At 65.4% G+C, this 115,343-nt stretch carries 109 protein-coding genes, 1 pseudogene and 1 riboswitch (2 of these 111 running past the window's edge); of the genes and pseudogenes, 82 read left to right on the top strand and 28 right to left on the bottom strand.

Annotated elements, in window-relative coordinates; genetic code table 11:
* Positions 1-1,633, bottom strand: partial view of an RNA degradosome polyphosphate kinase gene (locus CH293_RS25700; protein ID WP_241483840.1) — the 5' portion only. 470 nt of this gene lie to the left of the window's left edge; only the first 1,633 of its 2,103 coding nucleotides appear in the window; the start codon lies at positions 1,631-1,633; its stop codon lies beyond the left edge, outside the window.
* A 196-nt stretch (positions 1,634-1,829) separates the two neighbouring features.
* On the bottom strand, positions 1,830-2,483 hold the full coding sequence (cofC, locus tag CH293_RS25695; protein ID WP_255122978.1) for a 2-phospho-L-lactate guanylyltransferase: 654 nt from the start codon (positions 2,481-2,483) through the stop codon (positions 1,830-1,832).
* Positions 2,484-2,645: 162 nt separating this feature from the next.
* Here cofC and CH293_RS25690 point away from each other — a divergent pair, with 162 nt between their 5' ends.
* Both CH293_RS25690 and CH293_RS25685 read left to right on the top strand, forming a co-directional pair.
* Positions 2,646-3,644: an NAD(P)H-dependent glycerol-3-phosphate dehydrogenase gene (locus tag CH293_RS25690; protein WP_037111377.1), complete on the top strand. Its 999-nt coding sequence runs from the start codon at positions 2,646-2,648 to the stop codon at positions 3,642-3,644.
* 58 nt (positions 3,645-3,702) lie between these two features.
* Complete coding sequence (locus tag CH293_RS25685) at positions 3,703-4,809, top strand: D-alanine--D-alanine ligase family protein (RefSeq protein WP_275041286.1); 1,107 nt, start codon at positions 3,703-3,705, stop codon at positions 4,807-4,809.
* A 22-nt stretch (positions 4,810-4,831) separates the two neighbouring features.
* Here the strand turns inward: CH293_RS25685 and CH293_RS25680 are convergent, their stop codons facing one another.
* Both CH293_RS25680 and CH293_RS25675 read right to left on the bottom strand, forming a co-directional pair.
* A complete protein-coding gene (locus CH293_RS25680) occupies positions 4,832-5,425 on the bottom strand; it encodes a DUF3515 domain-containing protein (protein WP_094721842.1) in 594 nt (197 codons plus the stop codon).
* Between the two features lie 34 nt (positions 5,426-5,459).
* Positions 5,460-5,696, bottom strand: coding sequence for an Lrp/AsnC ligand binding domain-containing protein (locus CH293_RS25675; protein ID WP_094721841.1), 237 nt, complete (start codon positions 5,694-5,696; stop codon positions 5,460-5,462).
* A 48-nt stretch (positions 5,697-5,744) separates the two neighbouring features.
* Here CH293_RS25675 and CH293_RS25670 point away from each other — a divergent pair, with 48 nt between their 5' ends.
* Positions 5,745-6,860, top strand: a complete 1,116-nt coding sequence (locus tag CH293_RS25670) for a thiamine-phosphate kinase (protein ID WP_094721840.1) — start codon at positions 5,745-5,747, stop codon at positions 6,858-6,860.
* A 49-nt stretch (positions 6,861-6,909) separates the two neighbouring features.
* Complete coding sequence (locus CH293_RS25665) at positions 6,910-7,602, top strand: uracil-DNA glycosylase (protein ID WP_037111567.1); 693 nt, start codon at positions 6,910-6,912, stop codon at positions 7,600-7,602.
* Between the two features lie 12 nt (positions 7,603-7,614).
* Here CH293_RS25665 and CH293_RS25660 read toward each other — a convergent pair whose 3' ends face one another.
* The gene (locus tag CH293_RS25660; protein ID WP_037111568.1) at positions 7,615-8,376 is read right to left on the bottom strand and encodes an enoyl-CoA hydratase-related protein; all 762 of its coding nucleotides are present in this window, start codon (positions 8,374-8,376) and stop codon (positions 7,615-7,617) included.
* 122 nt (positions 8,377-8,498) lie between these two features.
* On the bottom strand, positions 8,499-8,690 hold the full coding sequence (rpmB, locus tag CH293_RS25655) for a 50S ribosomal protein L28 (RefSeq protein WP_008717389.1): 192 nt from the start codon (positions 8,688-8,690) through the stop codon (positions 8,499-8,501).
* Between the two features lie 228 nt (positions 8,691-8,918).
* Here rpmB and CH293_RS25650 point away from each other — a divergent pair, with 228 nt between their 5' ends.
* The 26 genes from CH293_RS25650 (at position 8,919) to trmD (ending at position 39,107) form a co-directional block, all read left to right on the top strand.
* A complete protein-coding gene (locus CH293_RS25650; RefSeq protein ID WP_094721839.1) occupies positions 8,919-10,616 on the top strand; it encodes a DAK2 domain-containing protein in 1,698 nt (565 codons plus the stop codon).
* A gap of 28 nt (positions 10,617-10,644) precedes the next feature.
* Complete coding sequence (gene recG / locus CH293_RS25645; RefSeq protein ID WP_094721838.1) at positions 10,645-12,918, top strand: ATP-dependent DNA helicase RecG; 2,274 nt, start codon at positions 10,645-10,647, stop codon at positions 12,916-12,918.
* Positions 12,919-13,055: 137 nt separating this feature from the next.
* Positions 13,056-16,454 (top strand): pyruvate carboxylase, encoded by a 3,399-nt coding sequence (locus tag CH293_RS25640; protein ID WP_094721837.1) that lies wholly within the window; start codon positions 13,056-13,058, stop codon positions 16,452-16,454.
* Between the two features lie 31 nt (positions 16,455-16,485).
* A complete protein-coding gene (rsmD, locus tag CH293_RS25635; protein ID WP_176460125.1) occupies positions 16,486-17,070 on the top strand; it encodes a 16S rRNA (guanine(966)-N(2))-methyltransferase RsmD in 585 nt (194 codons plus the stop codon).
* Positions 17,067-17,555: a pantetheine-phosphate adenylyltransferase gene (coaD, locus tag CH293_RS25630; protein ID WP_094721835.1), complete on the top strand. Its 489-nt coding sequence runs from the start codon at positions 17,067-17,069 to the stop codon at positions 17,553-17,555. The genes rsmD and coaD overlap by 4 nt, the downstream gene beginning before the upstream one ends.
* A 150-nt stretch (positions 17,556-17,705) precedes the next feature.
* A complete protein-coding gene (locus tag CH293_RS25625) occupies positions 17,706-18,473 on the top strand; it encodes a DivIVA domain-containing protein (RefSeq protein ID WP_094721834.1) in 768 nt (255 codons plus the stop codon).
* A 224-nt stretch (positions 18,474-18,697) separates the two neighbouring features.
* Positions 18,698-19,219: a DUF177 domain-containing protein gene (locus tag CH293_RS25620; protein ID WP_094721833.1), complete on the top strand. Its 522-nt coding sequence runs from the start codon at positions 18,698-18,700 to the stop codon at positions 19,217-19,219.
* A complete protein-coding gene (gene rpmF, locus CH293_RS25615) occupies positions 19,220-19,402 on the top strand; it encodes a 50S ribosomal protein L32 (protein WP_080733022.1) in 183 nt (60 codons plus the stop codon).
* Between the two features lie 22 nt (positions 19,403-19,424).
* Complete coding sequence (gene rnc, locus CH293_RS25610; RefSeq protein ID WP_037111392.1) at positions 19,425-20,204, top strand: ribonuclease III; 780 nt, start codon at positions 19,425-19,427, stop codon at positions 20,202-20,204.
* Positions 20,197-21,069 carry a bifunctional DNA-formamidopyrimidine glycosylase/DNA-(apurinic or apyrimidinic site) lyase gene (gene mutM, locus CH293_RS25605; protein WP_094721832.1) on the top strand — a complete coding sequence of 291 codons (873 nt, stop codon included), beginning with the start codon at positions 20,197-20,199 and terminating at the stop codon, positions 21,067-21,069. Before rnc ends, mutM begins: the two co-directional genes overlap by 8 nt.
* 19 nt (positions 21,070-21,088) lie before the next feature.
* A complete protein-coding gene (locus CH293_RS25600) occupies positions 21,089-21,517 on the top strand; it encodes an OsmC family protein (RefSeq protein ID WP_037111396.1) in 429 nt (142 codons plus the stop codon).
* Between the two features lie 19 nt (positions 21,518-21,536).
* The gene (locus tag CH293_RS25595) at positions 21,537-22,433 is read left to right on the top strand and encodes an SMP-30/gluconolactonase/LRE family protein (RefSeq protein WP_255122977.1); all 897 of its coding nucleotides are present in this window, start codon (positions 21,537-21,539) and stop codon (positions 22,431-22,433) included.
* A complete protein-coding gene (locus tag CH293_RS25590) occupies positions 22,430-22,705 on the top strand; it encodes an acylphosphatase (RefSeq protein WP_094721830.1) in 276 nt (91 codons plus the stop codon). Before CH293_RS25595 ends, CH293_RS25590 begins: the two co-directional genes overlap by 4 nt.
* Positions 22,706-22,785: 80 nt before the next feature.
* The gene (gene smc, locus CH293_RS25585; RefSeq protein WP_094721829.1) at positions 22,786-26,430 is read left to right on the top strand and encodes a chromosome segregation protein SMC; all 3,645 of its coding nucleotides are present in this window, start codon (positions 22,786-22,788) and stop codon (positions 26,428-26,430) included.
* A 61-nt stretch (positions 26,431-26,491) separates the two neighbouring features.
* Entirely contained in the window at positions 26,492-27,835 is a 1,344-nt protein-coding gene (ftsY, locus tag CH293_RS25580) for a signal recognition particle-docking protein FtsY (protein WP_094721828.1), read from the top strand.
* Positions 27,836-28,106: 271 nt separating this feature from the next.
* Complete coding sequence (locus tag CH293_RS25575) at positions 28,107-29,366, top strand: ammonium transporter (RefSeq protein WP_170945376.1); 1,260 nt, start codon at positions 28,107-28,109, stop codon at positions 29,364-29,366.
* A 78-nt stretch (positions 29,367-29,444) separates the two neighbouring features.
* Entirely contained in the window at positions 29,445-29,783 is a 339-nt protein-coding gene (locus CH293_RS25570) for a P-II family nitrogen regulator (RefSeq protein ID WP_019664269.1), read from the top strand.
* Positions 29,773-32,340, top strand: coding sequence for a [protein-PII] uridylyltransferase (locus tag CH293_RS25565; RefSeq protein WP_176460124.1), 2,568 nt, complete (start codon positions 29,773-29,775; stop codon positions 32,338-32,340). Before CH293_RS25570 ends, CH293_RS25565 begins: the two co-directional genes overlap by 11 nt.
* Before the next feature lie 199 nt (positions 32,341-32,539).
* Positions 32,540-33,376, top strand: coding sequence for a M23 family metallopeptidase (locus CH293_RS25560; RefSeq protein WP_094721826.1), 837 nt, complete (start codon positions 32,540-32,542; stop codon positions 33,374-33,376).
* A gap of 121 nt (positions 33,377-33,497) precedes the next feature.
* Complete coding sequence (gene ffh / locus CH293_RS25555) at positions 33,498-35,054, top strand: signal recognition particle protein (protein ID WP_037111571.1); 1,557 nt, start codon at positions 33,498-33,500, stop codon at positions 35,052-35,054.
* Positions 35,055-35,061: 7 nt separating this feature from the next.
* A complete protein-coding gene (locus CH293_RS25550) occupies positions 35,062-36,147 on the top strand; it encodes an amidohydrolase family protein (RefSeq protein ID WP_094721825.1) in 1,086 nt (361 codons plus the stop codon).
* Positions 36,144-36,983, top strand: a complete 840-nt coding sequence (locus CH293_RS25545) for a CPBP family intramembrane glutamic endopeptidase (protein ID WP_094721824.1) — start codon at positions 36,144-36,146, stop codon at positions 36,981-36,983. The genes CH293_RS25550 and CH293_RS25545 overlap by 4 nt, the downstream gene beginning before the upstream one ends.
* A 170-nt stretch (positions 36,984-37,153) precedes the next feature.
* On the top strand, positions 37,154-37,627 hold the full coding sequence (gene rpsP / locus CH293_RS25540) for a 30S ribosomal protein S16 (RefSeq protein ID WP_037111410.1): 474 nt from the start codon (positions 37,154-37,156) through the stop codon (positions 37,625-37,627).
* Positions 37,624-37,866 (top strand): RNA-binding protein, encoded by a 243-nt coding sequence (locus tag CH293_RS25535; RefSeq protein ID WP_003939023.1) that lies wholly within the window; start codon positions 37,624-37,626, stop codon positions 37,864-37,866. Before rpsP ends, CH293_RS25535 begins: the two co-directional genes overlap by 4 nt.
* A 9-nt stretch (positions 37,867-37,875) precedes the next feature.
* Complete coding sequence (gene rimM, locus CH293_RS25530; RefSeq protein WP_094721823.1) at positions 37,876-38,406, top strand: ribosome maturation factor RimM; 531 nt, start codon at positions 37,876-37,878, stop codon at positions 38,404-38,406.
* Entirely contained in the window at positions 38,406-39,107 is a 702-nt protein-coding gene (trmD, locus tag CH293_RS25525; protein WP_094721822.1) for a tRNA (guanosine(37)-N1)-methyltransferase TrmD, read from the top strand. Before rimM ends, trmD begins: the two co-directional genes overlap by 1 nt.
* 8 nt (positions 39,108-39,115) lie before the next feature.
* On the opposite strand, the gene CH293_RS25520 is transcribed toward trmD, so the two are convergent.
* A complete protein-coding gene (locus CH293_RS25520) occupies positions 39,116-40,072 on the bottom strand; it encodes a serine hydrolase (RefSeq protein ID WP_255122976.1) in 957 nt (318 codons plus the stop codon).
* A 64-nt stretch (positions 40,073-40,136) separates the two neighbouring features.
* Between CH293_RS25520 and CH293_RS25515 the strand changes: the two genes are divergently transcribed.
* From CH293_RS25515 to CH293_RS25455, 14 genes are all read left to right on the top strand, one after another.
* Complete coding sequence (locus tag CH293_RS25515) at positions 40,137-42,485, top strand: Tex family protein (protein ID WP_176460123.1); 2,349 nt, start codon at positions 40,137-40,139, stop codon at positions 42,483-42,485.
* A gap of 54 nt (positions 42,486-42,539) precedes the next feature.
* Positions 42,540-43,355 carry a hypothetical protein gene (locus CH293_RS25510; RefSeq protein WP_094721819.1) on the top strand — a complete coding sequence of 272 codons (816 nt, stop codon included), beginning with the start codon at positions 42,540-42,542 and terminating at the stop codon, positions 43,353-43,355.
* Between the two features lie 201 nt (positions 43,356-43,556).
* On the top strand, positions 43,557-43,898 hold the full coding sequence (rplS, locus tag CH293_RS25505; RefSeq protein WP_026347639.1) for a 50S ribosomal protein L19: 342 nt from the start codon (positions 43,557-43,559) through the stop codon (positions 43,896-43,898).
* Between the two features lie 119 nt (positions 43,899-44,017).
* Positions 44,018-44,803: a signal peptidase I gene (gene lepB / locus CH293_RS25500; RefSeq protein WP_037111416.1), complete on the top strand. Its 786-nt coding sequence runs from the start codon at positions 44,018-44,020 to the stop codon at positions 44,801-44,803.
* A gap of 13 nt (positions 44,804-44,816) precedes the next feature.
* Positions 44,817-45,554, top strand: a complete 738-nt coding sequence (locus CH293_RS25495) for a ribonuclease HII (RefSeq protein WP_080733024.1) — start codon at positions 44,817-44,819, stop codon at positions 45,552-45,554.
* A 43-nt stretch (positions 45,555-45,597) separates the two neighbouring features.
* Entirely contained in the window at positions 45,598-45,903 is a 306-nt protein-coding gene (locus CH293_RS25490; RefSeq protein ID WP_019664254.1) for a DUF2469 domain-containing protein, read from the top strand.
* A 12-nt stretch (positions 45,904-45,915) separates the two neighbouring features.
* Positions 45,916-46,074 (top strand): Loki-CTERM sorting domain-containing protein, encoded by a 159-nt coding sequence (locus CH293_RS28305; RefSeq protein ID WP_176460122.1) that lies wholly within the window; start codon positions 45,916-45,918, stop codon positions 46,072-46,074.
* A 199-nt stretch (positions 46,075-46,273) separates the two neighbouring features.
* Complete coding sequence (locus CH293_RS25485) at positions 46,274-46,612, top strand: Lsr2 family protein (RefSeq protein ID WP_037111419.1); 339 nt, start codon at positions 46,274-46,276, stop codon at positions 46,610-46,612.
* 272 nt (positions 46,613-46,884) lie between these two features.
* Positions 46,885-47,238: a YraN family protein gene (locus CH293_RS25480; protein ID WP_037111574.1), complete on the top strand. Its 354-nt coding sequence runs from the start codon at positions 46,885-46,887 to the stop codon at positions 47,236-47,238.
* A complete protein-coding gene (locus CH293_RS25475; protein WP_094721818.1) occupies positions 47,238-48,746 on the top strand; it encodes a YifB family Mg chelatase-like AAA ATPase in 1,509 nt (502 codons plus the stop codon). Before CH293_RS25480 ends, CH293_RS25475 begins: the two co-directional genes overlap by 1 nt.
* Complete coding sequence (gene dprA / locus CH293_RS25470) at positions 48,743-49,867, top strand: DNA-processing protein DprA (protein ID WP_094721817.1); 1,125 nt, start codon at positions 48,743-48,745, stop codon at positions 49,865-49,867. Before CH293_RS25475 ends, dprA begins: the two co-directional genes overlap by 4 nt.
* A gap of 78 nt (positions 49,868-49,945) precedes the next feature.
* On the top strand, positions 49,946-50,728 hold the full coding sequence (locus CH293_RS25465; protein ID WP_094721816.1) for a siderophore-interacting protein: 783 nt from the start codon (positions 49,946-49,948) through the stop codon (positions 50,726-50,728).
* Positions 50,729-50,779: 51 nt separating this feature from the next.
* Complete coding sequence (locus CH293_RS25460) at positions 50,780-51,703, top strand: tyrosine recombinase XerC (protein ID WP_094721815.1); 924 nt, start codon at positions 50,780-50,782, stop codon at positions 51,701-51,703.
* Between the two features lie 181 nt (positions 51,704-51,884).
* Positions 51,885-53,234 (top strand): MinD/ParA family protein, encoded by a 1,350-nt coding sequence (locus CH293_RS25455; RefSeq protein ID WP_094721814.1) that lies wholly within the window; start codon positions 51,885-51,887, stop codon positions 53,232-53,234.
* Here the strand turns inward: CH293_RS25455 and CH293_RS25450 are convergent.
* Positions 53,231-53,746 carry a M23 family metallopeptidase gene (locus tag CH293_RS25450; RefSeq protein ID WP_094721813.1) on the bottom strand — a complete coding sequence of 172 codons (516 nt, stop codon included), beginning with the start codon at positions 53,744-53,746 and terminating at the stop codon, positions 53,231-53,233. The two genes, CH293_RS25455 and CH293_RS25450, sit on opposite strands and share 4 nt — an antisense overlap.
* A gap of 336 nt (positions 53,747-54,082) precedes the next feature.
* Between CH293_RS25450 and rpsB the strand changes: the two genes are divergently transcribed.
* The 6 genes from rpsB (at position 54,083) to CH293_RS25420 (ending at position 59,100) form a co-directional block, all read left to right on the top strand.
* Positions 54,083-54,943, top strand: a complete 861-nt coding sequence (rpsB, locus tag CH293_RS25445; RefSeq protein WP_019664244.1) for a 30S ribosomal protein S2 — start codon at positions 54,083-54,085, stop codon at positions 54,941-54,943.
* Positions 54,944-55,035: 92 nt separating this feature from the next.
* The gene (tsf, locus tag CH293_RS25440; RefSeq protein WP_037111430.1) at positions 55,036-55,860 is read left to right on the top strand and encodes a translation elongation factor Ts; all 825 of its coding nucleotides are present in this window, start codon (positions 55,036-55,038) and stop codon (positions 55,858-55,860) included.
* Between the two features lie 222 nt (positions 55,861-56,082).
* Positions 56,083-56,811, top strand: a complete 729-nt coding sequence (gene pyrH, locus CH293_RS25435) for a UMP kinase (RefSeq protein ID WP_019664242.1) — start codon at positions 56,083-56,085, stop codon at positions 56,809-56,811.
* 58 nt (positions 56,812-56,869) lie between these two features.
* The gene (gene frr, locus CH293_RS25430; RefSeq protein WP_037111432.1) at positions 56,870-57,427 is read left to right on the top strand and encodes a ribosome recycling factor; all 558 of its coding nucleotides are present in this window, start codon (positions 56,870-56,872) and stop codon (positions 57,425-57,427) included.
* 90 nt (positions 57,428-57,517) lie between these two features.
* The gene (locus tag CH293_RS25425) at positions 57,518-58,390 is read left to right on the top strand and encodes a phosphatidate cytidylyltransferase (RefSeq protein WP_255122986.1); all 873 of its coding nucleotides are present in this window, start codon (positions 57,518-57,520) and stop codon (positions 58,388-58,390) included.
* A complete protein-coding gene (locus tag CH293_RS25420; RefSeq protein ID WP_037111435.1) occupies positions 58,387-59,100 on the top strand; it encodes a methyltransferase domain-containing protein in 714 nt (237 codons plus the stop codon). The genes CH293_RS25425 and CH293_RS25420 overlap by 4 nt, the downstream gene beginning before the upstream one ends.
* Positions 59,101-59,109: 9 nt before the next feature.
* Here CH293_RS25420 and CH293_RS25415 read toward each other — a convergent pair whose 3' ends face one another.
* Both CH293_RS25415 and CH293_RS25410 read right to left on the bottom strand, forming a co-directional pair.
* Entirely contained in the window at positions 59,110-59,949 is an 840-nt protein-coding gene (locus tag CH293_RS25415; RefSeq protein ID WP_094721811.1) for a CoA ester lyase, read from the bottom strand.
* 106 nt (positions 59,950-60,055) lie between these two features.
* A complete protein-coding gene (locus tag CH293_RS25410) occupies positions 60,056-60,469 on the bottom strand; it encodes a lipopolysaccharide assembly LapA domain-containing protein (protein ID WP_094721810.1) in 414 nt (137 codons plus the stop codon).
* 281 nt (positions 60,470-60,750) lie between these two features.
* Here CH293_RS25410 and rlmN point away from each other — a divergent pair, with 281 nt between their 5' ends.
* Positions 60,751-61,815 (top strand): 23S rRNA (adenine(2503)-C(2))-methyltransferase RlmN, encoded by a 1,065-nt coding sequence (rlmN, locus tag CH293_RS25405; protein WP_217900789.1) that lies wholly within the window; start codon positions 60,751-60,753, stop codon positions 61,813-61,815.
* A gap of 116 nt (positions 61,816-61,931) precedes the next feature.
* On the opposite strand, the gene CH293_RS25400 is transcribed toward rlmN, so the two are convergent.
* Entirely contained in the window at positions 61,932-62,201 is a 270-nt protein-coding gene (locus tag CH293_RS25400) for a DUF2631 domain-containing protein (RefSeq protein WP_094653453.1), read from the bottom strand.
* Positions 62,202-62,356: 155 nt separating this feature from the next.
* Here CH293_RS25400 and puuE point away from each other — a divergent pair, with 155 nt between their 5' ends.
* The gene (puuE, locus tag CH293_RS25395; RefSeq protein ID WP_255122984.1) at positions 62,357-63,301 is read left to right on the top strand and encodes an allantoinase PuuE; all 945 of its coding nucleotides are present in this window, start codon (positions 62,357-62,359) and stop codon (positions 63,299-63,301) included.
* Here the strand turns inward: puuE and CH293_RS25390 are convergent.
* Both CH293_RS25390 and CH293_RS25385 read right to left on the bottom strand, forming a co-directional pair.
* Positions 63,279-64,397, bottom strand: coding sequence for a TDT family transporter (locus CH293_RS25390; RefSeq protein WP_094721869.1), 1,119 nt, complete (start codon positions 64,395-64,397; stop codon positions 63,279-63,281). The two genes, puuE and CH293_RS25390, sit on opposite strands and share 23 nt — an antisense overlap.
* 69 nt (positions 64,398-64,466) lie before the next feature.
* Positions 64,467-65,369, bottom strand: coding sequence for a LysR family transcriptional regulator (locus CH293_RS25385; RefSeq protein WP_255122975.1), 903 nt, complete (start codon positions 65,367-65,369; stop codon positions 64,467-64,469).
* Positions 65,370-65,484: 115 nt separating this feature from the next.
* On the opposite strand from CH293_RS25385, the gene dxr reads away from it, so the two are divergent.
* The 5 genes from dxr (at position 65,485) to CH293_RS25360 (ending at position 71,846) form a co-directional block, all read left to right on the top strand.
* Complete coding sequence (gene dxr / locus CH293_RS25380; RefSeq protein ID WP_037111444.1) at positions 65,485-66,621, top strand: 1-deoxy-D-xylulose-5-phosphate reductoisomerase; 1,137 nt, start codon at positions 65,485-65,487, stop codon at positions 66,619-66,621.
* A gap of 5 nt (positions 66,622-66,626) precedes the next feature.
* On the top strand, positions 66,627-67,841 hold the full coding sequence (locus tag CH293_RS25375) for an RIP metalloprotease (RefSeq protein ID WP_037111447.1): 1,215 nt from the start codon (positions 66,627-66,629) through the stop codon (positions 67,839-67,841).
* Positions 67,842-67,905: 64 nt separating this feature from the next.
* Positions 67,906-69,045: a flavodoxin-dependent (E)-4-hydroxy-3-methylbut-2-enyl-diphosphate synthase gene (gene ispG / locus CH293_RS25370; protein ID WP_019664228.1), complete on the top strand. Its 1,140-nt coding sequence runs from the start codon at positions 67,906-67,908 to the stop codon at positions 69,043-69,045.
* Between the two features lie 111 nt (positions 69,046-69,156).
* Positions 69,157-69,993, top strand: coding sequence for a GNAT family N-acetyltransferase (locus tag CH293_RS25365; protein WP_037111449.1), 837 nt, complete (start codon positions 69,157-69,159; stop codon positions 69,991-69,993).
* Between the two features lie 50 nt (positions 69,994-70,043).
* Positions 70,044-71,846: a penicillin-binding transpeptidase domain-containing protein gene (locus CH293_RS25360; protein ID WP_094721806.1), complete on the top strand. Its 1,803-nt coding sequence runs from the start codon at positions 70,044-70,046 to the stop codon at positions 71,844-71,846.
* On the opposite strand, the gene CH293_RS25355 is transcribed toward CH293_RS25360, so the two are convergent.
* Positions 71,843-72,724: a LuxR C-terminal-related transcriptional regulator gene (locus tag CH293_RS25355; RefSeq protein ID WP_094721805.1), complete on the bottom strand. Its 882-nt coding sequence runs from the start codon at positions 72,722-72,724 to the stop codon at positions 71,843-71,845. The two genes, CH293_RS25360 and CH293_RS25355, sit on opposite strands and share 4 nt — an antisense overlap.
* 94 nt (positions 72,725-72,818) lie before the next feature.
* Between CH293_RS25355 and map the strand changes: the two genes are divergently transcribed.
* Positions 72,819-73,694 (top strand): type I methionyl aminopeptidase, encoded by an 876-nt coding sequence (map, locus tag CH293_RS25350; protein ID WP_052059331.1) that lies wholly within the window; start codon positions 72,819-72,821, stop codon positions 73,692-73,694.
* A 73-nt stretch (positions 73,695-73,767) separates the two neighbouring features.
* On the top strand, positions 73,768-75,267 hold the full coding sequence (locus CH293_RS25345) for a cobyric acid synthase (RefSeq protein ID WP_176460128.1): 1,500 nt from the start codon (positions 73,768-73,770) through the stop codon (positions 75,265-75,267).
* 8 nt (positions 75,268-75,275) lie between these two features.
* Here CH293_RS25345 and CH293_RS25340 read toward each other — a convergent pair whose 3' ends face one another.
* Genes CH293_RS25340 through CH293_RS25330 form a run of 3 tightly spaced genes read right to left on the bottom strand, consistent with a single transcriptional unit; the run spans position 75,276 to position 77,283 of the window.
* Positions 75,276-75,971 carry an ABC transporter permease gene (locus CH293_RS25340; RefSeq protein ID WP_094721803.1) on the bottom strand — a complete coding sequence of 232 codons (696 nt, stop codon included), beginning with the start codon at positions 75,969-75,971 and terminating at the stop codon, positions 75,276-75,278.
* Positions 75,968-76,924: an ABC transporter ATP-binding protein gene (locus CH293_RS25335; RefSeq protein WP_094721802.1), complete on the bottom strand. Its 957-nt coding sequence runs from the start codon at positions 76,922-76,924 to the stop codon at positions 75,968-75,970. Before CH293_RS25335 ends, CH293_RS25340 begins: the two co-directional genes overlap by 4 nt.
* Positions 76,921-77,283: a GntR family transcriptional regulator gene (locus tag CH293_RS25330; RefSeq protein WP_176460127.1), complete on the bottom strand. Its 363-nt coding sequence runs from the start codon at positions 77,281-77,283 to the stop codon at positions 76,921-76,923. The genes CH293_RS25335 and CH293_RS25330 overlap by 4 nt, the downstream gene beginning before the upstream one ends.
* 143 nt (positions 77,284-77,426) lie before the next feature.
* On the opposite strand from CH293_RS25330, the gene CH293_RS25325 reads away from it, so the two are divergent.
* Positions 77,427-77,993 carry an alpha/beta fold hydrolase gene (locus CH293_RS25325; RefSeq protein ID WP_037111461.1) on the top strand — a complete coding sequence of 189 codons (567 nt, stop codon included), beginning with the start codon at positions 77,427-77,429 and terminating at the stop codon, positions 77,991-77,993.
* A 9-nt stretch (positions 77,994-78,002) separates the two neighbouring features.
* Here the strand turns inward: CH293_RS25325 and mtr are convergent, their stop codons facing one another.
* Together mtr and CH293_RS25315 are read right to left on the bottom strand one after the other, a co-directional pair.
* Positions 78,003-79,391, bottom strand: a complete 1,389-nt coding sequence (mtr, locus tag CH293_RS25320; protein ID WP_094721800.1) for a mycothione reductase — start codon at positions 79,389-79,391, stop codon at positions 78,003-78,005.
* Positions 79,388-80,428, bottom strand: coding sequence for an alpha/beta hydrolase (locus CH293_RS25315; protein WP_037111468.1), 1,041 nt, complete (start codon positions 80,426-80,428; stop codon positions 79,388-79,390). The genes mtr and CH293_RS25315 overlap by 4 nt, the downstream gene beginning before the upstream one ends.
* Before the next feature lie 178 nt (positions 80,429-80,606).
* Between CH293_RS25315 and mqo the strand changes: the two genes are divergently transcribed.
* From mqo to CH293_RS25265, 10 genes are all read left to right on the top strand, one after another.
* On the top strand, positions 80,607-82,118 hold the full coding sequence (mqo, locus tag CH293_RS25310; protein ID WP_020110277.1) for a malate dehydrogenase (quinone): 1,512 nt from the start codon (positions 80,607-80,609) through the stop codon (positions 82,116-82,118).
* Positions 82,119-82,130: 12 nt separating this feature from the next.
* On the top strand, positions 82,131-82,607 hold the full coding sequence (locus CH293_RS25305; protein ID WP_019664215.1) for a GNAT family N-acetyltransferase: 477 nt from the start codon (positions 82,131-82,133) through the stop codon (positions 82,605-82,607).
* Between the two features lie 10 nt (positions 82,608-82,617).
* Positions 82,618-82,770: riboswitch (adenosylcobalamin (AdoCbl) riboswitch) on the top strand.
* A gap of 42 nt (positions 82,771-82,812) precedes the next feature.
* Complete coding sequence (locus CH293_RS25300; RefSeq protein WP_094721799.1) at positions 82,813-84,723, top strand: magnesium chelatase subunit D family protein; 1,911 nt, start codon at positions 82,813-82,815, stop codon at positions 84,721-84,723.
* A 13-nt stretch (positions 84,724-84,736) separates the two neighbouring features.
* Entirely contained in the window at positions 84,737-85,357 is a 621-nt protein-coding gene (cobO, locus tag CH293_RS25295; RefSeq protein ID WP_094721798.1) for a cob(I)yrinic acid a,c-diamide adenosyltransferase, read from the top strand.
* A complete protein-coding gene (locus tag CH293_RS25290; protein WP_176460121.1) occupies positions 85,351-86,784 on the top strand; it encodes a cobyrinate a,c-diamide synthase in 1,434 nt (477 codons plus the stop codon). Before cobO ends, CH293_RS25290 begins: the two co-directional genes overlap by 7 nt.
* Before the next feature lie 5 nt (positions 86,785-86,789).
* Positions 86,790-87,143, top strand: coding sequence for a cobalamin biosynthesis protein (locus CH293_RS25285; protein ID WP_241483833.1), 354 nt, complete (start codon positions 86,790-86,792; stop codon positions 87,141-87,143).
* Positions 87,144-87,189: 46 nt separating this feature from the next.
* The gene (locus CH293_RS25280; RefSeq protein ID WP_241483834.1) at positions 87,190-88,854 is read left to right on the top strand and encodes an alkaline phosphatase D family protein; all 1,665 of its coding nucleotides are present in this window, start codon (positions 87,190-87,192) and stop codon (positions 88,852-88,854) included.
* A gap of 15 nt (positions 88,855-88,869) precedes the next feature.
* Positions 88,870-90,618, top strand: a complete 1,749-nt coding sequence (locus tag CH293_RS25275) for an ABC-F family ATP-binding cassette domain-containing protein (protein WP_094721796.1) — start codon at positions 88,870-88,872, stop codon at positions 90,616-90,618.
* An 11-nt stretch (positions 90,619-90,629) separates the two neighbouring features.
* Positions 90,630-91,871, top strand: coding sequence for a uroporphyrinogen-III C-methyltransferase (gene cobA, locus CH293_RS25270; protein ID WP_037111485.1), 1,242 nt, complete (start codon positions 90,630-90,632; stop codon positions 91,869-91,871).
* Between the two features lie 50 nt (positions 91,872-91,921).
* Positions 91,922-93,385, top strand: coding sequence for an MFS transporter (locus CH293_RS25265; protein ID WP_170945374.1), 1,464 nt, complete (start codon positions 91,922-91,924; stop codon positions 93,383-93,385).
* A 13-nt stretch (positions 93,386-93,398) separates the two neighbouring features.
* Here the strand turns inward: CH293_RS25265 and mgtE are convergent, their stop codons facing one another.
* Positions 93,399-94,745: a magnesium transporter gene (gene mgtE / locus CH293_RS25260; protein ID WP_037111583.1), complete on the bottom strand. Its 1,347-nt coding sequence runs from the start codon at positions 94,743-94,745 to the stop codon at positions 93,399-93,401.
* 107 nt (positions 94,746-94,852) lie between these two features.
* Here mgtE and CH293_RS28830 point away from each other — a divergent pair.
* Positions 94,853-95,956 (top strand): annotated as a pseudogene (locus tag CH293_RS28830) (DUF418 domain-containing protein); the annotation flags it as partial.
* A 25-nt stretch (positions 95,957-95,981) separates the two neighbouring features.
* On the opposite strand, the gene CH293_RS25250 reads toward CH293_RS28830, so the two are convergent.
* Positions 95,982-97,205, bottom strand: a complete 1,224-nt coding sequence (locus tag CH293_RS25250; protein ID WP_094721795.1) for a DUF2786 domain-containing protein — start codon at positions 97,203-97,205, stop codon at positions 95,982-95,984.
* Positions 97,202-97,945, bottom strand: a complete 744-nt coding sequence (gene yaaA / locus CH293_RS25245; protein ID WP_094721794.1) for a peroxide stress protein YaaA — start codon at positions 97,943-97,945, stop codon at positions 97,202-97,204. Before yaaA ends, CH293_RS25250 begins: the two co-directional genes overlap by 4 nt.
* Before the next feature lie 48 nt (positions 97,946-97,993).
* Here yaaA and CH293_RS25240 point away from each other — a divergent pair, with 48 nt between their 5' ends.
* Together CH293_RS25240 and CH293_RS25235 are read left to right on the top strand one after the other, a co-directional pair.
* Positions 97,994-99,742, top strand: coding sequence for a proline--tRNA ligase (locus CH293_RS25240; RefSeq protein WP_037111494.1), 1,749 nt, complete (start codon positions 97,994-97,996; stop codon positions 99,740-99,742).
* 96 nt (positions 99,743-99,838) lie between these two features.
* Positions 99,839-101,563: an acyl-CoA dehydrogenase family protein gene (locus CH293_RS25235; protein WP_094721793.1), complete on the top strand. Its 1,725-nt coding sequence runs from the start codon at positions 99,839-99,841 to the stop codon at positions 101,561-101,563.
* On the opposite strand, the gene CH293_RS25230 is transcribed toward CH293_RS25235, so the two are convergent.
* On the bottom strand, positions 101,560-102,153 hold the full coding sequence (locus CH293_RS25230) for a TetR/AcrR family transcriptional regulator (RefSeq protein WP_037111498.1): 594 nt from the start codon (positions 102,151-102,153) through the stop codon (positions 101,560-101,562). The genes CH293_RS25235 and CH293_RS25230 overlap by 4 nt on opposite strands.
* 77 nt (positions 102,154-102,230) lie before the next feature.
* Here CH293_RS25230 and CH293_RS25225 point away from each other — a divergent pair, with 77 nt between their 5' ends.
* Positions 102,231-103,733 (top strand): DHA2 family efflux MFS transporter permease subunit, encoded by a 1,503-nt coding sequence (locus CH293_RS25225; protein ID WP_037111500.1) that lies wholly within the window; start codon positions 102,231-102,233, stop codon positions 103,731-103,733.
* Here CH293_RS25225 and CH293_RS25220 read toward each other — a convergent pair.
* Both CH293_RS25220 and CH293_RS25215 read right to left on the bottom strand, forming a co-directional pair.
* The gene (locus CH293_RS25220) at positions 103,639-104,079 is read right to left on the bottom strand and encodes a ferritin-like domain-containing protein (RefSeq protein ID WP_094721868.1); all 441 of its coding nucleotides are present in this window, start codon (positions 104,077-104,079) and stop codon (positions 103,639-103,641) included. The two genes, CH293_RS25225 and CH293_RS25220, sit on opposite strands and share 95 nt — an antisense overlap.
* The gene (locus CH293_RS25215; protein ID WP_094721792.1) at positions 104,076-104,567 is read right to left on the bottom strand and encodes a hypothetical protein; all 492 of its coding nucleotides are present in this window, start codon (positions 104,565-104,567) and stop codon (positions 104,076-104,078) included. The genes CH293_RS25220 and CH293_RS25215 overlap by 4 nt, the downstream gene beginning before the upstream one ends.
* A 136-nt stretch (positions 104,568-104,703) precedes the next feature.
* Here CH293_RS25215 and rimP point away from each other — a divergent pair, with 136 nt between their 5' ends.
* From rimP to CH293_RS25175, 8 genes are all read left to right on the top strand, one after another.
* Complete coding sequence (gene rimP / locus CH293_RS25210; RefSeq protein ID WP_176460120.1) at positions 104,704-105,279, top strand: ribosome maturation factor RimP; 576 nt, start codon at positions 104,704-104,706, stop codon at positions 105,277-105,279.
* On the top strand, positions 105,276-106,286 hold the full coding sequence (gene nusA / locus CH293_RS25205) for a transcription termination factor NusA (RefSeq protein WP_037111503.1): 1,011 nt from the start codon (positions 105,276-105,278) through the stop codon (positions 106,284-106,286). Before rimP ends, nusA begins: the two co-directional genes overlap by 4 nt.
* 112 nt (positions 106,287-106,398) lie before the next feature.
* Positions 106,399-106,707, top strand: coding sequence for a YlxR family protein (locus CH293_RS25200; protein WP_037111504.1), 309 nt, complete (start codon positions 106,399-106,401; stop codon positions 106,705-106,707).
* Between the two features lie 154 nt (positions 106,708-106,861).
* The gene (gene infB, locus CH293_RS25195) at positions 106,862-109,783 is read left to right on the top strand and encodes a translation initiation factor IF-2 (RefSeq protein ID WP_094721790.1); all 2,922 of its coding nucleotides are present in this window, start codon (positions 106,862-106,864) and stop codon (positions 109,781-109,783) included.
* A gap of 125 nt (positions 109,784-109,908) precedes the next feature.
* Complete coding sequence (locus tag CH293_RS25190) at positions 109,909-110,199, top strand: DUF503 domain-containing protein (RefSeq protein ID WP_019664192.1); 291 nt, start codon at positions 109,909-109,911, stop codon at positions 110,197-110,199.
* A gap of 32 nt (positions 110,200-110,231) precedes the next feature.
* The gene (gene rbfA / locus CH293_RS25185) at positions 110,232-110,696 is read left to right on the top strand and encodes a 30S ribosome-binding factor RbfA (RefSeq protein WP_037113323.1); all 465 of its coding nucleotides are present in this window, start codon (positions 110,232-110,234) and stop codon (positions 110,694-110,696) included.
* Between the two features lie 62 nt (positions 110,697-110,758).
* Positions 110,759-111,688, top strand: a complete 930-nt coding sequence (locus tag CH293_RS25180) for a bifunctional oligoribonuclease/PAP phosphatase NrnA (protein ID WP_255122983.1) — start codon at positions 110,759-110,761, stop codon at positions 111,686-111,688.
* Positions 111,675-113,024, top strand: a complete 1,350-nt coding sequence (locus CH293_RS25175; RefSeq protein WP_037112766.1) for an MATE family efflux transporter — start codon at positions 111,675-111,677, stop codon at positions 113,022-113,024. The genes CH293_RS25180 and CH293_RS25175 overlap by 14 nt, the downstream gene beginning before the upstream one ends.
* Here CH293_RS25175 and CH293_RS25170 read toward each other — a convergent pair.
* The 3 genes in view from CH293_RS25170 to modA are tightly spaced (at most 13 nt apart) and all read right to left on the bottom strand, a layout consistent with a single transcriptional unit that may run on beyond the window.
* On the bottom strand, positions 113,006-114,079 hold the full coding sequence (locus CH293_RS25170; protein WP_217900787.1) for a sulfate/molybdate ABC transporter ATP-binding protein: 1,074 nt from the start codon (positions 114,077-114,079) through the stop codon (positions 113,006-113,008). The genes CH293_RS25175 and CH293_RS25170 overlap by 19 nt on opposite strands.
* A gap of 13 nt (positions 114,080-114,092) precedes the next feature.
* Positions 114,093-114,902, bottom strand: coding sequence for an ABC transporter permease (locus CH293_RS25165; protein ID WP_037112769.1), 810 nt, complete (start codon positions 114,900-114,902; stop codon positions 114,093-114,095).
* A protein-coding gene (modA, locus tag CH293_RS25160) for a molybdate ABC transporter substrate-binding protein (RefSeq protein ID WP_094721787.1) crosses the window boundary here: on the bottom strand, positions 114,899-115,343 show its 3' portion. The gene runs 368 nt beyond the window's last position; the window shows 445 of its 813 coding nt (coding positions 369-813); the start codon falls outside the window, past its right edge; it ends in the stop codon at positions 114,899-114,901. Before modA ends, CH293_RS25165 begins: the two co-directional genes overlap by 4 nt.

Raw genomic sequence — 115,343 nt, 5'->3', positions numbered from 1 at the left:
GTCCGTTGCGGTGGTGCTCCACCTCCGCTTCGATTCGCTCGATGATTCCACGGCGAACCCCGTACGGTGCGACGAGAAGGTTGCGGTAACTGGTCTTCCGCGAGTAGCCCGTCAACGAATTGAACAGATCCGTCAGGTCGGCGCCGATCTCCGGAGAGGAGGTCAACAAGCCGACGTCCTCGTAGATCCGGGCAGTCTTCGGATTGTAGTTTCCGGTTCCGATGTGGCAGTAGCGACGAATGACCGAGCCTTCGCGCCGCACCACGAGGCACGTCTTGCAGTGAGTCTTCAGGCCCACGAGACCGTAGACGACGTGGACACCCGCCTTTTCGAGCTTGCGCGCCCATTCGATGTTCGCCTGCTCGTCGAATCGGGCCTTGATCTCCACCAGCGCGACGACCTGCTTGCCCGCACCCGCGGCGTCGACCAGAGCGTTGACGATCGGCGAATCACCGGATGTGCGATACAGAGTCTGCTTGATCGCCAGGACCTGAGGGTCGGCCGCGGCCTGCTCGATGAAGCGCTGAACACTGGTGGAGAACGAATCGTACGGGTGATGCACCAGCACGTCGCCGTCGCGCAGCGTGGAGAACACGCTCTTCGGAGTCTCGCGCTCGCCGAACGCGGGGTGCGTCGCCGGAACGAACGGTGCGTCCTTCAAATTGGGCCGATCCACGCCGTACACCTGCCACAGGCAGGACAGGTCGAGCAGGCCCGGCACCTGAATCACGTCGCCGGGGTCGACGTCGAGTTCGCGCAGCAGGAGTTCGAGCATGTGCTCGGTCATGTCGTCGGCGATCTCGAGGCGCACCGGCGAGCCGAACCGACGACGAGCCAACTCGCGTTCCAGTGCTTGGAGCAGATCCTCGTCGCGATCTTCTTCGACCTCGAAATCCGCGTTGCGCGTGATGCGGAACGCGTGACTCTCCACCACGTCCATGCCAGGGAAGAGAACGTCGAGGTGAGCGGAGATGACCTCTTCCATGGACAGGAAGGCGTCCACGCTCTGGCCACCGTCGCCGCGTCGAACGCGTACGAAGCGGTCCACGTTGTCGGGGACCTTGACGCGCGCGAAGTGTTCACCCGACGTTGCGTAATCCTTCACCGTGACAGCCAGATTGAGACTCAGGCCGCTGATGTAGGGGAACGGGTGCGCAGGGTCGACGGCCAGCGGTGTGAGGACGGGGAAGACCTGCTCGTGGAAGTACGTGGACAGGCGTTCGCGCTCGTTCGCGTCGAGGTCGGACCAGCGGATGATCTCGATCCCCACCGATGTGAGTTCCGGCAGGATCGAATCGAGAAGGACACGCGCATGCCGGCGCGCCAGTTCCTGAGTGCGTTCACCGATGAGCGCCAGTTGCTCGCGAGGAGTGAGGCCGTCGGCGGAACGGACGGACAAGCCCGTCTCGTCGCGACGCTTGAGCCCCGCAACACGAACCATGTAGAACTCGTCGAGGTTCGACGCGAAGATCGCCAAGAACTTCGCGCGCTCCAGCAACGGAAGGGACGAATCCTCGGCGAGAGCGAGAACACGCGAATTGAAGTCAAGCCAACTCAATTCGCGGTTGAGATAACGGTTTTCGGGAAGCGAATCCTTCGCGTTCGGGGCATGCGGCTCGGTAGCCGCGGGCAACGCCGCCGGGCTGCCCGCCGGCGAGGTCGCCGGCGGCGGAACGACCGGGCGCTCCTCGGCACCGGATGGTTGCCCTGAGGGGGAGGCTGCGTCGGTCTCGGTTTCGCTTTTGCTCACAGCTCGATCATCCCCTATTGCGGTGTCGGGTGAAACTCGGATCGGCGAATCTCGTGGAAGGAACGAGCGGCCGACGAATCTAGTTCCACCCGAGCGAACGCAGTACCTCACCGGTCGCAGGACCGACACCGAGCCGGTGCGCGTCACGGACGTCGTCGATCGTGTCGACGTCGAGTCGAAGCCCCGGCCACACCCCGGTCAGATCGAACGCACCCGATTCCAGATGTCTCTTCGCGGACGCCGGACCGAACAGCGGACTGAAATCGGCCGCGGCACCGTCGACGATCAGCGCGGCGGTTCCGGTGCCGTGGTGGTCGCTGACCACGGACCGGGAATGACCCGAGGACAAACGGTATGCCTCGGCGAGCTCGGACGTGCGCAAGGCAGGCAGATCGGCCTGCAGGGCGATGATGTCGTCCTTCCCCTCCTGTCGTACCAGCGAAGCGGCTGCCTCGAACGCGGAGTTGAGTCGTGCCACCGAATCGAGCGGGTCCTGGTCGCAGGGTTCACCGACGACACGGGCGCCGAGGCTCCGAGCGGCACCGGCGATCGACGGATCGGGAGTGACCACGGTGACGGCAGCGACCTGATCGACTGCCCTGGCTGCGACGACGGTGTCTCGGAACATCGCAACGACCAGACGGGCGCGGTCGTCGTCGGCGAAAGCATCGGCCAAGCGGGTCTTGGCTGCGGCCAGGTCCTTGACTGCAATCACCACGTGCGCACTACTCATGGCCTCGATCCTGCCAGCGTCACCCGCAACGAGGCCGTTCGACCTCTCCCGCGCGATCGAACTACGCGGGCAATCACCGGACGTTAGTGTGAGGCGGCGGCGCGCGCGGGCCGCACGAGTGTGATCGAGACGTTCCGATACGGATCAAGAAGGTGGCCAGCGATGACGAGAGCAGCGGTACTCGGTTCAGGGTCCTGGGGGACTGCGTACGCGAAGGTGCTGGCCGACGCTGGAACCGACGTGACGATGTGGGCCAGACGCCCCGAACTCGCAGACGCGATCGCGTCCGAACACGTCAACTCCGACTATCTCCCCGGCATCACGCTCCCCGAGAACATCACTGCAACCAGTGATCCCGGGCGGGCGCTCGACGGTGCCGACATCGTGGTTCTCGCCGTGCCATCGCAGTCGTTGCGTGCCAACCTCCAGGACTGGACGGACGCGATACCCGCCCAGTCGACGTTGCTCTCTCTGGCCAAGGGAATCGAGACGGGCACCCTTCTTCGAATGAGTCAGGTCATCGCGCAAGTCACGGGAGCGGATCCCAGTCGCATCGCGTCGCTGTCCGGGCCGAACCTCGCACGCCCCATCGCGGAGGGTCAACCTGCTGCGACCGTCATCGCATGCTCGGACTCGCGCCGTGCCCTCGAAGTTCAGAAGGCATGTGCCACCGGCTATTTCCGTCCCTACACCAACACCGACGTCATCGGATGCGAAATCGGCGGCGCGTGCAAGAACGTCATCGCACTTGCCTGTGGCATGGCCAGCGGAGTCGGGTACGGCGAGAACACGCTGGCCTCGATCATGACGAGGGGCCTCGCGGAGATCATCAGGCTCGGAACCGCGCTGGGCGCGAAACCCGCAACACTCGCCGGGCTCGCGGGGGTCGGCGACCTCGTCGCGACGTGCTCGTCGACTCTGTCGCGGAACCGCACCTTCGGTGAGCGGCTCGGCGCGGGCGGGTCGATGGAGAGCGCTCAGGAGGCTGCACACGGTCAGGTGGCCGAGGGCGTCAAATCGTGTACATCGGTGCGCGCGCTCGCCGAGAGTTACGACGTCGAGATGCCGCTGACCGACGCCGTTCACCGTGTGTGCCATGCGGGACTGTCCGTTCCCGACGCCGTCGGTCATCTGCTCGGACGTCGAATCAAGCCCGAATAGCGCGTAAAGCACGTGAGGGTCGGCGCACTGAAATGCGCGGACGGTACGGTGGATGACCGTGAGTCAAACGCGTACCAGAGTCGCCGTGGTGTTCGGCGGACGAAGCAACGAGCACGCGGTGTCCTGCGTCTCCGCAGGAAGTGTCCTCCGGCACATCGATCGGGAGCGCTACGACGTGGTGCCCGTCGGAATCACGTCGGAGGGGTCCTGGGTTCTCGGTCCGTCCGACCTCGAAGAACTGGCCATTCACGGCCGGGTGCTCCCGAGCGTGGATCGGAATTCGCGCGCGCTCGCTCTGTCCACGGATCCTTCGCGCGCAGGCGACCTGCTCTCCCTCGACGCCGACGACGCCGGAGCCGTGCTGTCGTCGGTGGACGTGGTGTTCCCACTTCTCCACGGCGCTTACGGCGAGGACGGCACCATCCAGGGCCTTCTCGAACTCGCCGGAGTTCCGTACGTCGGCCCCGGTGTGCTCGCGAGCGCAGCAGGGATGGACAAGGAATTCACCAAGAAACTACTGGCGGCCGACGGACTGCCCGTCGGACGGCAGATCGTGCTTCGGCGAGGCGACGACACCGCCACTCCCGATCAGCGTGACTACATCGGGCTGCCTGCGTTCGTGAAGCCCGCCCGCGGCGGCTCGTCGATCGGCATCACGCGAATCACTTCCTGGGATCAACTTTCCGACGCGATCGCCCACGCCCGCTCCCACGACCCGAAGGTGATCGTGGAAGGCGCCATCACCGGCCGCGAGGTCGAATGCGGAGTTCTCGAATTTCCCGACGGCACCGTGCGCGCGAGTGTGGTCGCCGAGATCCGGTTGCCGGACGCACCGGCCGACGATCATTCGTTCTACGACTTCGACAGCAAGTACCTCGACGATGTGTGCGAATTCGACGTCCCCGCAGTGCTTTCCGAGGAGACGAGCAACGAGATCCGCCGGATCGCCGTGGACTCGTTCCGCGCGCTCGACTGCCAAGGGCTCGCGCGCGTCGACCTCTTCGTCACCGACGACGGGCCGGTCATCAACGAGATCAACACCATGCCCGGATTCACGTCGATATCGATGTTCCCCAAGATGTGGGGCGCCACCGGGCTGGACTACACGGCGTTGATCGACACGCTCATCGAGACAGCGCAGGCCCGAGGAACGGGCCTGCGCTGACGATCGCGATCCGAAGCGTCACTCACTTGAGCGGCGCCGGGTCCAGCGGCGTCTGAGGCAAGGCCGAGGAAATCGCGTCCGACGCATCCTGGAGCGGCGTCGGTCCCGAACCGCCGGGAACCGTCAGTGCCACGTACACCGGACGGTCGACGGTGTACCACGTGCTGGCATCCAGACCGGAGTCCGCACCGGAGACCTCGAACCACTGCACCCCGTTGATCACCTGCAACGACGACGCCACGTCGAATCCGAGCGGGCGGGGGAGTCCGCACCGCATCACGATGGGCTCGGACACGTCGTCGTCCGGTGCCCATGCTCTGGCACCGACCGGTGCCGGATCGACCAGCTCGGCGCGGGCGTACTCGCCCAGCGAATCGGGGAGAGCGTCGAGCACCGCGGTGCACTCGGCGCTCTCGGCGGACGGGGCGTCGACCGGCCCCAATGCTTCCGGCGGACGCGTCGACGTCCCGGACACGGTCACGGCCACGACGATCACGCCGATGAGCAGAGCGACCGGTAGCGCAACGGCGGTCGCGATCACGGCAGGATGGCGTCGCTGCTCGGTCGGTTCGGCGTCCGAGGAGACGGGTTCGGTCGAATTCGGGTCGCTGGTCATCGCTTCGAGTGTGACTGCCGGACGGTGCGCGTGTTCAGGCGGGGGTGTCCGCGATCTGGCAGGTCAGTGTCCGCGTGATCGCGTCGGTCTTCTGGATCTCGCCGACGACGACTCCGAGCGTGCTGTCGTTCTCGGCTGCGACACGAACCACGACGTCGTACGGGCCGAGAACGGCCTCCGCGGACTCGACCCCGCGGACGTCGCGAAGCGCAGCCGCCACAAGAGCCGAACGTCCCACTTCGGTCTGTACCAGGATGAAGGCGTGCACCATGGTCGGCCCTTTCCTTTTCGTCCCCGCCGCACCCGAAGGTAAGGTCGGATGAATCACATTGCGTGCATTCCAGCCGGAGCATGCGGTCCTGTCCTGGACGCTCACCGGTCGGTAAGAAGGTACCGCAGTGTCGAACCGTGCTCCGCGCAGACGGAAAAGAGGAAGACGATCGACTCCCGTACCGAACCCGGCGCCCCCGGTTCGACTGTTGCCGATGTCGGTGAATTCGGCGTCATCGACCGCATCACCTCCGGGTGGGCGCAGTCCTCGTACACCGTCCTCGGCCCGGGCGACGACGCCGCGATCGTCACCGCGAGCGACGGCCGAGTCGTCGCGGCGACGGACATGCTGGTCGAGGGCAGGCACTTTCGGCTCGACTGGTCCTCGCCGGAGGACGTCGGACGTAAAGCCATTGCCCAGAATGCGGCCGACATCGCAGCGATGGGCGCACGATGCACCGGCTTTCTCGTTGCTCTGGGATGCCCATCCGACACCGACGTCCATGTGGTGGACGGCCTCTACCGTGGCTTGTGGGCCGAGGCGCAGCGCGCGGGTGCATCGATCATCGGTGGCGATCTCGTTCGAACGGACAATGTGGTGATATCCATCACGGCGCTCGGCGATCTGGAAGGTCGGTCGGCTGTGCTGCGGTCCGGCGCATCAGTCGGCGACGTCGTCGCCGTCGTCGGCGATCTCGGTCGGTCGGCGGCCGGACTGGATGTGATCCGCGCCGGAATATCGGGGCACGACGGTCTCGTGTCGTCGCACCGAGTGCCCACTCCCGACTACGAGCAGGGTCGGACGGCTGCACTCGCCGGCGCCACCTCGCTCACCGACATCTCCGACGGACTCGTCGCGGACCTCGGGCATGTCGCCGCGGCATCGTCGGTCACCATGGATCTGGATGCGCACGCGCTCGACATCGGCGCCGATCTTCGTTCCGCCGCACAAGAACTGGGGGCGTCGGCGCTGGCGTGGGTGCTCGGCGGCGGTGAGGATCACGCGCTCGCGGCCACGTTCGCCGACGCCGTGACCGTGCCGGACGGCTGGACGGTGATCGGGCGCGTCGGTGCGGAACCGTCCGACGGCTCGGCCGCCCAGCGCGTCTCCGTCGACGGGGTACCGTTCGCCGGTATCGCAGGATGGTCGAGCTTCGGTGCCTGACCCCGTCGTCGACGGACACCGCAGGGACTCACGAGAACAGGAGATGTCGATGACAGCACGGCCACTCGAGGACCTCGTCGACCCGGGATGGGCGGCAGCGCTGGATCCGGTGCGGGACGACATCGCCCGCATGGGGCAGTGGCTCCGAGACGAAATGGACGCCGGCCGTTCGTACTTGCCGTCCGGGGAGAACGTTCTGCGGGCTTTCGCTCGACCCTTCGACCGCGTCCGTGTCTTGATCGTCGGTCAGGATCCGTATCCGACGCCCGGGCATGCGGTCGGGCTCAGCTTCTCGGTTTCGCCTGATGTACGGCCGGTACCGCGTAGTCTCGCCAACATTTTCAAGGAGTACTCGGAGGATCTGGGTCTACCCATTCCCTCCAGTGGTGATCTGTCGCCCTGGGCGGATCAGGGAGTGCTGTTGCTCAACCGTGTGCTGACGGTCGAGCCGGGTGCCGCGGCGTCGCATCGCCGCAAAGGCTGGGAACCGGTGACGGAGCAGGCAATTCGAGCGCTGGTGGAACGGGAGGAGAAGGACGACTCGGCCGGACTGGTGGCGATCCTGTGGGGCCGAGATGCGGCGACGCTGAAGCCGATGCTGGGCCGGACGCCCGTCGTCGAATCGGTGCATCCGTCTCCGCTGTCTGCTTCCCGAGGGTTCTTCGGCTCGAAGCCCTTCAGCCGAGTGAACGAGATACTCGTCGCAGCCGGACACGAGCCGATCGACTGGGCGCTGCCGTGACGGTGTTCTGCCTCAGCTGAAGTCGGGGCGGCGCTTCTCCACGAACGCGTCCACACCTTCTCGTCCCGTCGGTGCGTCGGCGGCAGCCGAAATCGATGCGGCTTCGGCTTCCAGTTGCTCCGCGAGAGTGTTGGTTTCGGAGTTCTGGAGCAATGCTTTGGTTCCGCGGAACGCCTGGGTAGGCCCGGCCGCGAGGGTTCGTGCAAGACGCTCGGCTTCGCTTCCGATGATGTCGTCACCCACGAGCCGGCTGAGGATCCCGAGGCGAACTGCCTCCTCGCCGTTGAGGATCGCATCGTTCAGCAGAATGTCGCGTGCTCGTGCCGGGCCGACGATGCGAGGAAGCGTCCAGGTCAATCCGCCGTCGGGAGTGAACCCGATGCCGGGGTAGGCGGGACGGAGTTTGGTGGCGCGGCCCCCGATGGCCACGTCGGCGTGGCACACCAGGCTCATACCTGCGCCTGCCGCCCAGCCTTGCACTCCGGCCACCACCGGCACGGTGGCGGCGGCGAGTTCGAGCACGAAACGGTGGAACGCGTCGGCGACGGTGCGCACGTACGCGCCGCGCTCGGGTGCGGAAGCGAATGCACGGACGTTCCCACCCGCGCAGAAATTCTTCCCGGAGCCGACGAGAAGGACGCTCCCCGCAGCAAGCTCACCGGAGTTGAGAGCATGCAGTGCGTCCGCACCGGCAACCATGGCGTTGCCGTCCAGGGAGGTGCCTGCAGCGTCCGTCGCCACGGTGATGTGCAGTACGCCGTCGAGTAGTTCCACGTAGCCGGTACTTTCGGTTTCGATCACGCTTCGCACTGTAACGCGCACGTTCGCAGCGCACGAGAAAGCCCCCACCACCGATGTCGGTGGCGGGGGCTTTCGTCGTTGCTCGGGGGCTGAAATCAGCCGCGAACCACCTTGCCGGCCTTCAGGCAGGAGGTGCAGACGTTCATACGCTTCGAGTTACCGGGGGCAACCTGGGCGTGAACGGTCTGGATGTTCGGGTTCCAACGACGGTTGGTCCGTCGGTGCGAGTGCGAGACCGACTTACCGAAGCCGGGCCCTTTGGCGCATACGTCGCAGACGGCAGCCATAGTCGCGAACTCCTTGATAGATGATTGATCGTTAACAGTGGGGCGTACGCCCGACGAACCTCGGCGTGCAAGAACACGCCGCTCCTCATCGGGCAACCCTGCAAGAATAGCGGCGCGGTGCAGATTGTCCAAACCGCCAGCCCACCGTCGGTGCCTGACCGGCACTCGCGGGTGCTTCGAGTCTACTGTTGCTCGGGACGAAGCAGGCGAGATCGGGGAGCGGCACAGATGGGTGAGCAGTCCGGCGGACGGATTCGTCGACCGCACACCGAGCTCACCGTCGACCTGATCAAGCAGTGGGCCTATCGGTGCGTCGACGGATTGAGCGACCGATGTGACGAGATGAACGAACTCAACGTCTTCCCGATCCCCGATTCGGACACCGGAACCAACCTGGTCTTCACCGTCCGCTCGGCCGTCGAGTGCATGCGCACCGTCGGAGCCGACGCCACGCTGTCGGAGGCGGCCGCGGCTCTCGCCCGCGGAGCCGTGTCCGGGGCGCGCGGAAACTCCGGTGTCATCGTGTCCCAGGTGCTGAGGGCGGTCGCCGAGCAGTGCGCCGCAGGTGCACTCGACGGCGCAGGAGTGCAGGCTGCGTTGGCCCGTGCGGCGGAGCTGGTTCTCGAAGCGGTGAGCGTTCCGATGGAAGGCACCATCGTGACCGTCCTCGCTGCTGCGTCGACGGCAGCGCAGTCCCGCCCGCCCGGCGACTTGGAGGCGGTCGCGTCGAGCGCGTCGGAGGCAGCGGCGTCGGCTCTGGACGCAACCCGCACCCAACTACCTGCCCTGGACGTCGCCGGAGTCGTCGACGCGGGTGCACTCGGTCTCGTCGTGATGCTCGACGCGCTCGCGTCGATCGTGACCGGCACCGAGGTGACGCGTCGGCGATACCACCGAACCGAACTCGGAACCGTGCGACCGGCTCCCGACACCACGGTCGAGCCCGTACATCGCCTCGCACGGCCTTCCCCGGGTTTCGAGGTGCTCTATTCCGTCCTCGGTATCGACGATCACGAGGTGCCGAGGTTGCGTGCCGCCCTCGGTGAACTGGGCGATTCCGTCGTGGTCGCAGGCGACGGTGCGGGATCGTGGACCGCCCACGTGCACACGGCCAATGCAGGCCTCGCGGTCGAAGCAGGTCTGCGGTTCGGGCAGCTGCACAATGTTCGAATCGAGGTACTCGACGCAGGGGGTTCCCACGACGGCAGCCACGGAACCGACGGCGAGCACACGGGAGTTGTCCGTGGACGCGACATCCTCGCCGTCGTTGCAGGCGACGGGGCGGAAGAGTTGTACAGCGTCGAAGGAGCCTCGGTGTTGCGCTGCGACACCGCCGAGGTCGGCCCGGCCGAACTGTGCGCCGCGATCGTCGGGGCCCCGCACACCGAGGTTCTGGTTCTGCCGAACGGCGCGCTGTCCGCCCAGGAACTGGTGTCGGTGTCCATCGCGTCGCGCACGGCCGGGAAGGACGTCCTGATGCTGCCGTCGTCGTCGATGGTGCAGGGGTTGGCCGCGCTCGCCGTGCACAACCCAGCCCGCGCGGCCGTCGACGATGCCTACGCGATGTCCGAGGCCGCAGCGGGCACTCGGTGGGCATCGCTCAGAATTGCGGACGAGCGGTCACTGACCTGGGTGGGTACGTGTGAACCCGGTGACGGCCTCGGTCTGGTCGGGCACGACGTCGTCGTGATCGGCGCCGATGTGATCACCGCGGGAAAAATCTTGCTCGATCAACTTCTGTCGGTGGGAGGTGAGATGGTGACGATGCTGCGCGGTGCGCCCGGCACCGGTGACGGTGACGGTGAGAGGGAACCTGACGTCGTGGATGCGCTCGCTCACCATGTCGCGGAGCATCATCCCGGGGTCGAGGTGATCCTCTACACGGGAGGGCAACCCGGCGACGTGGTCCAGTTGGGCGTGGAGTGAACGAGAGAGGGTCGGGTAGGCAACGACGATGGTGAACATGGCAGATCGCCTCGATGAGGTACTCGGCACGAAGATCGCCGAACCGTTCGCCCAGCACTTCGACCTGCACACCGTCGAAGATCTGCTGCGGTACTACCCCATCCGATACATGACCCAGGGCGCCGAGCTCACCGAGAAGGAGCCGCCCGAGGGTGAGCACATCACCATCGTCGCGACCATCACCTCCGCGGTTCTGAAGAACATGAAAGCAAGAAAAGGGCAGTTCCTGGCGGTGTCCCTCGCCGCCGAAGGGCAGGTCATCGACGCGACGTTCTTCAGCCCGCACAAGCTCAAGCACGTGCTGGTGCCCGGTAGGAAAGGCATGTTCTCGGGCAAGGTCAAGTATTTCGGCCGCAAGTGGAATCTCACCCATCCCGGCTACGTGATCCTCGGCGGTGACGACGAGGACGGAGCCGTCGTTCCCTCGGGTCGCATCGTCGGCGGCGGCGCACTGGCCGGCGTGGCGCGGGGCGCCGTCGACGACTCCGGCAGCGTCGACATGACGATCTTCGAGCGCAGTTTCGTACCGCTGTACGCCGCATCCAAGGACGTCGAGAGCTGGACGTTCATGCGGGGCATCCGGTGGATCCTCGACAGACTTGCGCCGGTGGAGGACCCGGTTCCCGACGTCGTGCTGGCCGAGCGAGGTCTGGTCTCGCTGGACACCGCGCTCCACTGGATTCACTTTCCTGATTCGGTCGAAGAGAAGCAGCACGCCAGGGATCGCCTCAAGTTCGACGAGGCACTGGCGGTGCAGTTGGTACTCGCCGCCAGGCGGCGCGACGTGTCGACGCGGACAGCCCCGGTATGCGCCGCACGCGACGACGGGATCGCAGCCGAGTTCGAGCGTCGGCTGCCCTTCACACTCACCGACGGGCAACGCAAGGTCGCCGGTGAGATCTCGGCCGACCTGTCCGGTGGGCACCCCATGTCGCGGCTGCTGCAAGGTGAAGTCGGCTCGGGTAAGACGATCGTCGCGCTGCGGGCGATGCTGCAGGTGGTCGACGCAGGCCATCAGTGCGCACTGCTGGCCCCGACCGAAGTTCTCGCGTCCCAGCACGCGCGCTCGATCACCTCGATGCTCGGCACCCTTGCGGGCGCAGGCGAACTGGGTGCGGACGCACTCGCCACGCGGGTGACGTTGCTGACCGGGTCGATGGGAACGGCGGCGAAGAGGAAGGCTCTGCTCGACGTCGTGACCGGTGACGCGGGAATCGTCATCGGGACCCACGCACTGATCCAGGACCGGGTGTCGTTCATGGACCTCGGCATGGTCGTCGTCGACGAGCAACACCGATTCGGCGTCGAGCAACGCGACGCGCTGCGCGGGAAGGCGAAAGACGGCATCAGTCCGCATCTGCTCGTCATGACCGCCACGCCGATTCCGCGCACCATCGCTCTCGCGTCGCTCGGCGACCTGGAGACCTCGATCCTCGACGAACTTCCGCGCGGACGTTCGCCCATCGTCAGCAGCGTCGTCTCGTCCGCGGACAAACCGGCGTGGGTCGACCGTGCATGGCAACGTATCGGTGAGGAAGTCGCCCAGGGCAGGCAGGCGTACGTCGTGTGCTCACGAATCGGCGACGACGAGGAAAAACAGATGGAGAAGAGACGGACGCGGAGCGCGATGACGGATGGTCCGAACCTCCCGGAGACCAAGTCGGCGCTCCAGATGTACGAGCTGCTGAGCACGGGGCCCCTGGCCGATCTTCGAGTAGGTCTTCTGCACGGGCGTATGCACCCGGACGACAAGGACGCCGCAATGTCCGAATTCAATGCAGGCGAGATCGACGTTCTCGTGTGCACCACCGTCGTCGAGGTCGGCGTCGACGTACCCAACGCGACGGTCATGGTCATCGAGGACGCGGACCGTTTCGGTATCAGCCAGTTGCATCAGCTCCGCGGCCGAATCGGGCGTGGCGGCCATCAGGGTCTGTGCATCATGATCAGCCAGCTCAGCCCGAACGGACAGTCCTTCTCGCGTCTTCAGTCCGTGGCCTCGACCAACGACGGCTTCGAGCTGGCCAATCTGGACCTCGCGACCCGTAAGGAAGGCGACGTCCTCGGCGCTGCACAGTCCGGAACCGTCAGCAGCATGCGCCTGTTGTCGCTGATCGAGGACGAGGACGTCATCGACGACGCGCACTCCTGCGCGCGCACCATCTTCGAGGGCGATCCCGAACTGGAACGTCACCCCGGAATCGCGTCGATGATGAAGTCTGCGTGGCGATCGGACCGAGCCGAGTATCTCGACAAATCCTGAACCGGTTCCCGATTCGAAGCGTACGAGCGCCGGTATTTTCGGGACTGCACCGTTTCAGATGCGGCAGTTGGGCTTTTCATCCCACATTTCGAGACGGGTTGCCCATCGGCGGGGATCTTCGGCGGTAGGTTTGGCCAATGTTCTCCAAAGTGTTGGTTGCCAATCGCGGTGAGATCGCCATCCGTGCGTTCCGCGCGTCGTACGAGTTGGGTGCCGCTACCGTGGCCGTCTTCCCGTTCGAGGACCGTAATTCGGTTCATCGGACGAAGGCCGACGAGGCATACGAGATAGGCGAGAAGGGGCACCCCGTTCGCGCGTACCTCTCGGTCGACGAAATCGTCGCTGCCGCGAAGCGCTCCGGTGCCGACGCGGTGTACCCGGGATACGGCTTTCTGTCGGAGAATCCGGACCTGGCCGCGGCCTGCGCCGAGGCGGGAATCACCTTCGTCGGTCCGTCGTCCGAGGTACTCGAGCTGACGGGCAACAAGGCCAGGGCGATCGCGGCCGCCAAGCGAGCGGGTCTGCCGGTGCTGGCGTCGTCGGAGCCGTCGAGCGACGTCGACGAGTTGGTCGCGGCGTCGGAATCGATGACGTTTCCGGTGTTCGTCAAGGCAGTGGCCGGTGGTGGGGGGCGCGGTATGCGCCGCGTCGCCGAGCCTGCCCAGTTGCGTGAGTCGATCGAGGCCGCTGCACGTGAGGCCGAATCCGCCTTCGGCGACCCCACTGTCTTCCTCGAACAGGCCGTCATCGATCCGCGCCACATCGAGGTTCAGATTCTCGCCGATGGCCAGGGCAACGTGGTCCACCTCTTCGAGCGTGACTGCAGCCTGCAGCGTCGTCACCAGAAGGTCATCGAGCTCGCTCCCGCGCCCAACCTGCCCGACGGTGTTCGAGAGAAGATCTGCGCGGACGCCGTCGCCTTCGCGAAAGAGATCGGCTACTCCTGCGCGGGCACGGTCGAGTTCCTCCTCGACACCCGCGGTAACCACGTCTTCATCGAGATGAACCCGCGAATCCAGGTCGAGCACACGGTCACCGAAGAAGTGACCGACGTCGACCTCGTGCAGTCCCAGCTCCGAATCGCGTCGGGGGAGACCCTGGCCGATCTGGGCCTGAGCCAGGACACCATCGTGTTGCGCGGCGCCGCGCTGCAGTGCCGCATCACCACCGAGGACCCGGCCAACGGCTTCCGTCCCGACACCGGCCGCATCACCGCCTACCGCACACCGGGCGGCGCGGGTGTTCGCTTGGACGGCGGAACCACTCTCGGTGCCGAGGTGGGCGCCTACTTCGACTCGATGCTCGTCAAGCTCACCTGTCGAGGACGCGATTTCGACACTGCCGTCGCGCGTGCGCGTCGGGCAGTGGCCGAGTTCCGCATCCGCGGCGTCGCGACCAATATCCCGTTCCTGCAGGCTGTGCTCGTCGATCCGGACTTCACGGCCGGACGTGTGACGACGTCGTTCATCGAGGAACGTCCGGAGCTGCTGACGGCCCGCACTTCCGGCGATCGCGGCACGAAGATCCTGACGTACCTCGCCGACGTGACGGTCAACAAGCCGCACGGTGAACGTCCGTCGGCGGTCTACCCCCAGGACAAGCTCCCCGAGGTCGATTTCTCGGCACCGATTCCCGACGGCAGCCGCCAGCGTCTTCTCGAACTCGGGCCCGAGGGCTTCGCCCGGGATCTGCGCAACCGCAAGGCCGTCGGCGTCACCGACACGACGTTCCGCGACGCACACCAGTCGCTCCTCGCGACTCGCGTGCGCACGTCGGGCCTGTTGATGGTGGCGCCCTACGTGGCACGCACCACCCCGGAACTGCTGTCGATCGAGGCGTGGGGCGGAGCGACCTACGATGTGGCGCTGCGGTTCCTGCACGAGGATCCGTGGGAGCGGCTCGCGGCGCTGCGCGAAGCGGTACCGAACATCGCGCTGCAGATGTTGCTACGCGGGCGGAACACCGTCGGATACACCCCGTACCCGGAGAAGGTGACGCGCTCGTTCGTGGCCGAGGCCACCGACACCGGTATCGACATCTTCCGGATCTTCGACGCGCTCAACAACGTCGATCAGATGCGTCCCGCCATCGACGCCGTTCGTGAAACGGGAACGGCCGTAGCGGAAGTGGCGCTGAGCTACACCGGTGATCTGTCGAATCCGAACGAGTCGCTCTACACGCTGGACTACTACCTGAAGCTCGCGGAGCAGATCGTCGACGCCGGTGCGCACGTGCTCGCCATCAAGGACATGGCCGGTCTTCTGCGGGCCCCGGCGGCGAAGACGCTTGTGACGGCGCTGCGGTCCAACTTCGATCTGCCGGTGCACGTGCACACGCACGACACCCCTGGTGGTCAGCTGGCGACGTATCTCGCGGCGTGGGAAGCGGGAGCCGACGCGGTCGACGGTGCCAGCGCCGCGATGGCAGGTACGACGAGTCAGCCCGCGCTGTCCGCGATCGTCGCTGCCGCGGCACATTCCGAGTACGACACCGGCCTCGATCTGCAAGCAGTGTGCGATCTCGAACCCTACTGGGAAGCGTTGCGAAAGGTCTACGCGCCGTTCGAGTCCGGACTCCCTGCGCCCACCGGCCGCGTGTACACACACGAGATTCCAGGAGGGCAGCTGTCCAACCTCCGTCAGCAGGCCATCGCACTGGGACTCGGAGATCGATTCGAGACCGTCGAGGCGAATTACGCTGCAGCGGACCGGATGCTGGGACGTCTGGTCAAGGTCACCCCGTCGTCGAAGGTCGTAGGTGATCTCGCGCTCGCTCTGGTCGGCGCGGGCGCTTCGGCGGAGGAGTTCGCGGAGAATCCACGCAAGTACGACGTGCCCGACTCGGTCGTCGGCTTCCTGCGCGGTGAGCTCGGCACACCTGCCGGCGGTTGGCCGGAGCCCCTGCGGACCAAGGCATTGGAAGGACGGTCGGAGCCCAAAGAGGAAACACCGGTCTCGGCCGAGGACGAGAAGGCGTTGGACGGAACGTCGGCGCAGCGCCGAGACACCCTCAACCGCTTGCTGTTTCCCGGTCCGACCGCCGAGCTTGCTGCGCACCGCGAGAAGTACGGCGACACTTCGAGGTTGTCCGCCAATCAGTTCTTCTACGGTCTGCGCCAGGGCGAGGAGCACCGAGTCAAGCTCGAGAAGGGCGTGGAATTGCTCATCGGTCTCGAAGCGATATCCGACGCCGACGAGCGCGGTATGCGCACGGTGATGTGCATTCTGAACGGACAGCTGCGGCCCGTGTCGGTCCGGGACCGCTCGATCAGCTCGGACGTTCCGTCGGTCGAGAAGGCGGACAAAGCCAACTCGGGTCACGTGCCCGCACCGTTCGCCGGAGTGGTGACGCTGTCGGTGTCCGAGGGCGACAACGTTTCAGCAGGCGACGTCGTCGCCACGATCGAGGCCATGAAGATGGAAGCGGCGATCACCGCTCCCAAGGCAGGTGCGGTTTCCCGACTCGCCATCGGTGGTGTCCAGCAGGTCGAAGGTGGAGACCTGCTCATCGTCATCGGCGGTGATTCGGCGGACTAGCCGTGCACGCCGGATGCGTAAACTCCCGTGGATGACTCGGATCGTCGCAGGCATCGCGGGAGGCCGGAAGCTGAAGGTGCCGCCTCGCGGCACTCGCCCCACATCGGAGCGAGTGCGCGAGGCGGTGTTCAGTTCACTGGGTGCCCGAATGGATCTCGAGGGCGCATCGGTGCTCGACTTGTTCGCCGGATCCGGAGCGCTCGGACTCGAAGCGCTCTCCCGCGGGGCCGACAAAGTGGTGCTGGTCGAGTCCGACGCGCGTGCCGCGGCAGTGGCCCGTGAGAACGCCGCAGCGGTGGGAATCGCCGGGGCATCGGTCCGCTGTGCGCCGGTCGCGTCGGTGTTGGCAGGGTCGGCGGATACCGCGTTCGATCTGGTGCTGGCCGACCCGCCCTACGCGGTGACCGACGCCGCCGTCGGACACATGCTCGAAGCACTCCTGGAGGGAGGGTGGCTCGCGCGTGATGCCGTCGTCGTCCTCGAGCGATCGAGTCGCTCGGCCGAAACCGCGTGGCCCCCTGGGTTGCTGCCGGAGAAGGTGAAGAAATACGGCGAGACGCGCATCGAGATCGCCACCACGGACGACGAACCCGCCGGTGATAGCGTGCAGCCATGACTGGAGCGGTGTGCCCTGGATCCTTCGACCCGGTGACCAACGGTCACCTCGACGTCATCACAAGAGCTGCAGCGCAGTTCGACGAGATCGTGGTGACCGTCATGATCAACAAGAGCAAGCGGGGCCTCTTCACGGTGGACGAACGCATCGAGATGATCGCCGAAGCGACAGCGCATCTGGACAACGTACGGATCGCATCGTGGTACGGACTGCTGGTGGACTACGCCAAGGAGCAGGGGTACACCGCGATCGTCAAAGGCCTGCGTGGAGCGAACGATTTCGACTACGAACTGCAGATGGCTCAGATGAACCAGAAGCTCTCGGGTGTCGATACGCTGTTCATCCCAGCCAATCCGACGTACAGCTTCCTGTCGAGCTCGTTGGTCAAGGAGGTCGCGACGTTCGGCGGCGACGTCGCGGACATGGTGCCCGAGCACGTACACACGCGATTGCTGGCCAGAATCGAGGAGCGCGCGGCCGAGTGATCACAGCGCCCCGAGTCGCGACTGCGCCGCCCACATCGAGCGACACACCGACGTCGGTGTTTCGCGCACGTGGCAATCACCAGGCAAACTGGCAGTCACTGGACCGACCACGGCCAGTACCTAGAAGTACCTAGACGATTGGGGTGGGCGGTGTACCGCGTATTCGAGGCACTCGACGAACTCGTTGCCATCGTCGAGGAGGCGCGCGGAGTTCCCATGACTGCCGGCTGCGTTGTACCTCGTGGCGATGTGCTGGAACTTCTCGACGACGTTCGCGACTCCATTCCCGGAGAACTCGACGACGCCCAGGATGTTCTCGACCACAAGGACAAATTGGTCGGCGACGCGCGGGCGACGGCGGAGAAGACCGTCACCTCCGCGAACAACGAGGCACAGGACACGGTAGAGAACGCCCGGGACTCTGCCGACCGCATCCTCGCCGACGCCAAAGCGCAGGCGGATCGCATGGTCGCCGAAGCGAAGGCGCACGCGGAACAGCTCGTCGACGACGCCACCGACTCAGCCGAGCGCACCGTCGAGCAGGGGCAGCAGGAATACGACGCACTCACGAGCAGGGCGCGGTCGGAAGCCGATCGCATGATCGAGGCCGGCCAGGCGTCCTACGATCGGTCCGTCGCCGACGGTACCGAGGAGCAGGCACGCCTCGTCGCACAGACAGAGGTGGTGCAGGCGGCGCACGCCGAGTCCGCACGGGTGATAGACAGCGCCCACGCCGAGTCCGACCGCATGCGCAGCGAATGCGACGTGTACGTCGACACGAAGCTGGCGGAGTTCGAGGAGTTTCTCACCGGCACCATCCGATCCGTCGGACGGGGTCGTCAGCAACTGCGCACCGGATCCGGGGTCCCCGATTACGGATCCGACGCGGCGGACGACTTCCGTCGACCCAGACGCTGAATCGGGCGCCGGCGGGCCCCGAATTTGCTCACACATGCGTGAATGCGTATCGTCGAGTGGTTGCCCGCTCCCGTATCGACGGCGGCAGGCGACAGTTCGTGAGGACGTTCCCCTGTTTTCGAGAAGAAAGAATCGTTGTGTCTACCCGTCGCAGTACCCCCAGTTCCCCCGCGGGCTCGGGTTTCGCTCTGGATATCGACAACCTCGGCCGTCGGCCTGGCTCGATGAAGGAGATCCAGCGCACGGTGGCCGCGCCGACCCGAATCGGACTCGATGCAATCGCGATCGAAGCCGGTACGCCCGTCGAACTCGATCTGAGGCTCGAAGCAGTGTCCGAGGGCGTGCTGGTGACCGGCACCGTCCGTGCCGACACCGCAGGTGAATGCACCCGTTGTCTGGAGCCGGTGACCGGTTCGGTGGATCTGTACCTCACCGAGTTGTTCGCCTACCCGGACAGCGTCACGGAAGAGACGACCGACGAGGACGAGATTCATCGCGTTCTCGACGATCGAATCGACCTCGAACCGGTCATCGTGGATTCGGTCGGGTTGGAGCTTCCGCTCCACCCCGTCTGCCGCGAAGACTGCGAGGGATTGTGCCCCGAATGCGGCGTTCGCCTGGCGATTGCGGAATCCGGCCACAGTCATGACATACTTGATCCTCGCTGGGCTGGTCTTGCAGCCAAATTTGGCGTGGAATCAGAACCGAGCACAGAACTTGTGAACAACGAAGTCGAGGAGAAGTAAGTGGCTGTCCCGAAGCGCAAGATGTCGCGTTCCAACACGAGGTCGCGTCGTGCACAGTGGAAGACCACTGCGCCTACCCTCGTCACCTGCCCCAACCGTGGTTGCGGCGAGAAGACCCTGCCCCACATTGCGTGCCCGTCCTGCGGCACCTACAAGGGCCGCCAGGTCGCAGCAGCAGTCTGATCTTCTCGGGATCGGACGCGCTGTGATCGACAAAGGCAGCCCAGCTGTACGTAGCCCTGCTACGAAAAAAAGCGCAACAGCCGGCAGCGGCGAGGACGACCACGGGTCGCTCCTCGCCGCTCTCGGCGTTGTTCTGGAGAATTCACTTCTCACGCTGGCATTGACACACCGCTCGTATGCGTACGAGCGTGGCGGTCTGCCCACCAACGAACGACTCGAGTTCCTCGGCGACTCCGTCCTCGGCCTGACCATCACGGAGCGGCTTTACCTGGCGCACCCGGAGAAGTCCGAAGGTGAGCTCGCAAAGATCCGGGCAAGCGTTGTCAACATGCACGCGCTCGCGGAGGTCGCACGCGGCCTGGGCGAAGGCGGACTGGGCGCACACCTCCTGCTCGGCAAGGGCGAGGAGCAAACCGGTGGCCGAGACAAAGCGAGCATTCTCGCCGACGGCATGGAATCGCTTCTGGGTGCGATCCACCTCCAGCACGGTATCGACACCGCACGTGAAGTCGTGCTGCGACTCTTCGCGGAACTGCTCGAGCGCGCACCACGACTGGGTGCAGGACTCGACTGGAAAACGAGCCTGCAGGAGCTGACGGCAGAACAGTCGCTCGGTGTCCCCGCGTACGAGATCTCGTCGACCGGCCCGGATCACGACAAGGAATTCACCGCCACCGTTCTGGTCGGCGGCCGTGCACTCGGTGTCGGTGTCGGCCGAAACAAGAAGGAAGCGGAGCAGAAGGCAGCCAGCACTGCCTGGAATGCTCTGTCCGTCGACACCGACCCCGACGTGAATGCCTGAGCTTCCCGAGGTCGAGGTAGTCCGACTCGGGTTGGCCACACACGTGGTCGGCTCCACGATCGAATCGGTCGACGTCCTGCACCCCCGCGCGATCCGCAGGCACCTGCCCGGGTCACGGGATTTCGTCGGACAACTGCGCGGGCGTCGCATCGCGGCGGCCGAGCGTCGTGGCAAGTATCTGTGGCTTCCCCTCGAACCCCGCGACATCGCCGTCGTCGTCCACCTCGGAATGAGCGGGCAGATGCTGGTGCAGCCTCCGACAGTGCCGGACGAGAAGCATCTTCGTATCCGCGCACGCCTGGACAACGGGGCAGATCTACGGTTCGTCGATCAGCGCACGTTCGGGGGTTGGGCAATTGCACCACTGACGGTCGTCGACGGGACCATCGTTCCCGAACCGGTTGCGCACATCGCCCGGGATCCGGTCGATCCGCTGTTCGACGCAGAGTCGGTCGTGAACGTCCTGCGAGGCAAACACACCGAGATCAAGCGAGCGCTCCTCGATCAGACCGTTCTGTCCGGTGTCGGAAACATCTACGCGGACGAAGCATTGTGGCGGGCCGAGATTCACGGAAACCGGATCGCCGAGACCTTGAGCAGGCCGGCGTTGCGCCGGTTGTTGACTGCAGCGCACGCTGTGATGGGTGAAGCGCTGGCACAGGGTGGAACGTCGTTCGACGCCCTGTACGTGAACGTCAACGGCGAATCGGGATACTTCGATCGCTCCCTCGACGCGTACGGGCAGGAAGGTTTGCCGTGCTCGCGGTGCGGAAGCCCCATCCGTCGTGAGAAGTTCATGAACCGCAGCTCGTACAGCTGCCCCAAGTGCCAACCCCGACCGCGCACGACCCGACCGGTGAGCTAGGCCCCTACAATCGGCTCTCATGGCTGAGACGAGCACTCCTACTTCACTCTGGGTCGAACGTACCGGAACCCGCCGATACACCGGCAAGAGTTCACGCGGCGCCGAGGTTCTGATCGGATCGGAGTCGGTCGACGGCGTGTTCACGCCCGGCGAACTGCTCAAAATTGCACTCGCGGCCTGCACCGGAATGAGCTCGGATCTGCCTCTGTCCCGCAGACTGGGGGACAACTACGACGCCACCGTCGAGGTATCCGGTGCCGCCGACCGCGAGAACGAGCTGTATCCGGAGCTGAACGAGATCCTTAAAGTCGACCTGAGCGAATTGGATCCGGAGGCTCAGCAACGCCTCCTGACCGTCGTCGAACGCGCAATCGACAAGGTGTGCACCGTCGGTCGCACCCTGAAGGCGGGCGCCACGGTCAACCTCGATATCGAGATCGACCACTGAGGTGTGGACGCCTGACACGATGGTCGGTGCTGCGGTCGCGGCCGGAACGTTGGCCGCGGGACTGCTGGTGACTGCTCCCGCCGCGAGCGCAGCACCCGCGTGCACCGAATGGACGGTGAGCACCGTGGCCACCGGCTACGGCATGCTCGAGAACCTCGTGTTCGGCGACAACAGCACGATGTACCTGTCCGAGACCGCCCCTCTCGGTCCCGGGCGGATCCAGGCGCTCTCGCCGGACGGCGTCAGGTCCGTCGCCGTGGACGACGTGAGATCGCCCGGGGGACTCGTCGTCGACGGCTCGGTGCTGTACTTCACGACCGGAAACGGCACCGCAGCAGGTCTTTTCGATATTCCCGACGGGACCGTGGATACACTCGATCTCGTATCTGGAGCGCGTTCCACGTACGCCGCCGGTCTCGTGATGCCCAACGGTCTCGCACGGACGGACGACGGAGCATTGTTCACCACGCGCAACCTCGGACTCACGACAGGTCTGACCGTCGTTCCGTCGGCCTCACCGCACGTGCCGTCGGTCGTCCGCACCGACCTCGGCACCGCCAACGGCATCGCGGTGGACGCAGACGCGCTGTACGTGGCCGACACGTTCGAACCGTCGTTGCGCATCACCGCACTCGACGTCGACGATCCAGCCGGCCCGGCGAGAATCCTGCCTGTCGACGGGTTCGGTCCGTTCACTGCATCGGACGACATGACCGTCGGGCCCGACGGCATGATCTACCTCGCTCAGAATCTCGCCGGACGCGTTCTGCGTGTCGATCCCGCCACGGGTGACTCCTGCGTGGTCGGTACCGGCATCCCACTCACGTCCTCGGTGGAGTTCGGTGGACTGGGCTGGGACGAGAATTCCTTGTACGCAACGAGCTTCGACGGATCAGTGCGAAAGCTGACGCCATGACCGACCAACGATTGACGGCCTGGGTACACGGACACGTGCAGGGCGTCGGGTTCCGATGGTGGACGCGATCCCGCGCGCTCGAGCTGGGGTTGGTCGGATCAGCGACGAACCATGCCGACGGCCGCGTCCTGGTGGTCGCGGAAGGCCCGCGAGATCGACTGGAGAGCTTGCTGTCACTTCTACGCGGCGGCACGACGCCCGGGTCGGTCACTCTCGTCGTCGAGAGCTGGGACCCGCCCCGAGGCGGAATCACCGGATTCGTCGAACGCTGAGGCATTGGTGTGATCTGACGCGCGTGTGACTCGATGCGCGTGTGACCGCGCGTCGGTGCGACCCGGTACTGTCAAACGCCATGCATCTCAAGAGTCTGACGCTGAAGGGCTTCAAGTCCTTCGCCTCGGCGACGACTCTTCGATTCGAACCGGGAATCACCTGCGTGGTCGGACCCAACGGGTCGGGTAAGTCCAACGTCGTCGACGCGTTGACCTGGGTCATGGGCGAGCAGGGCGCCAAAGCACTACGCGGCGGAAAGATGGAAGACGTCATCTTCGCCGGTACATCCGGGCGCGCACCCCTCGGCCGTGCCGAGGTGACGTTGACCATCGACAATTCCGACGGCGCACTTCCCATCGACTACACCGAGGTCTCCATCACACGGCGTATGTTCCGCGACGGTGCCGGTGAGTACGAGATCAACGGCAATTCGTGCCGCCTCATGGACGTACAGGAGTTGCTGAGCGACTCGGGTATCGGACGTGAAATGCACGTCATCGTCGGACAGGGTCGCCTGGCCGCGATCCTGGAATCGCGTCCCGAGGACCGACGTGCGTTCATCGAGGAAGCCGCCGGTGTCCTCAAGCATCGGAAGCGCAAGGAAAAGGCAGTACGCAAACTCGATGCCATGCAGGCCAACCTCGCGCGGTTGACGGACCTGACGGCCGAGCTGCGGCGTCAGCTCAAACCGCTCGGCAGACAAGCCGAGGTCGCGCGACGGGCACAGACCGTGCAGGCCGACCTGCGCGACGCACGGCTGCGGCTCGCTGCCGACGATCTGGTCGCTCGCCGTGAGGAATTCGCCAACCAGACACAGGACGAAGCCGCCGCGCGGGAGCAGTACGCAGCCGTCCAGGACACTCTGGAGGCAGGCAATGTCGCGCTCGGTGAACTGGAGCAGTCGGTGGCAAGACTGACCCCGAGCGCCGAGGCGGCCGGGCAGACCTGGTTCCAGCTGTCCGCGCTGTCCGAGCGGGTCAACGCGACCATCAGGATCGCGAAGGAGCGCGCCCGGCATCTCGACTCGGCTCCGACTGGAGGCCGCGGTCAAGATCCCGACGAACTCGAGCAACAAGCCGACCGCGTGGCGGAGGAGGAGCTCGAGCTCGTCGAGGCCGTCGAGATCGCTCGTGAGAATCTCGAAGTAGCACGCGAGCAACTGGCCGAGCGCGAGTCCGCCGCCGCGGAAGCCGAACGGGCGCACATGGCGGCCGTTCGTGCCGTCGCCGACCGCCGTGAGGGGTTCGCGCGGTTGTCGGGCCAGGTCGATACCTTCCGAACGAAAGCCGAGTCCATCGATGCCGAGGTCGCTCGGCTCTCCGTCGCGATCGACGAGGCACGCGAACGAGGTGACCGGGCGCAGGAAGAATTCGAAAGCGTCCAGGACCAGATCTCCGGTCTCGACGCGAGCGAACTGAGCCTCGACACACACTACGAGCGCGCTGTCGCCGCGCTGCGCAGTGCGGACGCTCGTGTCACGGAACTGCAGAACGAGGATCGTGTCGCAGGCAAGAAGGTGGCGTCGTTCCAGGCTCGCATCGAAGCTCTGACGATGGGATTGGAGCGCAAGGACGGCGCAGGCTGGCTGACCTCTCGCGGCCAGGCGGGCGTTGCAGGCCTCCTGGCCGAGCGCATCACCGTCGAAGACGGGTTCGACGTGGCCGTCGCCGTGGCGATGGGGCCCGCCGCCGACGCAGTGTTCGCCGATTCTTACGAGGTCGCTCGCGACGCGGTCCGTGCGCTGCACGACGCCGACGGCGGCCGCGCCGTGCTGGTCTTCGAATCGGATTCGGCCGAGCGCCCGAAGCCGGGTGTCCTGCCCGACGGTGCGCGGTGGGCACTGGACGTGGTCCACTACCCCGAGTCGCTGGCATCGGCCATGCAGTCGCTGCTCGGCGACGTCGTGATCGTCTCGTCGTTCGACGACGCGCAGTCGGTCATGGGCACCGTGTCCGGTGTCCGCGCCGTGACCACTGCGGGCGACTACATCGATTCCGGCTGGGTGTCGGGCGGATCGGACCGCAGACCGAGCACGCTGGAAGTGCAGGCTGCGATCGACACGTCGACCGTCGAGCTCGCGGCGGCGGAACGCCGATCGGCCGAACTGGAAGCAGCGCTGTCCGGCGCACTGGCAGAACAATCCGATCGGCGAGAGTCCGCCGAACAGGCCCTGGCTGCACTGAACGAGTCCGACGCGGCGATGTCCGCGGTGTACGAGCAACTCGGTCGATTGGGCCAGCTGGCAAGATCTGCTCACGCGGAGTCCTCACGGTTGTCCGATCAGCGAGCGAAGGCCGAGAACGGACGTGAGGACGCGCTGCAGGCTCTCGCCGAACTCGAAGAACGACTCCGGCTGGCCGAGGACGAACAATCCGATTCTTCGGGTGCTCCCGATTCGGAGGACTCGACCTACGCGCGCGAGGCAGCGGCCGCAGCGCTGGCCGAGGTGCGATCGGTCGAGGTGGAAGCACGGCTGAACGTACGCACTGCCGAGGAGAGAGCGCAGTCCCTGCGCGGGAAAGCCGATTCCTTGCGTCGCGCGGCGCGGGCCGAGCGCGAGACCCGGGCCCGTGCGGAGCGGGAGATGATCGCTCGACGTCACGCCGCAGCCGTCGCGGAATCGGTTGTCACGGCAGGGGAGCGGGTGGCGACCCGACTCGCCGATGTCGTCGCGGCCGCTGCATCCCGCCGGGACGAACTGGCCGAACAACGCGCCAACACCACGGCAGAACTCGAACGCGTCAAGGAACAGGTCCGTGCGCTACAGGGTCAGTTGGCGTCCATCACCGACGCCGTTCACCGTGACGAGGTGGCACGCGCGCAGGCGGCGCTCCGTATCGAGCAGTTGGAGTCCACCATTCTCGAGCAACACGGCATCGGTCTGGACGATCTGATCGCGGAGTACGGACCCGATGTCGCGCTCGCGCCGACCGAGCTCGAGATGTCCGAGTACGAAGCCGCCAAGGAACGCGGGGAACAAGTCGTCGCACCGGCTCCGATGCCGTTCGATCGCCTCACTCAGGAGAAGCGAGCGAAGCGAGCCGAACGTGATCTGGCGACTCTCGGCAAGGTGAACCCGCTCGCGCTCGAAGAGTTCGCCGCACTGGAGGAGCGCTACAACTTCCTGTCCACCCAGTTGGAGGACGTGAAATCGGCTCGAAAGGATCTGCTGGACGTCGTCGCGGACGTCGACGAGCGCATCCTGCAGGTCTTCACCGATGCCTGGCTCGACGTCGAGCGGGAGTTCACTCAGGTCTTCGCGAAGCTGTTCCCCGGAGGCGAGGGACGTTTGATCCTGACCGAGCCCGGAGACATGCTGACGACCGGAATCGAGGTCGAGGCACGTCCGCCGGGCAAGAAGGTCAAGAGGTTGTCGCTGCTGTCGGGTGGCGAGAAGTCTCTGACGGCTGTGGCCATGCTGGTGGCGATCTTCCGCGCACGGCCGTCCCCGTTCTACGTCATGGACGAGGTGGAGGCTGCGCTCGACGACACCAACCTCCGGCGTCTGATCGGGTTGTTCGAGCAGCTGCGGGAGAAGTCCCAGCTGATCGTGATCACCCACCAGAAGCCGACGATGGAGGTGGCCGACGCTCTCTACGGAGTGTCGATGCGGGGCGACGGCATCACGACCGTCATCTCGCAGCGGCTCAACCGTGATCGTGTGGAGACGATCGGCAGTGTGACCGCGCCGGACGAGGAAACGGCGGCCGCGCCCACTTCCTGACGGAGTGGCGTAGCGCACGCCCGCGCACTCGAAGAGCCCGCCGCCCTGACAAGATGGACACGTGAGTAGCCAAGCGTGGATCATCCTCGCGGCCGTTCTGGCCGTCCTTGTCGTCGCACTCGTCGCCGGGCTGGTGCTGTCCCGGCGGCGCCGTGTCTCGTTGAAGTCGTCCGACACCCCGACGATCGAGGAGCAGAAAGATCGTTCCGGTGGGTACAAGGCGGGCGGTGGATTCTCGTTCAGCCAGGGCACCGCAACCGCGGAGCCCGAGCCTGTCGTCAGGCCCGATCCCGTCGTCAGACCCGAACCAGTCGTCGAGCCGACACCCGAGCCGCTGCCGACACCCGAGCCGCTGCCGACTCCGGAGCCGACACCCGAGCCGGAACCGACTCCCGAGCCTGCCCCGACACCGGAACCCCAGCCCGAGCCGACACCGGAACCCGAGCCGACACCCGAACCCGCCGGACGGGTTCTCGACGACATCGCGCCCACCGATGGGCGGCTCGATCGCCTCCGCGGCCGGTTGTCACGGTCGCAGTCCGCAGTGGGCAAGAGCTTGCTCGGCCTGCTCGGCGGTGGAGATCTGGACGAGGACTCGTGGGAGGAGGTCGAGGACACGCTCCTCATCGCAGATCTCGGCTCGACCACGACGCAGGAGATCATGACGGCTCTGCGACAGCAGATGGCAGCGAGGAGCATCAGAACCGAGGCCGACGCTCGGGCGTTGCTGAAGGAGATTCTGGTGTCGCAGTTGCGCCCGGAACTCGACCGCTCGATCAGGGCGCTGCCCCACGAGGGAACTCCCGCGGTTCTGTTGGTTGTCGGTGTCAACGGCACCGGCAAGACCACGACCACGGGGAAGCTCGCCCGCGTTCTGGTGGCGGACGGCCGTCGGGTTCTGCTCGGCGCGGCGGATACCTTCCGCGCTGCTGCTGCGGATCAATTGCAGACGTGGGCCGAGCGAGTCGGTGCCGACGTCGTGCGCGGCAAGGAAGGCGCTGATCCGGCCGCAGTGGCGTTCGACGCGGTGACCAAGGGCATCGAGCAGGGCGTGGACGTAGTCGTGGTCGACACGGCGGGTCGACTGCACACCAAGTCAGGGTTGATGGACGAGCTCGGCAAGGTGAAGCGGGTGATCGAGAAACGCGCACGAGTCGACGACGTGCTGCTCGTGCTCGACGCCACCGTCGGCCAGAACGGGTTGACCCAGGCCCGGGTGTTCGCAGAAGTGGTGAACATCACCGGCGTCGTCCTCACCAAGCTCGACGGTACGGCGAAGGGCGGCATCGTTTTCCAGGTGCAACGAGAGCTCGGTGTGCCCGTGAAACTCGTCGGTCTCGGGGAGGGCGCGGACGATCTCGCGCCCTTCGAACCGGAAGCATTCGTCGACGCGTTGCTCGGTTGATTCGGCCCCTCGATTTCGGACCGCGTGAGGGCTCACGCGGTCCGAAATTGGGTGAGCGCGGGATTGCAAAAAATGCGAACTGCCTGGACGAAACGTGTTGGCAACAGATTTCGCCCATGCGTTCACATGAGCGAAACACCAGAGTGTCATCGATGAAACTTCTTAAAACCACTCTTTGTTCTTGACGGCGCACCGACCGGTAGCGCAGGAGAAATGGAGGGTGTACGTGAGTCCCGAGGATGTATTGGCCAACTCCGGCAATGCCGCTTGGATGCTGATCGCAGCATCACTGGTGCTGCTGATGACGCCGGGCCTGGCGTTCTTCTACGGCGGAATGTCGCAGCAGAAATCCGTCCTGAACATGATGATGATGTCGTTCGGGTCGATGACCGTCGTCGCGATCATCTACTTCCTGTGGGGATGGTCGATGTCGTACGGAACCGAGGACGTCGGCGGTCTGTTCGCCAACCCCTTCGAGTTCTTCGGTCTCAAGGATTCCATCACCGACGCCGACGGTAACTTCATCGCCGGGGCTTTCGGATACGCCAACATCATCGATGTTGCTTTCCAGGTCACCTTCGCGATCATCACTGTCGCCCTGATCTCCGGATCCATCGCAGGCCGCGTCAAGTACGGAACGTGGCTCGCATTCGCAGGCATCTGGGTCACCCTCGCGTACTTCCCGCTCGCACACATGGTGTGGGGTGGAGGATTGCTTTCGGGTTCCGAGGACGGACTCGCCGCGAAGATCTTCGGCACCACCGACGACGGAGAGGGCGGACTGGTTGCGTCGGTCGCGCCGATCGACTTCGCCGGAGGCACTGTCGTTCACATCAACGCCGGTATCGCCGGCCTCGTTCTGGCCCTCATCATCGGCAAGCGCATCGGCTTCGGCAAGATCGCGTTCCGTCCGCACAACCTCCCGTTCGTCATGCTCGGTGCGGCACTCCTGTGGTTCGGTTGGTTCGGCTTCAACGCCGGTTCCGCATTCGCCGCCGACGGCGCAGCCGGTCTCGCCTGGGTCAACACCACTGCTGCCACCGCGGCCGCCATCGCGGGCTGGCTCATCACCGAGCGCATCCGTGACGGACACGCCACCAGCCTCGGTGCCGCGTCGGGCATCGTCGCCGGCCTCGTGGCCATCACCCCCGCCGCGGGAGCACTCACGCCCGTCGGCTCGATGATCCTCGGCGTCATCGCAGGTGTCCTCTCCGCACTTGCTGTCGGCCTGAAGTTCAAGTTCGGTTACGACGATTCGCTCGACGTCGTCGGCGTGCACCTCGTCGCCGGCCTCTGGGGCACCATCGCGATCGGCTTCCTCGGTTCCGAGACCGGCCTGTTCTACGGTGGTGATTACAAGCAGCTCGTCGTGCAGATCGTGATCGCGCTGTTCGCACTCATCTTCACCGCCATCGTCACTGCGGTTATCGCCTTCGCTCTCAAGCCGCTCGGGTGGCGTGTGTCCGACGAGGAAGAAGCCAACGGAATCGACGAGGCAGAACACGCCGAGACCGCGTACGACTTCGCCTGACAAGGTAGAGATAAGAGCGAGAACTCTCGCTCCGCATGCAACCGGGCACATCAAGAGCTTGTGAAGGGAAGCAGAACAATGAAGCTGATCACGGCAATCGTCAAACCGTTCACGCTGGAGGACGTCAAGACGGGCCTCGAACAGGCCGGCGTGCTTGGCATGACGGTCAGTGAAGTTCAGGGATACGGGCGCCAGAAAGGCCACACCGAGGTCTACCGCGGCGCCGAGTACTCCGTGGACTTCGTCCCGAAGGTGCGCGTCGAGGTCGTCGTCGACGACGCGGCGGTCGAGAAGGTCGTCGAGGTCATCGTCGAAGCCGCTCGCACCGGCAAGATCGGCGACGGCAAAGTATGGGTCTCGCCGGTCGACTCGGTCATCCGAGTGCGCACCGGAGAACGTGGCGCCGATGCGCTCTGACCCACACGGGTCTCGGACAGGCGGCCTCGATTCCTCGGCTAACGCCGGGGGATCGGGGCCGTCGGTCTCGAAGGGCTCCACACCGAAGGGCTCGGCGTCGAACGACAGGTCCGGCGCGGCCGCCGACCTCGCGCGCGCCAGGAAACAGCTGCTCGACGGCGGGGCACGCAACCGTCGACTCGACGCGCCCTCGCTGCGGCAAGCCCTCGTCGATCTACACGAGTTCTGGCTCACCACCAAGGGATCCGAGCTGGGAATCAAACCCGATTCGGGATTCGCGATCGTGGCTGTCGGTGGCCTCGCGCGGCGCGAACTGCTTCCGTACTCCGATCTCGACCTGATTCTGCTGCACGACGACATGAGCCCCGAGATCGTTGCCGAGGTCGCCGACAAACTGTGGTACCCGCTGTGGGACGCGCACATCAAGCTCGACCACAGTGTGCGGACGGTGCCGCAGGCACTGCAGGTCGCTGCGACGGACATGACCGCGGCGCTCGGGATGCTCGAAGCTCGTCACATTGCCGGTGACGTGGAACTCAGCAACTTGCTGATCGGCGGAGTACGTAGGGAGTGGCGCACCGGGATACGGTCGCGCTTCGACGAACTCATCACCCAGACCTCCTCGCGGTGGACCAGAAGCGGTGAAATCGCCCACCGCGCCGAACCGGATCTCAAGAGCGGCCGGGGCGGGCTCCGTGACGTCCAACTCCTCGACGCCCTCGCCATCGCGCAATTGACCGACGGCATGCCGGGTCTCGGCCCGTCCTCTCCCGGCGGTGGACTGGCCTTCGCGCACGGTCGACTTCTCGATGTCCGCACCGAACTTCACCGCGTCGCCGGTCGAGCGCGCGATCAACTGCGTGCACAGGACGCCGACGAGATCGGTGCTGCGTTGCGTATCGGCGATCGATTCGATCTCGCACGCGTTCTCAGCGACTCGGCCCGAACCATCAGTTATTCCGTAGACGTGGGTTTGCGTACGGCGGGGAACTCTCTGCCACGACGCGGGCTCTCGCGGCTGCGACGCGCGCCGGTCCGTCGCCCCCTGGACGAGGGAGTTGTCGAGCATGCAGGCGAAGTGGTGCTCGCGCGCGATGCACGTCCGGGGAAGGATCCGGGACTGATCACGAGAGTGGCCGCCGCATCGGCGCAGACGGGGATGCCGATGTCGGCGTCGACGCTCAATCGATTGTCCGACAGCGCACCCGAATTGCGCGAGCCGTGGCCGAAGGAAGCGTTCAACGACCTTCTGGTTCTGCTCGGTTCCGGACGTCGCGCCATCGCGGCGATCGAGGCGCTGGACCGAACGGGGCTGTGGGGTCGGCTGATTCCGGAATGGGGTGCCGTGCGGGATCTTCCGCCCCGCGACGCCGTGCACACCTGGACGGTGGATCGGCACCTCGTCGAAACCGCCGCGTACGCAAGTGCTCTGACGACTCGGGTGGCTCGTCCGGATCTTCTGGTGCTCGGCGCGTTGATCCACGACATCGGAAAAGGACGCGGGGGAGACCACAGTGTGGTCGGCGCGGAGCTCGCGACGCAGATCGGTAACAGGCTGGGACTGTGGCCGTCGGACGTCGCGTTGCTCAGTGCGATGGTTCGCTTTCACCTCCTCCTTCCGGAGACCGCGACCCGCCGCGACCTCGACGACCCGGCGACGGTGGAGACCGTCGTGAACACTCTCGGTGCGGACACGGTTCTGCTGGAACTGCTGCACGCACTCGCCGAAGCAGATTCCCTCGCGACAGGCCCCGGAGTGTGGGGTGACTGGAAGGCGTCGTTGATCCGGGAACTCGTGCGCCGATGCCGCATGGTGATGGCGGGCGAAAGCCTCCCGACGCCCGATCCGCTCGATCCCGCGCACATCGCTCTGGCGGAGAAGGGCGGCGTCCACGTCGATCTGCAGCCGACCGACGGAATGCACACCTATGTCGTGACCGTCGTCGCCCCGGACACACCAGGTCTGCTGTCCGACGCTGCCGGTGTGCTCGCGCTGCACTCGTTGCGGGTGCTGTCGGCGTCGCTGGGGAGTCACGAGGGTTCGGCGGTCAATTCCTTTGCCGTCGCTCCGCTGTTCGGGACTCCGCCTCAAGCCGGGCTGCTGCGTCAGGAGATCATCCGAGCTCAGGCAGGCGAACTGGACCTGATCGCGCTGCTCGACGCCAAGGAACGTGACGCTCAGCCGATTCCGCTCGACGATCGAGCCGGGGAGACGACCGAGCCGGAGGACGATTCGGCGGTTCCGGTCGTCTACGCGCAGGCGCCTCCGCGGGTGCTGTGGTTCGACGGGTCGGACTCGGGGCAGGTGGTGCTCGAGCTCAGAGCCGAGGACAGGCTGGGACTGCTGTGTCGTCTTGCGACTGCGTTGGAGAAGCTGGGCGCAGACGTGAGATGGGCACGGGTGGCCACGCTCGGTACGTCCGTCGTCGATGCGTTCTGCATCGATCTGTCGGGGACCGACACCCGGGCGACACGGGAGGAGATCGAGAGTGCGCTGCTCGATGTGGTCCCGGCCCCGGAACCGCCGAAACCTCCGGAAAAACCGGAAGGAACCTGACGAGGCCGACCGATCGACCCGCCGTACCGACTCCACTTGTGAGTTCTCATGAAGATTCGGTTACGGTGTTTCCGGGCGAGATCGTTTTGTTATGTTTCTCGCCACAGGAACAACTTGTGAACGAGAGCGCAATTCATGCGAAACAGCCCGGCTCGGGGTGACTTTCCATGTCTCGCCGACGACTGATGAGGTACTAACTGTGGGAGCCCACCGGCGGTCGAACATTTACGTTCCGGCCACGACAGATTCGACGACACCACGCGGGCGTCACAGAGCGCAGGAGGACACGAAGGACTCCGGTATCAAGACGGCGACCATCGTTGCCGCGACGGGTGCAATCGTCGCCGGTGCGGCGCAACTGGGAACCGGGACCGCCACGGCAGCTCCGGCTCCGCTGCCCGACGCCCCCGCGGCGAGCCAGGCGTTCGGCATTCCACAGAATCTGCTTCCCGCAGGTTTCGAATTACCAGCCGGAGTTCAATTGCCGGAGAACCTGATTCCGGAAGGCTTCCAGTTGCCGCCGGGTGTCGAGATCCCGGACACCTCTGATCTGCCCGCGCTGGGACTCCCCGACGTGGGGGCTGCAGCTCAGGATCTGCTGCAGGGGCTTGCACCGCTCAAGGACAAGGCAGTGCAGCCGGTGTCGGGAGTGCTGACATCGACGTTCGGCCAGCGCTGGGGTTCGCACCACGGCGGAATCGATATCGCTGCCCCGATCGGCACGCCGGTACTCGCAGCTGCCGACGGAGTGGTGACGGCCGCGGGACCTGCGTCCGGTTTCGGCCTGTGGGTGAAAGTACTGCACGCCGACGGGACCGAGACGGTCTACGGCCACGTGGACACCTACGAGGTCGCCGAAGGGCAGCAGGTCGCCGCAGGTCAGCAGATCGCGACGGTCGGAAACCGCGGCCAGTCCACCGGTCCGCACCTTCACTTCGAGGTGCACGACGCGTCCGGGACCAAGACCGATCCGTCCGTCTGGCTGGCCACGCGGGGAGTGTCCGTCACGTGGAACGACACCGCGCGCAACGCTTGACCGAGCACGCGCTGTCCACGCCTCGCCGCCGCGGGCGCTAGGCTGGGTGCGACGTACGTGGCGGGCGGCAGGCTCGACCCGCTGTCGGCTAATACTCGCTATCGGCTCAGGAGTGCAATCGGTGTTCGAATCCCTTTCCGACAGGTTGACCGGAACCCTCAAGGACCTGCGGGGCAAGGGGCGGCTCTCCGGCGCCGACATCGACGCCACAGCCCGTGAGATCCGGCTCGCGTTGCTCGAGGCCGACGTGGCTCTGCCCGTCGTCCGCGAGTTCATCACCCGCATCAAGACCCGCGCCAAGGGCGCGGAGGTCTCGGGTGCTCTCAACCCCGCGCAGCAGGTCGTCAAGATCGTCAACGAGGAACTCGTCGGGATCCTCGGAGGCGAGACCCGCCGCTTGCAGTTCGCGAAGACCCCGCCGACGGTGATCATGCTCGCCGGTCTCCAGGGATCGGGTAAGACCACGTTGGCGGGCAAGCTGGCCAGGTGGCTGAAGGACCAGGGGCACACACCCCTGCTCGTCGCGTGTGACCTCCAGCGCCCGGGCGCCGTCAGCCAGCTGCAGATCGTCGGTGAACGAGCAGGCGCAACGGTGTTCGCGCCGCACCCGGGAACGTCCATCGGCGGCGGAGAGAACGCGCTCGGTATCTCGGCAGCCGATCCCGTCGAGGTCGCGCGCGCAGGCGTCGCCGAGGCTCGCGCCAAGCAGTTCGACATCGTCATCGTCGACACCGCAGGCCGCCTCGGTATCGACACCGAACTGATGAACCAGGCCGCGGGTATTCGCGACGCGGTTCAGCCGGACGAAACACTGTTCGTCCTCGACGCGATGGTCGGCCAGGACGCGGTCAGCACCGCGCAGGCCTTCCGGGACGGTGTCGGATTCACCGGTGTCGTACTGACCAAGCTCGACGGCGACGCACGCGGCGGCGCGGCACTGAGCGTCCGCGAGGTGACCGGCGAGCCCATCATGTTCGCGTCGACCGGTGAGAAGCTCGAGGACTTCGACGTCTTCCACCCCGACCGCATGGCCAGCCGCATCCTCGGTATGGGTGACGTACTCAGCCTGATCGAGCAAGCCGAGCAGCACTTCGACGCCGAGCAGGCCGAGGCCACGGCCAACAAGATCGGCTCCGGCCAGCTCACGCTCGACGACTTCCTCGAGCAGATGATGGCGGTTCGCAAGATGGGCCCCATCGGCAACCTCCTGGGCATGCTGCCCGGCGCCGGCCAAATGAAAGAACTGGCCAACGTCGACGAGAAGCAGTTGGATCGAGTGCAGGCAATCATTCGCGGCATGACGCCGCAGGAGCGCACCGATCCCAAGATCATCAACGCGTCACGTCGTCTGCGTATCGCCAACGGCTCGGGCGTGAAGGTCTCCGACGTCAACCAACTCGTCGATCGTTTCTTCGAAGCTCGAAAGATGATGTCCGCCATGGCAGGCCGGATGGGTATGCCGGGCGCGCGCAAGCAGGTCAGGAACAAGAAGGGCAAGAAAGGCAAGAAGGGTGGTCGGGGGCCGACGCAGCCCAAGATCCGCGGCGGTTTCCCGGGCATGCCCGGAGGTATGCCTGCGGGCATGCCGGACCTGTCGTCCATGCCCAAGGGGCTCGACCAGCTTCCTCCGGGACTCGAAGGTATCGACCTGTCACAGCTGAAGCTGCCGAAGAAGTAGATCGGCCGTGGCCGCGTATCGGGTACGAGGACGGGCACTTCCGTCCGAGAGCCTCGTCGAGATCTGGATAGTCGACGGCGCGGTGTCGTCGGAGCCCGTCGCGGGGGCCGACACGCTGGCCGACGACGGTTGGATCCTTCCCGGCCTGGTCGATGCGCACTGCCACGTCGGCATCAAGTACGGCGGCGGTCACGAGGATCTGGCGGGGTCGATCGAGCAGGCCCGCACCGAACGTGACGTGGGTGCGCTGCTGTTGCGCGACGCCGGATCACCGGTGGACACCCGTGTCCTCGACGACTACGAGGATCTGCCGCGAATCATTCGGGCGGGACGGCACATAGCGTCGCCGAAGCGGTACATCCCCGGTCTGGCGGTGGACATCGAGGACGAGTCGCAGTTACCCGACGCCGTCCGTCAGCAAGCCCGATTCGGGGACGGTTGGGTCAAGCTCGTGGGGGACTGGATCGACCGCAGTGTCGGGGATCTGCGCCCGCTGTGGGACGAACAGATCTTGAAGGCCGCGATCGACGCCGCCCACGAGGAGGGTGCACGCGTCACCGCGCACGTGTTCGGAGAGGATGCGCTGCCCGGGTTGATCGGTGCCGGCATCGATTGCATCGAGCACGGGACCGGGCTGACCGACGAGACCGTGGACATGATGGTCGAGCACGGGACCGCGCTGGTACCGACACTCGTCAACATCGAGACCTTTCCGTCGATCGCCGATTCCGCGACGAAGTATCCGGTGTACGCACGCCACATGCGCGACCTGCATTCTCGCGTCGCGGACACGGTGGGTCGCGCGCACGACGCGGGTGTGCCTATCTTCGCGGGCACCGACGCAGGCGGATCGATTCGCCACGGCCGGATTGCCGACGAGGTCCATGCACTCACCCGTATCGGGATGTCTCCCACCGACGCACTCGGCGCTGCCAGTTGGAACGCGCGAAGCTGGCTCGGTCACCCCGGTCTCGAGCACGGAGCGCCGGCCGATCTACTCGTGTACTCCGAGGACCCGCGAACCGGGCCGAATGTATTGTCCTCGCCCGACGTGATCGTGCTGCGCGGAATTCCGACCAAGCGCCCGGCGTGACATCACCTTCCGGACCCGACCCGCGCACCGGCCCCGACTGGACCGGCGAGCCCAGCTGGACGGGAATGGCACCGATGAATGCGGTGCACCACGACAGTGCCGGTTCTGCCTCGTACTGGCGAGCCGAGGAGGCCGCTGCACGCCGACGGCCGGGTGGTCGGTGGGGCATCCCGGCGGCGTCGACGGTCCTGCTCGTCAACCTCGCGGGCTTTCTTCTCGCGCCCCTGGTGTTCGACACCGACGTGCCGGGCGTCTACGTGATGGCGATCATGCTTCCGAGCCTGGCAGCCCTGACCTTGTCGCTCGCGATCAGCTGGAGGCGCGGCAACGGGCCCGTCGTCGACTTCGGCCTTCCCACCTCCGCGACGGAGTTCGGCAACCAACTCAAAACGGGTCTGGTCTGGGGTCTTGCAGCGTTGGCGGGCGCGATCGTGCTGGCCTTGGTCGTGCTGTCGCAGACGGACCTGGGGGACCAGGTGCCCCTCGCCGGGCTCGGGGTGTTGTCGCCGACGTGGAAAATCGTTCTGGCTCTGTGGATCTGGCTCGGTGCACCGTTCTGCGAAGAGGTGATGTTCCGCGGCATGGCCTGGGGCGCTCTCGAACGGCGTGTACCCCCGATGCGCGGTGCGTGGCTGGGAAACAAGTGGGTGATTCTCGTCGTCACCGCGGTTGCGTTCGCGCTCTGGCACCGGGAGGGATGGCGGCTCGTGATTCTCGTGTGGGGAGGCCTGGCCATCGGCATCGCACGTATGAGATCCGGCTCGGTTATGTCGTCCACGATCGCCCACTCGACCAACAATGCGCTCCCTGCGCTGGCGATTCTGCTCGTCGCCTGACACCGATTAACCGACATCGGGGCGCGTCTGGCACAATAAGACGCTGTTCGCCCGTCACCGGTTACGTACCGTACGGCGGTCACAACACCCCCATCAACGCAAAACCGGGTGCGCAGTCCGTGCGCACCGCTGAATTGCGCCGTGACCACAACGAAAGAGGCTCCACCTTCATGGCTGTCAAGATCAAGCTCATGCGTATCGGCAAGATCCGCACCCCGCACTACCGCGTCGTCATCGCGGACTCTCGCACCCGCCGCAACGGCCGTGCGATCGAGACCATCGGCAAGTACGAGCCCAAGCAGGACCCCAGCATCATCGACATCGACTCCGAACGCGCACAGTACTGGCTGGGCGTCGGCGCTCTGCCGACCGAGCCCGTCGAGGCTCTGCTGAAGATCACCGGTGACTGGCAGAAGTTCAAGGGCCTCCCCGGCGCCGAGGGCACCCTGCGCGTCGCAGAGCCCAAGCCGTCCAAGCTGGACCTGTTCAACGCAGCACTCGCTCAGGCCGACGCCGAGCCGCTCGGTGACGCAACCACGGCCAAGAAGAAGAAGGCACCCAAGGCCGACGACGCTGCACAGGCCGACGACGCCGCTGCCACCGAGACGGCAGACGCGCCGGCCGCCGAGGCTGCTGAGAAGTGAGTGCAGTTGTCGCCGATGCCGTCGAACATCTCGTTCGCGGCATCGTCGCCAATCCTGACGACGTACGCGTGGAGCTGATCACCGGACGCCGCGGGCGCACCGTCGAGGTGCACGTGCATCCCGACGATCTCGGCAAGGTGATCGGACGCGGTGGCCGCACGGCCACAGCGCTGCGCACACTCGTCTCCGGTATCGGCGGACGCGGAATCCGCGTCGACGTCGTCGACACCGATCAATAAGAATCGACGATGGAACTCGTAGTCGGTCGTGTGGCGAAGTCGCACGGCGTCAAAGGGGAGCTGGTCGTCGAGGTTCGCACCGACGATCCCGATGCCCGCTTCGCCGTCGGCTCGGAGCTTCGCGGACGTGCACCACGTAACCGAACCGACACGATGTCCTACACGGTGGAAGCCGCTCGGGAGCACTCCGGGCGGCTTCTGCTGCGCTTGAAGGGCGTCGCGGACCGAACGGCGGCCGACGCCCTTCGCGGCACCCTGTTCTTCGTCGAGTCGGACGATCTGCCCCCGTCCGACGATCCGGACGAGTTCTACGACCACGAGCTGGAAGGCCTGTCGGTCCGCCACGTCGACGGCACCGAGGTCGGGACGGTGAAGGAAGTGCTCCACTCCGCCGCGGGAGAGCTGCTGTCGATTTCACCGGCCGACGGATCCCGCGCCGAGATCCTGGTCCCGTTCGTCGCGGCGATCGTCACGTCCGTATCGCTGACCGACGGTGTCGTGATCGATCCACCCGAGGGTTTGCTGGATCCGGAGCCGTGATGCGCCTCTCCGTGGTGACCATCTTCCCGGAGTATCTGGAGCCGCTTCGAACAGCGTTGCTGGGCAAGGCGATCGACAAGGGCCTCGTGTCCGTCGACGTGCACGATCTGCGCGCCTGGACCCACGACGTTCACAAGGCCGTCGACGATTCTCCGTACGGCGGTGGACCGGGAATGGTCATGAAGCCCACGGTGTGGGGTGATGCGCTCGACGACGTTCTGACGCCGGAGTCTCTTCTGGTCGTTCCCACCCCTGCCGGGGTGCCGTTCACGCAGCGCACAGCCGAAAGATGGTCTCGGGAACAGCATCTGGTGTTCGCGTGCGGACGTTACGAGGGTATCGACCAACGGGTATTCGACGAAGCCTCGACGCGTGTACGCGTCGAGGAAGTGAGCATCGGCGATTACGTGCTCATCGGCGGTGAAGCCGCCGTGCTCGTTATGAGCGAAGCCGTCGTGAGACTGATGCCGGGCGTACTCGGAAACCAACAATCCCACCAGGAGGATTCGTTCTCCGACGGGTTGTTGGAAGGGCCGAGCTACACGCGACCGGTGACGTGGAGAGGACACGACGTCCCCGCCGTTCTGCTCTCCGGTGACCACGCCAGAATCGCGGCGTGGAGGCGCGAGCAGTCCCTTGCCCGGACGCGGGAACGACGACCGGACCTGCTCGCCGATTCAGACGGGCAGTCCGACCTGTAGAAGCCCGGTCAGTCGACCTTCCCGTCCGGGAACAACATCGTCACGAACCCGGTGAGTGTGTCGCGCGCATGCTGAGCGCTGCTGTCGTCGGTCACGTCCACCACGGCGGTATCGGGGTAGTGATCCATGTCGTCCTCGTAATGGATCTCTTCCCGCGAGATCAAGGCCACCACGAAACGGTTGTCGACACCGACGGTGCCGGTGGACAGATGCAACCAGCGATCCGCGATGCAACACATCCACCCCTGCTTGATGGCGTGCACCGGCTCACCGGGAAGTCCGTCCACGATGCCGAAATGCTGGTGATAACCGTCGGTGGCCACGGGAGTCGACTCGCGGAGAAGGCCGATCATGAGCGAGGTCGACGCGGGGGACAGCCCACCGGACCCGTCGAGCACCGCAGAGTAGTAGCGCACGAGTTCGGCGGCCGTCGTCGTCGTGTTCCACCACTGGCCGTCCCACGGCGGCGCCGTTGCGGTCAGCCCGTATCGCTGCGCGATGCGCGTGACGATGTCACCCGCGCCGTACTTGTACCAGAGGGTGTTCGCGGCGTTGTCGTCCGACGACTCGAGCATCGTCGTCATTGCCTCCAGGTCGTCGGCGTCGACCGGTACGCCTGCCAGTTCCGCGCCCTTCAGTACGTCGTCCGCGATGAAGAGCTTCGACACCGACGCCGTCTCGATCTGCTCGGTGTCACCCGCGGCGAAATAATCTCCGGTCACGCGATCCAACAACGCGAAGTCCACGTCGGCGCCGCGTTCGGCGGAGGAACGGAGTGCTTCGGGGATGCGGGAGTCGAGGTCGAGGTCGTCGACGACCTCGGTATCGGGAAACGGTGATTCGCTCGTGCTCGGAGTGCCGCTGACGGCCGAGTCCTCGGGGACGCTGCAGCCCGAGAAGAGAACCGTTATCGCAGCGAGGAGTGCGGCGCAGGAAACTGCCAGGACTTGCATCGGCCTGGACATCTCGAGTTCTCCCACACTGGTCCGTCGAACAACATGTCCCACACTAGCTGTAGGGTCGTGCGCCGTGACGATTGCTCTGAAAACTGTGAACAAGCGCATAGCCGAGGAACTCGACGTCCGCGAGGATCAGGTCACCGCAGCGGTGGACCTTCTCGACGGCGGATCGACGGTCCCGTTCATCGCCCGGTACCGCAAGGAAGTCACCGGCATGCTCGACGACGCGCAACTGCGGCAACTCGAAGAGCGCCTGCGCTACCTGCGTGAGCTCGACGAGCGTCGTGACGCAGTCATCGAGTCCATTCGCTCGCAGGGAAAACTGGACGAGGCGCTCGAACAGTCGTTGATGCTGGCCGAGACCAAAGCCCGCGTCGAGGACATCTACCTGCCGTTCAAGCCGAAGCGGCGCACCAAGGCTCAGATCGCTCGCGAAGCCGGCCACGAACCGGTCGCCGACGCGCTCATCACGAACCCGGATACCGATCCTGCATCGTTCGATACCGAGCAGCTCGACGGTGCGCGGGCCATTCTGGTCGAGCGGTTCGCCGAGGACGCCGACCTCGTCGGTGAGCTTCGTGAGCTCATGTGGACCCGTGGCCAGTTGACGTCGACGGTGCGCAAGGGCAAAGAAGACGAGGGCGCGAAGTTCGCCGACTACTTCGAATTCTCCGAGCCGTTCACGACGCTGCCGTCGCACCGCATTCTCGCTGCACTGCGTGGAGAGAAGGAGGAGGTGCTCTCGCTCGGTCTCGAACCCGAGCAAGAGGAGCAGGCCCCCGGTGTCCCGACGGTGTACGAAGGTCGAATCGCCGCGAAATTCGGCATCGCGGATCGTGGTCGTCGTGCGGACCGCTGGTTGCTCGACACCGTCCGGTGGGCGTGGCGAACCAAGCTCGTCGTGACGCTCGCGATCGACGTTCGCATGCGACTACGTCAGTCCGCGGAGAAAGACGCCGTCGACGTGTTCGCCTCCAACCTGAAGGATCTGCTGTTGGCGGCACCAGCAGGCAACCGCGCGACGATGGGGCTCGACCCGGGGTTCCGTACCGGAACCAAGGTCGCCGTCGTCGATTCCACCGGAAAGGTCGTGGACTACGACACGATCTATCCGCACAAGCCGCAGGGCAAGTGGGATCAGGCTCTGGCCACCCTGGCAGCGTTGGCGGCCAAGCATTCCGTGCAGCTCATCGCCATCGGGAACGGCACTGCGTCACGCGAGACCGATTCGTTGGCCGCGGAGCTGATCGCGAAGTACCCGGCAGCAGGTCTGACCAAGATCGTCGTGTCCGAGGCAGGCGCGTCGGTCTACTCCGCTTCGGCCTACGCATCGAGCGAGCTTCCCGAACTCGACGTGTCCATCCGCGGTGCGGTGTCGATCGCGCGTCGTCTCCAGGATCCGTTGGCCGAGCTGGTCAAGATCGATCCCAAATCCATCGGTGTCGGCCAGTATCAGCACGACATCTCCGAGTCCCTTCTCGCGCGCTCGCTCGGTGCCGTCGTCGAAGACGCGGTGAACGCGGTGGGCGTGGACGTCAACACGGCTTCGGTGCCGCTGTTGTCCCGTGTGTCCGGCATCGCAGGTTCCTTGGCGGAAAGTATCGTGGCGCACCGCGATCAACACGGTCCGTTCGCCAGCAGGTCCAAGCTGAAGGATGTTGCGCGCTTGGGCCCCAAGGCATTCGAGCAGTGCGCGGGCTTCCTCCGTATCTCCGGCGGGGACGATCCTCTGGACCGTTCGAGTGTCCACCCCGAGGCATACCCCGTAGTGCGCAAGATCGTCGATTCGGCAGGAGTCGGCGTACGCGAGGTCATCGGCAACACGTCGCTGCTCCGCGGACTGGACCCACGGACCTTCGCCGACGACCGGTTCGGAATCCCGACCGTCAGCGACATCATCACCGAACTCGAGAAGCCCGGCCGTGACCCGCGCCCCGAATTCAAGACGGCCACCTTCGCCGCCGGAATCGAGAAGGTCGCGGATCTGCAGCCCGGGATGACCCTGGAGGGCGTGGTCACCAACGTCGCGGCGTTCGGCGCATTCGTCGACGTCGGTGTGCACCAGGACGGGCTCGTTCACGTCTCCGCGATGTCGCACAACTTCGTCAAGGACCCCAGGGAAGTCGTCAAGAGCGGCGACGTCGTGAAGGTCAAGGTCATGGAGGTCGACATTCCGCGCCAGCGCATCGGGCTGAGTCTGCGTCTCGACGACGAGCCGGGTGTGTCCGCGAAGGACAAGCCGCGCAGCACCGGTGGTCCCCGCGGTGGTGGTTCCCGCGGTGGGGGCGCTTCTCGCGGTGGTGACGGGCAGGATCGTCGTCAGCAGCCCCGGCGGGACAACCGCGGTGGACGACAGGCCTCCGTGCCTGCCGGTGGGTCGATGGCCGATGCGCTGCGCAAGGCAGGATTCGGTAAGTAGCATACGACCGGTGGCACGCCCGTCCACGAGGAGCACGATGCAGCGGTGAGTTGGTTGGATCGCGAGATCGTCGCGCACGGACGGCTGCCGTTGCTCTGCTTCCTTCTCGGCTTCCTTGCCGGTTTCCTGCTGATCAGGCTCAGCGTCAGGATGATTCGAGCCCAGGTGAAGTGGTGGCCGGGCAACATCACTCCCGGCGGACAGCACATCCACCACGTCGTGTTCGGGATCGTGCTCATGCTCGTGTCCGGCATCTCGCTGGTTGCGGTGTTCGAGGACGGCACTCGGGAGACCGGAGCCGTCCTCGCAGCCCTGTTCGGTGTGGGCGCTGCACTCGTTCTCGACGAGTTCGCGCTGGTGTTCTATCTGAAGGACGTCTACTGGTCCGAGCAGGGCAGAGCATCCGTCGACGCGGTGTTCGTCGCCGTGGCGGGGACGGGGTTGTTGCTGCTCGGGTTTCACCCGCTTGCTCTGCTGAACATCGCCGATATCCGCGCGGACGCCGACCCGGTGGTTCGTGCGGGGTTCGTTGCACTGGCGATGGCCCACCTCGCACTGTGCGCCGTCGTGTTGGCGAAGGGGAAGATCTGGACCGGACTGATCGGGTTGTTCTTCGCCCCCATTCTTTTCGTGGGGGCGCTTCGTCTGGGCAGACCGGGCTCGCCGTGGGCGCGGTGGCTTTACACCCGCCGACCCCGGAAGATGGAACGCTCGTTGCGGAGAGAACGCACCATTCGTCGTCCGGCGATTCGTGCGAAGATCTACCTGCAGGATCTGGTGGCCGGAAAACCCAGCATCGACCACGTGCTCGCGGCGACGGAGGACGAATTGGATCGGACCGTTCAGGCAGCGCCTGCCCCGACCGAGTGACACCGGATCGCCCGCCGGCGGTCGCCGTGGCGATTTCGCGTTAACGTCGGTGGTCTGGCACAATGGTCAGGTTGCCTGTACCAGGCACAGACCTAATCGGAGTACGAACCAGCCGAGTTCCGTGTAGTCGGATTTCTGTCCGAACGTGCGGTACCGCTCGGTTCCTCTACTCGTGCGAAGAACGCAAGGATGGCCACACCGATGAACACTCTGGATTTCTTGGACAAGCAGTCGCTGCGCAGCGACATTCCTGACTTCCGCCCCGGCGACACGCTCAACGTGCACGTCAAGGTTATCGAAGGCTCGAAAGAGCGCGTGCAGATCTTCAAGGGCGTCGTGATTCGCCGCCAGGGTGGTGGCGTTCGTGAGACGTTCACCGTTCGTAAGGTGTCGTTCGGCGTCGGTGTCGAGCGCACCTTCCCGGTCCACAGCCCCAACATCGCGCAGATCGACGTCCTCACCCGCGGTGACGTTCGTCGCGCCAAGCTGTACTACCTCCGCGATCTGCGTGGCAAGGCCGCCAAGATCAAGGAAAAGCGCTGACGTAAGCGCGTCCGGCCGTATTTCCACGACAGCCGCATTACCCCGTCATGGGTGGTGCGGCTGTCGTGCTTTCGGTGTACCGGTCGATCACGAAAACCGGGTGCGGCTAATCTGGTGCGGTGTCAGATGCCCCGCAGGATCCACACGATCGATCCGAGTCGCGCTCCGATGAGCCGAATGCACCCCGTAAGGAAAAGAAGAAGCAGCGTTCGTTCTGGCGTGAGCTGCCGATTCTCGTTCTGGTCGCTCTGGTCCTGAGTTTTCTGCTGCAGACCTTCATCGCACGCGTGTATCTGATTCCGTCCGAGTCGATGGAGCCGACGCTGCACGGTTGTGCCGGCTGCACCGGGGACCGGATCGTCGTGGAGAAGATCGGCTACCGCTTCGGTGATCCGAAACCCGGGGATGTCGTGGTCTTCCGTGGGCCGGATTCGTGGAACAGCGACTTCGTGTCCACTCGGTCGGACAACACGATCGTCCGCGGGGCCCAGGAAGTGGGTTCGCTCATCGGCATAGTGGCTCCCGACGAGAACGATCTGGTCAAACGAGTCATCGCGACCGGAGGCCAAACAGTCGAGTGCTGCGATGATCAGGGACGGGTTCTCGTCGACGGCAAGCCGCTGGACGAGCCGTACGTACAAATGGATTTCCCGTTCACGCCGGGTGTGTTGACGTGTGACACCGAGTTGAAGTCCGGTCGCTGCTTTCCTGCGGTGACGGTCCCCGAAGGCAACCTGTGGGTGATGGGCGACAATCGCAGCAACTCCGCGGACTCCAGGTTTCACGTGTCCGACGAACTGATGGGCACGGTTCCCGTCGACAACGTCATCGGCAAGGCGTTCCTCATTGCACTTCCGCCCTCGCGCTGGGGAACTCTCGATTCACCGGACATCCAGGGGCAGTGAGCCGACAGCACCGATGGTCAGTACCAGTCGATCGCGTGGCCGCCCGCCGTGGCCACCTCGTCCTGTCATCCGTAGGTCCTCGGGCCTGCGGACGATGGAGTCGGCCCTCGATCGAGGCGGTCTGGGACCGGTGGCGGGCGTCGACGAGGCGGGCAGGGGTGCGTGTGCGGGTCCGCTGACCGTTGCGGCCTGCATCCTGGGCCCCAAGCCGTACGCGTCGCTGGCCGATCTGAACGATTCGAAGAAGCTGACCGAGAAACGCCGCGAGGAACTGTTCCCCAAGATCACCCGGTTGGCCCTCGCGTGGAGCGTCGTGTTCATCGAGGCCGAGGAAATCGATCGGATCGGCGTCCACGTCGCCAACATCGAAGGGATGCGTCGCGCCGTGGCAGGTCTGGGAACGACTCCCGGTTACGTGTTGACCGACGGGTTCCGGGTGCCCGGCCTGCCCGCTCCGTCACTTCCGGTGATCGGCGGGGACGCGACGGCGGCCTGCATTGCGGCTGCGAGCGTCCTGGCCAAAGTGTCCCGAGATCGAGTCATGGTCGACATGGACTCGCGCTATCCCGGATACGGTTTCGCGGTGCACAAGGGATACAGCACGAAGATTCATGCGGCAGCGATGACCGAGCTCGGCCCGTGCGCCGAGCATCGGATGTCCTACGCGAACGTGGCCGCAGCACAAAAGGGTGTCGATGCAGTTGCGTCCGTGCTGGGCCGAATGGACCTGGACGAACGGAGTGCGCGATGATGAACGTTCGATGCCGAGCAAGAACGAGGATGAGAGAAAACCGATGAGTGCCGAAGATCTCGAAAAGTACGAAACCGAGATGGAGCTCTCGTTGTACCGGGAGTACCGGGACATCGTCGGGCAATTCAACTACGTCGTCGAAACCGAACGACGTTTTTATCTCGCCAATTCGGTGGAGCTGATTCCGCACAACGCGGACGGTGAGATCTATTTCGAACTTCGTATGTCCGACGCCTGGGTGTGGGATATGTACCGCCCGGCCCGTTTCGTCAAGCACGTCCGGGTGATCACGTTCAAGGACGTCAACATCGAGGAACTCGAAAAGCCGGACCTCCGGCTGCCCGAGTAGCGGGAACAGTCGGTGTCGGTCACCGTCTGGTTGCTGGTGCTCGCGTCCATCGTGTACCTCTTCGGCCGCCGTCGGCGCCGACGGAACGTAATGGTCGTTGCGCAGTTGATCGGCGTCGCTGCGGTGTGCTTGGTGGTAGGTCAGGTCGCCTGGCAGTTACTCGGTTCGTAGATCGAGTGCAGCTCCGTTCGGTGTCGAATTGTGTTGTGGTGCAACAGATCGAAGAATTCGAAGCGGAATTCGCACGTCGATCCCGCTTTTTTCTTTCCTGACACCGTGCTGTGAATCGCACTCATTCTTTTGAAACCGGCGATACACGGTGGTAAAAAGAATCGATCAGCACATTCCTTTGACGGTTAGAGGTTCGGACATGGCGCGCAAGACTCTCGTCCAAATGATCGATGATGTCGACGGATCGGTCATCAAAGAGGGGCAAGGGGAAACCATCGAATTCGGTATCGGTGGCAACCAGTACCGGATCGATTTGAACTTGAAGCACGCAAACGAACTTCACGAACAACTTGCGTTCTGGATCGAGCACGCAGAAAAGGTGTCCGGTCGTAAACCTCGCAAAGGATCTGCGTCTTCTTCCCGAGCCAAGGCAGATCTTCAGGACATCCGAGCCTGGGCGCGGGAGAACGGTCACGAAGTGAGTGCCCGCGGACGAATCAGCCAGGACGTACAGGCTGCGTACGAGGCCGCACACTAGCGTCACTGCCTGGTCTCTTTCGGATGCCCCCGCTGTGCACAGCGGGGGCATTGTCGTGTTCGGGTGCTGTTCGGCGCCGCGTTCGCCCCTATCATTCGAGACCGACATCATCCGAACTATTTCGGTCCCGGGCACGTGCCTAATCCACAGTCTTCTTGAATTCCACAGGGCAGAATTCGACGTGGGAATTCACCGTTGTGCCGATCATCCGCTCGTGCATCGTTCGATCAGGTTCTGCCCACACGGCGAACCGACGACCGCGAGGGGGACGAGTGTCGAATCAGGAATTGGGGGCGCGCGGCGAGGCCTTGGCCGCGCTGCATTTGGTCGACAACGGGATGGAGTTGATCGATCGCAACTGGCGGTGCAGACACGGCGAACTCGACATCGTGGCCCGCGACGGGGACGTCACGGTCTTCGTCGAGGTGAAGACGAGGTCGGGTATCGGATTCGGGACTCCCGCAGAGTCGGTGACCTACACCAAACAGCAGCGAATCAGACGTTTGGCTCTCGCGTGGCTCGACGAACGCGGGGGGCCGTGGGTTCGTATCCGGTTCGACGTGGTCGCGATCGTGATGACCGACGAGGGTGATCCCGCGGTATCGCATCTGCGCGGGGTGTTCTGATGGCGTTGGGGCGCGCATTCTCGGTGGCCGTCAGCGGCGTGGACGGGCAAATGGTCGAGATCGAAGCAGACATCGGACGTGGCTTGCCGGGCATTCACCTCGTCGGGCTACCGGATACGGCGTTGAACGAATCCAGGGACCGTGTGAAGGCCGCGGTCAGCAATTCCGGTGCGACCTGGCCGGACACACGAGTCGTGTTGGCGTTGTCGCCGGCGACACTGCCGAAAGTCGGATCCGTGTACGACCTGGCACTGTCTCTGGCAGTTCTCGACGCGGCGAAGCAGATACCGCCGCGATCGTCGGAAAGCGCCGTGTTTCTGGGGGAGCTGGCGCTGGACGGTCGACTGCGAGGCGTTCGCGGAGTACTTCCCGCGGTCATGGCAGTCGAACGGGCCGGGTGGCGACGGGTGGTCGTGCCGTCGTCCGTGCTCGCGGAAGCCGGTCTGGTCGAGGGCATCGAGGTGCTGGGCGCGGTGTCGTTGAAGGAGGTCGTCGAGTGGCTTCGCGGCGAGACGGTGCTCGATCGGGGTGTTCCGTCGGTGCCGAGCGACGATGCCGTGTACCCGGACATGAGTGAAGTCGTCGGGCAGGAGGAGGCGCGGTGGGCACTGGAGGTCGCCGCAGCAGGTGCGCACCACATCATGTTGACCGGTCCTCCCGGTATCGGCAAAACGATGCTGGCGCAACGACTTCCCGGCATCCTTCCTCCGCTGACCGATGCGGAGTCGCTGGAGGTCACGGCAATCCACTCGGTGGCAGGCACGTTGACGGGGGATCGGCCGCTGATCACCGCGCCGCCGTTCATCGCACCTCACCACTCGACCACCGTGAGTGCGCTGGTCGGCGGTGGCACGGGAATGGCCAAACCCGGCGCCGTCAGCCGTGCACACAGGGGAGTGTTGTTCCTGGACGAATGCGCCGAGATGGGTGCGAAGACGTTGGAAGCGCTACGGACACCGCTCGAAGACGGAGAGATCCGGATCGCGCGACGCGACGGAGTCGCCCGGTACCCCGCCCGGTTCCAGCTGATTCTCGCGGCCAACCCATGTCCGTGTGCACCTGCCCGAAGTGCCGACTGTGTCTGCGCACCGACGGTTCGGCGCAAGTATCTCGGAAAACTGTCCGGACCTCTGATGGATCGGGTGGATCTACGCATCGCGATGCACGCGGTCGCGACGGGTGCGTTGGTGGACGACGTGGGCGAGTCGACCGACGCGGTTCGATCACGTGTGACGGGTGCGCGAGACGCCGCAGCGGAGCGATGGCGTGAATTCGGATGGACGACCAACGCGGAGGTACCGGGGCCTGCTCTGCGGCAGAAGTTCAGGTTGAGCAACGCCGCGCTGCGTCCGCTCGAACGTGCTCTCCGCACCGGTTCGTTGACGGCGCGAGGGGCGGACCGAGCACTTCGAGTGTCGTGGACGCTCAGCGATCTTGCAGGTAGCGACGCACCGGGCCTGGAAGAAGTGGGAGCGGCATTGGATTTCAGGGACAGGGGTATCTCGTGAGTACGCACGATCCGCGAAAACTGGCCTGGGCGTACCTGTCTCGGGCGGCGCAGGGTCCACACCGTCCGCTGCTGGACTTCGCGCTGGCCGCCGGACCCGAGGAGGCTCGAGCGGCGGTCGAAGGCGGCGGGTTGGGTGAGCGGCTCGCCGCGCGATCGCACGTCGACACCGCCGCCGCCGACCTGGACCTGATGGACACACTGGGCGGACGGTTGGTGACTCCGGACGATCCGGAATGGCCGATGTGGCGACTGCTGGCGTTCGACGGAGCCGGACTGAGCGAGGGTGCCGATCGGTGCGGGCCGTGTGCGTTGTGGGTCCTCGGCACCACACCCGTCGACGAACTCGTGGAGCGGTCCGTCGCGATCGTCGGCACCCGAGCGGCAACGGCATACGGGGAACACGTCACCGCCGAGATCGCCGGCGATCTTGCCGTCGACGGGTGGACCATAGTGTCGGGTGCCGCGTTCGGAATCGACGCAGCTGCGCATCGTGCCGCCCTCGGCGTGTCCGGCAGTACGGTCGCCGTACTGGCCTGCGGCGTCGACCGTGCGTATCCGTCGGGGCATTCAAGGTTGTTGCAGAGGATCGCCGGCAGCGGTGCCGTCATCAGCGAGTACGGGCCCGGTACCACCCCGGCTCGCCATCGCTTCCTCTCACGCAATCGGATCGTCGCTGCTTTCGGGTCCGCGGTCGTCGTCGTCGAAGCGGGGTGGAGGAGCGGTGCACGCAACACCGCAGCCTGGGCGAACAGACTCGGAAAGCCGGTACTGGCGGTACCAGGACCCGTCACCTCCGCGTCGTCCAAGGGGTGTCATCGGATGATTCGCGAAGGTGAGGCGCGCCTCGTGGCCGACGCTCACGACGTCGTGGCCGAGGCCGGGCCGTCCGGGGAAGTCGGAGAGGGTCGTCCCTCGATGTTCCGTGACCTCGACGCGTTGTCCGACAACGCTTTGCTGGTGTACGAAGCGCTGCCCGCGACAGGAACGCGCTCGCCGCAGGAGTTGTCGGAGGCATCGTCCGTGCCCGTCGCGAAGGTGCGATCGGTGTTGCCGCTGCTCGAACTCGAGGGCTTCGTCTCCAGTGACGACACCGGCTGGTTCCGGCTGGTGCGGCCATGACAACGCCGGGACCGGTAGCCTATTTAGGTAATGCTTACTCACCGATAGCACGAGACAGCTCGGAAAGGCTGAAAACACGTGGCACGCGAGAAAATTGTTCTGACCGTCCTCCGTACCGAGGCCTTGACGCCCCACATGCATCGGGTCTATCTCGGCGACCCGGGCTTCGACGCATTCACGCCGACCGACTTCACCGATTCCTACGTCAAGCTGATCTTCGGTCAGGGTGACGACGAGGTGCTCCGGACCTACACGGTTCGATCGGTCGACACTCGGAAGCGCGAGATCGCGATCGACTTCGTCGTGCACGGTGACGAGGGCGTTGCGGGTCCGTGGGCAGCCCGCGTGCAGCCTGGTGAACAGATCGGTGTGTACGGCCCGAACGGGGCCTACCGTCCGAAGCCCGAGGCGGACTGGCATCTGTTGGCCGGCGACGAGTCCGCGATCCCAGCGATCGCCGCGGCGGTCGAATCGCTTCCCGAGGACGCGATTGCCAAGGTGTTCGTCGAGGTCGCTGACCGCAAGGACGAGATCTATTTCGAGACACTGGCCGTCGTCGACGTTACCTGGGTGCATCGGGGCGCCCCGTCCAACGCCGTAGAAGACGACAAGGCAGGGGACAACGCTCCGCTGATCGAGGCCGTGAAGTCGACGGAGTGGCTGCCGGGCCGTGCGCAGGTTTTCATTCACGGCGAGGCGCAGGCCGTGATGCACAACCTGCGCGGGTACGTCCGTAAGGAACGCGGAGTGCCCGCCGACTGGGCATCGATCTCCGGGTACTGGCGTCGCGGACGTACCGAAGAGAAGTTCCGCGAGTGGAAGCGCGAGTTGGCTCAGGCCGAGTCCGGCGCATCTGCCTGACGCCCGCGCGCCCACTTGCCGTCGGGCGTCGAGGCGGAGAGTCTTACGGGTATGGACGCTTTGCCGACGACTCTGAGAGTCCATCTCGACGAGTACGCGGAATATCTGACGCTGGGTCGGGACCGTTCGCCGCACACGGTTCGCGCTTACCTGCGCGACGCCGAATCACTGCTGCACTACCTCGTCGGCGTGGACGAGACGAGTGATCTGAGTGCGCTGAACCTGCAGGTGCTTCGATCCTGGCTGGCCTCGCAAGCCCGAAGCGGGGCGGCCAGAACCTCGCTGGCTCGACGGACGTCGTCGGCGAAATCCTTCACGGCCTGGTGCGTCGGAACGGGCCGGTTGGACACGGATCCAGCGCTTCGTCTGTCGGCTCCCCGGGCGGGGCGGCATCTCCCGTCCGTTCTGAAGCAGAACCAAGCCGACGAAGCGATGGCGTGGGCGAAGATCGGAGCCGAGGAGCTCGATCCCGTCGCAGTGCGGGACCGGCTCGTCGTAGAACTGCTCTACGCCACCGGAATCCGCGTCAGCGAGCTCTGCGGACTCGATATCGGCGACGTCGACGATCAGCGACGCGTGGTCCGCGTGGTCGGCAAGGGCGACAAGGAGCGATCCGCGCCGTTCGGGGGCCCGGCGGCGGAGTCGTTGAACCAGTGGCTCGCGTACGGACGCCCGGAACTGGCCACGGAGCGGTCCGGCGGCGCGCTACTGCTGGGGCGTCGTGGAGGGCGCTTGGATCCGCGTCAGGCCCGCACGGCCGTTCACGAGGTCTTGGCCTCCGTTCCGGGAGCACCCGATCTCGCCCCGCACGGGTTGAGGCACTCCGCAGCTACCCATCTTCTCGAAGGTGGAGCCGACCTGAGGGTGGTGCAGGAGCTTCTCGGGCACTCGTCGCTCGCCACCACTCAGATCTACACCCACGTGTCGGTTGACCGTCTGCGTGCGGTCCACGACAGGGCGCACCCCCGGGCGTGACCGGGTCGATGCGTGAGCTCTGCCACATGCTGATTCGTGAGTGTTTGGTAGCGTCGTGGGAAACAGACCGCTTGCGAAGTATTCTGGGCTCGAAGAGATGTCGTGTTCGGATATCAGGTGTCCTTCCGGCACTGCCGTGAGTGACCCAGAACATGCCCATGATTGTGGAGACGGGGGGACCGTGGACCGCGAGCACACGCACGGCGCATCGGCGGCGTGGTCGATACGTGCCCAGACCGGCTCGAACGGTGCAGCGCGACCCAGCACTACGCCTGTGGAGCCGGTGCGCGCTGCTCATCAGGTTCCGTTCACCGGGACGTCGATGAACGGGGAGCGTCAGGCTCCCCCCTGGCAGACTCCGCGCGGATCGGAACGGCAGCCGGCGCCGCCGAGGTTCACGTCGCCGTCCCAGCCCGACGCACCCGCTCCGACCGCTGATCGACAGCCCGCTGACCGGCCCTCAGGCACCCCGCGTCCGGAGGAGTGGACCCCGCCGTGGGCGCCGGGCCCGGCCGGTACTTCCGACGACCGTGATCGTGGCGGGTACCCCGGTGGCCAGCCGCACGACCCTCGCTTTCAGCCGACCAGTCAGGACCTTGCCCCGGACAGTTTGCTCCGGCGACCCAAACGTGCGTCCACGTCCGGGTGGCGCCGGGGTGTTCACCGGCTCACCGGCGGCGTCATCAATCCAGGCGAGTCGACTGCCGAGGAGCGCTACCGCAACCAGGTGGAACGCATTCGGCAGCCCGTCCTCGGTGACTACCGCATCGCTTTCCTCTCCTTGAAGGGTGGCGTCGGCAAGACGACCACCACGCTCGGTCTCGGTGCCACCTTCGCGTCGCTCCGCGGGGACTGCGTGATCGCTGTGGACGCGAATCCGGATTTCGGCACGCTCGGCGAGAGGGTTCCGAGGCAGACGTCGTCCACCGTGCGCGATCTGTTGGCGGACGCCCCGAACATCCGCCGGTACTCGGATATCCGTGCACACACGTCGCAGGCTCCCAGTCGGTTGGAAGTCCTTGCCGGAGAACGTGATCCTGCCGCGTCGGAGATGTTCGGCGAACAGGACTACCGGTCCGTCATCGAGATGCTGCAGGTGTATTACAACCTCATTCTGACGGATTGCGGTACCGGCATCATGCACTCGGCGATGAACGGTGTGCTGCAGCTCGCCAACGCGCTCGTGCTCGTGTCTTCACCGGCCGTCGACGGTGCCCGAAGCGCGGCCGCCACCCTGGATTGGCTGCAGCTGCACGGGTACGGCCACCTCGTGGAGCGCACGGTCGTCGTCATCAGTTCGGTCCGTCCAGGTTCGTCCGCCGTCGACATGAACTTGTTGACTCAGCACTTTCTGGAACGGTGTCGTGCGGTGCTCGTCGTGCCGTTCGACGAGCACCTGGCCGAGGGCGCTGTGGTGGACCTCGATCTTCTGCGACCTCAGACCAGGGCTGCCTTCGTCGAACTCGCGGCGATGGTCGCGGACGATTTCCCCGCCGCGTCGGGCCGCCACTCCGGACCCAGCTGGCGTTAGGACGTCAGCGGCTTGAGACGGACGGGTGCCCGTTCGACGAGGACGGTCGGATCCAGATATTCGTGTCCGCGACGCACCCCCCAGTGAAGGCATGCTCCATCGCAGCCGGGGTGTTCCGCTTCCAGAAGCCCGATCACGTCGCCACGTCCGACCCGGGTACCTGCGGACGTCGCCGCACGTACCGGCTCGTACGTGGTCCGCAGGCCACTCGGGTGATCTATCGACACCACGGGCTTGCCCGCGACGGTTCCGGAGAACACGACGATTCCTTCGCCTGCAGCCAGAACGTACTGTCCGTCCACGCCCGCGAGATCGACCCCACGATGACCGGGTAGCCAGTCGTGCTCGGGTGGGTCGAACGCGCGGAGCACGTGCGGGCGAGGTGCCAGCGGCCAGGTGAATCCGGCGCCGTCGGCACGGGGCGGCGCTGCGCCTACCGGTGGAAGGGCGGCGACCACGAGGACGATCGTGACGAGAAGAGCTGTCGCTGAACGACCGACGAGGTTTCGCACCGCTTCAGCGTGCACGAACGGGCGGCACCGACGGACGCTGTGAGGCCCTGCCTGTGGATAACGACATCGTTCATCCACAGGGGAGTGTGCGCCTCCCGGTAGAGGTCGGTTATGACCAGGGACGCGGACGTCGTACACTGTGTGAGCGACCTGTGCCTGCACGGGTCGACTTCGCGCGTCCGCGTAACGCAAGTATCCACCTCGGTGGCACGTACTTCGTAACCGGTTGTCGGCGGTCCCGCATCGATGCGAGCGGGTCCGGCAGCCAGCGGTCGCCAGGGCAGAGGTCACACGACACTCTGCGTCAACCGGCAATCGAAAGAGAGTTATTCAGCCATGGCTGTAGTAACCATGAAGCAGCTGCTCGACAGCGGCACACACTTCGGACACCAGACCCGTCGCTGGAACCCGAAGATGAAGCGATTCATCTTCACCGACCGCAACGGTATCTACATCATCGACTTGCAGCAGACTCTGACCTTCATCGACAAGGCCTACGAGTTCGTCAAGGAAACCGTCGCTCACGGTGGCACGGTTCTGTTCGTCGGCACCAAGAAGCAGGCGCAGGAGTCCATCGCCGCCGAGGCGACCCGCGTGGGAATGCCCTACGTGAACCAGCGCTGGCTGGGCGGCATGCTCACCAACTTCCAGACGGTCCACAAGCGCCTTCTCCGCCTCAAAGAGCTCGAGGCAATGGAGCAGACCGGTGGCTTCGAGGGACGCACCAAGAAGGAAATCCTCATGCTCACGCGTGAGATGACCAAGCTGGACCGCACCCTCGGTGGTATCCGTGACATGGCCAAGGTTCCCTCGGCCATCTGGATCGTCGACACCAACAAGGAGCACATCGCCGTAGGCGAGGCTCGCAAGCTGAAGATCCCGGTCATCGCGATCCTCGACACCAACTGCGATCCCGACGTCGTCGACTACCCGATCCCGGGCAACGACGATGCGATTCGTTCCGCAGCCCTGCTGACCAAGGTCGTCGCCTCTGCAGTGGCCGAGGGTGTCCAGGCTCGCGCGGGCCAGAACACCTCGACCGATGCGAAGCCCGAGGTCGGCGCAGGCGAGCCCCTCGCCGAGTGGGAGCTCGAGCAGCTCGCTCAGGCTTCGCCCGCTGCCGAGGCTACGCAGGAAGCAGCTGCCGAGGCTCCGGCCGAGACGCCTGCTGCGGAAGCACCTGCAACACAGGCTTGATCGAACGGGTCCTGGGCCGGGGGATACACCCCGCCCAGGACCCTTCGCGCGTGACGACCCATACCCACAGCATTCGAGGAGGCTCGCTCAACATGGCGAACTACACCGCCGCTGACGTCAAGCGGCTCCGTGAGCTCACCGGCTCCGGAATGATGGACTGCAAGAACGCACTCGCCGAGACCGACGGCGATTTCGACAAGGCCGTCGAGCAGCTGCGCATCAAGGGCGCGAAGGACGTCGGCAAGCGCGCCGAGCGGTCCACCGCCGAAGGCCTGGTCGTCGCCAAGGGCGGCGTCCTCGTCGAGATCAACTCCGAGACGGACTTCGTCGCGAAGAACGAGGAGTTCCAGGCGTTCGCGGATTCTGTCGCCGCCGTTGCCGCCGATGGCAAGCCCGCCGACGTCGATGCGCTGAAGGCACTCGACTTGGACGGCAAGACCGTCGACAACGCCCTGCAGGAGCTCTCGGCCAAGATCGGTGAGAAGCTCGAGATCCGTCGCGTCGTGTCCTTCGACGGACCCGTGGCCACCTACCTGCACAAGCGCAGCGCAGATCTTCCCCCCGCCGTCGGCGTTCTCGTCGAGTACACCGGCGAGGGCGAAGCCGCAGCCGAGGCCGCTCGCGGCGCAGCCATGCAGGTTGCCGCACTCAAGGCCAAGTACGTCACGCGTGACGAGGTTCCCGAGGAGATCGTCGCGTCCGAGCGTCGCATCGCCGAGGAGACCGCACGCGAGGAGGGCAAGCCGGAGCAGGCTCTGCCGAAGATCATCGAAGGCCGCGTCAACGGCTTCTTCAAGGACGTCGTGCTGACCGAGCAGTCCTCGGTCCAGGATTCCAAGAAGTCCGTGAAGGCCATCCTCGACGAGGCGGGCGTGACGCTGGTGCGTTTCGCGCGCTTCGAGGTCGGCGCGAACTGATCGACTTCTCGTAAGTCGACGAAATCGGTCACCCAAGATGCCGCCCGCTCGACACATGTCGAGCGGGCGGCATCGTCCGTGTCGGCACCAGCGCGGTCGAGTGCCGACGCGTCGCGGGCGGTGTCGCCCGCGACGCTGCCGATAGGGCAGGATGAGACCGTAGGCGCTTCGAAGCGCCTTTTTCACCGTGCGCATTCGAGAAGGCGAGAACCGAGGAGAGCAATGACCGATCCCGCCACCGACCGCCCCGGATTCAAGCGAGTGATGCTGAAGCTGGGTGGTGAGATGTTCGGAGGAGGCCAGGTCGGCCTGGACCCGGATGTCGTCAACAACGTAGCCGAACAAATCGCCGAGGTGGTCTCCACTGGCGTCCAGGTAGCCGTCGTCATCGGCGGTGGAAACTTCTTTCGCGGAGCAGAGCTTCAGGTTCGCGGTATGGATCGCTCGCGCTCCGACTACATGGGCATGCTGGGTACGGTCATGAACTGCCTCGCACTGCAGGATTTTCTGGAGAAGCAGGGCGTAGCGACCCGCGTGCAGACCGCGATCACCATGGGGCAAGTCGCGGAGCCGTACCTCCCGCTACGCGCGAGGCGTCACCTCGAGAAGGGCCGAGTGGTCATCTTCGGTGCCGGCATGGGAATGCCGTACTTCTCGACCGACACCACGGCCGCTCAGCGTGCGCTCGAGATCGGCGCGGAAGTGCTGCTCATGGCCAAGGCCGTCGACGGGGTGTACTCCGCCGACCCCAAGCTCGATCCCGAGGCCACGATGTACGACTCCATCACGCATCGGCAGGTGCTCGAGAAGGGCCTGAAGGTCGCCGACGCCACCGCCTTCAGCCTGTGTATGGACAATCAGATGCCGATCATGGTGTTCAACCTGTTGACGCAGGGCAACATCGCGCGTGCGGTTGCAGGCGAGAGCATCGGTACTTTGGTCAAGTCGTGAACGACGTGACCGACGAACGAGGAGCCGGGATCCCGGCAAGGACTATGGAGGACAGACCGTGATCGACGAAGCGCTCTTCGACGCAGAAGAAAAGATGGAGAAGGCTGTCACCGTCGCCCGCGACGATCTGTCGGGCATCCGTACCGGCCGCGCGAATCCCGGTATGTTCAATCGCATCGTCGTCGAGTACTACGGGGCGCCCACCCCGATCACCCAGCTCGCGAGCATAAATGTCCCCGAGGCCCGGCTCGTCGTCATCAAGCCGTACGAGGCGGCCCAACTCGGCCCCATCGAGACTGCGATCAGGAACTCGGATCTGGGCGTGAACCCCACCAACGACGGCAACCTTATCCGCATCGGTGTGCCCCAGTTGACCGAGGAACGGCGCCGCGAGTTCGTCAAGCAGGCCAAGGGCAAAGGCGAGGACGCGAAGGTGTCCATTCGCAACGTCCGTCGCAAGACCATGGACGAGCTCAAGCGCATCCAGAAGGACGGCGAGGCCGGCGAGGACGAGGTCGTTCGCGCGGAGAACGAGCTCGACAAGACGACCTCCAAGTACACCGCGGCGATCGACGAGCTCGTCAAGCGTAAGGAAGCGGACCTGATGGAGGTCTGACCTACCGCGCTGCGGAGGTCGGGTCCTCGCGGAACCGAAGTGGAACACGTGAAGCAAGGAGACAGCGTCGTGGCGGGTACGGAACGACCACTGGGGTCTGCCGCATCCGACCCGACCGGTCCGGGCAGTGCAGCTGCCAAGTCGCCCGGCAAGGCCGGCCGTAATCTTCCCGCCGCCATCGGTGTCGGTGGTGGCCTGGGGATCTCGCTGATTCTGATCATGGTGTTCGCGCCGCGGGTGTGGATCGGAGTGGTCGCCGTCGCACTTGCGGTCGCGACGTACGAGGTGTCCAAGCGTCTCCGCGAAGCGGGCATTCTGGTTCCGCGCATTCCGCTCATCGCCGGTGGTCAAGCGATCATCTGGTCCGGATGGCCGTGGGGTACGACGGGCGTGTTGAGTGCAACGGCGGCGACCGTGCTTGTGTGCATGGTCTGGCTGCTGCTGCAGCAGGGGCTTGGATCGGCACCCAAGAATTACCTGCGCGAGCTCGCAGTCACCGTTCTCGTGGCCTGTTGGCTACCGCTTCTGGCCTCGTTCGCCGTGCTGATGGTGCTGGAAGAGAACGGTGCCGGACGGGTTCTGGTGTTCCTGATCGCGGTCGTCTGCTCCGACGTCGGCGGATACGTCGCCGGGGTGCTGTTCGGCAAGCACCCGATGGCTCCGGCGATCAGTCCCAAGAAGTCCTGGGAAGGTTTGGCCGGGTCGTTGCTGTTCTGCGTGATCGGCAGCCTTCTGACGGTCACACTCATCCTCGACGCCAACTCCATGATCGGCGTTCTCCTCGGCGTCGTACTCGTGGTGACAGGTACGCTCGGCGACCTCATCGAGTCTCAGGTCAAGCGAGATCTCCGCATCAAGGACATGGGTACGTTGCTGCCGGGTCACGGCGGCATCATGGATCGTCTGGACTCGTTGCTCCCGTCGGCTTTCGTAGCGTGGCTGGTGTTCGCGATCCTGCTGTGACGGATCCCCGCACCATCCCCAGTCCGAACATCTGGCACTGGCCCGAGATCTACGAGGCCGAGAACCTGGCGCAGGACATCGACGGAAACATCCCACGGTATCTGCGCGCGGCGGTTCCCTGGGACGGCCGCGTCGTGGTCGATGTTGGATGCGGAACAGGATTCCACCTACCGGACTTCGCAGCCGACGCGAGTCGGGTCATCGGCGTCGAGCCGCACGAGCCACTCCGGGCGGCTGCCGCGATGCGAGTAGCCGGTCTGGACCACGTGGAGGTGGTCGCAGGCCACGCGGAATCGTTGCCGCTGCCGGACTCGTCCGTGGATCTGGTGCACGCCCGGACGGCGTACTTCTTCGGGGTCGGGGCGGGGCCGGGGATCACCGAGGCGCTGCGAGTGCTCGCTCCAGGCGGAAGTCTCGTCGTAGTGGATCTCGACGTCTCGGCGTCGCCCTACGGAGACTGGATGCGTGCCGATTTGCCGAAGTACAACTGCAGCGCTGTGGAAGCATTTTTCGAGGCGCAAGGATTCGCGTTGACCCGTGTCGACACTCGGTGGGAGTTCTCGAATCGCCGAACGATGCGGGAGGTTCTGGGGATCGAGTTCACCCGAAGCACAGCGGCCAGGGCTGCACGAAGCATCCCTGGCCTTGACTTCGACGTCAGATACCGAGTCCATGTCCGCCGCAAACCTGCCGGCATCGAACTGGCCTGACCGTTCGGCTCACCCGGCGCGAACTCCGAAGATCTCGGCGGCGTCCCGAATTTTCAGTGCCTTGGCGAGACGTGGAAGATCGCTGCCGTCCTTCACCCGTGCTCCGTCGGCACCGAGTGCGTCGACGACCTCGTCGGCCCAGGTCACGTCGGACGGCGACGGTGCGAGCTCACGGTTGACGGTAGGAGCCTGCTCGGCGTGCATACACAGTTTGCCGGTCATGCCCATCGACACAGTGAGGGCCGAGTCGCGTGCGAGGATGCTCTCGTTCGCGGTGAGCGTGGGGCCGTCGATCGGACCGGGGAGGCGTGCCGCACGCGAAGACACGACGAGCCGCGAACGCGGGTATGCCATGGCGAGGGGCTCGTCGCTCATTCCGGTGTCGCGCCGGAAGTCGCCGCTGCCGAACGCGAGTCGGAACGTGGAGTCCGCGCGGGCGATCTCGGGTGTTGCTTCGAGGCCCATGGCGGATTCGACGAGTGCGAGGATGCGGGTTCCCTCGGCCAGGCGCGACGCTGTCGCCTCGACCTGGCTGCCGCTCTCGGTCTTCGCCAGCATGATGCCCGCGAGTCCCTTCAGGCCGGACAGCGCGGCGAGATCGTCGGCCCAGAAGTTCGTCGTCGCGTCGTTCACTCGCACCCATGCGGAGTTTCCGGCTTCCAGCCAGGAGACGACGGCTTCACGGGCAGCAGGCTTCGCGGTCGGTGCGACGGCGTCCTCGATGTCGAGAATGACGGCATCGACTTCGGATTCGGCGGCGGCGGTGAACGTGTCGGGTTTGGTGGCGGGTACCAACAGCCACGAGCGGGCACGCTCGGGCGCAACGCCAGACGTCACGGGTGTCTCCATGAAAGTGGTCACAAAAGGCTCCTTGTGGTGAAATCGGGCACTTCCAGCATTATCGATTCAGTTCGACGACGCCAGCTTGTGTGCATACTGTTCACCGTTCGATCTCTTACTTGCGTTTTGCCGCACGCCGAATCTGAAGGATTCGGACTCCGCCCGCCAAGGCCATCACGAGGGCACCGGCGATCGCGGCGAGCAACATACTCACGCCGAGCGGAAGCTCGAACGTCCACACGAATATTTCCACAGGCACAGCGTCGAGATTCTGCAAGATGAATATGAGAAGGATCACCAGTACGATCGCGCCGACCACGAGGCCGGTCCATGTAGCTGCGGCTTTGGTGTGCGCGATGCCGTCCGGCGTCGTCCCGGCGGCTGGCCTCGTGTCACGAACCGCTTCCGGATCGGGTGCACTGTGCTGGTCCGAATCCGGCGTCGTGATCGCCGACGGACCCGAGTCCTCGTACGGCGCCACCGCGTCCGGGAACGAACCGTCGTTGCGATCTCCTGCTGGTGTGGACATTGTTCGATCCTTTCGTACGCGAGGCGGGAATGCACGCGTATCTGCTGTCGATTCGGTTACCCCTCCGCATCGAGCTGGAAACGGACGGCGTCGACGGTGAACTGTGCTGAATAGGCGTCGGTGCGCAGGAGTGGGACACTGGAGGCACTATGAGTGACTCCGCTTCCGTTTCCGACGCACACGCTGCTACCGGGACTGCTCCCTCGCCGGACTCGGCCGAGAGCACGTCCACACCGACGAGGGCTGCGCTTCCGCTGGTGTTCGCGGATCGCAAGCGCGGTATGCCTGCGCGTCACCTGGCGGATCTCGATCGTGACGGCCTGAAGGACGCGGTGAAGGCACTCGGGCTGCCTGCATTCCGTGCCGACCAGTTGGCCAGGCACTACTACAGCCGCCTCGAAGCGGACACGAGCAAGATGACGGACCTTCCCGCCGCTGTGCGTGACAAGGTCGGCGCCGATCTGTTCCCCACGCTGCTCACGCCGATCAAACACCTGGCGTGCGACGACGGCGACACCCGGAAGACGCTGTGGAAGGCGAACGACGGCACTCTACTCGAGAGTGTCCTGATGCGATACCCGGACCGCGCGACGCTGTGCATCTCCAGTCAGGCGGGCTGCGGAATGGCGTGCCCGTTCTGCGCGACGGGGCAGGGCGGTCTCGATCGCAACCTGACCACAGCCGAGATCGTGGACCAGGTTCGCTCGGCGGCGGCGGATCTGCGCGACGGCGTAGTGGCCGGCGGTGAAGGCCGATTGTCGAACGTGGTGTTCATGGGTATGGGCGAGCCTCTCGCGAACTACAAGCGAGTCGTCGCAGCCGTCCGCAAGATCGTCTCGCCCGCGCCGGACGGGCTCGGTCTGTCGCAGCGGTCGGTGACGGTGTCGACCGTCGGACTTGCGCCGGCGATTCGCAAGCTCGCCGACGAGGGGTTGTCGGTGACCCTCGCAGTGTCGCTCCACACTCCTGACGACGAGCTGCGTGACACCTTGGTGCCGGTGAACAATCGGTGGTCCGTGGCCGAGGTCCTGTCGGCGGCTCGGTATTACGCCGATCGAACCGGTCGTCGTGTCTCGATCGAATACGCGATGATCAAAAATGTGAACGACCAGCCGTGGCGTGCCGACATGCTCGGCAAGAAGCTGCACAAGGCGCTGGGTTCGCGAGTGCACGTCAACCTGATTCCGCTCAATCCGACGCCGGGCAGCGAGTGGGACGCGAGCCCGAAGGACGTCGAGCGTGAATTCGTGCGACGAGTCATCGCCCAAGGTGTGTCCTGCACGGTCCGCGATACTCGCGGTCAGGAAATCGCCGCTGCATGCGGTCAGCTCGCCGCCGAGAACTAGGCGCGCTACTTACCGAAACGTGAACGCCCGGTACGACTTCGAGTCGTACCGGGCATTCGACGTAGGAAGGCTGGGACCTGGAAAGGCCTGGGACCTGGAAAGGCCTGGGAAATTCGTCAGCGAGGCTTGCGTCGCACGATCACGTCGCGCACCACGATGCCGACCAGCGCGATCGCGAAGCCGATGAGCCACAGGTCCTCGACCAGGCCCGTGTGGTTGCCGTGAATCATGAACAGCAGCATGGCCGCCACGACGATCGCCGCGACGCGCATGGCTTTGCTGGACTCACCGCTCCATCCCCACTCGGCGGACGGGACCTCGGCGATGTCCTCGTGGGTGTACTCGACCGGGTCGTACGAAGCGGGGTTCAGCTCGGTTTGTGCCACCGGTCGATCCTCTCGGGTCATGTCTCACGCCGTCGGCAGGCGCGCTCGTCATCGACAATATTTGCATACGACCGTCCGTCGTAGCCACCAGGGTCCGTATCCTCGGCGCGCCGGCGCGATTGCTGGAAGACTCGACTTCCGTGACTCCGGAACCACTGTCCCACTCCCGTGTGCCCTACCCGCGCGACATGGTCGGCTACGGCGCGCATCCTCCTGATCCGCGGTGGCCGGGTGGGGCACGGATCGCCGTTCAGTTCGTGCTCAACTACGAGGAAGGGTCCGAGAACAACGTTCTCGACGGCGATACCTCATCGGAGACCTTTCTGTCCGAGATGATCGGGGCTCAGGCGTTTCCCAACCGGCACATGAGTATGGAGTCGTTGTACGAGTACGGATCTCGCGCCGGCGTATGGCGAGTGCTTCGAGTGTTCGAGTGCCGCGGACTGCCGTTGACCGTGTTCGCCGTCGCCCGGGCGATGCAGCGCAATCCGGACGCGGTGGCGGCCTTCGTCGAACAGGGGCACGAAATCGCGAGTCATGGATTGCGTTGGATCGGTTATCAACTGATCGACGAGCACGTCGAGCGTGAACACATGGCCGAAGCCATGGAGATCTTGACCGAGCTGACGGGATCGGCTCCGCTCGGGTGGTACACCGGCCGCGACTCACCCAACACTCGGTCGCTCGTCGTCGAGCACGGAGGGTTCCTGTACGACTCCGATTCCTACGCCGACGACCTGCCGTATTGGGCTCGGGTGAATCGTGGATCGGACACCGTGGACCACCTCGTCGTTCCGTACACGCTCGACACCAACGACATGCGTTTCTCGTCGCCCGGTGGATTCTCGACGGGGGAGGAGTTCTTCGCCCACCTCCGCGACGCGTTCGACGTTCTGTACGCCGAGGGTGAAGCCGGTTCACCGAAGATGCTGTCGGTCGGGTTGCACTGCCGACTCGTCGGACGTCCGGCCCGCATCAGGGCGCTGGAGCGTTTCCTCGACCACATCCAGTCGCACGAGAAGGTGTGGATCGCCCGACGTGTCGACATCGCCCGGCATTGGATCGCCGAGCATCCTCCTACGGCGCACGGGTGGACGTGAGTGAACGGACGGTGCGGGCGACGACCACCGCCCAGGCAGAGACCAGCACCACGTAGAGGACTACGGCCACGGCGTCGACAGCTGCGGAGCCCAGAGTGCCGCCGAGCGCGGTCGCGCCGGTGACGCACGTACCGATCGGGAACGTGAACGACCACCAGCTCATGGAAAAGCTTCGTTCGCGACGCAGGGAGCGCGTTGTCACGGCCGCGGCGAGGGCGAACACGAACACTCCGAAGCCGCCCATCACCAGCCCGTGGACGATCCCGAACATACGTAGACCTGTGGCGATCGTCGCGTCGTCGCCGGTGAACACCAGCGCTGCATCGTTGCCGAGAAGCACTGCCGCCGTGACGGATTGGCCCACGATCCCGAGGGTGATCCACATCGTGGGGGCCGCGTGAGCAGCCGGTGCACCGCGGTGGAGCAGACGCCCGTACACCAAAGCCACGGTCAGCATGCCGACGATGAGCGAGAGCCCGAACATCGCGTAACACCCGACGAGCATGGCCGACCGCCACTGGCCGGGTGCGATGTTCGGGAGCAGTAACGCGCCGGTGGACGCGGACACCATCGGGGGAACGACGGGGATCAACCACGCTGGTAGAGCAGCCACGTCGGTGTGGTCGTGCGTGGTGATCATGAGGTACGGAACAGTGACGCTCGCGAGGACCCCGAGCACGGTCCCGGTCGTCCACAACGTCGCGAAGACGGCCGTCGCCGTCGCGTCGCCCACGACGTCGCCGCCGAGAAGTTCCGCGCCCGCGCCGACAGTGAGCAGGGCCATCGGGGGAGCGCCGTAGAACTGCACCGTCACCGGATTCGCCGCGTGTGCTCGTGCGTGGACTCGGTGTACCACCCAGTGAACGGCCAGCGCGGCCGTCAGTGCTGTCAGGACGAAGGCCGCCGATGCCCAGACGATCGTCGCGAACACTCGTAGCCCGGTGAACTGGACGGGGAGCGTTGCCGCTGCGTTGGCGACGATGCCCGTCCCCATCACCGTGGTGAACAGATTCGGGGTGATGTCTCGAAACATCGAGGAGGAGACGACGGAACCTCGTCGGGTGGCGGGTGCGTTCGCGAGGAGCGTCGTGGTCATGACACTCACGGTGCCCGTCCGCGGGCGGCGACGGTAGACGTCGATTGCCTATCGCGCCCAAACCACAGATTATGACTCGGCGGCCGCTACGGCGATGGTCACCAGCGTCGACGACGGCCCGTTCGGACGAGTGCCGGTGGGCCACACGGCACGCAGAGAGCGGCGCAGGTCCAGCCCCTCCGTGCGGACACGGACAAGCGTGCCTGCCGTCAACTCGGCGGACACGGCAAGTGAACTGAGCACTGCGGGCGCCATTCCGCCGCCGACTGCGGCCTTGATCGCCGTGGTGGACGACACCTCGAGCAACGGCGGAGCCGAGTCGGCGCTTCCCAGCGCTCGTTCGAGGGCGCGGCGGGTGCCCGACCCGGATTCTCGGGTCACCAACGGCGTTGACGACAGTTCGCGTGCGGTGATCGTGCGGCCCACCCACTCGTGGCCCGGGGCGACGACCACGACCAGTTCGTCGTGCGCGATACCGCGGTGCTCGAGGCCGGACGGCACGTCGGGACTCTCGACGAAGCCGATGTCCGCGCGGCCGGCGAGAACGGAGGCAGAGACGTCGGCGGAATTGCCCGACGACAGCGTCGGTGTTACCGACGGCTCCTGCGCACGCAGAGTGATCAGCCACCGGGGGACGAGGTACTCGGCGATCGTGAGGCTCGCCGCGACTCTCACCTGGCTGTTTCGGTCGGTGCGAAGTGATTCGATGGACGTCGCGAGGTGCGCGGCTTCGACGACGACGCGCTCGGCCCAACTCGCCACGAGTTCTCCGGTCGCCGTCAGCGTGGCGCCGCGGGGCGTCCGTTCGAGAAGCGGGACGCCGACGCGTCGCTCGAGCGCTGCCAGCCGTGCGCTGGCCGCGGGTTGAGACATACCGTGCGCCTCTCCGGCGCGTCCGATGCTGCCGAGTTCTGCCACGGACAACAGCAGTTCGTAGCTGATCAGATCGGTCACATGGGTCGGTAGTGGCACGGTGTCAGCTTAGGGACGGCACACGCATAGCGAACTCTCAGACTCGATCAGGAACAATGGACGGGTGCCGGAGCCATTACGAGTCGAAGATTCACCGTCGGGCAGCCCGAAGAGGGTGCTGCTGCTGGGTAGTACCGGATCGATCGGTACCCAAGCGCTCGACGTCATCGCGGCCAACCCGGACAAGTTCGAGGTGGTGGGGCTCGCGGCGGGTGGTGGAAACATCGACGTGCTTCGTCAGCAGATCGGTGAGACGGGCGTCGACGCGGTCGCGGTGGCGAACCCCACGGCCGGCGCCGAGCTGAACCTGCCGAACATTCTCACCGGCGACCGAGCTGTGACGGACCTCGTCGAGTCGGTGCAGGCAGACATCGTGTTGAACGCCCTGGTGGGTTCTCGCGGCCTCGAACCGACCCTCGCCGCCCTGAAGTCGGGTGCAACACTCGCCCTCGCCAACAAGGAATCACTGGTGGCGGGCGGCTCGCTGGTGACGTCCGCGGCCGCACCCGGCCAGATCGTGCCCGTCGATTCCGAGCATTCCGCGCTGGCTCAGTGTCTGCGCGGAGGCCGCGCGGCGGAGGTCGATCGCCTGATCCTCACCGCCTCGGGTGGCCCGTTCCGCGGATGGTCCGAGGTGGAACTGAAGTCGGTGACGCCGGAGCAGGCTGCAGCGCACCCGACGTGGTCGATGGGGCCGATGAACACCCTCAATTCGGCGACACTGGTCAACAAGGGCCTCGAACTCATCGAGACCCATCTGCTGTTCGACATTCCGTACGACCGCATCGACGTGACGGTTCACCGGCAGTCCATCGTTCATTCGATGGTCACGTTCTTCGACGGGTCGACCATCGCTCAAGCCAGCCCGCCGGACATGCGCCTGCCCATCGCGCTCGCGCTCGGGTGGCCGGACCGCGTCCGGGACGCGGCTCGAGCGATCGATTTCACCACGTCGTTCACCTGGGATTTCGAGCCACTCGACGACCGGGTGTTTCCTGCGGTTCACCTCGCCCGCGAAGCCGGAGTGCTCGGAGGGTGCATGACGGCGGTGTACAACGCGTCCAATGAAGTTGCTGCCGAAGCATTCCTGGCGGGACGGATCGATTTCCCGCAGATCGTGGAGACGGTCGGACAGGTACTCGACTCCGGCACGGGCCGATGGACGTCCGAGCCCACCAGCGTCGGCGACGTCCTCGCTGCAGATTCGTGGGCCCGCGCCCACGCCCGCGAACTCCTGAACCAGAAGGACTGAGCCAGATGGTGTTCGTATTCGGGGTGATCCTGTTCGCCCTCGGAATCACGGTGTCGATTGCGCTGCACGAGGCGGGGCACATGTGGACCGCCCGCGCGACGGGAATGAAGGTCCGCCGCTTCTTCGTCGGTTTCGGTCCCAAGGTCTTCTCGTTCCGTCGAGGTGAGACCGAGTACGGGCTGAAAGCCATTCCGGCGGGCGGGTTCTGCGACATCGCCGGCATGACCGCGATCGACGAACTCGCTCCCGACGAGATCGACCGTGCCATGTACCGCCAGAAGACCTGGAAGAGGCTCGTCGTCATGATGGGCGGCATCGGGATGAACTTCGTCCTGGGCTTCGTGCTGATCTTCGCCTTGGCCGTCGGGTGGGGACTACCGAATCTGAACCCGCCGGCCGGGGCGATGGTCGGGGAGATGCAGTGCGTTCCGCCGACGCAGAACGACGATCTGACCTTCCCGGTATGCAGCGGCCCGAGCCCGGCGTTCCAGGCGGGCATTCGGCAGGGCGACGTCATCGTCTCGGTGAACGGCACCGAGACACCCGAATTCACGGACGTCGTCGCGGCGACGCAGCCTCTGTCCGGCACCGCGACCTTCGTCGTCGAACGTGACGGTGCCGAGTTGACGTTCCCCGTTCAGGTCCAGCAGGTGCAGCGCTGGGTGTCCGACGGTACGGAAACCGGCCGACGGTCGGCGACGGTCGGCGCGGTCGGAGTGTCGATGGAACGGTTCTTGCCGACCCAGTACAACGCTCTCGCCGCGGTTCCCGCGTCGTTCGCGTTCACCGGCGACATGTTCGTCGAGACTGCGCATCGACTGGTTCAGATGCCGAGCAAGGTAGCGGATCTGTGGACGTCCATCACCGGCGGTGAGCGTGACGCCGAGACTCCGATCAGCGTGGTCGGTGCGTCGGTGATCGGCGGACAGTTGGTGGAGCGGTCGATGTGGCCGGTGTTCGTGCTGCTTCTCGCGAGTTTGAACTTCTTCCTCGGGATCTTCAATCTGCTGCCGTTGCTACCTCTCGACGGCGGTCACATGGCGGTGACGATCTACGAGCGGATTCGCAATTTTTTCCGCAACCGACGCGGGCTGCCCAACGGCGGACCGGTCGACTACATGAAGTTGATGCCCGTCACGTACGTGGTGATCGTGATCGGCGGCGCATACATGTTGCTGACGCTCACAGCGGACATCGTGAACCCGATCCAGTTGTTCTAAGTAGACTCATGGGTGAAGCTCACCGGAAGAAGGCAACGAAGTGACTGTGTCAGTCGGATTGGGAATGCCGGCACCGCCGGTTCCCGTACTCGCACCTCGCCGTAAGACTCGTCAACTGCAGGTCGGCACCGTCGGTGTCGGCAGCGACCACCCCATCTCGGTGCAGTCGATGACCACCACCAAGACTCACGACATCAACGCCACCCTGCAGCAGATCGCAGAGTTGACGGCGTCCGGATGCGACATCGTGCGTGTGGCATGTCCCACACAGGACGACGCGGATGCGCTGTCCATCATCGCCAAGAAGAGCCAGATTCCCGTCATCGCGGATATCCATTTCCAGCCCAAGTACATTTTCGCCGCGATCGACGCCGGCTGCGCTGCTGTCCGTGTGAACCCCGGCAACATCAAGGAATTCGACGGCCGAGTCAAAGAGGTAGCGAAGGCCGCGGGCGATGCGGGCATCCCCATCCGCATCGGCGTCAACGCCGGGTCGCTCGACAAGCGGATGATGGACAAGTACGGAAAGGCAACCCCGGAAGCGCTCGTCGAGTCCGCACTGTGGGAGGCAGGCCTGTTCGAAGAACACGGCTTCGGTGACATCAAGATCTCGGTCAAGCACAACGACCCGGTCGTGATGGTCGCGGCCTACGAGCAGTTGGCGGCACAGTGCGATTACCCGCTTCACCTCGGTGTGACCGAGGCGGGGCCGGCGTTCCAGGGCACCATCAAGTCCGCCGTGGCGTTCGGCTCGCTCCTGTCCCGCGGTATCGGCGACACCATCCGAGTGTCCCTGTCCGCGCCGCCCGCCGAGGAAATCAAGGTCGGAAACCAGATTCTGCAGTCACTCAACCTGCGGCCACGCAAGCTCGAGATCGTGTCGTGCCCGTCCTGCGGTCGCGCGCAGGTCGACGTCTACACGCTCGCCGACGAGGTCACCGCGGGTCTCGAAGGTATGGAGATCCCGCTGCGCGTCGCTGTGATGGGATGTGTCGTCAACGGTCCGGGTGAAGCTCGCGACGCGGATCTCGGTGTGGCCTCCGGAAACGGCAAGGGCCAGATCTTCGTGAAGGGCAAGGTGATCAAGACCGTGCCCGAGGCCCAGATCGTGGAGACTCTCATCGAGGAAGCGATGCGCATCGCCGAGGAGTTCGACGAGGGTGAGGGTGCCGACTCGGGAGCGCCGGTCGTCACGGTCGGGTAAGTGTTCGAAGTGGGGCCCGAATGTCCCACCCGTAATGTCCCCGATGCATGCGTCGATCTGGCAATCTATCTCCATGACGGTGGACCCGCGTAGCTCGGGAGGTGACGGACGGTGCTCAAGCTCCTCGGCGCGAAGCCACTGAGCAACAAGGACACTGCCAGTGTTCTTCGCGTGCTCGACGCCGATCCGATTGCCACCTGCATGATCGCCGCGCGTGTGCAGGAATCCGGGCTCGACCCACGGTCGTTCCACGGCGAGATGTGGAGTCGAGGCGGACCGCAGGAGTCTTTGTGCTTCTACGGTGCCAACCTCGTTCCACTGCTCGGCGACGTCGACGATCTGCGGTCGTTCGCGGACCGCGCCTGCCGAGGCCCACGTATGTGTTCCTCGCTCGTCGGGCGCGCCGAGTTGACGCTTCCGCTGTGGGAAATGTTGGAAGCCGACTGGGGAGCGCCGCGTGAGTTGCGGAGCGAGCAACCGCTCCTCGCCACCTCCCAGCTCTCGGAGTTTCCTCCGGACCCTTCCGTTCGGTTGGTTCGCGCCGACGAACTCGACGTGTACTTGACGGCCGCCGTGGCGATGTTCATCGAGGAAGTGGGTGTGGACCCGCGGGCCAACGACGGTGGCCGTGGTTACCGTCGTCGGATCGCGAGTCTCATCGCGGCAGGTAGAGCTTGGGCACGTTTCGAGGACGGTCAGGTCGTGTACAAGGCCGAAATCGGTTCACGCTCGGCCACAGTGGGCCAGATCCAAGGTGTGTGGGTGCATCCTCTCTACCGAGGCCGGGGTCTGGGGTCGGCGGGGACGGCAACCGTCGTCGACGCGGTGGTCAGGAGCGGGCGCGTGGCCAGCCTCTACGTCAACAGTTTCAATTACCCCGCTCGGCGCGCGTACGCGCGGATCGGGCTCACTCAGGTTGCGACGTTCACGACGGTCCTCCTGGACTGACAGCGATTCGTTGCCGGGGACGCGGGCGTCGCCGAACTACGATGAGCGCAATGAAATTTTCGGGTGTTCGTCGTTGCCTCGTCGTCGCGGCTGCGGGTGTGGTGGTGTCGGGATCGGCGGTGGCCTGCACGCCGAGTCCGGCGGGACCCGAACCCGCGGCGCAGGCTTTCCTCGATGCATTCTCCTCGCAGAACATCGACGCCGCCGCGGCCGACACCGATCGTCCGGACGTCGCGTCCGCCGCGTTGTCGGACGCCTGGAGCAACCTGCAAGCCGAATCGCTGGATGCTACGACAACTTCGGTTCGGGTCGACGGGGACACGGCCACGGTCGGCTACACCTACGAGTGGCACCTGCCGAAGGACCGCGTGTGGACGTACGACGGCGAACTGCGTATGGGACGCACAGACGGGCAGTGGGGCGTGCGGTGGACCTCGACCGACATCCACCCCGGCCTGGGAGAAACGCAAACCATGGCTCTGCGGTCGACGGCACCGCCGCGGGCGCGTGTGAACGAACGCTCCGGTACCGACGTGTTGGTTCCGGGCGTCGTACATCGCATCAAGGTCACCGCCGACGAGTCGGACAACATCGTCGCGACGGCCACGAACCTCGCCAGGCTTCTCGCTCCGTTCGACTCCAGCATCTCGGCGCAGAGCATCGTGGAGTCCGCGACGTCCGTCGACGGCGCGTACCCGGTTGCGTTGCTCCGGGACGAGGACTACCAAACGGTCGCGTCGGCACTCGCGGGATTGTCGGGAGTATCGACGTCGGACGAATCGGATCTGCTGTCCACCGACAGGAACTTCGCTCCCGACCTGGTCTCTCAGGTCAAGAAATCCGTTATCGACGAGGTCGATGGCAAGGCCGGGTGGAGCGTGGTGACGGTCAACCGGAACGGCGTCGACATCGACGTGTTGACCGACACGCCGCCCGAGCCCGCGCCGTCGTTCTCGATCAGTCTCGATCGCAACATCCAGGTTGCAGCACAGAATGCGGTGGACGCACGCGCCGAGCAGGCGATGACGGTGGTGATCCAACCGTCGACCGGAGCCGTCCTCGCCGTCGCGCAGAACAAGGCAGCAGACAGGGATGGTCCTGTTGCATCCGCCGGCCTGTATCCGCCGGGATCGACCTTCAAGATCATCACTGCCGGTGCCGCCATCTCCAACGGACTCGCGGGCCCGGAGACCACGGTTCCGTGCCCGGGCCGCATCGAGATCGGCGAACGCAGCATCCCGAACTACAACGAGTTCTCGCTCGGAAACGTCTCCATGGGAACGGCGTTCACGAGGTCGTGCAACACGTCGTTCGCGAAATTGGCGAGCGAGATGGCGCCCGACGCGTTGACGGTGGCGGCGTCGCAGTTCGGCATCGGTCCGGAGTACGACGTGGTCGGCCTGCCGACGGACTCCGGCTCGGTTCCTCCGGCGGAGGAGTTGGTGCAGCGCACCGAGGACGGCTTCGGCCAGGGCAAGGTGGTGGTGTCCACCTTCGGCATGGCGTTGGCGGCGGCCACGGTGGCCAACGGCTCGACGCCGGTGCCCACTCTCATCGTCGGACGGGAGACCACGATCGAGGGGGAACACCCGCAGATCGAACCTGCGATGGTCGACGGACTTCGCGGCATGATGCGCTCGGTGGTGACCAGCGGAACAGCCGAGCGGATCGCCGACCAGGGTGAGGTATACGGCAAGACCGGTGAAGCCGAGGTCGACGGTGGATCACACGCGTGGTTCGTCGGCTATCGAGGCGATCTGGCGTTCGCGACCCTGGTGGTTCGCGGTGGCAGCTCGGACAACGCGGTGGCGGTCACTCGTCAGATGTTCGAGCAATTGCCTGCCGGCTACTAGGGGAGAAGACCCAAACGGCGTGCGGCGACGACGGATTCGTGGCGAGTGCGCGTACCGGTCTTGCTCATGATCGACCGAAGGTAGGACTTGACCGTCTCCGGCCTCAGCGACAGCCTCGCTGCTGCCTCGGCGTTGGTGCAGCCCAGTGCGATCTGCGCGAGAACGTCGGTTTCGCGAGCGGAGAGTGTCACGTCCGACTCCACGGCGGGACCGCGCAACGAGCCTGCGATCCGGTCGGACAGTTCCACGAGGCGCGCTGCCACGGCTTCGTCGATGTCGGATCCCGATAGGGTACGCAACTCGGCGTGGATCTCGCGCAGGGTCTCCGTCGCCGACGTCGAGGGCGCAGCCGGGTGTGCGGCGACACTGTCCATCAAACGCAGCCGACGGTCTACCTCGTCGCGGACGGCGATTTCCTGCGCCAGTCGCTTCGATGCGCGGATCATGCTGTCCGCGACGCGGTCGCCCATCGGTCCACGCTCCCGGATCGCCGCGTACATCACCGCCCGCGACGCCCCCGCGACGACGACAGGCACGGCCAGAATCGATTGCAGACCCTCGCCGAGGACCGGCTGATCGTAATCGTGGGTGATGTACATCGACGCTCGGTAGTCACTGACCGCGGCAGGCCGACGCTGATCCAGAACTCGTCCGCCGAGGCCGGATCTGCTCGGAATGACGAGTCCGTCCAGGCCTCGTGTTCTGGTGCCGTGAAAGTGGCTGAGGCACAATGTGTGCGAGTCGACTTCGCCGCCGAACACGACCGGAACCCCCGACGCGTCGGCGATGTGCCTCAATTCGGCGCGCAGCGCATCCCCATCACGTGGACGGAGAACGCCGTCACGTGTGCGGGGTCGTGGGACTTGGTCGGTCGACACGTCGGGCTCCTCGGGGTGCTGTGACCTGCATCATAGCTTGAGACGTGTCGGGCCGTGACAATCGGGTTCGAGCCTCACCGACTACCCTGGACACATGTCTGTGACCGCCGAGAGCAAGCCGCGCCAGCCACTCGTGCCGGGTGTCGTATCACCGGTTCTGTCCGTTCCAGCGTCGATCGAAAGACCGGAGTACGCGTGGAAGCCGACGGCGAACGAAGGCAGCGAGCCGTGGGTTCAGACGCCCGAGGTGATCGAGAAGATGCGAGTTGCGTCCACGATCGCCGCTCGCGCACTCCAGGAAGCGGGAAAAGCCGTCGCGCCAGGTGTGACGACCGATCAACTCGACCGCATCGCGCACGAGTACATGATCGACCACGGTGCGTATCCGTCGACGTTGGGATACAGGGGATTCCCGAAATCCTGCTGCACCTCTCTCAACGAGGTCATCTGCCACGGCATCCCCGATTCGACCGTCGTTCAGGACGGTGACATCGTCAACATCGACGTGACCGCCTACATCGACGGTGTTCATGGGGACACCAACGCGACATTCCTCGCCGGGAACGTATCCGAAGAGGCGCGGTTGCTCGTCGAGCGCACGCACGAAGCGACGATGCGTGCCATCAAGGCGGTCAAGCCTGGCCGCGCGCTCAACGTCGTGGGCCGCGTCATCGAGTCGTACGCGCATCGGTTCGGCTACGGGGTCGTGGAGGATTTCACCGGCCACGGCATCGGCACCACGTTCCACAACGGTCTGGTCGTGCTGCATTACGACCAGCCGTCGGTGGACACCGTCATCGAGCCGGGTATGACCTTCACGATCGAGCCCATGATCAACCTGGGCACCATCGACGGCGAGATGTGGGACGACGGCTGGACAGTGGTGACGAGGGACCGCAAGTGGACCGCGCAGTTCGAGCACACCCTCGTCGTCACGGATACGGGCTGCGAAATTCTCACCCTGCCGTGAGTGGAGCCTGCGGAATGAACGTTGCGTCGGCCGTGAGTGGAGCCTGCGGAATGAACGTTGCGTTGTGATAGCTCTGAGTGGTGCGCTGCTGGTCGCGGGTACGACGTCCGACGCAGGTAAGAGCGTGTTGGTGGCGGGACTGTGCCGGATGCTGGCGCGCCGAGGCGTGTCGGTGGCCCCGTTCAAGGCGCAGAACATGTCCAACAACTCGGTGGTGACGCTCGACGGCGGGGAGATCGGGCGGGCGCAGGCACTGCAGGCGGCGGCGTGCGGTCTGGAGCCGAGCGTGCGGTTCAATCCGGTTCTGCTCAAACCGGGAAGCGACCGCACCTCGCAGTTGGTGGTGCGCGGACGCGCGGTGGCGCAGGTGTCCGCGTCCAACTACATCGAGCACCGGCAGGCCCTACGCGCGGTCGTCGCCGCGGAACTCGAGTCCCTCCGCGGTGAATTCGACGTGGTGATCTGCGAGGGCGCTGGTTCTCCTGCCGAGATCAACCTACGTGCAACGGATCTCGCGAACATGGGACTGGCCACCGCTGCGTCGATACCGGTGGTGGTAGTCGGAGACATCGACCGCGGGGGAGTACTGGCTCATCTCTACGGAACGATCGCCGTGCTGTCGCCCGAGGATCAGGCGTTGATCAAGGGGTTCGTGATCAACAAGTTTCGAGGTGATCCGGCGTTGCTGGAGCCGGGACTCGATCAACTTCGATCACTCACGGACAGGCCGACGTTCGGCGTCGTGCCGTATTGCGAAGAACTGTGGATGGACGCCGAGGATTCGCTCGGGGTGGTAGCCGACGCGCCGGTGGGCCGTCCGTCACGTCCGGTGGGCGAACAATGGCTGCGGGTGGCAGCGATTCGGCTGCCCCGCATATCCAACACGACGGACGTCGAGGCGCTCGCGTGCGAGCCAGGTGTGTCTGTTCAGTGGGTGACGGAGCCGTCGCGGCTGCCCGACGCCGATCTTGTCGTCGTGCCGGGAAGCAAAGCGACGTTGTCCGATCTGGCGTGGCTGCGCAAGACAGGTCTGGCGGAGGCGCTCGAGGAACGTGGCCGCACCGGGCGGCCCGTTCTGGGCATCTGCGGCGGGTACCAGATGCTGGGGCAGACCATCTCGGATGGAGTCGAGTCCGACGTCGAGAAGATCGACGGACTCGGTCTTCTCGATCTCGACATCGAATTCCGTGCGGACAAGGTGCTGGCGCGTGTGCAGGGTTCGTCGCCTCGGTTTGCCGATTCGGCGGTGTCCGGTTACGAGATTCATCATGGCCGCGTTGTACGCGCCGGCGATTCGCCGCTGCTGACGTACGCCGATGGCAAGTCCGAGGGCAGTGTGCGAGGGTCGGTGATCGGTACGCATTGGCACGGTGTGCTCGAGTCCGACGACTTCCGTCGCGAGTTCCTGCGCTGGGCCGCTCGACTGTCGGGGCGGTCGGGGTTCGCGGTGTCGCCGGATACCAGCGTCGCGCAGCTTCGTCAGGACCAACTGGATCTGCTGGCCGACCTCGTCGAGAACAACGTCGACGTCGACGCCCTGCTCGGTGTCATCGAGCGAGGCGTCGACGCCTGAGCGTCAGGTTACGGTGTTGCCGACCGCAACCCTGCCCATCCGGTGACCGCGAACAGTCCAGCGAGGACCAGGGGTATGACGCCGAGCAGTACGAGCGCAGGCGTGTCGAGGAAGAAGCGTCCGACCTGCGGCCACCAGCGTTGCCACGTGACGAGGATGGCGCCACCTCCGACGAGGACGACGGTGCCCAGGCCGATGGCGAGGACGCCGTTCACTCGGTATTGCTGGTAGGCGACCCCCAGGAACAGTCCGATCGCGGCGACGAGCAGCAGCGTCGCGAACAAGCCGAACCATTGCACGGCTGGATTGCCCGTCACGTATCGGACGATTCCGAACATCCGCAGCTTGACGCCGAAGCCTCCGGTGGCGGCTTCCACGGCGGACAGAATCCACACGACAGTTGCCAGTACCGCAGACTGAACGACGCCGACCAGTGCAGTGGCGGTGAAGAATTCGCGTCTGGTCACCGATATTCCGAGCGCGAACGGGAACGTCTGGGTCACGGCCTGCAGATAGAACCCCACCGCGAATCCGTACATCGAGAACAGTGCACCGGTGAAGTTGTAGTCGCTGTCGGTGGTGGGTATCAACGCGAAGATGACGTAGCAGATGGCGAACGAGATGGCGAGAATTCCGAGGGGCCAGCCGATGATCAGCGGCCACGCGACCGTATGCAGACGGGCGACGTCGAACGTTCGTTTCATGAGACCGACTCCTCGGTGGCGTGATCGGGCGTGAGGGAGGCGCCCCGGCCGTACGCGGTGGTGTTCCGAATGACCAACTGCTGCAGCGACAGTGGCTCGGTGGCGAGGCCGAGGGAAGATGCATGTGCTCGTTGTGCGTCGGTGAGGGCAGCGTCGATACTGACCCTGGCCATGGACCCGAGTGACTCTCGGTGCAACACAGTGTGATCGGCGACGAGCTTCTCGACTGCGTCCGCGGCGCCCGAGATCACGAATGCGCTGTGGCGTAGATCGTCGGCGTCGGCATCGATGACGATGCGCCCCTTGTCGATCAGCAGCACGTGCTCGATCAGGTCGCTCACCTCGTCGATCAGGTGGGTCGACAGCACGATCGTGCGCGGGTTCTCGGCATAATCGGCCAACAGGCGGTCGTAGAACATGTGTCGCGCAACGGCGTCGAGTCCCAGGTACGGTTCGTCGAAGAAGGTCAGCGGTGCACGTGACGCCAGCCCGATGACGATTCCCAGCGCGGAGGTCATACCGCGTGAGAGCTTCTTGACCTTGCGGGAGGGCGGCAGATCGAAATCGCGGACCAGTTCGTCGGCGAAGGTCCGATCCCAGTGCGGGAGAAGCCGTGCAGCGCACGTGAGTACGTGACGGACCTTGAAGTCGTCAGGATACTTCTGGCTTTCCTTGACGAAGCAGACGTCGGCCGAGACCGCACTGTTCTCGAACGGCGGCATCCCGAACACCTCGACGGTGCCCGCGCTCTGGCGATTCTGCGCTGTGAGCAACTGCATGACCGTCGTCTTGCCTGCGCCGTTGCGACCGAGTAGACCGTAGATCTTGTCGGCGTGCAGGTCGAAGTCGACACCGTCGACGGCGGTGAAGTCCCCGTAGGTCTTGGTGAGGTTGCGGACCGAAGCGATGACTGGAGAGTCGTCGACCACGGTGAGGTCGTGACGGGCGTTCATGGTGCTTCCTCCCAGTTGTCGAGCATGGACTTGAGTTCGTCGACGGTCATGCCGAGCTTGCGTGCCTCGGTGACCAACGGCCTGATGAATTGATCGGCGAAGCCGTCTCGTCGACGAAATCTCAGCGCGTCGCGTGCACCGGTGGTGACGAACATGCCGATACCTCGTTTCTTGTAGAGGATGCCGTCGGCAACCAGCTTGGTCAGGCCCTTACCTGCGGTTGCGGGGTTGATGCGATGGAAGGCCGCCAGCTCGTTGGTCGAGGGGACCTGGCTTTCCTCGGCGAGTCCGCCGTCGATGATCGAGTTCTCCACCATCTCGGCGATCTGGATGAAGAGCGGGCGACCTTCGTCCATCAGCGCGAGGTCCACGAGCTTGGTTGCTTAAGCGGTTCATTACTCATGTAACTAACCATAGAACCCGAACGGGTCCGAGGCAAGGGCGGCGAGCGAAGAGGTCCGTTGTGGATCGTGGGCATCGGGGTGCAGTAGCGTCGTATCCCATGGATCACAAGCACGTTGCAGCCCGCGGCGGGAGCTGCACCCTGCGCATCGCCGGTCCGGAATCGCGGCACGTCGTGCTGCTGCTCCCCGACGCAGGCGATGCCCCCGATGTGTACGACAGCGTAGCCGAGCGGTTGCACAACTCGGACCTCAAAACCGTTGCGGTGGAGGACATCAACGGGCTCGACCACGACGGAGTGCTCGAGTTGCTGACCGAGCTCGGGTTGCCCTGGGTGCATCTGGTCGGCAGCGGAGTGGGCGCCGAGCTGGCCTGGGGCCTCGCAGCACGCACGTTCGGCAAGTTCACGTCGCTGGTGGTGTGCAACCGAACCCACCCAGCCATCGCCGACGAGAACGGAACCGTGCGCGCAGCCGACTGCCCGGCCGTGGAGATCCCGACGACCCTCGTGGTCGGGAGTTCACTCCGGGCACCGGGTGCGGACGCCAGTGGCCGCCTCGTCTACGGCGATTTCCGTGTCGTCCGACTCGACGGGGTGGACAACATTCCCTCGGCCGCATCGGCCGAGCTCGCCACGGAGATCGTGCTGCGCACCAGCCCCTGGTGATCTACTCGGTCAGATGTCCAGGCCCAGAAGCGCGTTCTCGACCACCTCGGGTAGGCCCGGGTGGATCCAGTACTGGCCGCGCGCCATCTCCGGGACGGTGGTCCCGAAACTCATTGCCTGGATGAGTGGCTGGATCACCGTCGGGGCCTGAGCTCCGATCACGTGGGCGCCGAGAATCCGACCGGTCTTCTTCTCCGCGACGATCTTGCAGAACCCGTCACGATCCTCCATCGCCCAGCCGTACGCCACATCGCCGTAGTCCTGGATCTTGACGGCGATGTCGAACCCTTCGTCGCGTGCCTGCTCCTCGGTGAGGCCGACCTCGGCGATCTGAGGGTGTGTGAACACCGCTGCGGGCACGAATCTGTGGTCGAAGGCCAGGAACGACGAGGTGTCGTTCCACTCGTGCTGCAGAAGGTTGTGTTGGACGATCCGGGCTTCGTGGTTCGCGACGTGCTTGAGCTGATACTCCGACGACACGTCGCCGAGGGCGAACACACCGTCGGCGGTGGTGCGGCCGAACTCGTCGACGACGATTCGTCCTTCGTCGTCGAGTTCGATGCCTCCTGCCTCCGCGCCCAGTCGATCACCGTTCGGCTCACGCCCGACGGCGACGAGCAGGACGTCACCCAGCACGCGGGTTCCGTCCTTCAGCTCGAGGCCGACACGGTCGCCGTCGGAGACTGCGGACACCTCGCCCGAGTCGAGGTGGACGTCCCAGCTTCGCTGCGCCAGCTCGGTGAATCGGGTGGACACATCGACGTCCAACCCTCGCAGCAAGGCGTTCTTGCGTGCCACGATCGACACCTTGGAGCCGAGTGCGCCGAAGACGTGAGCGAATTCGGCTGCGATGTAGCCGGATCCGAGTACGACGATGTGCTCGGGGAGCTCGGGCAGCCGCATGATGTCGCTGTTGGTGTAGTAGCGAACGCCGGACTCGGCGACCGCGTCGGGAATCACCGGACGGGACCCGGCGGCGACGACGACCTGGTCGGCGGTGATGACCGAGCCGGTTCCGGTGTCGATCGTGCGGGGACCGACGAACGTGGCGTGACCGCTGAAGAGGGTGACGTTGGGGCTGCCGTTCTCGCGGTAGTCCTTGCCTCCGGCGGCGATGGGATCGATGCGGCCGAACACTCGGTTCACGATGTCCGGCCAGCGCACCTTGTCGATCGTCGCGTCGATCCCGTAGCGCGAGGAATCGCGGATGGTCTGCGCGACCTCGGAGGCGTACACGAACATCTTGGTGGGAATGCACCCGACGTTGAGGCAGGTGCCGCCGAACGGCGAATGCTCCTCGAACAACGCGACTTTCAGGTCGGCGAAGCGATCGTCGGCAATGGAATTTCCTGACCCCGATCCGATGATCGCGATGTCGAAGTGCTCGGGTGTGGTCATCGAATGGTTCCGATCTCGCTGTGGTTCTGTCCGGATTCGCGGTCTATGTGGGCGCTGCGGTACAGCCAGTCGATCCACTCGTTCATCTCGTCGAACGCTTGTTTGCGTGGCGTCTCCTTGGACAGGAAGACGTCGTGACGAGCCCCCTCGATGGGAACGATGGTGGTGCGGTCGCCGAGGCACCCGGCCCACCGCGCGATCTGACGCACGTCCAGAACAGCGTCGGCTGCATCGGTCTGCGAGCTGTACTTTCGCGAGAAGTGCGTGACCTTGGAGCGGAGAATCAGCGAGGGTACCCCGATGTCGAGGCCCCGGTGCAATGTCGCGTGCCCGTGCCGGATCGCTCGGATCCAACCGAACGTGACGGGGAATCCGGCCAGCGGCTTCCAATCGAGGTTGTACTCCCATTCGCCCTGCTCCGACGCGGCGAGCGACACGCCGTAGGTGTCGAGGCCGGTGCCCGGCACGGGAGTCTTCGCCTTCACCCGGCCGATGACGTCGATCGCGGTCGTTCCGACGCTTCTGATCGCAGGAGGTCCCTGCAGGTCGAACCATGGACTGTTGAGGACGACTCCGTCGATCCCCTGCGCGGCTGTGCCGCCGCTCCTGCGATTGAGCCTGTCCAACCACAGCGGAAGGATCAGCCCTCCGGTGGAGTGCGCGGTGAGCAGTACCGACCCGCCTCCGGTGTCCTCGCGCACCAAGGCGAGAGCCTCGGTGAGTTCGGCGTCGTACATCCCGAGGTCGGTCACGAAGTGCGGTGTCTGACCCTCGCGCAGCGACCGTCCACATTTGCGCAGGTCGAGCGCGTAGAACGCGAACCCTTTGGCCGCGAAGTGCTCGGCGAGGTGTTGCTGGAAGAAGTAGTCGGTGTACCCGTGCACGTAGATCACCGCGCGGCGAGCAGAATCCGTCCCCGACGGTTGATACCGCACGAGGGTCGCTTCGACCGTCCCCTCGCCGTCGGGGTCGTCGCCGAGCGCGATGGTGGTCTGTTCGTAGCCGTCGCCGAGGACATCGGGCACCCAGGTAGTCACAGATCACAACTGTAGTAGGAGCGTCGGGCGGCATACGAGGAGCACAATCGGAGCAGGGCTTTTCAGGCGCGTCGAATCGGGTACGTACGGACGGGTAACGTAACCGCCACCGAAAAGTAGACAGTCGAAGCAGTCAGTCGCCGAGCGAGAACTCACGGACAAGGAAGTCGATTCTCCAGTGTCAAAAGAACAGCAGGTCAAGACCGACGTGGTTCTCGTCGGCGCCGGAATCATGAGCGCCACCCTCGGGGCTTTGCTGAAGCAGCTCGAACCCGAGTGGTCGCTGGACGTGTACGAGCGACTCGACGCGGCCGCTGCCGAAAGCAGCGACGCGTGGAACAACGCAGGTACCGGTCACTCCGCTCTGTGTGAGCTGAACTACACCCCGCAGAACAAAGACGGTTCCGTCGACATCGCCAAGGCGCTGAACGTCAACGAACAGTTCCAGGTGTCGCGTCAGTTCTGGGCGCACAGCATCGAATCCGGCGTGCTGAGCGACCCGAAGAACTTCATCAACCCCATTCCTCACGTCAGCTTCGTCCACGGCGAGTCGAACGTGAAGTACCTTCGCGCTCGATACGACGCACTGGCGTCGAACCCGCTGTTCGAGGGCATGGAATACATCGACAGCCCGGACGAGTTCACCCGGCGGCTGCCGCTGATGGGCGCGGGCCGAGACTTCTCCGACCCCGTCGCGTTGAACTGGAGCGACGAGGGCACCGACGTCGACTTCGGCGCGCTGACCCGTCAGCTGCTCAACTACATCTCCGGGTCCGGGGGCACGGTCCACTTCGGCACCGACGTCACCAACATCACCAAGCAGTCCGACGGCACGTGGAACGTGAAGATCGCGAACCTGCGGACCGGTGAGAAGAAGACCGTCAACGCCAAGTTCGTCTTCGTCGGAGCAGGCGGCGGTGCCCTGCATCTGCTGCAGAAGTCCGGGATCAGCGAGATCAAGGGCTTCGGTGGGTTCCCCGTCAGCGGCGAATGGCTACGTTGCACCAACCCCGATCTCATCGCCCAGCACTCGGCGAAGGTGTACGGCAAAGCGTCCGTCGGCGCGCCGCCGATGTCGGTGCCGCACCTCGACACTCGCGTCATCGGGGGTAAGCCCGGACTCCTCTTCGGCCCGTACGCAGGGTGGTCGCCGAAGTTTCTGAAGCAGGGCAAGTTCACGGACCTCCCCAGCTCGGTCAAGCCGGGCAACCTGATGTCCATGCTCGGCGTCGGTGTGACCGAGCTCGGCTTGGTGAAGTACCTCGTCGGCGAACTCGCCCAGTCGGCAGCCGATCGCGTCGAGACCCTGCGTGAGTTCGCGCCCCAGGTCGTCGGCAAGGACTGGGAGCTCGTCACGGCCGGTCAGCGTGTGCAGGTGATTCGCAAGAAGGGCCGCGGCGGAGTGCTCGAGTTCGGAACGGCCGTCATCAACGCGGCCGACGGCTCCATCGCGGGTCTGCTCGGCGCGTCGCCGGGTGCGTCCACCGCGGTGCCGGCGATGCTCGATGTGCTGCAGCGCTGCTTCGGTGACCGTTACGACGGTTGGCAGCCGAAGCTGAAGGAAATGGTGCCGTCCCTCGGCAAGAAGCTCGCCGAGGACCGGGCATTGTTCCGCGAGGTCTTCGATTGGACGTCGGCTCGCCTCGAGCTCGGGCAGACCACCCAGGTCGCACAGCCCAGCGGCGTGTGATAGCAAGAGCTGATGACTACGCAAGCGGCTGCCCTCAAGCGTTCCTGGGCTCTGGACCTGTCCAACAAGACGTTGTACGACCTGTTGAAGTTGCGTGTCGAGGTTTTCGTCGTCGAGCAGGCGTGCGCCTACCCTGAGCTCGACGGTCGAGACCTCCTCTCCGAGACGCGGCATTTCTGGCTGGAACGAGACGGCGAGGTCGTCTGCACGTTGCGCCTGCTGGAAGAGCACGACGACGGTGAGAAGGCATTTCGTATCGGCCGGCTCTGCACGCAGCGGTCCGCGCGCGGACAGGGCCACACCACTCGCATTCTGCGCGCAGCGCTCGCCGAGGTGGGCTCGGCGCCGTGCCGCATCAACGCACAGAGCTACCTCGTCGACATGTACGCCAAGCACGGATTCCTTCCCGACGGGGAGGAAGTGCTCGAGGACGGAATTCCGCACACCCCCATGCGTCGCGGGGGCGGAACTCCGTGGAGCGAGGCGTAACCTCACCGGTCGTCGAACGATCAGGAAGTTGATGCGGGGAAGCCCTGTGTGAATCAGGCACGGTCCCGCCACTGTGTAGGTGCTTCGGTCCCGTGGGGCCGAAGCGCCGAAGTCAGATCACCGCACAACTTCGCAGCAGGCCCGCCGGATCGGCGGGCCCATCACCTCTCCGGCGCGGAGTCCGCCGGGACGAAGGAGTTCTCTCGTGCAGCACCCCGGCTATCCGTTCAGTGCGATCGTCGGCCAGGAGCAGCTGCGGTTGTCCCTGATCCTCTGCGCAGTGCACCCCGGTATCGGCGGCGTGTTGGTCCGGGGCGAGAAGGGGACCGCCAAATCCACCGTCGTCCGGGCGTTGGCCGCTCTGCTGCCCGCCGTCGACGACGAGGGTGTCACCAGGCCTGCACGGCTCGTCGAACTGCCCGTCGGTGCAACCGAGGATCGCGTGGTGGGCTCGCTCGATCTCGAGAAAGTGCTGCGCGACGGTGAACGTGCGTTTCAGCCGGGCCTGCTCGCCGCGGCGCACCGTGGAGTGCTCTACGTCGACGAGGTCAATCTGCTGCACGACCACCTCGTCGACGTCCTGCTCGACGCAGCGGCGATGGGCCGCGTGCACATCGAGCGTGACGGTGTGTCTCATTCGCACCCAGCCCAGTTCGTGCTCGTCGGAACCATGAACCCGGAAGAGGGAGAGCTTCGTCCTCAGCTGCTCGACCGGTTCGGACTGGCGGTCGAGGTCACCGCGTCCCGCAATGTCGACACCCGGATGAACGTGGTGAGGCGGCGACTGAACTACGAACAGAACCCCGAGAAGTTCGCGGCCGAGTACGCCGACTCCGACGGGGAGATCGCGCGGAAGATCGTGCACGCCCGGGCGGCACTGGCCGACGTGGTGCTCGACGACACCGAGCTCAGGCGAATCGTCGCTCTTTGTGCCGCTTTCGACGTCGACGGTATGCGAGCCGACCTGGTCGTGGCTCGCACGGCGACAGCGCACGCCGCCTGGCGCGGCGCCGATGCCGTCGACGAATCCGATGTCCGGGTCGCTGCAGAACTCGCACTGCCGCACCGGCGTCGGCGAGATCCCTTCGACGAACCGGGTATCGACGAGTCGGCCCTCGACGACGCGATGCGGGATGCGGCCGAGCAGGCGGAGTCCTCCGCCGAGTCGGATCCGGGACCCGACGACGACGGTGGCGGAGACGACGGAGGTGGAGACGGTGGCGGCGAACCGCAGCCCGATCCCGGGCCACAGTCCGGCACATCGTCGACGGACAAGCCCGACGCCCCCGAGAGAAAACCGGGTGAGCGGGACGCCGCAACACCCGGCGAGAAGTTTCGTGCGCGATCGATCGAGGTTCCCGGCGTCGGGGAGGGAGCCCCGGGTCGTAGGTCCAGGGCGCGCTCCCCGCAGGGACGCGTCGTGCGGTCGACGACGGAACCGGGCAAGGGACTGCACCTCGTGGGGACGCTGTTCGCCGCCGCCGAGTCCCAGGTCGCACGTGGTCGACAGTCCGGCCGATTCGTGTTGCAGCCTTCCGATCTCCGGGGTGCGGTGCGTGAAGGCCGTGAAGGCAACCTCATCGTCTTCGTCGTCGATGCATCCGGTTCCATGGCGGCACGGGATCGACTCTCCGCGGTGACCGGCGCAGTTCTGTCGTTGTTGCGCGATGCGTACCAGCGCCGAGACAAGGTCGCGGTCATCACCGTTCGCGGCCGGGACGCGGAGCTGGTGCTGCCCCCGACATCGAGCGTCGACGTCGCCGCCACACGGTTGCGAAGGATGAAGACCGGCGGCAGGTCACCGCTCGCTCAGGGCTTCGTCACAGCCCGGGACGTCGTGCTCCGTGAGAAGGTCCGCGACCCTCTGCGCCGTGCTCTCGTCGTGGCGATGACGGATGGGCGAGCGACGGGCGGACCGGATCCGGTGGGCCGCGCGCGCACAGCGGCATCCCGCATCGCGGGTGATCACATCGGCTCGGTCGTCGTCGATTGCGAGTCGGGAATGGTCCGGCTCGGATTGGCCGCCGATTTCGCCCGCCACCTGCGCGGCGGGTACGTACGTCTGGCCGATCTGTCGGCCGAGCGCGTCGCCGCTGTCGTACGCGCGGCCGCATAGGAAGGCGAGAAGCATGCCTCAGGGAGTTCCTCTTCCCGGATCGGTACCGCAGGACGGATTGACCACCCGGCAGCGTCGCAATCAGCCGGTCCTGGCCGTGCACACCGGGCCGGGCAAAGGGAAGTCGACCGCTGCGTTCGGGATGGCGTTGCGCGCATGGAACCAGGGTTTCGACGTTGGTGTGTTCCAGTTCGTGAAGAGCGCCAAGTGGAAGGTGGGGGAGGAAGCGACTTTCAAGATGCTCGGCGAACTGCACGAATCGTCGGGTGTCGGTGGCGCGGTCGAATGGCACAAGATGGGCGAGGGCTGGTCCTGGACCCGAAAGAAGGGGTCCGAGGTGGACCATGCCGCGGCCGCCGCCGACGGGTGGGCGGAGATTGCGCGCCGGCTGTCGGAGCAGGAACATCGGTTCTACGTACTGGACGAATTCACGTATCCGTTGAAGTGGGGATGGGTCGACGTCGCCGAGGTCGTCGACGTCCTTCGGAGTCGGCCGGGTAACCAGCATGTCGTGATCACCGGCCGTGATGCACCTGCAGCGCTGATCGAGGCAGCCGATCTGGTCACCGAAATGGCCAAGATCAAGCATCCGATGGACGCGGGCCGCAAGGGCCAACGCGGTATCGAATGGTGACCACCTCCGTTCCCGCCGTCGTCATCGCCGCTCCGGCATCCGGGAGCGGAAAGACCACGGTGGCAACGGGTCTGATGGGTGCGCTGCGCGGCGCCGGGCGTCGTGTCGCACCGTTCAAGGTCGGCCCCGACTACATCGACCCCGGCTACCACGCCCTCGCGACCGGACTACCGGGCCGCAATCTCGACGCGGTCATGGTCGGCGCCGAGCGCATAGGTCCGCTGTATCGACACGGAAGCGCGGGCTGCGACATTTCCGTCGTCGAAGGTGTCATGGGCCTGTTCGACGGAAAGATCGACATGTCCGGTGGCGGCGCCGCCACAGCCGAGGGCTCGACTGCAGCCGTCGCTGCCATGCTCGGCGCGCCGGTCGTGTTGGTCGTCGACGCGCGCGGCCACAGTCAGAGTCTTGCCGCTGTGCTGCACGGGTTCTCGACGTTCGACACGTCCGTTCGCATCGGCGGCGTGATCCTGAATCGAGTGGGAAGTCCTCGCCACGAGGAGGTGCTCCGCCAAGCGTGCGAACGTGTCGGCGTGCCGGTTCTCGGGTCGCTGCCCCGGATGGCGGAACTGGCCGTGCCGTCCCGGCATCTCGGACTGATCACCGCGCTCGAGCACGGAGGCCGGGCACGGGCGGCCGTCGATGCGATGTCCGATCTCGTCGCCGCGCACGTGGACATCGCCGCAATCGTCGCCCTGGCTCGTTCGTCGGTGCAGGATCATCCGTGGGACCCCGCGGCCGAGGTGGGCACCAGAGACGAGGCACGCCCCGTGGTGGCCATGGCAGGGGGACCCGCGTTCACCTTCGGTTACGCCGAACACATCGAACTTCTCCGGGCTTCGGGAGCCGATGTCGTGGTGTTCGATCCTTTGACGGACGGACTACCCGACGGCACGGCCGGCGTCGTCGTCCCTGGCGGTTTCCCGGAGGAGCACGCCGAACAGTTGGCGTCGAACACTGCGTTGCTCGCCGATGTCCGCGCCGCGGCAGGCCGCGGCATTCCGATCCACGCGGAATGCGCCGGGCTCCTGTACCTGGCGCGCAAACTCGACGGGCACACGATGGCCGGAGTCCTCGACGTCGAAGCACGTTTCGGAACGTCGCTCACTCTCGGCTATCGCGACGCGGTGGCGTTGGAGACGTCCGTCCTGTTCGACGCCGGCCAACGCGTCAGCGGCCACGAGTTCCATCGGACCAGGCTCGTGGATCCGGCGCCCTCGGCCGATCTGCATTCCGCGTGGGGGTGGCGGAACCCCAGTGTTGCGGCAGAGCGGGCATTCGTGCAGGAGGGATTCGTGCATGGTGGCGTGCACGCGTCGTACCTGCACACGCACCCGGCGGGAAGTCCGGATTCGGTCCGTCGTTTCGTCGGTGCCTGCGCAACATTCTCCGCCGGGCGTACCCACGGGACCAGAGCAGGCGCGTGACACCGGTGGCCGTATACGTGGTCGTAGGTATCGGGGCGACGTCGACGGCATCGGTGTCGGACTGCCTCGCCGTGCTGGATGACGTCGTACCGACCTCGTTCACGATCGGGGCGTTGTCCACGCTGGCCTCGAAGGAGATTCAGATGCTGCCCGTCGCCGCGTCCCTCGGTGTGAAGCTGCACCTGTGGTCCGCGGAGGAACTTGCGGCGGTGACGGTCACCGAACCGTCCGTTCGGACGCAGGCCGCCACCGGAACGCCAAGTGTCGCCGAAGCGGCGGCGCTGCGCGCGGCCGGCGGACGACTCGTACTCGCGAAGACCAGTGCGCGCGGTGTGACCGTCGCTGTAGCGCTGCTGTGACCGGCCACAGTAGCGCGTCAGGCGGAGTCAGGGCATCGTGTTAACGATGACGTCTTCACCGCTCGTACTCGGTCCTCTCGTCCGCTATGTCGGTGCGCACGATGCGACGTTCTGGTTCGAGTTCGACAGGCCTGGAACCGTCCGAGTCACCACCGATACCGGCGTGCACGGTGAGGCTTCGACGTGGGGCGTTCACGGTCACCACTACGCGCTCGTCGCGCTCACCGATCTGCCTGCCGACACCGCCATCACCTACGACTCGACGTTCGACGGCCGCGTCGTCTGGCCCGAACCGGGTGCAACCGCGGCAATTCATACCATCGACCGGCACGGTCCGGTGACCTTCGCATTCGGATCCTGCAGGCGCGGAGACAATTACAGCGACGAATCCCTCCAGCGAATCGGCGCGGATGCGCTCGCGGGCCTCGGCACCCGCATGGCCGGGCAGGGACCGGAGGAGTGGCCGCAGGCGCTGCTCCTGCTCGGCGACCAGGTCTATGCCGACGACCCGTCGCCGGAGATCATCGAGAGGTTGCGCGCTCGACGAGCCGCGGGCGACGGCCCGGCGAGTGCCCGCGACACCGACGCGGCCGACGAGATCTGCGACTTCGAGGAGTACTCGTGGCTCTACCACGAGTCGTGGGGAGTCGAGCCGGTCAGGACACTGCTCGCGAGCGTGCCGTCGTGCATGATTCTCGACGATCACGACCTGCGTGACGACTGGAACTCGTCGGCGTCGTGGCGCGCCGACATCGAGACCAGGCCCTGGTGGAAGGACCGCGTCGTGGGTGCGTTCTCGTCGTACTGGGTGTATCAGCACCTGGGCAATCTCTCGCCCGACGAGCTCGGTCGAGACGAGCTGTACGCACAGGTGAAGGCCGCTGCGACAGACGAGGATCGCGAACGCTTGCTCTCGGAGTTCTCGCTTCGAGTCGACGAGGTACCCGAGACTGGCCGGTGGAGCTTCTACCGAGACTTCGGTGACACTCGCTTGATCATGATCGACTCCCGGTGCTCTCGTGACCTCGACCCCAGCAGTCGCGCGATGGTCGACGACGTCGAGTGGGCGTGGGTCAGGGAACGCGCGCTCGAGAAGTCTCCGAGGCACCTGCTCTTCGGCTCGTCACTGCCGTATCTCATGCTGCCCGCACTGCATCACCTCGAACAGTGGAACGAGGCTGTGGCACAGGGAAGCTGGGGCAAGCTCGCGGCGCGAGTAGGAGAGAAGCTTCGAATCGACCTGGATCTCGAGCACTGGGCTGCGTTCGGAAAGTCGTTTCTGGACATGGCGACCCTCGTGCGCGAGATCTCCCGAAGCGACGACGCACCCGCCAGCATCATGTGGCTTTCCGGCGACGTGCACTGCTCGTACGTCGCGCGTGCCGAGTTCGGCGTGGGAGGCGACGTTCCTGCGACGTACCAGTTGACGATGTCGCCGTTCCGCAACCCGCTGAACCTGCCGATCCGTGCCGTCAACCGGCTCGCGATCAAACGTCCGGCCGCCCGTGTACTGGCCTCGCTCGCACGGGGAGCCAAGGTGCCGCCGCCCGACGTCAGCTGGGAAGCCGAAGCCGGGCCGTGGTTCGACAACGGCGTCATGCTGCTCACGACCGAAGGGGAGACGGCGCGTGTGAGCGTCGAGCATGCGCACGTCGATCCCGTCGGCCGACAGACCTTGACCACCACTCGAAAAATGACGTTGACTCCCTGACATAGATTTGTCGGCGTGGCTCACCTCGAACTGACCGACATCGACTACTTCCTGCCCGACGGCAGGCAGCTTCTCAGCGGCGTCGGATTCCGTGTCGGAGACGGCGCCAAGATGGCGTTGATCGGACCGAACGGCACGGGCAAGACCACGTTGACTCGCATCGTCTCCGGCGACATCGAACCCGAGGACGGCGCTGTCACCCGATCGGGTGCGCTCGGGGTCATGCGTCAGTTCGTCGGGAGTGGAGCCGGCGGAACGACCAGTGGGGTCGGGAGTGGAGCCGGCGGAACGACTGTTCTGGATCTGTTGCTGTCGGTGTCCGCGCCCGCGGTGCGCCGAGCCGCCGAGGCTCTGGACGCGGCCGAGAACGCGATGATGGAGACGGACGACGAGAAGACGCAGATGAAATATGCTGCAGCGCTCTCGGATTGGGGCGACATCGGGGGATATGACCTGGAACCGTTCTGGGACAAGGTGACGATGGCGGCGCTCGGTACGCCGTTCGATGTCGCGAAATGGCGTGATGTGTCGACGTTGAGCGGTGGCGAGCAGAAGCGTGTCGTGCTCGAGGCGTTGTTCGCCGGTTCCGACGAGTTGCTTCTACTCGACGAGCCGGACAACTACCTGGATGTTCCCGGTAAGCGGTGGCTGGAGAAGACGATTCGTGAATCGGACAAGTCTGTTCTCTTCATCAGTCACGACCGCGAGCTCATCGCGAATGCGGCGACCCGCATCGTCACTCTCGAACCAGGAATCAACGGGGCCACCTCCTGGGTCCACGGCGGAGGCTTCGCCACCTACTACGACGCGCGAGAGGACAGGAACGCCCGGCTCGACGAGCTTCGACGTCGCTGGGACGAGGAACGAGTGAAACTGCGGGCGCTCGTTCTCCGTTTGCGGGAGAAAGCGAAGTTCAACGACGGTATCGCCGCCCGCTATCAGGCCGCACAGACGAGGCTCGCGCGATTCGAGGACGCAGGCCCTCCCGAGGCGGTTCCACTGAAGCAGAAGGTGACGGTACGGCTGCACGGTGGGCGCACCGCCAAACGCGCGCTGGTGTGTACCGGCCTGGAGCTGACCGGGTTGATGAAGCCGTTCGACACGGAGATCTGGTTCGGTGATCGGGTGGCCGTGCTCGGTTCCAACGGATCCGGCAAATCGCACTTTCTTCGGCTGCTCGCGGCGGGTGGTACCGACCCCGAGCGGGAGCACCTCCCGGTACAGGAACTCGAGATCGCGCCCGTACCGCACAGCGGCACCGCCGTGCTGGGTGCGCGGGTGCGGCCAGGACTGTTCGCGCAGACTCACAGCAGGCCGGATCTCCACGGCAAGACGTTGCTGGACATACTGCATCTCGGCAACGAGCACCGTGACGGAATGGGACGCGAGGCCGCGAGCCGTGCACTCGATCGTTACGGCCTGTCACTCGCCGCAGAGCAGTTGTACGACAACCTGTCCGGTGGGCAGCAGGCACGGGTTCAGATTCTTCTGCTGGAGCTGTCCGGTGCCACCCTGCTGCTACTCGACGAGCCGACGGACAACCTCGACCTGGTGTCCGCGGACTCGCTGCAAGACGCCATCACGGCATTCGAGGGGACCGTCGTCGCCGTCACCCACGACCGATGGTTCGCGCGCAGCTTCGACCGGTTCCTCGTTTTCGGATCCGACGGGCAGGTCTACGAATCGAGTGAGCCTGTCTGGGACGAAACACGGGTCGAGCGCAAGCGAGGCCTACGGGAGCGAGCCCTGAAGGCAACGCGGTAGCGTTTCGTCCCGTGAATGTCTCCACATCGAGTGAGTCCGACGCGACCGATTCTCCCTATCTGGTCGGCCTGAATCTGTCCGGGCGGCGTGTTGTCGTCGTCGGCGGTGGCACTGTTGCGCAGCGTCGGCTGCCGTTGTTGATCTCGTCGGGTGCGGTGGTTCATGTCATCACTCGTGAGGCGACGCCCGCGGTGGAGGGCTGGGCGACGGCAGGTCAGGTGACGCTGGAACTGCGGGACTACCGCGACGGAGACATTGCGGACGCGTGGTACGCGATCGCGTGCACCGACGAAGCCGAGACCAACGCGGCCATCGTCGCCGAGGCCGAACGGGCCAGAACCTTCTGCGTCCGGGCGGACGTCGCGCGCGACGGAACCGCGGTCACGCCTGCGTCGGCGGATTACGACGGTCTCACGCTCGGTGTGCTGGCCGGGGGCCAGCACCGTAGATCGGCAGCGGTGAGGACCGCGGTGCTCGAAGCTCTGCAGTCCGGTGTCGTCACCGACGCCGCACACGCCCCGCACACCGGCGTCGCACTCGTCGGCGGTGGTCCAGGCGATCCCGACCTCATCACCGTTCGCGGGCGTCGCCTGTTGACCTACGCCGACGTCGTGGTCACCGACAGACTCGCGCCGCCGGAGTTGCTGGCCGAGCTCGGCCCCCACGTCGAGGTCATCGACGCATCGAAGATTCCGTACGGGCGCGCGATGGCCCAGGAGGCAATCAACCAGGCGCTGATCGACGGAGCGAAGGCAGGGAAGTTCGTCGTCCGGCTCAAGGGCGGAGACCCGTACGTCTTCGGCCGTGGTTACGAGGAACTCGAAGCTCTCACCGACGCGGGAATCCCGGTCACCGTCGTGCCGGGAATCACCAGTGCGATCTCCGTGCCGTCCGCTGCGGGCGTGCCGGTGACGCATCGAGGTGTGACTCACGAATTCGTCGTCGTCAGCGGACACGTCGCGCCGGACCACCCCGACTCTCTCGTCGACTGGGACGCACTGGCGCGACTCAAGGGCACGATCGTGCTCCTGATGGCCGTCGAGCGGATCGACAAATTCGCGGCGGTGCTGATGAACGGCGGAAGAGCCGCGTCGACGCCGGTCCTCGTGGTCCAGGAGGGGACGATGCGTACCCAACGCGAGGTACGGGCGGACCTCTCCACGGTGGCCCAGAAGGTCAAGGACGAGGGCATACGTCCACCTGCGATCGTCGTAATCGGAACCGTTGCTGGTTTTTCTGTGAACTCTCGGTAACGTGAACCCCCGTGCCTGATCACACGCAGCCCGCAGCGCCCACGACGCAGATCGTCTACCCGGTCACCACCAGGGCATTCGGTCTGGCGATCATCGTTCTCAGCGGACTGCAGCTCATGGTGGTTCTCGACGGGACGGTCGCCAATCTGGCTTTGGCGCCGCTGCAGGCGGATCTGGGATTGAGCGACGCGGGTCGCAACTGGGTGTTGACGTCGTACGCACTGGCGTTCGGCGGCCTCATGCTTCTGGGCGGGCGCCTCGGCGATGCGTTCGGTCGCAAGAAGATGTTCCTCGGTGGCGTCGTGCTGTTCACCATCGCGTCGCTGTTGTGCGGGCTCGCCGTCAACGAAGCGACGTTGGTCGCCGCGCGTGCACTGCAGGGCGTGGGCGCTGCGGTGGCGTCGCCGACGGCCTTCGCGCTCGTGGCCACGACGTTCGCGCCGGGCCCGGTTCGTAATCAGGCCATCGCGATCTACGCCGCGATGACGGGTGTCGGTTCCATCGCCGGACTGATCATCGGCGGCGCTCTGACGCAAGTGTCCTGGCGCTGGATCTTTCTGATCAACGTGCCGATCGGCATCCTGATCGTCATCCTCGCGGTGGTGTCGCTGAAGGAAACCGCAGGCGTCCGCCTGACCCTCGATGTTCCTGGCGCGATACTCGGCACCCTCGGCTGTACCGGCGTGGTCCTCGCGCTCAGCGAAGGCACCGAACTGGGGTGGCTCAGCCCATTGGTGATCGGTTCCCTCGTCGCGGGTCTGATCCTGCTGGGGCTGTTCCTCGTCGTCGAGCGTCGAGCGGCCAACCCGCTGCTCCCATTTTCTCTGTTCGCCAGCAAGGACCGCGTCGCTACCTTCGTCGCGATCTTCTTCGCCGGCGGCGTCATGTTCTGCCTGGCCGCGTTCGTGGCTCTGTTCGTTCAGGACATCCTCGGCTACAGCCCACTCGCCGCAGGTCTCGCGTTCGTGCCGTTCGCCTTCGGCCTGGGTGCTGCCGCGTTCATCACCTCCCAACTGGTCGTGCGCATTCAGCCGAGATGGTTGGTCATGACAGGCGCACTGATCATGATCGGGTGGCTGCTGTTCTCGGTCGCCACCATGGACGCAGAGTCGTCGTACTTCCCCGGCATCTTCTTCCCGGTCATCGGTATCGGATTCGGCGTCGGCATGGCATCGATACCGCTGCCGCTGTGCGCGATCGCCGGGGTGCAGGCCACCGAAATCGGCCCACTGACCGCCATCGCCCTCGTCGCGCAGACCCTCGGCGGCCCGGTAGCGCTCGCGATCGTCGGCGCACTGGTCACTTCTCGGACGCTCTCGCTCGGCGGCACCACGGGCCCGGCAACGTTGATGAACGACGTCCAGCTCGGCGCCCTGAGCTCGGGCTACATGTTCGCTCTCTTCTGCTGCTCCATCCTCGCCGTCGTGGCAGGCCTCGCGGCGTTCTTCATTCGCTTCACCCCCCAACAGGTCGCCCAGGCCCAGGCCGCGCAGGAAGACGCCCAATCGGCCTAGACGCCCAATCGACCTAGACACCCAGCACGAGCTTCGCGATCGCGAAGTAGACGATCAATCCCGTTGCGTCGCAGAACGTCGAGATGAACGGCGTCGAGAACACCGCGGGATCGACGCCGATCTTCTTGGCCAACAGCGGCATGGCACCGCCGACCGTTGCGGCCAACGTGCAGATCGCGAGGAGAGTGGATCCGATGACCAGGCCGAGGTGCCAGTCGTAGACCAGGCCTGCGATGACGAAACCGAGCGTTCCGAGCATCGCGCCCATGGTTGCGCCCACGCGAATCTCGCGGAACAGTACCGCGCCGATATCGCGTGGGCGTACGTCGCCGACGGCAAGTGCTCGAGTCACCGTGGTGGCGGCTTGGGATCCGGTGTTGCCACCGGTTCCGGTCAGCAGCGGAATGAACAGTGCGAGCGTCACCACCGCAGCCAGCGCATGCTCGAAGATTTCGAGAACTTGCACGGTGAGAATGGCGGACAGCGCGAGGACGAGAAGCCACACCACACGCGATCGGACGATGCTGAGCACCGGAGTGGCCAGGTACGGCCGGCGCAGAGGCTCGGTGCCGCCGGCACGTGCCGCATCCTCGTCCTCGGCGTCCTCGAGAATGCGTGATGCCTGGTCGATGGTGAGGATGCCGATCAAGCGATTCTCCGAATCGACGACCACTACGGCTGGGCTTCGATGGTCGAGGCACGAACGGGCGGCTTCCTCGGCGGAGACGTCGGCCCTGACGACGGGCCGGCTCGTGGAGAGGTTCTCGACGACCGTCGTGGGGTCGGCGGTGGCGACGTCGGCGAGCGTCGCGACGCCGACGAGCCGTCGGCTGTCGTCGGTGATCGGAAGCAGATAGACGGACTCGGCACCGGCTCCGATCGCCCGAACCTGAGCCAGGGCCTGGTCCGCCGTCGTGGTGGGGTGGACACGGACGTACTCGGGGCTCATCCGCCGTCCGACGGATCCTTTCGCGTAGCCGAGCATCGGCGCGGTGAGCTCACGCTCCGTCCGTGAAAGTCCCTGCATCAACCGGTGCGCCACATTGGAGGGAAGTTCGTCGACGAGTTCGACGCGATCGTCGGGATCCAGTTCGGCGAAGAGCGTGACGACGTCGTCGTCTCGCAGCGCGGTGACGAGTTCGCTGCGGACCGACGCGTCGAACTGCTCGAACACATCGAGTGCGCGATCCTTCGGCAGCAATCGATACAGCACCGCGCGTTCGGCCGAGTCCGTACGTTCGAGAATCCGCGCTGCGTCGGCAGGCGGCAGGTCCGCGACGAGCTGGGACATGCCGGCGAGATCTTTCGCGCGAAGCAGTTCCGTCGAGCGGGTGATGACGTCGTCGAGAGTGTGGTGCACTCGTCCATTGTGCCGAGTGCACCGAGCGTGAACGTGTGGGCTGCTTCCCTTCGGGGTCCGTCGAAAGGAGGACGCGATGAATGCATCGATGTCGTTACCGTCGAGCCATGGCGACGCTCGAACGGTATCGATCATTGGATGTATTGCGCGGCATCGCGATTGCAGGCACGCTCGGCACCAACGTCTGGATCTTCACCAGCGGATCCGGGCTCGTCGGATATCTCGATGCTGTCGGGAAAGGTGACGGTGGGTGGGGTCTGGTCGAACGAATTCTGCAACAATGCGCCCAGGGCAAGTTCCTCGGTCTTCTGACCGTCATGTTCGGTATGGGGCTTGCGATCCAGCAGCGGTCGGCGTCGACGCGAGGGGAAGCGTGGCCAGGTCGATACCCCATCCGGGCGGCACTGCTCTTCGTCGACGGGGTACTGCACTTCCTTCTGTTCACCGAATTCGACGTGCTGATGGGGTATGCCGTCACCGGTTTCGTCGTCGCGTACGTTCTCGTCGGTGGGGAACGTGCTCAGCGGCGGTGGATGATCTGCGCCGCCGGCGTACACGTCGTGATGATCTCGGCGATCGCAGCACTGCTGGCCTCCGCGTCGGAGGGTACGCAGCCGTCACCGCTGCAGCCCAACCCGTACGCGGACGGCTCGTTCTGGGATCTGGTGCTCTTCCGTATCGACAACGCAGTGGTGTTCCGCTCCGAGACGGTGTTGATCCTTCCGATGTCGATTGCACTGTTCTTGTTGGGGGCAAGCCTGTTTCGCGCGGGAGTGTTGTCCGCATCGGGGAGAACTCTTCGACGGAGGATGATGGTTCTCGGGACGGCCGCGCTGCCTATCGACTTCGCGTTAGGACTGGTGGGCGGAGACCCTGGAATCATCGTATCTCGATACCTGACAGCACCGTTGGTATCCCTTGGGATTCTGGCGTTCGTGGCCGCTTTGTACGTTCGAGGTGATCGCGACGGCTTCGTGACCGCGCGGCTCACCGAGATCGGACGAATGGCATTGTCGAGCTACGTTCTCCAGAACGTGGTGGCCTCGGTGCTGTGCTACGGGTGGGGATTCGGGATCGCGGCGAAACTCGATGCGCCCGCGCAGAAGGTCCTCGGTACGGTCGCGGTTTACCTGGTGACGGTGTCGATCCTGAGCCTGTTCGCACACCTGTGGCTGCGGCGCCACCGACGTGGGCCGATCGAATGGTTGTGGAACTACTCGGCGGGAATCGGCGTGGCTACGACAGGTGGGCCTCGTCGGCGGCAGCCTGGCCGGAGTGCCATCCTTCGGCGTCGAGTCTGGGTCCTCGCATGGCCCGGACCCGGGGGAACAACCGATCGAATTCCTCTTCGACGGCCGCAGTCTGTGCGGCGAGCATCGGGAGCAGGCTTCCCGACTGTTCTGTCGCCTCCTCGAGGGCGAGTGCGCCGACGTCGGCGAGACGCTCGCCGATCCTGACGGCATAGGCGAACAGAAACGCCTTGCCGAACGCTGCGGATGCAGCGCCCTTGCGCCGCTTGGCTTTCGGCGAGTGCGACAGTGCCCGCGTGGCCTGGACGAGCAACGAGGTGAACAGCAGTTCGGTCTGCTCGACGTCGACGGGGGAGCCGACGAGAGTGGCGACGGCGAACTCGGGATCCCAGATGGACTTGACCCGATTGACGTCGCCGACGACGTGCAGCAACTGTGCTTTCGCGGGTGCATGTGGGTTGTCGACGTGGAGGCGACGGCTGATCACGTCGACGTTGCCTTCGGTCAACAGCAACGAGTCGATCGAGTACCGCGTCATCAATTCCTGCGCCTTGGCGGTCAGGGTCTCGGCTTCCTCTTCGAAATCGGTGGCGTCCGCTTTCGCGAGCAGTCCGCGGATCCTGCCGAGCACCTTGCCGTTCGGTGATTCACCGGTCGTCACGCCGCGGTCCATGCGAGGAGCACGCTTGCGTGGCCACTGTGAGGGCAGCGGCCCGATCTGCGGCCATCTCGGCAATTGTTGCCATTGCCCCAGAAGCGCGAGCACCGCGATCCATTGATCACTGGCAGCGATGTAGTCCGATTTTCCGCTCGCCGACAACTGTGCCGCCAGGAAGCTCGGAGACGCTTCGACTCGGGCCGCAGCTTTGGGATACGCGGCACAGATCTCGGAGAGTTGATCGACCCAGCTCTGCGGCGCCCGGTCGTCGGCGTCGGTCAGATCCGATTGGTGCAGAATTGCCGCTGCCGCAAGCGAAGACACAGCGACCGTTTGTTGGCGTCGCACGATGTGCAGCAGGTCGAACGGTTGCCATCCTGCTTCGTACATCGTCTGGATCATGTTGGTGAGAGCCAGCGACCCGAGTGCCTGCGGGTCGAACTCGTCGAGCGCGATCAACCGGTCGGCGATGTCGTCGACGAGTCGCAGGTCCTTGCTGCGGCCGAACGAAGCGTCGGCCCCCTGCCTCAGGAGCGAAGGAACCGGGTTCACTCGGTGAGCACGATCAACTCGGTCGGCGAGGCGACCTCTACGCGAAGCCCGGACTTCGCTGCGACCCGTGCCACTCCCTTGACGTCCTTCGGTTCGGCGGTCGTCAACGTCAGTGTCCGAGCCAGCAGACCTTTGTGGTGCTTGTTGAAGTGGCTGACGACGGACCGGGTGCCATCGGGCTTCTCGGTCAGCACGGTCGCAGTCACCGCCCCTGGCACCGGCCCCAACTGCTGATAGGTCCCGGATCGAAGATCGACCACCAGCTCGTCGGCCTCGGCCAGAAGTGCCTCGGTCAGGTCCGGCTTCCACAGTGAGCGCAGCGTGCCGAATCCGGGAATCTTCGACCCGCCGGACAGGCGGTACGACGGGATGGGATCGGTCGCACGGACCGCTCCGAACAGAGCGGAGCCGATCCACAGGCGTGCCGCGGCCCGGGCGCGGCCCGCACGCGTGAACGAACCGGCGTCGAGTGCGTCGTACAGTACGCCGGTGTAGCGGCTGAGAGCAGGAGCGGTCGGCGACGTCCACAGCACCGCGTTGCGCTGGATTTCGTCGGCCTGGGTCGGACCGAGTCCGAGGGCCGCGCTCGAGGCCTCGACGTCCGCAGCCAACTCGACCAGGGCATCCGCGAGCTTCTGCCGCAACGGCGTGAGGTCCGGCAACGACAGCTCGCCGAGGTCGAGAGGTGATCCCGCACCGCCGTCGGACTTCGTTTCGGAGGGTGGGAGCAGGATGAGCACGGGGAGCAACGTTACCGTTTCGCCGGGCACCGACTACTCTCGTACCCCGTGATCACCCGTCTTTCGCAGTTGTTCCTTCGCACCCTCCGCGACGACCCCGCCGACGCCGAGGTCGACAGCCACAAGCTTCTGGTTCGTGCCGGCTACGTCCGTCGTATCGCACCGGGTGTCTACTCGTGGCTGCCACTGGGTCTGAAGGTGCTCCGGAAGATCGAGAACGTCGTCCGTGAAGAGATGAATGCGATCGGCGCACAAGAGATCTCGTTGCCTGCCCTGCTGCCTCGTGAACCGTACGAGTCCACCAATCGATGGACCGAGTACGGCGACGCGCTGTTTCGGCTGAAGGACCGGAAGGGCAATGACATGCTGCTCGGTCCGACGCACGAGGAACTGTTCGCGCTCACGGTCAAGGGTGAGTACAACTCCTACAAGGACCTGCCGGTCACCCTGTACCAGATTCAGAACAAGTACCGCGACGAGGAGCGTCCCCGCGCAGGCGTTCTGCGTGGTCGTGAGTTCATCATGAAGGACTCGTACTCCTTCGACCTCGACGAGGACGGGTTGAAGGCGTCCTACCACGCCCACCGCGAGGCCTATCAGCGCATCTTCGCGCGGCTCGGTATCAAGTACGTCATCGTCGCGGCCACGTCCGGCGCCATGGGCGGCAGTGCCTCCGAGGAGTTCCTCGCCGAGAGCGAGGTCGGTGAGGACACCTACGTTCGCTGCATCGAGTCCGGCTATGCGGCCAACGTCGAAGCCGTCACCACCGCCCGCCCGGACTCGCTGCCCATCGAGGGTCAGCCCGAGGCGGTCGACTACGAGACCGGCGAGACCCCGACCATCGCGACACTGGTCGACTGGGCCAACAGTGCAGATCTCGGCCGGACCGTCACCGCCGCGGACACGCTGAAGAACATTCTGCTCAAGGTGCGGCAGCCGGATGGTGAATGGGAACTGCTCGCCGTCGGCGTCCCGGGAGACCGTGAGGTGGACGAGAAGCGTCTCGAAGCGTCGCTCGAGCCCGCCGAGTACCAGTTGCTCACCGACGCGGACTTCGAGGCCAACCCCTTCCTGGTCAAGGGGTACATCGGGCCTCGTGGCCTGCAGGCCAACGGTGTTCGGTACCTCGTCGACCCCAGGATCGTCGACGGAACGTCGTGGATCACCGGCGCGGACGTCAAGGGCAAGCACGTCGCGAACCTCGTCGCCGGCCGCGACTTCACTCCGGACGGAACCATCGAGGCGGCCGAGGTGCGCGACGGTGACATGTCGCCTGACGGGCGCGGACCGCTCGTCAGTGCGCGCGGAATCGAGATCGGCCACATCTTCCAGCTCGGTTACAAGTACACCGACGCGTTCACGGTGGACGTTCTCGGTGAGAACGGCAAGCCGGTGCGGCTCGTACAGGGTTCCTACGGTGTCGGCATCACGCGTGCCGTAGCCGTGGTGGCCGAGCAGATGCACGACGACAAGGGCTTGCGTTGGCCTGCGGAGATCGCGCCGTACGACGTTCACTTGGTCATCGCGAACAAGGACGAGGCTGCGCGCGACGGTGCCGAGGCGATCGTGTCGGAGTTGAACCTGCAGGGACTCGACGTGCTGTTCGACGACAGGAAGGCGTCGCCTGGCGTCAAGTTCAAGGACTCCGAGCTGCTCGGCATGCCTCTGGTGGTCGTCGTCGGCCGCGGATGGGCAGACGGCAAGGTCGAACTTCGGGATCGGTTCTCCGGTGAGAGCGTCGAGTTGGACAAGGAGACGGCCGTCGCGGACATCGTGAAAGCGGTTCGGGGCTCCTGATTCCTCTCTCCCTGTCGGTTACTCACTGGTAGCTTTGGCGGGAGCGGAGCCTGCGAAGTGAGTTCGCGGGAACCGCACCGACAAGGAGAGGTGACAATGGTGTCGCAGATTTCTCTGTTCGATCCCACGAAGCTCGACGTGACGCGTTTGGACGACGAGACTGCTCGACAGTTGCGCGCGCTGATCGACTGGTTCGAGAGTCGTGGCAAAGCGAAACTGCTCTCCGACGACCTCGACGCGGTTTGGACGGCGGATTTCCTCGCATTCGTCGCGAAGGAGAAGCTGTTCGCCACGTTCTGCACGCCTGCTGCGTACGCGGACGGTGACCCGAACAAGCGGTGGGATGCCTCGCGGAACGCGATGCTCAGCGAGATCCTCGGCTTCTACGGCCTGTCCTACTGGTACGCGTGGCAAGTCACTGTCCTTGGGCTGGGTCCTGTCTGGATGAGCGACAACGACGCAGCCAAGCGCCGGGCTGCGGCGTTGCTGGACGAGGGCGGCGTCGCCGCGTTCGGTCTGTCCGAACGGGCACACGGTGCCGACGTCTATTCCACCGACATGCTTCTGGCTCCCGGCGGGGGAGACGGGGTCGAGTTCATGGCGTCGGGCGAGAAGTACTACATCGGCAACGGCAACGTGGCAGGGACGGTGTCCGTGTTCGGTCGTCGCACCGATGTCGAGGGTCCCGAAGCGTACGTCTTCTTCGTTGCGAACAGTAACCATGACAACTATGTGTTGCGAGACAACGTGGTTCACGGTCAGATGTTCGTCAGCACGTTCGCGCTGGAGAACTACCCGGTCCGGGCCGAGGACATCCTGCACACCGGCGCCGACGCGTTCTCGGCGGCGCTGAACACCGTCAACGTCGGCAAGTTCAACCTGTGCACCGGGTCGATCGGGATCTGCGAGCATGCCTTCCACGAGGCGATCACTCACGCGCACAATCGCATCCTCTACGGCAACCGGGTCACCGATTTTCCGCACGTGCGAGCAAGTTTCGTCGACGCGTACTCGCGGCTGATCGCCATGAAACTGTTCAGCGCTCGTGCCCTCGATTACTTCCGATCCGCTTCGGTGGAGGACCGTCGGTATCTCCTGTTCAATCCGATGACCAAGGCCAAGGTCACGTCGGAGGGCGAAACCGTGGTTCGTACATTGCACGACGTCATCGCAGCGAAGGGGTACGAGAAGAACACGTACTTCAGAGAGGCGGCGCAACTGATCGGCACGTTGCCCAAACTCGAAGGCACGGTCCACGTCAACGTGGCGTTGATGCTCAAGTTCATGCCGGCGTACATGTTCGCGCCCACTGAGTTTCCGGCGGTCGAGGTTCGCGACGACGCGTCGGACGACGCCTTCTTCTTCGCTCAGGGACCGGCGCGCGGCGCGAGCAAGGTCCGGTTCCAGGACTGGGTGCCCGTGTACGAGAAATACTCGGCCGTGCCCAACGTCGGGCGTTTCTACGAGCAGGTGTTGGCGTTCAAGCAGTTTCTGACCGAGTCGGCGCCCAACGAGGAGCAGCAGCGTGATCTCGACTTCCTGCTGAACGTCGGGCACCTGTTCTCGCTCGTGGTCTACGGTCACTTGATTCTCGAGAGCGCGGACGCGGTATCGACCGAAGTTCTCGATCAGATCTTCGACTTTCAGGTACGCGACTTCTCTGCGTATGCCGTTGCGCTGTACAGCAAGCCGTCCTCGACGGAGGCGCAGCAGGCATGGGCTGTCGGCGCGCTGCGCAAGCCCGTCGTGAACGCCGCGAGATTCGAAGCAGTGTGGGGCGAAGTCCTGGCGTACGACAGTGCGTACGAGATGCAGCCCTAGCCCGAGGTCTTGACGAACTGGGCCAGCTTCGGCCCGAATGCACAATCGGCGAGTTCGGCGAGGGGAGACTCGTCGGAGGAGTGTTCGACCGCCTGGATTGCCAGCAGGCAGTTGAGCAACATGCCGTGCGCGATGAAGTCGCGTGCCTCGTCGGGCGTGCACCCGGTGCGTTCGCGTATCTGGGTGTAGATCGCGGACATGCCGTCACGCGCTTGGGTGCCGATCTCCGGTGTGGTGCTCGCGGTGAAACCGTGCATCATGACCAGGAGAAGGTCTCGGTCGGTGACGAGATCCGCGTACGCCCGACCCAGTGCGGGCCAGACGTCGGGCTCCGACGGTGACTCGTCGAGAACGCGATCGAACGCGCGCATGATCCCGTCGATCGCGCGCTGGAACACGAGGCGGAACAGTTCGCTCTTGGTGCCGAACATCCGGACGACGTAGGGCTGAGACACGCCCGCTTCCTTGGCGACGGCGTCTGTGCTGGTTCCGGCGTAGCCGCCCCTGGCGAACGCTCGGGTGGCGGCGTCGAGCACCAATTCACGGCGGTCGGCTGCGTCCATGCGGGTGGTCTTCGTCGGCGCTGGCATGTTGACAGGTTATCAGTTGATAACTAGCGTCCCCAGTCAAGTAATCATTCGATGCTTACAACCTTCGGAGGCTTGCCATGTCCACGACGACCGCTCCGCCGCACATCGACACCCAACGGCGAATTCCGATCTGGGTCGGAATTCTCGCCGCGTCGCTACCGATGTTCATGGCGACCCTCGACAACCTGGTGATGACCAGTGCGCTCCCGGTGATCCAGGCAGACCTGTCGGCCTCGGTCGGAGAACTGCAGTGGTTCATGAATGCGTACACGCTGAGCTTCGCGACGCTGATGCTCGCGGCCGCGACGCTCGGCGACCGGTGGGGCCGCCGCAACGTCTTCCTCGGGGGCATCGCCGTGTTCACCGTCGCCTCGATCGGCTCCGCGCTCGCGACGACACCGGTGATGCTCATCGCTGCCCGAGCGATTCAGGGCGCGGGAGCCGCTGCCATCATGCCACTGTCCCTGACGCTGCTCGCCGGAGTCGTGCCCGCCGCGAAACGTGCACTCGCCATCGGGATCTGGGGCGGAGTGTCCGGGCTCGGTGTCGCGCTCGGTCCGGTCGTCGGCGGCGCAGTCGTCGACGGTGTCTCGTGGGAAGCCATCTTCTGGATCAATGTCCCCGTGGCACTCGTCGCGGTGCCTCTCGCACTCGTGGCGCTGAAGGAGTCCTACGGACATCGTCAGCCGCTGGACCTCGTCGGAATCCTGCTCGCAGGCGCGGGCGTCTTTCTGCTGGTGTGGGCGGTGGTGCACGGAAACGAGGACGGATGGGCCTCGGCGACGGTGCTTCTCTCGTTCATCGGATCGGCGGTGTCCATGGTGGCGTTCGTGATGCGTCAGAGGTCGACGAAATTCCCGGTCGTTCCACTTCGGTTGTTCCGCTCTCGCAGTTTCTCCGTCGCCAACATCATCGGTGTGTCGTTCACTCTCGGGATGTTCGGCGCGGTCTTCCTTCTGTCTCAGTATCTGCAGATCGTCATGGGATACACCCCGTTCCAAGCTGGTCTTCGGACGTTGCCGTGGACGGCTGCCCCGATGATCGTGGCACCCCTGGCAGGAGTGCTGGCACCTCGGCTGGGTCTACGGACGCTGCTCGTCGCAGGTCTGACGCTGCAGTCCGGAGCCTTGGTGTGGATGGCCGCGATAGTGGAACCGGGAACCTCGTACATCAGCATGATTCCCGCCCTGGCCATGGCCGGAATCGGCATGGGCCTGACATTCGCGCCGTCGGCGACGGCGGTGCTCACCGACATGTCTGCTGTCGATCACGCCACGGCCAGCAGCACCAACTCGACCATTCGCGAGATCGGTATCGCGCTCGGAATCGCTGTTCTCACAGCGGTCTTCCTGGGCAGCGGGGGAGCGTTGACTCCCACCGGGTACACCGACGCGTTGGCTCCCGCACTGTTGGTCGGCGCCGCAGCTGTCGCGGTCGGAATTCTGGCCGCGCTGTTCATGCCCTCGGGCATTGCCGCGACGACGCCTACGGCTGACCCGGAAACGCCACCGTCGCCGGAACCACTCCCAGGATCGTCCGCCAGTTCGCAAGTCTCAGCGCAGCTTCGGTCAGCGCGGTGATTCCGATCTCGCGAGTGGGGCCGGACCGGCTGCGCTCGATCACCGAGCGCCACGCGACCGACGTGTCCGCTTCGGCCTGAGCGGCAAGCTGGACGGCGGTGACGGGATCGGTCACAGGAAACGGTGTGGTGTACGCGGTCGCGGGCTGCGGCGGGGTGACGCTCGCCGCAGTCAGTGCATCGATGGTGGCGTCACGTCGTGCCCGGTGAGCAGCCGCGTAGGTTGCCACAAGGTCCGCGCGCGCAGGATTGGAGAAAGCGCCGACGATGCCGTAGGCGAACACCGCGGCGTACTCGGCCTGCAGCGCATCGACGAGCGCCTGCTGCTCTTCACCTAGCTCGTTCACGACAACACCACCTCCACGGAGGTCGTGCACGCGGCGCTGATCGAACCCAGCAAGCCGGCGCGGAAGCCGGATTCGTTGCGCGCCGAATCAGCGGCGCTGCGTGCAGAATCGGTCAGCGCAGCCACCAACTCGTCCCACGTCGGAGGCGGGCCATCGGTCGTGGTGGAGGCCGCAGGCGTGGTCGTCGACCCGCCTGCGACGCGGTCTATCTCCGTCGCCAACGCGTCGGCATGTGCGGTGCGCTCGAGTTCCACGACCGACAGTGCAGCAGCACGATCCGGGATCGAGGCAGCGAGCGCCGCGGCCGACCGCGCGTCCTGGCGAGCCTGCCGCAAGTGCGTGGTGAGTGTGTCCACCGTCTCGGCGGTGTCCTGGCCCGGCGTGCAGGCTGTGACCGAGGTGAGCCCGGCCGCCGCGAGGGCCGCCCCCGCTACCAGTCGAAACGACGCGCGACGTGTGAGTGGGCGAGATAGCGCGGGCGTCAGCACGCGTCCATGCTGCCAGGTCTCACTTTGCCGGTGCGCACCCGCACCTGGTCACGGGCCGCCGCGATGGGCGCTAGGCTGTACGTTCACCGTCTGAGGAACCGATCCGCCCACAACTTCACGAGGAGTGCACACCACGATGCCTGTTCCGTCCAAGGAGAGGGTCGTCGAGCTCCTGTCCGACCTGATCGACGCACACGGTTTCGACCTCGAGGACGTCACCGTCGTTGCAGCCGGCAAGCACAGTGCCGTTCGGATCATGGTCGACCGTGAACAGGGAATCGATCTGGACACCCTGCCGTCGCTCAGCCGAGAGATCTCCGACGTGTTCGACGGGGTGTCGGACTTCGGGGAGGCGCCGTACACGCTCGAAGTCACCACTCCCGGAATCGACCGACCTCTGACGCTCGAACGGCATTGGCGTCGGGCACGGGGTCGAGCGGTGCGGATCGAATTGGCGGACGAGAAGTTCGACGGCAGGATCGGCGCACTCGACTCGGGCGTCGTGACGGTTGTGACGAAGACGAAGGGTGTTCTCTCGACACGCCGGGTGGCGTTGACGGACGTCGTCAAAGCAGTTGTGCAGGTGGAATTCTCGCGGCCGAAGTCCGAGGAGATGGAACTGGCGGGCGGCGTCGTGGACGGGCGGCCTGCGCCGGCCGACGCCGAGAACACCGTGAACGTGGAAGAACCGGAAGAAGGGTCCGACAAGTGAATATCGACATTGCTGCGCTGCGCGCCATCGAGGCGGACAAGGGAATTTCGATCGAGACGGTCATCTCGACTATCCAGACCGCTCTGTTGACCGCATACCGCCACACGGAAGGTCACCAGCAGCACGCATGGATCGACGTCGACCGCAAGAGTGGCTCGGTCAAGGTCATGGCCAAGGAGATCGACGAGGACGGGAACACGATCTCGGAGTGGGACGACACTCCTGAAGGCTTCGGCCGTATCGCAGCGACCACTGCTCGCCAGGTCATTCTGCAGCGTCTGCGTGACGCCGAGCACGAGCGTTCGTTCGGAGAATACTCGACCCACGAAGGCGAGATCGTCGGCGGCGTCATCCAGCGAGACACCCGCGCGAACGCGAAAGGCACCGTGATCGTACGGATCGGAAGCGACGCCAACGGCGCCGATGGCTTGTTGCCTCCTGCCGAGCAGGTTCCGGGCGAGTCGTACGAGCACGGTGAACGCATCAAGTGCTACGTCGTGGGTGTCGCCCGCGGAAACCGTGGACCTCAGATCACGTTGTCGAGAACCCACCCGAACCTCGTACGCAAGCTGTTCGCCCTCGAGGTGCCCGAGATCGCGGACGGTTCCGTCGAGATCATCGCCGTTGCCCGAGAGTCCGGTCACCGGTCGAAGATCGCGGTGACCTCCACGGTGTCCGGCCTCAACGCTAAGGGCGCGTGCATCGGTCCGATGGGCCAGCGTGTGCGCAACGTCATGAGCGAACTTGCGGGGGAGAAGATCGACATCATCGACTTCGACGAGGACCCCGCTCGCTTCGTCGGGAATGCTCTGTCGCCGTCGAAGGTTGTGTCGGTGACGGTGGTCGACGCCGCCGCTCGTGCCGCGCGTGTCATCGTCCCCGATTACCAGTTGTCTCTGGCGATCGGCAAGGAAGGGCAGAACGCTCGATTGGCTGCCCGTCTGACCGGATGGAGAATCGATATCCGCAGCGACGCGGCCGTGGCACCCGAGGCGACCAGCGGGTAAAGACAGAATGCGGGGTTCGGGGCAATACAGCGGTAGAGTAGTCGGTGGTTCGGAATTGAACTCCACGCCCTTCCGTCATGGGAGCACCGGTTCGACGCCTATACGTCTGCCGGTGCGCACCTGTGTCGGATGCAAGGAGCGGGTTCCGGCAGTCGATCTGCTGCGAGTCGTGGTCGGTCGGACGGGTGATTCGGATTCCTCGGAATCCGTGATCGTCCCGGACGTCCACCGCAGGCTTCCAGGTCGGGGCGCTTGGCTGCATCCCGTCTCGGAATGTCTGGTCAATGCGGAACGACGCCGAGCATTCGGCAGAGCACTACGAGTACAAGGAGTGGTCGACGTGACCGCGGTGGAAGCCTTCATCGGAAACGGTGCAGAGGCCCACACCGAGGAACCGGTGGCTCCGAATACAGAGCAGTGAATGCAGAGCAGTGAATGCAGAGCTACACCCGTCGAGAAGAACAGGCAACAGCACTGATGAGCACACCGTGAAGCACCAACGATGAACGTCCATCGGAGATAACCCGAGGTCGTGCGGGCACCATGCCTCGCTCGGCCTCTCAGTGAGGAGAGCAGTGGCAGGCAAGGCCCGCGTACACGAGTTGGCCAAAGAACTCGGTGTCACCAGCAAGGAACTACTCGCACGGCTCAAAGAGCAGGGCGAGTTCGTGAAGTCAGCATCATCCACCGTCGAGGCGCCGGTTGCGCGTCGACTTCGTGAGTCCTTCCCGTCCGGAGCATCGGACTCGGCTCCAGCCGCAGGCGCATCGAACGGGTCGCCCAAGCCGGCACCGTCCGCCAAGCCTGGTGGAGGACCCCGTCCGGGCCCGAAGCCCGCGGCACGTCCGGCGGCTCCGGCCCCGTCCGCTCCGGCGGCATCGGCTCCCGCTCCCACCGAGGAGAGCACCCCCCAGCAGTCGGCACCCCAGCAGTCGGCACCCCAGCCGTCCGCTCCGGCACGCCCGGCTGCTCCGGCGCCGTCGCGTCCCACTCCGGCTCCTGCTCGCCCCGCGGCGCAGGCTCCGGCGACCGAGAACGCAGCACCGGCGGCTCCCGCCGCGTCTGCTGCGCCGGCGGCTCCCGCAGGCCCCAAACCGGGCGCACCCGGCCCGAAGCCTGGCCCCAAGGCGCCCCGGGTCGGCAACAACCCGTATTCGTCGGCTCCGGCCGAGCGTCCGGCTCCGCGCCCCGCACCGGGCGGACCTCGCCCCGGCGGCGGTCGTCCGGCACCCGGTCAGGGTGGCCCTCGCCCGGCTGCGCCCCAGGCGGGTAGCCGTCCGGCACCCGGCCAGGGCGGCCCTCGTCCGGCTCCGGGCCAGGGTGGCCCACGTCCGAGCCCCGGTTCCATGCCTCCGCGCCCGAACCCGGGTGCGATGCCGACTCGTTCGGCACGTCCGGGACCTGCAGCAGGTCGCCCGGGCCGCCCAGGCGGCGCTCCAGGTGGTCGACCGGGTGGTGGCGGTGGCTACCGCGGCGGCGGCGCACCCGGCGCGCCCGGTGGTGCTCCTGCAGGTGGAGCTCCCGCCGGCGGTTTCCGTGGTCGCCCAGGTGGTGGCGGTCGTCCAGGCCAGCGCGGTGCAGCAGCCGGTGCCTTCGGGCGTCCGGGTGGTGCTCCTCGGCGTGGACGTAAGTCGAAGCGTCAGAAGAGGCAGGAATACGACTCCATGCAGGCGCCCGCCGTCGGCGGCGTCAGGCTGCCACGCGGCAACGGCGAAACGATTCGCCTTGCCCGCGGTGCGTCGCTGTCCGATTTCGCGGAGAAGATCGACGCGAACCCGGCGGCACTCGTGCAGGCTCTGTTCAACCTCGGCGAGATGGTGACGGCCACTCAGTCGGTCAACGACGAGACGCTGGAACTGCTCGGCGGCGAGATGAACTACGTGGTTCAGGTCGTCAGCCCGGAGGACGAGGACCGCGAGCTGCTCGACAGTTTCGACCTGACCTACGGTGAGGACGAGGGTGGCGAGGAAGACCTCGAACAGCGTCCTCCTGTGGTCACCGTCATGGGCCACGTCGACCACGGTAAGACCCGGTTGCTCGACTCGATCCGTAACACGGCCGTTCGTGAGGGCGAAGCCGGCGGAATCACGCAGCACATCGGTGCCTACCAGGTGTTGACCGAGCTCGAGGGCAACGAGCGTCTCGTGACGTTCATCGACACCCCGGGTCACGAGGCCTTCACGGCCATGCGTGCTCGTGGTGCCAAGGCCACCGACCTCGCGATCCTGGTCGTCGCGGCCGACGACGGCGTCATGCCGCAGACGGTCGAGGCCATCAACCACGCGCAGGCTGCGGATGTACCGATCGTGGTCGCGGTCAACAAGATCGACAAGGAAGGCGCGAACCCGGACAAGATCCGGCAGCAGCTGACCGAGTACGGACTGGTTGCCGAGGAGTACGGCGGCGACACCATGTTCGTCGACATCTCCGCCAAGCAGGGCACCAACATCGATGCCCTCCTCGAAGCGGTGCTGTTGACGGCGGATGCCGCCCTCGACCTGCGGGCCAACCCGGACATGGACGCTCAGGGTGTCGCCATCGAGGCACACCTCGACCGTGGCCGTGGACCGGTGGCGACCGTGCTCATCCAGCGCGGAACGCTCCGCGTCGGTGACTCGATCGTGGCGGGTGACGCCTACGGACGTGTTCGTCGCATGGTCGACGAGCACGGTGCCGATGTCACCGAGGCACTGCCGTCGCGGCCGGTTCAGGTCGTCGGCTTCACCTCGGTGCCCGGCGCAGGCGACAACCTCCTCGTCGTCGACGAGGACCGCATTGCCCGTCAGATCGCCGATCGACGCAACGCACGCAAGCGCAACGCGCTCGCTGCGAAGAGTCGCAAGCGCATCAGCCTCGATGATCTCGATGCAGCTCTGAAGGAGACTTCGCAGCTCAACCTGATCCTCAAGGGTGACAACTCCGGAACGGTGGAGGCCCTCGAAGAGGCTCTCCTCGGTATCGAGATCGACGACGAGGTAGAACTGCGGGTCATCGACCGCGGTGTCGGTGGCGTCACGGAGACCAACGTCAACCTGGCGTCGGCATCCAACGCGATCATCATCGGCTTCAACGTTCGTGCGGAGGGCAAGGCCACCGAGCTGGCCAACCGCGAGGGCGTCGACATTCGGTACTACTCCGTCATCTACCAGGCGATCGACGAGATCGAGAAGGCCCTCAAGGGCATGCTCAAGCCGATCTACGAAGAGGTGGCACTGGGCCAGGCCGAAATCCGTGCGCTGTTCCGTTCCTCCAAGGTCGGAAACATCGCAGGTTGCCTCGTCACCTCCGGTACGATCCGTCGCAACGCCAAGGCTCGGTTGCTTCGTGACAACGCGGTGGTCGCCGAGACCGTCACCATCTCCTCGCTTCGCCGCGAGAAGGACGACGCGGTCGAGGTGCGCGAGGGATACGAATGTGGTCTCACGGTGACGTACTCGGACATCAAGGTGGGAGATGTCATCGAGGCGTACGAGCTTCGTGAGAAGCCTCGCGACTAGTGACGTGCTCACTGGTGGCAGTGGTGTGTAGGGGAGTGACACTGCATTGAGATCTGCTCCGGCGGCGGTACGGCACACGTACCGCCGCCGGAGCGTCTCACGCGAACCGATCGAAGGAAGGCCTCGTGTACCTGGGTGCTCTGGAGCTGGACGTACTGCTGGGGGACATACGTTCACTTGCCGACAAGCGGTCGACCGTGGAACCGGTTCTTTCGGAGCTGCAGCGGTTCGGTGTTTCCGCGGCGGAGACGGGTGAGCGCGACCGATTTCGGCGCTCGCTGTTCGGCATAGCCGCGGTCGGATCGGATGTCGACGGTCTGCACGACAAGCTGGACGAATGCGAGCGACACGTCGCCGAGCGTCATGATCTGGAATTGTTGGCGGTAAGAAGAAGAATTTTCGGTCCCGAGGACTGACTCGGACACCGTGTGTGAGGAGCGTGGAGTTCATGGTGGATCAGGCGAGAGCTCGGCGGCTCTCCAAGCGAATTGCCGCCATCGTTGCGACGGCCATCGACCACGAGGTCAAGGACCCGCGGTTGGCGTTCGTGACCATCACCGATTGCAAGGTCACGGCTGACCTGCACGACGCGACGATCTACTACACCGTGATGGGTGAGGACCTGGACACGGCACCTGATCTCGAGGGTGCAGCCGCCGGTCTGGAGAAGGCGAAGGGGGTTCTCCGGTCGAAGGTCGGCGCAGGTACTGGAGTGCGGTTCACCCCCACCTTGACGTTCGTGACGGACACCGTTCCGGACACGGCCCGGCACATGGAAGAGCTGCTCGCTCGCGCTCGCGAAGCGGACAGCGAGGTTGCCAGGGTTGCGGCGTCCGCCAAGCCGGCGGGTGACCCGGACCCGTACAAGGCTCCACGTGAAGCAGCGTCGGACCCGAACAGCGATCTGGACTGATCGACGTGACGACGACACCCGACATCGAGTCGGTGCAGACCGAGCTCGCCTCGGCTGTGTCCATGTTGGACACCGCGCAGAGCGTGACCGTGCTCTGCCATGTGCACCCGGACGCCGACACGATCGGGAGCGGCCTGGCCCTCGGTCTCGTCCTGCACCGCCGAGGTGTCCCGGTACAGGTGTCGTTCGCAGCCCCCGACTCACTTCCCGAGTCGATGAACGAGCTACCCGGGTGCGAGCTGCTCGTCCCGTCGGATGAAGTCCGGTCCCAGGTGGATTTGGTGGTGACGGTCGACGCGGGCAGCCGCGAGCGTCTCGGCAGCTTGGCGAGTCGGATCGACTCGGCGCGCGCGTCGCTGGTGATCGACCATCACCGTTCCAACACTCGATTCGGATCACTGAACGTGGTCGACGTGGACGCCGAGTCCACGACAGCCGTCATCACCCGCCTTCTCGATCTCTGGAACGTCGACATCGATTCCGAGTTGGCGCACTGCCTGTTCGCGGGCCTGGTGACCGACACAGGCTCGTTTCGGTGGGTACGTCCCGGCTCGCATCTGTTGGCCGAGCGCCTGCTCGCGACCGGTATCGACGGTGGTGCCATCGCACGCAAACTTCTCGACAGTCATCCCTTCGGTTGGCTGCCCATGCTCGGTTCCGTCCTCGGTTCGGCGACGCTGGTGCCCGACGCGGTCGGCGGTAGGGGCCTGGTGTATGCGGCGATCCTCCGTGAGAACTCCGAAGGGCTCCGGTCCGAGGAGATCGAAAGTGTCATCGACATCGTCCGAACCACCACGGAGGCGGAGGTAGCGGCGGTGCTGAAGCAACAGGCGGGTGACGAATGGACGGTGTCGCTCCGGTCCAAGGCATCTGTCGACGTGTCCGCGGTGGCGGCAACCCTGGGTGGCGGTGGCCATCGCAACGCTGCCGGCTTCACTGCTTTCGGCTCGAAATCGGACGTGATCGAGACTTTGACAGATGCCCTCGGGTGACGTCGACGCCGCCCAGGACGCGTCACCTCGCCGGATACTCGGGCTTGCGCTTCCCGCGCTCGGTGTCCTCGCTGCGGAACCGTTGTACCTGCTCTTCGATGCGGCTGTCGTAGGCAGGCTCGGAGCAGCGGCACTTGCGGGTCTGGCGGTCGGCGGCCTGGTTCTGGCTCAGGTCAGTACGCAATTGACGTTCCTGTCCTACGGCACGACTGCCCGCGCTGCCCGCATGCACGGAGCGGGGCGCGAACGTGACGCTGTGGGCGAGGGCGCGCAGGCGACCTGGCTCGCACTGATACTCGGAACAGTCATCGTGGGCGTCATGCAGGTGCTGTGCGTACCGATCCTCACCGTCATCGGCGGGGGCGGCGACATCACGGCCCAGGCAGTGCAGTGGTTCCGCGTCGCGGTGCTCGGGGTGCCGTTCATTCTCGTGTCGCTTGCCGGGAACGGGTGGATGCGTGGTGTCCAGAACACGGTGAGACCTCTCCGATTCGTCCTGGTCGGGCTCGGCCTGTCCGCTGTGTTGTGCCCACCGTTGGTGCACGGACTGGCGGGGTTCCCAGATCTCGGCCTCGTCGGGTCCGCAGTGGCAAACGTCGTCGGCCAGGCTGTGTCGGGCGCGTTCTTCGTGGCCGCGGTGATGCGTTCCGGCGTGCCGCTGCGACCGTCGTGGTCGATCATGCGCGCACAGTTGGTACTGGGTCGCGACCTCGTCCTCCGCAGCCTGGCATTTCAAGCGTGCTTCCTGTCGGCGGCGGCCGTGGCGTCGAGATTCGGTGCCGCGTCGGTCGCCGCCAATCAGGTTGTTCTGCACATGTGGAACCTGGTGTCCCTCACGCTCGACTCTCTCGCCATCGCCGCACAGACCTTGGTGGGCGCGGCGCTCGGTAGAGGGGACGTGCGCGGTGCTACCCGCCTCGGATGGCGACTGACGGTGTGGTCCACGATTTTCGCGGCAGTCCTCGCGGCCGTGTTCGCGGTAGGCCGTCCGGTGATACCGGCTCTGTTCACCACCGACGGCAGCGTCGTGGCCGAGATGCACTCGATCTGGTGGATCTTCGTCGTCATCGTTCCGATCGCCGGTGTGGTGTTCGCCCTCGATGGGGTGCTCCTCGGCGCAGGCGACGCAGCATTTCTCCGCACGGCCACGTTGGCGTGCGCTCTGATCGGATTCCTACCCGCGATCTGGATGGCCCTGGCTTTCGACTGGGGACTGCGCGGAATCTGGTTCGGGCTCGGCGTGTTCGTCACCCTGCGCATGATCGCGGTCGTGGTGAGGACCCTGTCCGGCAAGTGGGCACTGGTCGGCGCCGACATTCAGCGCGAGGCCGGATGAATCGTCACTTCCTGGCTCTTGACGACGAAGAACACGTCCATCCCTGGTTCGAGGTGCAGCTCCGCGACGGCGGCAGGCGTCACGTCCGCGGCGATTCCGGGGCTGCCGTCCGGATGCTTGGCCGCACGTAGTCGAACGGTGGCGCCGTGGACGTCCATCTCGGCGATCGTCACCGGAAGGACGTTGCGCGGACTTGCATGCGGGGCCTCGATGTGGACGGCGACCGAGGACGGCGCGAACACGGCGACGGCACCGCCGGCCACGGACTCCCCGTGACCGTGGACCGTCGAACCCCAGGCGGTCGTCAGCGAGCCTGTGCTGTCCGCGGTCCCGGCGACGAGGTTCACCCCGGCTATCTTGGCGGCGAATGCGCTGCGAGGCGCGGTGAGTACCTCGGTCGTCGGGCCCCGCTCGACGATGCTTCCCTTCTCGACGACGACGACGGTGTCCGCGAGTGCCAGTGCGTCGAGTAGGTCGTGTGTCACCACGACGGCGGTGCGTCGCTGCTCGCGCAGGACGGTGCGAAGCAGGCGGCGCACCGCAGGTGCGGTGTCGATGTCGAGGGCGGCCATCGGCTCGTCGAGAAGAAGAACCCGAGGGTCGGCCGCGAGCGCTCGCGCGATGGCGACTCGCTGAGCTTGACCGCCCGAGAGCCCTCTCGGTGGGCGGTCGGCGAGCTCGAGAGCGTCGACCGCGCCGAGCCAAGTACGGGCTGTCGTACGCGCCCGACGTCGTGCGACTCCTCGGCTGCGCGGCGCGAACGCGACGTTGGCCTCGACCGACAGATGCGGGAACAGCAGTGCCCTCTGCGTGAGGCTTGCCACGCCTCGTGCATGGGCGGGGACGAATGTCCCTGTGCTGGTGTCGGTCACGACGTCCGACCCGAGCACGACACGTCCCGTATCAGGTCTGAGCAGGCCTGCTATCAGCGAGAGCAAGGTGGACTTGCCTGACCCGTTCGGTCCGAGGACTGCGACCGTCTCGCCGTCGTCGGCGTCGAACTGCATGTCCACGCCGCGGGCGGCGACTTCGGCGCTCAGGTGTATCGAACTCACGGCACAGGCCCCCTCACAACGCACCGGCGACACGGCGGCCACGTGCTGCGACGACGATGACGGCTGCGACCACGATCAGCAGCAGTGACAGTGCGACGGCAGCGTCGGCATCGGTTTCACGCTGGAGGTAGATCTCCAGTGGCAGCGTCCTCGTTTTACCTTCCAGCGATCCCGCGAACGTCAGCGTGGCACCGAATTCACCGAGGGCACGGGCGAATGCGAGAACCGCCCCGGACACGAGGCCGGGCAACACCAACGGAACGGTGACCCGGCGCAGCACTGTGGTGGGCTTCGCGCCGAGAGTGGCGGCCACCGTTTCGTAGTCGCGGCCCGAAGTCCGCAGTGCCCCTTCTAGGCTCACCACGAGGAAGGGGAGCGACACGAACGTCTGTGCCAGGACCACTGCCGTCGTCGAGAAGGCGATCGAGATTCCCCATGCTTCGAGATGTTCGCCGATCAACCCGAGTCGACCGAATGTGTAGAGCAGGGCGATTCCGCCGACGACGGGTGGCAGCACGAGGGGGAGCAGGACCAGCGCACGAAGAGCGGACAGACCGGGAAACTCCGTGCGGGCGAGAACGAGAGCCATCGGGACTCCGAACACGACACACAGCATCGTGCTGATCGCGGCGGTCTTCAGGCTGAGCATCAGGGCCGTCCGGGACGACTCCGACGTGACGAGCGGAACGAAGTCGGCCCAGTCGATCCTGAGGAGGATCGCGACGAGTGGAAGGACGACGAACACTGCGCCGACTGCCGCGGGGACGAAGATCCAGCCCGGTAGGTCGAGTCGGACGTCGTTCCCGCCGCGGGTGAAGATCACGGTGCGGCGAATCCTGCCTCTGCCAGTACTTTTCGGCCTTCGTCGCCGGTGACGAGTGCTTCGAAGGCGGCTGCAGTAGCTGAGTTGTCGCTGTTCTTCAGCACCACGATCGGGTAGGTGTTGACGGCATCCGACGCCTCCGGGAACTCGATTGCGGTGATCTGGTCACCGGCGCCCGCGGCGTCCGTGACGTAGACCAGGCCCGCGTCGGCCTGACCCGATATGACTTTACCGAGCACGTCGGTGACGGCGGACTCCTCACTGACCGCCGGGATCGTGGTTCCGGTGGCGTCCTCGACCTTCTGGGTGGCACTTCCGCACGGAACCTGGGGTGCGCAGACGACGGTCAGAATGTCCGGGTTCGCGAGGTCCGCGAACGACGTCACGTTCTCGGGGTTGCCCGGAGCGGTGACGATGGTGAGCGTGTTCGTGGCGAAGTTC

The sequence above is a fragment of the Rhodococcus sp. 14-2470-1b genome (assembly GCF_002259415.1).
In the GTDB taxonomy this organism is placed as follows: domain Bacteria; phylum Actinomycetota; class Actinomycetes; order Mycobacteriales; family Mycobacteriaceae; genus Rhodococcoides.
Note: the sequence above shows the minus strand (reverse complement) of the source record. Positions and strands in the feature narration are given on the sequence as shown.

Bases quoted from the DNA above. Each gene is read 5' to 3' on its own strand.
- cofC (WP_255122978.1), bottom strand. From the start codon at position 2,483: ATGAGTAGTGCGCACGTGGTGATTGCAGTCAAGGACCTGGCCGCAGCC.
- CH293_RS25690 (WP_037111377.1), top strand. From the start codon at position 2,646: ATGACGAGAGCAGCGGTACTCGGTTCAGGGTCCTGGGGGACTGCGTAC.
- CH293_RS25680 (WP_094721842.1), bottom strand. From the start codon at position 5,425: ATGACCAGCGACCCGAATTCGACCGAACCCGTCTCCTCGGACGCCGAA.
- CH293_RS25675 (WP_094721841.1), bottom strand. From the start codon at position 5,696: ATGGTGCACGCCTTCATCCTGGTACAGACCGAAGTGGGACGTTCGGCT.
- CH293_RS25670 (WP_094721840.1), top strand. From the start codon at position 5,745: ATGAATCACATTGCGTGCATTCCAGCCGGAGCATGCGGTCCTGTCCTG.
- CH293_RS25665 (WP_037111567.1), top strand. From the start codon at position 6,910: ATGACAGCACGGCCACTCGAGGACCTCGTCGACCCGGGATGGGCGGCA.
- rpmB (WP_008717389.1), bottom strand. From the start codon at position 8,690: ATGGCTGCCGTCTGCGACGTATGCGCCAAAGGGCCCGGCTTCGGTAAG.
- CH293_RS25650 (WP_094721839.1), top strand. From the start codon at position 8,919: ATGGGTGAGCAGTCCGGCGGACGGATTCGTCGACCGCACACCGAGCTC.
- recG (WP_094721838.1), top strand. From the start codon at position 10,645: ATGGTGAACATGGCAGATCGCCTCGATGAGGTACTCGGCACGAAGATC.
- CH293_RS25640 (WP_094721837.1), top strand. From the start codon at position 13,056: ATGTTCTCCAAAGTGTTGGTTGCCAATCGCGGTGAGATCGCCATCCGT.
- rsmD (WP_176460125.1), top strand. From the start codon at position 16,486: ATGACTCGGATCGTCGCAGGCATCGCGGGAGGCCGGAAGCTGAAGGTG.
- coaD (WP_094721835.1), top strand. From the start codon at position 17,067: ATGACTGGAGCGGTGTGCCCTGGATCCTTCGACCCGGTGACCAACGGT.
- CH293_RS25620 (WP_094721833.1), top strand. From the start codon at position 18,698: ATGAAGGAGATCCAGCGCACGGTGGCCGCGCCGACCCGAATCGGACTC.
- mutM (WP_094721832.1), top strand. From the start codon at position 20,197: ATGCCTGAGCTTCCCGAGGTCGAGGTAGTCCGACTCGGGTTGGCCACA.
- CH293_RS25600 (WP_037111396.1), top strand. From the start codon at position 21,089: ATGGCTGAGACGAGCACTCCTACTTCACTCTGGGTCGAACGTACCGGA.
- CH293_RS25595 (WP_255122977.1), top strand. From the start codon at position 21,537: ATGGTCGGTGCTGCGGTCGCGGCCGGAACGTTGGCCGCGGGACTGCTG.
- CH293_RS25590 (WP_094721830.1), top strand. From the start codon at position 22,430: ATGACCGACCAACGATTGACGGCCTGGGTACACGGACACGTGCAGGGC.
- smc (WP_094721829.1), top strand. From the start codon at position 22,786: ATGCATCTCAAGAGTCTGACGCTGAAGGGCTTCAAGTCCTTCGCCTCG.
- CH293_RS25575 (WP_170945376.1), top strand. From the start codon at position 28,107: ATGCTGATCGCAGCATCACTGGTGCTGCTGATGACGCCGGGCCTGGCG.
- CH293_RS25570 (WP_019664269.1), top strand. From the start codon at position 29,445: ATGAAGCTGATCACGGCAATCGTCAAACCGTTCACGCTGGAGGACGTC.
- CH293_RS25565 (WP_176460124.1), top strand. From the start codon at position 29,773: ATGCGCTCTGACCCACACGGGTCTCGGACAGGCGGCCTCGATTCCTCG.
- rpsP (WP_037111410.1), top strand. From the start codon at position 37,154: ATGGCTGTCAAGATCAAGCTCATGCGTATCGGCAAGATCCGCACCCCG.
- rimM (WP_094721823.1), top strand. From the start codon at position 37,876: ATGGAACTCGTAGTCGGTCGTGTGGCGAAGTCGCACGGCGTCAAAGGG.
- trmD (WP_094721822.1), top strand. From the start codon at position 38,406: ATGCGCCTCTCCGTGGTGACCATCTTCCCGGAGTATCTGGAGCCGCTT.
- CH293_RS25520 (WP_255122976.1), bottom strand. From the start codon at position 40,072: ATGTCCAGGCCGATGCAAGTCCTGGCAGTTTCCTGCGCCGCACTCCTC.
- rplS (WP_026347639.1), top strand. From the start codon at position 43,557: ATGAACACTCTGGATTTCTTGGACAAGCAGTCGCTGCGCAGCGACATT.
- CH293_RS25495 (WP_080733024.1), top strand. From the start codon at position 44,817: ATGGTCAGTACCAGTCGATCGCGTGGCCGCCCGCCGTGGCCACCTCGT.
- CH293_RS25490 (WP_019664254.1), top strand. From the start codon at position 45,598: ATGAGTGCCGAAGATCTCGAAAAGTACGAAACCGAGATGGAGCTCTCG.
- CH293_RS25485 (WP_037111419.1), top strand. From the start codon at position 46,274: ATGGCGCGCAAGACTCTCGTCCAAATGATCGATGATGTCGACGGATCG.
- CH293_RS25475 (WP_094721818.1), top strand. From the start codon at position 47,238: ATGGCGTTGGGGCGCGCATTCTCGGTGGCCGTCAGCGGCGTGGACGGG.
- CH293_RS25460 (WP_094721815.1), top strand. From the start codon at position 50,780: ATGGACGCTTTGCCGACGACTCTGAGAGTCCATCTCGACGAGTACGCG.
- rpsB (WP_019664244.1), top strand. From the start codon at position 54,083: ATGGCTGTAGTAACCATGAAGCAGCTGCTCGACAGCGGCACACACTTC.
- tsf (WP_037111430.1), top strand. From the start codon at position 55,036: ATGGCGAACTACACCGCCGCTGACGTCAAGCGGCTCCGTGAGCTCACC.
- pyrH (WP_019664242.1), top strand. From the start codon at position 56,083: ATGACCGATCCCGCCACCGACCGCCCCGGATTCAAGCGAGTGATGCTG.
- CH293_RS25415 (WP_094721811.1), bottom strand. From the start codon at position 59,949: ATGGAGACACCCGTGACGTCTGGCGTTGCGCCCGAGCGTGCCCGCTCG.
- CH293_RS25410 (WP_094721810.1), bottom strand. From the start codon at position 60,469: ATGTCCACACCAGCAGGAGATCGCAACGACGGTTCGTTCCCGGACGCG.
- rlmN (WP_217900789.1), top strand. From the start codon at position 60,751: ATGCCTGCGCGTCACCTGGCGGATCTCGATCGTGACGGCCTGAAGGAC.
- CH293_RS25390 (WP_094721869.1), bottom strand. From the start codon at position 64,397: ATGACCACGACGCTCCTCGCGAACGCACCCGCCACCCGACGAGGTTCC.
- CH293_RS25375 (WP_037111447.1), top strand. From the start codon at position 66,627: ATGGTGTTCGTATTCGGGGTGATCCTGTTCGCCCTCGGAATCACGGTG.
- ispG (WP_019664228.1), top strand. From the start codon at position 67,906: ATGCCGGCACCGCCGGTTCCCGTACTCGCACCTCGCCGTAAGACTCGT.
- CH293_RS25360 (WP_094721806.1), top strand. From the start codon at position 70,044: ATGAAATTTTCGGGTGTTCGTCGTTGCCTCGTCGTCGCGGCTGCGGGT.
- map (WP_052059331.1), top strand. From the start codon at position 72,819: ATGTCTGTGACCGCCGAGAGCAAGCCGCGCCAGCCACTCGTGCCGGGT.
- CH293_RS25340 (WP_094721803.1), bottom strand. From the start codon at position 75,971: ATGAAACGAACGTTCGACGTCGCCCGTCTGCATACGGTCGCGTGGCCG.
- CH293_RS25335 (WP_094721802.1), bottom strand. From the start codon at position 76,924: ATGAACGCCCGTCACGACCTCACCGTGGTCGACGACTCTCCAGTCATC.
- CH293_RS25325 (WP_037111461.1), top strand. From the start codon at position 77,427: ATGGATCACAAGCACGTTGCAGCCCGCGGCGGGAGCTGCACCCTGCGC.
- mtr (WP_094721800.1), bottom strand. From the start codon at position 79,391: ATGACCACACCCGAGCACTTCGACATCGCGATCATCGGATCGGGGTCA.
- CH293_RS25305 (WP_019664215.1), top strand. From the start codon at position 82,131: ATGACTACGCAAGCGGCTGCCCTCAAGCGTTCCTGGGCTCTGGACCTG.
- cobO (WP_094721798.1), top strand. From the start codon at position 84,737: ATGCCTCAGGGAGTTCCTCTTCCCGGATCGGTACCGCAGGACGGATTG.
- CH293_RS25290 (WP_176460121.1), top strand. From the start codon at position 85,351: ATGGTGACCACCTCCGTTCCCGCCGTCGTCATCGCCGCTCCGGCATCC.
- CH293_RS25280 (WP_241483834.1), top strand. From the start codon at position 87,190: ATGACGTCTTCACCGCTCGTACTCGGTCCTCTCGTCCGCTATGTCGGT.
- CH293_RS25235 (WP_094721793.1), top strand. From the start codon at position 99,839: ATGGTGTCGCAGATTTCTCTGTTCGATCCCACGAAGCTCGACGTGACG.
- CH293_RS25230 (WP_037111498.1), bottom strand. From the start codon at position 102,153: ATGCCAGCGCCGACGAAGACCACCCGCATGGACGCAGCCGACCGCCGT.
- CH293_RS25225 (WP_037111500.1), top strand. From the start codon at position 102,231: ATGTCCACGACGACCGCTCCGCCGCACATCGACACCCAACGGCGAATT.
- rimP (WP_176460120.1), top strand. From the start codon at position 104,704: ATGCCTGTTCCGTCCAAGGAGAGGGTCGTCGAGCTCCTGTCCGACCTG.
- rbfA (WP_037113323.1), top strand. From the start codon at position 110,232: ATGGTGGATCAGGCGAGAGCTCGGCGGCTCTCCAAGCGAATTGCCGCC.
- CH293_RS25180 (WP_255122983.1), top strand. From the start codon at position 110,759: ATGTTGGACACCGCGCAGAGCGTGACCGTGCTCTGCCATGTGCACCCG.
- CH293_RS25175 (WP_037112766.1), top strand. From the start codon at position 111,675: ATGCCCTCGGGTGACGTCGACGCCGCCCAGGACGCGTCACCTCGCCGG.